At 70.2% G+C, this 111,564-nt stretch carries 112 protein-coding genes, 2 tRNA genes and 1 other RNA gene (2 of these 115 running past the window's edge); 63 read left to right on the top strand and 52 right to left on the bottom strand.

Annotated elements, in window-relative coordinates:
- From EFL95_RS03175 to EFL95_RS03165, 3 genes are all read right to left on the bottom strand, one after another.
- Nucleotides 1–374, bottom strand: the beginning of a protein-coding gene (locus EFL95_RS03175) for an adenylate/guanylate cyclase domain-containing protein (RefSeq protein ID WP_123232568.1). 1,057 nt of this gene lie to the left of the window's left edge; 374 of the gene's 1,431 nt are visible here — the first part of the coding sequence; the start codon lies at nt 372–374; the stop codon falls past the left edge of the window.
- A 12-nt stretch (nt 375–386) separates the two neighbouring features.
- Nucleotides 387–815 carry a Crp/Fnr family transcriptional regulator gene (locus EFL95_RS03170; RefSeq protein WP_123232567.1) on the bottom strand — a complete coding sequence of 143 codons (429 nt, stop codon included), beginning with the start codon at nt 813–815 and terminating at the stop codon, nt 387–389.
- 121 nt (nt 816–936) lie between these two features.
- Nucleotides 937–1,515 (bottom strand): hypothetical protein, encoded by a 579-nt coding sequence (locus tag EFL95_RS03165; RefSeq protein WP_123232566.1) that lies wholly within the window; start codon nt 1,513–1,515, stop codon nt 937–939.
- Between the two features lie 23 nt (nt 1,516–1,538).
- Between EFL95_RS03165 and EFL95_RS03160 the strand changes: the two genes are divergently transcribed.
- Nucleotides 1,539–4,673 (top strand): ATP-binding protein, encoded by a 3,135-nt coding sequence (locus tag EFL95_RS03160; protein ID WP_123232565.1) that lies wholly within the window; start codon nt 1,539–1,541, stop codon nt 4,671–4,673.
- A gap of 31 nt (nt 4,674–4,704) precedes the next feature.
- Here the strand turns inward: EFL95_RS03160 and EFL95_RS03155 are convergent, their stop codons facing one another.
- The 3 genes from EFL95_RS03155 to EFL95_RS03145 form a co-directional block, all read right to left on the bottom strand.
- Entirely contained in the window at nt 4,705–5,523 is an 819-nt protein-coding gene (locus EFL95_RS03155; protein ID WP_123232564.1) for an ABC transporter permease, read from the bottom strand.
- Nucleotides 5,520–6,533, bottom strand: a complete 1,014-nt coding sequence (locus EFL95_RS03150) for an ATP-binding cassette domain-containing protein (protein WP_123232563.1) — start codon at nt 6,531–6,533, stop codon at nt 5,520–5,522. The genes EFL95_RS03155 and EFL95_RS03150 overlap by 4 nt, the downstream gene beginning before the upstream one ends.
- 116 nt (nt 6,534–6,649) lie before the next feature.
- Complete coding sequence (locus EFL95_RS03145; RefSeq protein WP_123232562.1) at nt 6,650–7,318, bottom strand: RDD family protein; 669 nt, start codon at nt 7,316–7,318, stop codon at nt 6,650–6,652.
- Nucleotides 7,319–7,451: 133 nt separating this feature from the next.
- Between EFL95_RS03145 and EFL95_RS03140 the strand changes: the two genes are divergently transcribed.
- From EFL95_RS03140 to EFL95_RS03125, 4 genes are read left to right on the top strand one after another with little or no spacing between them, the layout of a single operon-like run.
- The gene (locus EFL95_RS03140) at nt 7,452–8,069 is read left to right on the top strand and encodes a TetR/AcrR family transcriptional regulator (RefSeq protein WP_246004775.1); all 618 of its coding nucleotides are present in this window, start codon (nt 7,452–7,454) and stop codon (nt 8,067–8,069) included.
- Nucleotides 8,066–8,872, top strand: a complete 807-nt coding sequence (locus tag EFL95_RS03135; protein WP_123232561.1) for a TIGR03084 family metal-binding protein — start codon at nt 8,066–8,068, stop codon at nt 8,870–8,872. Before EFL95_RS03140 ends, EFL95_RS03135 begins: the two co-directional genes overlap by 4 nt.
- A 4-nt stretch (nt 8,873–8,876) precedes the next feature.
- Nucleotides 8,877–10,598 (top strand): acyclic terpene utilization AtuA family protein, encoded by a 1,722-nt coding sequence (locus tag EFL95_RS03130; RefSeq protein ID WP_246004774.1) that lies wholly within the window; start codon nt 8,877–8,879, stop codon nt 10,596–10,598.
- On the top strand, nt 10,595–11,737 hold the full coding sequence (locus EFL95_RS03125; RefSeq protein ID WP_123232560.1) for an acyl-CoA dehydrogenase family protein: 1,143 nt from the start codon (nt 10,595–10,597) through the stop codon (nt 11,735–11,737). The genes EFL95_RS03130 and EFL95_RS03125 overlap by 4 nt, the downstream gene beginning before the upstream one ends.
- Here the strand turns inward: EFL95_RS03125 and EFL95_RS03120 are convergent.
- A complete protein-coding gene (locus tag EFL95_RS03120; protein WP_183406995.1) occupies nt 11,734–12,966 on the bottom strand; it encodes a fibronectin type III domain-containing protein in 1,233 nt (410 codons plus the stop codon). The genes EFL95_RS03125 and EFL95_RS03120 overlap by 4 nt on opposite strands.
- Before the next feature lie 167 nt (nt 12,967–13,133).
- On the opposite strand from EFL95_RS03120, the gene EFL95_RS03115 reads away from it, so the two are divergent.
- Genes EFL95_RS03115 through EFL95_RS03100 form a run of 4 tightly spaced genes read left to right on the top strand, consistent with a single transcriptional unit; the run spans nt 13,134 to nt 18,589 of the window.
- Entirely contained in the window at nt 13,134–14,693 is a 1,560-nt protein-coding gene (locus EFL95_RS03115; RefSeq protein ID WP_123232711.1) for an acyl-CoA carboxylase subunit beta, read from the top strand.
- A 20-nt stretch (nt 14,694–14,713) separates the two neighbouring features.
- The gene (locus EFL95_RS03110) at nt 14,714–16,657 is read left to right on the top strand and encodes an ATP-binding protein (RefSeq protein WP_123232558.1); all 1,944 of its coding nucleotides are present in this window, start codon (nt 14,714–14,716) and stop codon (nt 16,655–16,657) included.
- Nucleotides 16,654–17,820 (top strand): acyl-CoA dehydrogenase family protein, encoded by a 1,167-nt coding sequence (locus EFL95_RS03105; protein ID WP_123232557.1) that lies wholly within the window; start codon nt 16,654–16,656, stop codon nt 17,818–17,820. The genes EFL95_RS03110 and EFL95_RS03105 overlap by 4 nt, the downstream gene beginning before the upstream one ends.
- A gap of 22 nt (nt 17,821–17,842) precedes the next feature.
- On the top strand, nt 17,843–18,589 hold the full coding sequence (locus EFL95_RS03100) for an enoyl-CoA hydratase-related protein (RefSeq protein ID WP_123232556.1): 747 nt from the start codon (nt 17,843–17,845) through the stop codon (nt 18,587–18,589).
- A 1-nt stretch (nt 18,590) separates the two neighbouring features.
- Here EFL95_RS03100 and EFL95_RS03095 read toward each other — a convergent pair whose 3' ends face one another.
- Complete coding sequence (locus EFL95_RS03095) at nt 18,591–19,814, bottom strand: cytochrome P450 (protein WP_123232555.1); 1,224 nt, start codon at nt 19,812–19,814, stop codon at nt 18,591–18,593.
- Between the two features lie 59 nt (nt 19,815–19,873).
- Here EFL95_RS03095 and EFL95_RS03090 point away from each other — a divergent pair, with 59 nt between their 5' ends.
- Nucleotides 19,874–20,473, top strand: a complete 600-nt coding sequence (locus tag EFL95_RS03090) for a TetR/AcrR family transcriptional regulator (RefSeq protein WP_221176294.1) — start codon at nt 19,874–19,876, stop codon at nt 20,471–20,473.
- 12 nt (nt 20,474–20,485) lie between these two features.
- Entirely contained in the window at nt 20,486–21,541 is a 1,056-nt protein-coding gene (locus EFL95_RS03085) for a polysaccharide deacetylase family protein (protein ID WP_123232554.1), read from the top strand.
- Here EFL95_RS03085 and EFL95_RS03080 read toward each other — a convergent pair whose 3' ends face one another.
- The 3 genes from EFL95_RS03080 to EFL95_RS03070 are packed head-to-tail and all read right to left on the bottom strand — an operon-like array spanning nt 21,542 to nt 25,047.
- Nucleotides 21,542–22,396, bottom strand: coding sequence for an MOSC domain-containing protein (locus EFL95_RS03080; protein ID WP_183406994.1), 855 nt, complete (start codon nt 22,394–22,396; stop codon nt 21,542–21,544).
- On the bottom strand, nt 22,393–23,577 hold the full coding sequence (locus tag EFL95_RS03075) for a pyridoxal phosphate-dependent aminotransferase (RefSeq protein WP_246004773.1): 1,185 nt from the start codon (nt 23,575–23,577) through the stop codon (nt 22,393–22,395). Before EFL95_RS03075 ends, EFL95_RS03080 begins: the two co-directional genes overlap by 4 nt.
- An 18-nt stretch (nt 23,578–23,595) precedes the next feature.
- Nucleotides 23,596–25,047: an FAD-binding protein gene (locus tag EFL95_RS03070; RefSeq protein ID WP_123232552.1), complete on the bottom strand. Its 1,452-nt coding sequence runs from the start codon at nt 25,045–25,047 to the stop codon at nt 23,596–23,598.
- A gap of 108 nt (nt 25,048–25,155) precedes the next feature.
- Between EFL95_RS03070 and EFL95_RS03065 the strand changes: the two genes are divergently transcribed.
- Nucleotides 25,156–26,649, top strand: a complete 1,494-nt coding sequence (locus EFL95_RS03065; protein WP_123232551.1) for a potassium/proton antiporter — start codon at nt 25,156–25,158, stop codon at nt 26,647–26,649.
- On the opposite strand, the gene EFL95_RS03060 is transcribed toward EFL95_RS03065, so the two are convergent.
- The 3 genes from EFL95_RS03060 to EFL95_RS03050 are packed head-to-tail and all read right to left on the bottom strand — an operon-like array spanning nt 26,642 to nt 29,705.
- The gene (locus tag EFL95_RS03060; RefSeq protein ID WP_123232550.1) at nt 26,642–27,616 is read right to left on the bottom strand and encodes an oxidoreductase; all 975 of its coding nucleotides are present in this window, start codon (nt 27,614–27,616) and stop codon (nt 26,642–26,644) included. The two genes, EFL95_RS03065 and EFL95_RS03060, sit on opposite strands and share 8 nt — an antisense overlap.
- On the bottom strand, nt 27,613–28,443 hold the full coding sequence (locus EFL95_RS03055) for an oxidoreductase (protein ID WP_123232549.1): 831 nt from the start codon (nt 28,441–28,443) through the stop codon (nt 27,613–27,615). Before EFL95_RS03055 ends, EFL95_RS03060 begins: the two co-directional genes overlap by 4 nt.
- Complete coding sequence (locus tag EFL95_RS03050; protein ID WP_123232548.1) at nt 28,440–29,705, bottom strand: DUF1214 domain-containing protein; 1,266 nt, start codon at nt 29,703–29,705, stop codon at nt 28,440–28,442. The genes EFL95_RS03055 and EFL95_RS03050 overlap by 4 nt, the downstream gene beginning before the upstream one ends.
- A 63-nt stretch (nt 29,706–29,768) precedes the next feature.
- Between EFL95_RS03050 and EFL95_RS03045 the strand changes: the two genes are divergently transcribed.
- On the top strand, nt 29,769–30,344 hold the full coding sequence (locus tag EFL95_RS03045; RefSeq protein ID WP_123232547.1) for a TetR/AcrR family transcriptional regulator: 576 nt from the start codon (nt 29,769–29,771) through the stop codon (nt 30,342–30,344).
- Here EFL95_RS03045 and EFL95_RS03040 read toward each other — a convergent pair.
- Nucleotides 30,341–31,510, bottom strand: coding sequence for a sulfotransferase family protein (locus tag EFL95_RS03040; RefSeq protein WP_123232546.1), 1,170 nt, complete (start codon nt 31,508–31,510; stop codon nt 30,341–30,343). The genes EFL95_RS03045 and EFL95_RS03040 overlap by 4 nt on opposite strands.
- Before the next feature lie 22 nt (nt 31,511–31,532).
- On the opposite strand from EFL95_RS03040, the gene EFL95_RS03035 reads away from it, so the two are divergent.
- Entirely contained in the window at nt 31,533–31,976 is a 444-nt protein-coding gene (locus tag EFL95_RS03035) for a nuclear transport factor 2 family protein (RefSeq protein WP_123232545.1), read from the top strand.
- A gap of 27 nt (nt 31,977–32,003) precedes the next feature.
- On the opposite strand, the gene EFL95_RS03030 is transcribed toward EFL95_RS03035, so the two are convergent.
- Nucleotides 32,004–32,501: a LytR C-terminal domain-containing protein gene (locus EFL95_RS03030; protein WP_123232544.1), complete on the bottom strand. Its 498-nt coding sequence runs from the start codon at nt 32,499–32,501 to the stop codon at nt 32,004–32,006.
- 7 nt (nt 32,502–32,508) lie between these two features.
- Nucleotides 32,509–32,805, bottom strand: coding sequence for a type II toxin-antitoxin system VapB family antitoxin (locus EFL95_RS03025; RefSeq protein ID WP_123232543.1), 297 nt, complete (start codon nt 32,803–32,805; stop codon nt 32,509–32,511).
- A 38-nt stretch (nt 32,806–32,843) separates the two neighbouring features.
- Between EFL95_RS03025 and EFL95_RS03020 the strand changes: the two genes are divergently transcribed.
- The 4 genes from EFL95_RS03020 to EFL95_RS03005 all read left to right on the top strand — a co-directional run bounded on the left by EFL95_RS03020 (nt 32,844) and on the right by EFL95_RS03005 (nt 36,553).
- Nucleotides 32,844–34,421, top strand: coding sequence for a helicase HerA-like domain-containing protein (locus tag EFL95_RS03020; protein ID WP_123232542.1), 1,578 nt, complete (start codon nt 32,844–32,846; stop codon nt 34,419–34,421).
- Nucleotides 34,422–34,527: 106 nt separating this feature from the next.
- Nucleotides 34,528–34,818, top strand: a complete 291-nt coding sequence (locus tag EFL95_RS03015) for a hypothetical protein (RefSeq protein ID WP_148044951.1) — start codon at nt 34,528–34,530, stop codon at nt 34,816–34,818.
- Nucleotides 34,819–34,865: 47 nt separating this feature from the next.
- Entirely contained in the window at nt 34,866–35,735 is an 870-nt protein-coding gene (locus tag EFL95_RS03010) for an alpha/beta fold hydrolase (protein WP_123232540.1), read from the top strand.
- Complete coding sequence (locus EFL95_RS03005; protein ID WP_123232539.1) at nt 35,732–36,553, top strand: SDR family oxidoreductase; 822 nt, start codon at nt 35,732–35,734, stop codon at nt 36,551–36,553. Before EFL95_RS03010 ends, EFL95_RS03005 begins: the two co-directional genes overlap by 4 nt.
- Here EFL95_RS03005 and EFL95_RS03000 read toward each other — a convergent pair.
- Nucleotides 36,550–37,284: an SDR family oxidoreductase gene (locus tag EFL95_RS03000; RefSeq protein ID WP_123232538.1), complete on the bottom strand. Its 735-nt coding sequence runs from the start codon at nt 37,282–37,284 to the stop codon at nt 36,550–36,552. The two genes, EFL95_RS03005 and EFL95_RS03000, sit on opposite strands and share 4 nt — an antisense overlap.
- An 82-nt stretch (nt 37,285–37,366) precedes the next feature.
- On the opposite strand from EFL95_RS03000, the gene EFL95_RS02995 reads away from it, so the two are divergent.
- On the top strand, nt 37,367–37,843 hold the full coding sequence (locus EFL95_RS02995; RefSeq protein ID WP_123232537.1) for an RrF2 family transcriptional regulator: 477 nt from the start codon (nt 37,367–37,369) through the stop codon (nt 37,841–37,843).
- Between the two features lie 67 nt (nt 37,844–37,910).
- Here EFL95_RS02995 and EFL95_RS02990 read toward each other — a convergent pair whose 3' ends face one another.
- On the bottom strand, nt 37,911–38,168 hold the full coding sequence (locus tag EFL95_RS02990; protein ID WP_123232536.1) for a hypothetical protein: 258 nt from the start codon (nt 38,166–38,168) through the stop codon (nt 37,911–37,913).
- A 181-nt stretch (nt 38,169–38,349) separates the two neighbouring features.
- Between EFL95_RS02990 and EFL95_RS02985 the strand changes: the two genes are divergently transcribed.
- A complete protein-coding gene (locus EFL95_RS02985; protein ID WP_123232535.1) occupies nt 38,350–39,366 on the top strand; it encodes a TIGR03617 family F420-dependent LLM class oxidoreductase in 1,017 nt (338 codons plus the stop codon).
- Nucleotide 39,367: 1 nt separating this feature from the next.
- Here the strand turns inward: EFL95_RS02985 and EFL95_RS02980 are convergent, their stop codons facing one another.
- The 3 genes from EFL95_RS02980 to EFL95_RS02970 all read right to left on the bottom strand — a co-directional run bounded on the left by EFL95_RS02980 (nt 39,368) and on the right by EFL95_RS02970 (nt 42,404).
- A complete protein-coding gene (locus EFL95_RS02980; RefSeq protein WP_123232534.1) occupies nt 39,368–41,050 on the bottom strand; it encodes a copper resistance CopC/CopD family protein in 1,683 nt (560 codons plus the stop codon).
- A gap of 8 nt (nt 41,051–41,058) precedes the next feature.
- Complete coding sequence (locus tag EFL95_RS02975) at nt 41,059–41,760, bottom strand: YcnI family copper-binding membrane protein (RefSeq protein WP_221176293.1); 702 nt, start codon at nt 41,758–41,760, stop codon at nt 41,059–41,061.
- Between the two features lie 71 nt (nt 41,761–41,831).
- Nucleotides 41,832–42,404 carry a hypothetical protein gene (locus tag EFL95_RS02970; RefSeq protein ID WP_183406993.1) on the bottom strand — a complete coding sequence of 191 codons (573 nt, stop codon included), beginning with the start codon at nt 42,402–42,404 and terminating at the stop codon, nt 41,832–41,834.
- Nucleotides 42,405–42,480: 76 nt separating this feature from the next.
- Between EFL95_RS02970 and EFL95_RS19340 the strand changes: the two genes are divergently transcribed.
- Nucleotides 42,481–42,912: an Lrp/AsnC family transcriptional regulator gene (locus EFL95_RS19340; protein WP_183406992.1), complete on the top strand. Its 432-nt coding sequence runs from the start codon at nt 42,481–42,483 to the stop codon at nt 42,910–42,912.
- Here EFL95_RS19340 and EFL95_RS19335 read toward each other — a convergent pair whose 3' ends face one another.
- The 5 genes from EFL95_RS19335 to EFL95_RS02945 all read right to left on the bottom strand — a co-directional run bounded on the left by EFL95_RS19335 (nt 42,913) and on the right by EFL95_RS02945 (nt 46,137).
- Nucleotides 42,913–43,185 carry a transposase gene (locus EFL95_RS19335; RefSeq protein ID WP_183406991.1) on the bottom strand — a complete coding sequence of 91 codons (273 nt, stop codon included), beginning with the start codon at nt 43,183–43,185 and terminating at the stop codon, nt 42,913–42,915.
- Between the two features lie 2 nt (nt 43,186–43,187).
- Nucleotides 43,188–44,975, bottom strand: a complete 1,788-nt coding sequence (locus tag EFL95_RS19330) for a hypothetical protein (RefSeq protein ID WP_183406990.1) — start codon at nt 44,973–44,975, stop codon at nt 43,188–43,190.
- Between the two features lie 166 nt (nt 44,976–45,141).
- Nucleotides 45,142–45,516 (bottom strand): DUF1330 domain-containing protein, encoded by a 375-nt coding sequence (locus EFL95_RS02955; RefSeq protein WP_123232529.1) that lies wholly within the window; start codon nt 45,514–45,516, stop codon nt 45,142–45,144.
- Entirely contained in the window at nt 45,513–45,974 is a 462-nt protein-coding gene (locus tag EFL95_RS02950) for an SRPBCC family protein (RefSeq protein WP_123232528.1), read from the bottom strand. Before EFL95_RS02950 ends, EFL95_RS02955 begins: the two co-directional genes overlap by 4 nt.
- A 77-nt stretch (nt 45,975–46,051) precedes the next feature.
- Nucleotides 46,052–46,137: transfer RNA gene (locus EFL95_RS02945), tRNA-Ser, on the bottom strand.
- Nucleotides 46,138–46,197: 60 nt separating this feature from the next.
- On the opposite strand from EFL95_RS02945, the gene ffs reads away from it, so the two are divergent.
- The 7 genes from ffs to EFL95_RS02910 all read left to right on the top strand — a co-directional run bounded on the left by ffs (nt 46,198) and on the right by EFL95_RS02910 (nt 52,254).
- Nucleotides 46,198–46,288: signal recognition particle sRNA small type (ffs, locus tag EFL95_RS02940), an RNA gene on the top strand.
- Nucleotides 46,289–46,329: 41 nt separating this feature from the next.
- Entirely contained in the window at nt 46,330–47,490 is a 1,161-nt protein-coding gene (locus EFL95_RS02935; RefSeq protein WP_123232527.1) for a cation:proton antiporter, read from the top strand.
- Nucleotides 47,483–48,550: a DUF2252 family protein gene (locus tag EFL95_RS02930; protein ID WP_123232526.1), complete on the top strand. Its 1,068-nt coding sequence runs from the start codon at nt 47,483–47,485 to the stop codon at nt 48,548–48,550. Before EFL95_RS02935 ends, EFL95_RS02930 begins: the two co-directional genes overlap by 8 nt.
- Before the next feature lie 53 nt (nt 48,551–48,603).
- Nucleotides 48,604–50,691 carry a DNA polymerase III subunit gamma and tau gene (locus EFL95_RS02925; RefSeq protein ID WP_123232525.1) on the top strand — a complete coding sequence of 696 codons (2,088 nt, stop codon included), beginning with the start codon at nt 48,604–48,606 and terminating at the stop codon, nt 50,689–50,691.
- A gap of 9 nt (nt 50,692–50,700) precedes the next feature.
- Complete coding sequence (locus tag EFL95_RS02920; protein WP_123232524.1) at nt 50,701–51,060, top strand: YbaB/EbfC family nucleoid-associated protein; 360 nt, start codon at nt 50,701–50,703, stop codon at nt 51,058–51,060.
- A 1-nt stretch (nt 51,061) separates the two neighbouring features.
- A complete protein-coding gene (gene recR, locus EFL95_RS02915) occupies nt 51,062–51,661 on the top strand; it encodes a recombination mediator RecR (protein WP_123232708.1) in 600 nt (199 codons plus the stop codon).
- A gap of 29 nt (nt 51,662–51,690) precedes the next feature.
- Nucleotides 51,691–52,254 (top strand): DUF5063 domain-containing protein, encoded by a 564-nt coding sequence (locus EFL95_RS02910; protein WP_123232523.1) that lies wholly within the window; start codon nt 51,691–51,693, stop codon nt 52,252–52,254.
- On the opposite strand, the gene ppnP is transcribed toward EFL95_RS02910, so the two are convergent.
- On the bottom strand, nt 52,245–52,556 hold the full coding sequence (gene ppnP / locus EFL95_RS02905; RefSeq protein ID WP_123232522.1) for a pyrimidine/purine nucleoside phosphorylase: 312 nt from the start codon (nt 52,554–52,556) through the stop codon (nt 52,245–52,247). The genes EFL95_RS02910 and ppnP overlap by 10 nt on opposite strands.
- 158 nt (nt 52,557–52,714) lie before the next feature.
- On the opposite strand from ppnP, the gene EFL95_RS02900 reads away from it, so the two are divergent.
- Together EFL95_RS02900 and EFL95_RS02895 are read left to right on the top strand one after the other, a co-directional pair.
- A complete protein-coding gene (locus EFL95_RS02900; RefSeq protein WP_123232521.1) occupies nt 52,715–53,992 on the top strand; it encodes an aspartate kinase in 1,278 nt (425 codons plus the stop codon).
- 17 nt (nt 53,993–54,009) lie between these two features.
- Entirely contained in the window at nt 54,010–55,059 is a 1,050-nt protein-coding gene (locus EFL95_RS02895; RefSeq protein WP_123232520.1) for an aspartate-semialdehyde dehydrogenase, read from the top strand.
- Between the two features lie 32 nt (nt 55,060–55,091).
- Here the strand turns inward: EFL95_RS02895 and EFL95_RS02890 are convergent, their stop codons facing one another.
- The 3 genes from EFL95_RS02890 to EFL95_RS02880 all read right to left on the bottom strand — a co-directional run bounded on the left by EFL95_RS02890 (nt 55,092) and on the right by EFL95_RS02880 (nt 57,519).
- On the bottom strand, nt 55,092–56,309 hold the full coding sequence (locus EFL95_RS02890) for a hypothetical protein (RefSeq protein WP_123232519.1): 1,218 nt from the start codon (nt 56,307–56,309) through the stop codon (nt 55,092–55,094).
- Between the two features lie 123 nt (nt 56,310–56,432).
- A tRNA-Pro gene (locus tag EFL95_RS02885) sits at nt 56,433–56,506 on the bottom strand.
- Between the two features lie 74 nt (nt 56,507–56,580).
- On the bottom strand, nt 56,581–57,519 hold the full coding sequence (locus tag EFL95_RS02880; protein WP_123232518.1) for a metallophosphoesterase: 939 nt from the start codon (nt 57,517–57,519) through the stop codon (nt 56,581–56,583).
- Between the two features lie 26 nt (nt 57,520–57,545).
- On the opposite strand from EFL95_RS02880, the gene EFL95_RS02875 reads away from it, so the two are divergent.
- Nucleotides 57,546–58,004 (top strand): GatB/YqeY domain-containing protein, encoded by a 459-nt coding sequence (locus tag EFL95_RS02875; RefSeq protein WP_123232707.1) that lies wholly within the window; start codon nt 57,546–57,548, stop codon nt 58,002–58,004.
- A 12-nt stretch (nt 58,005–58,016) separates the two neighbouring features.
- Here the strand turns inward: EFL95_RS02875 and EFL95_RS02870 are convergent, their stop codons facing one another.
- A complete protein-coding gene (locus EFL95_RS02870; RefSeq protein ID WP_123232517.1) occupies nt 58,017–60,425 on the bottom strand; it encodes a penicillin-binding protein in 2,409 nt (802 codons plus the stop codon).
- A 222-nt stretch (nt 60,426–60,647) separates the two neighbouring features.
- On the opposite strand from EFL95_RS02870, the gene EFL95_RS02865 reads away from it, so the two are divergent.
- Complete coding sequence (locus EFL95_RS02865) at nt 60,648–60,947, top strand: WhiB family transcriptional regulator (RefSeq protein WP_123232516.1); 300 nt, start codon at nt 60,648–60,650, stop codon at nt 60,945–60,947.
- Here the strand turns inward: EFL95_RS02865 and bagB are convergent.
- Nucleotides 60,939–62,156 carry an ArsA family ATPase gene (bagB, locus tag EFL95_RS02860; protein WP_123232515.1) on the bottom strand — a complete coding sequence of 406 codons (1,218 nt, stop codon included), beginning with the start codon at nt 62,154–62,156 and terminating at the stop codon, nt 60,939–60,941. The two genes, EFL95_RS02865 and bagB, sit on opposite strands and share 9 nt — an antisense overlap.
- Complete coding sequence (bagA, locus tag EFL95_RS02855) at nt 62,153–63,154, bottom strand: ATPase BagA (protein ID WP_123232514.1); 1,002 nt, start codon at nt 63,152–63,154, stop codon at nt 62,153–62,155. Before bagA ends, bagB begins: the two co-directional genes overlap by 4 nt.
- Before the next feature lie 130 nt (nt 63,155–63,284).
- Between bagA and EFL95_RS02850 the strand changes: the two genes are divergently transcribed.
- A complete protein-coding gene (locus tag EFL95_RS02850) occupies nt 63,285–64,046 on the top strand; it encodes a CoA transferase subunit A (protein WP_123232513.1) in 762 nt (253 codons plus the stop codon).
- Entirely contained in the window at nt 64,046–64,675 is a 630-nt protein-coding gene (locus tag EFL95_RS02845; protein ID WP_123232512.1) for a CoA transferase subunit B, read from the top strand. The genes EFL95_RS02850 and EFL95_RS02845 overlap by 1 nt, the downstream gene beginning before the upstream one ends.
- Here EFL95_RS02845 and EFL95_RS02840 read toward each other — a convergent pair.
- The gene (locus tag EFL95_RS02840) at nt 64,665–65,378 is read right to left on the bottom strand and encodes an alpha/beta hydrolase family protein (RefSeq protein WP_123232511.1); all 714 of its coding nucleotides are present in this window, start codon (nt 65,376–65,378) and stop codon (nt 64,665–64,667) included. The two genes, EFL95_RS02845 and EFL95_RS02840, sit on opposite strands and share 11 nt — an antisense overlap.
- A gap of 23 nt (nt 65,379–65,401) precedes the next feature.
- Between EFL95_RS02840 and EFL95_RS19325 the strand changes: the two genes are divergently transcribed.
- The 5 genes from EFL95_RS19325 to EFL95_RS02820 all read left to right on the top strand — a co-directional run bounded on the left by EFL95_RS19325 (nt 65,402) and on the right by EFL95_RS02820 (nt 73,028).
- Nucleotides 65,402–65,557, top strand: a complete 156-nt coding sequence (locus EFL95_RS19325) for a hypothetical protein (protein WP_183406989.1) — start codon at nt 65,402–65,404, stop codon at nt 65,555–65,557.
- Nucleotides 65,558–65,559: 2 nt separating this feature from the next.
- Complete coding sequence (locus tag EFL95_RS02835; protein WP_123232510.1) at nt 65,560–66,018, top strand: RidA family protein; 459 nt, start codon at nt 65,560–65,562, stop codon at nt 66,016–66,018.
- Nucleotides 66,018–66,896, top strand: a complete 879-nt coding sequence (locus EFL95_RS02830) for an NUDIX hydrolase (RefSeq protein ID WP_123232509.1) — start codon at nt 66,018–66,020, stop codon at nt 66,894–66,896. The genes EFL95_RS02835 and EFL95_RS02830 overlap by 1 nt, the downstream gene beginning before the upstream one ends.
- A 4-nt stretch (nt 66,897–66,900) precedes the next feature.
- Entirely contained in the window at nt 66,901–67,719 is an 819-nt protein-coding gene (locus EFL95_RS02825; RefSeq protein ID WP_342773175.1) for an MBL fold metallo-hydrolase, read from the top strand.
- Nucleotides 67,720–67,850: 131 nt separating this feature from the next.
- Nucleotides 67,851–73,028, top strand: a complete 5,178-nt coding sequence (locus EFL95_RS02820) for a beta strand repeat-containing protein (protein WP_123232508.1) — start codon at nt 67,851–67,853, stop codon at nt 73,026–73,028.
- 62 nt (nt 73,029–73,090) lie between these two features.
- Here the strand turns inward: EFL95_RS02820 and EFL95_RS02815 are convergent, their stop codons facing one another.
- Nucleotides 73,091–73,768 (bottom strand): Crp/Fnr family transcriptional regulator, encoded by a 678-nt coding sequence (locus tag EFL95_RS02815; protein ID WP_123232507.1) that lies wholly within the window; start codon nt 73,766–73,768, stop codon nt 73,091–73,093.
- Between the two features lie 170 nt (nt 73,769–73,938).
- On the opposite strand from EFL95_RS02815, the gene nth reads away from it, so the two are divergent.
- From nth to EFL95_RS02795, 4 genes are read left to right on the top strand one after another with little or no spacing between them, the layout of a single operon-like run.
- A complete protein-coding gene (gene nth, locus EFL95_RS02810) occupies nt 73,939–74,673 on the top strand; it encodes an endonuclease III (RefSeq protein WP_246004772.1) in 735 nt (244 codons plus the stop codon).
- Nucleotides 74,670–75,176, top strand: coding sequence for a TlpA family protein disulfide reductase (locus EFL95_RS02805; RefSeq protein ID WP_183406987.1), 507 nt, complete (start codon nt 74,670–74,672; stop codon nt 75,174–75,176). Before nth ends, EFL95_RS02805 begins: the two co-directional genes overlap by 4 nt.
- The gene (locus EFL95_RS02800) at nt 75,173–75,847 is read left to right on the top strand and encodes an NUDIX hydrolase (protein ID WP_246004771.1); all 675 of its coding nucleotides are present in this window, start codon (nt 75,173–75,175) and stop codon (nt 75,845–75,847) included. The genes EFL95_RS02805 and EFL95_RS02800 overlap by 4 nt, the downstream gene beginning before the upstream one ends.
- A gap of 28 nt (nt 75,848–75,875) precedes the next feature.
- A complete protein-coding gene (locus EFL95_RS02795) occupies nt 75,876–77,045 on the top strand; it encodes a MarP family serine protease (protein WP_123232505.1) in 1,170 nt (389 codons plus the stop codon).
- 107 nt (nt 77,046–77,152) lie between these two features.
- Here the strand turns inward: EFL95_RS02795 and EFL95_RS02790 are convergent, their stop codons facing one another.
- Together EFL95_RS02790 and nhaA are read right to left on the bottom strand one after the other, a co-directional pair.
- Complete coding sequence (locus tag EFL95_RS02790) at nt 77,153–77,545, bottom strand: phage holin family protein (RefSeq protein ID WP_123232504.1); 393 nt, start codon at nt 77,543–77,545, stop codon at nt 77,153–77,155.
- Nucleotides 77,546–77,622: 77 nt separating this feature from the next.
- Nucleotides 77,623–78,834 carry a Na+/H+ antiporter NhaA gene (gene nhaA, locus EFL95_RS02785; RefSeq protein ID WP_123232503.1) on the bottom strand — a complete coding sequence of 404 codons (1,212 nt, stop codon included), beginning with the start codon at nt 78,832–78,834 and terminating at the stop codon, nt 77,623–77,625.
- 281 nt (nt 78,835–79,115) lie between these two features.
- On the opposite strand from nhaA, the gene EFL95_RS02780 reads away from it, so the two are divergent.
- Both EFL95_RS02780 and EFL95_RS02775 read left to right on the top strand, forming a co-directional pair.
- Nucleotides 79,116–80,084, top strand: coding sequence for a TerC family protein (locus tag EFL95_RS02780; RefSeq protein ID WP_123232502.1), 969 nt, complete (start codon nt 79,116–79,118; stop codon nt 80,082–80,084).
- Nucleotides 80,085–80,151: 67 nt separating this feature from the next.
- Complete coding sequence (locus tag EFL95_RS02775) at nt 80,152–80,775, top strand: hypothetical protein (protein ID WP_123232501.1); 624 nt, start codon at nt 80,152–80,154, stop codon at nt 80,773–80,775.
- A gap of 136 nt (nt 80,776–80,911) precedes the next feature.
- Here EFL95_RS02775 and acs read toward each other — a convergent pair whose 3' ends face one another.
- The 3 genes from acs to EFL95_RS02760 form a co-directional block, all read right to left on the bottom strand.
- Nucleotides 80,912–82,891 carry an acetate--CoA ligase gene (gene acs, locus EFL95_RS02770; protein WP_123232500.1) on the bottom strand — a complete coding sequence of 660 codons (1,980 nt, stop codon included), beginning with the start codon at nt 82,889–82,891 and terminating at the stop codon, nt 80,912–80,914.
- A gap of 78 nt (nt 82,892–82,969) precedes the next feature.
- Nucleotides 82,970–83,605 (bottom strand): acetate uptake transporter, encoded by a 636-nt coding sequence (locus EFL95_RS02765; RefSeq protein WP_123232703.1) that lies wholly within the window; start codon nt 83,603–83,605, stop codon nt 82,970–82,972.
- Nucleotides 83,606–83,691: 86 nt separating this feature from the next.
- The gene (locus EFL95_RS02760; RefSeq protein WP_123232499.1) at nt 83,692–84,594 is read right to left on the bottom strand and encodes a class I SAM-dependent methyltransferase; all 903 of its coding nucleotides are present in this window, start codon (nt 84,592–84,594) and stop codon (nt 83,692–83,694) included.
- A gap of 34 nt (nt 84,595–84,628) precedes the next feature.
- Between EFL95_RS02760 and EFL95_RS02755 the strand changes: the two genes are divergently transcribed.
- Complete coding sequence (locus EFL95_RS02755; protein WP_246004770.1) at nt 84,629–85,375, top strand: Fic family protein; 747 nt, start codon at nt 84,629–84,631, stop codon at nt 85,373–85,375.
- A 297-nt stretch (nt 85,376–85,672) separates the two neighbouring features.
- Here the strand turns inward: EFL95_RS02755 and EFL95_RS02750 are convergent, their stop codons facing one another.
- Nucleotides 85,673–86,485, bottom strand: a complete 813-nt coding sequence (locus EFL95_RS02750; RefSeq protein ID WP_425463952.1) for an HAD family hydrolase — start codon at nt 86,483–86,485, stop codon at nt 85,673–85,675.
- Between the two features lie 91 nt (nt 86,486–86,576).
- Between EFL95_RS02750 and EFL95_RS02745 the strand changes: the two genes are divergently transcribed.
- Nucleotides 86,577–87,722, top strand: coding sequence for a hypothetical protein (locus EFL95_RS02745; protein ID WP_123232497.1), 1,146 nt, complete (start codon nt 86,577–86,579; stop codon nt 87,720–87,722).
- Between the two features lie 27 nt (nt 87,723–87,749).
- Here the strand turns inward: EFL95_RS02745 and EFL95_RS02740 are convergent, their stop codons facing one another.
- Nucleotides 87,750–88,910 carry a pyridoxal phosphate-dependent aminotransferase gene (locus tag EFL95_RS02740; protein ID WP_123232496.1) on the bottom strand — a complete coding sequence of 387 codons (1,161 nt, stop codon included), beginning with the start codon at nt 88,908–88,910 and terminating at the stop codon, nt 87,750–87,752.
- A gap of 30 nt (nt 88,911–88,940) precedes the next feature.
- On the opposite strand from EFL95_RS02740, the gene EFL95_RS02735 reads away from it, so the two are divergent.
- Entirely contained in the window at nt 88,941–89,681 is a 741-nt protein-coding gene (locus tag EFL95_RS02735) for a class E sortase (RefSeq protein WP_246004769.1), read from the top strand.
- 22 nt (nt 89,682–89,703) lie between these two features.
- Nucleotides 89,704–90,243 carry an orotate phosphoribosyltransferase gene (gene pyrE / locus EFL95_RS02730; protein ID WP_123232495.1) on the top strand — a complete coding sequence of 180 codons (540 nt, stop codon included), beginning with the start codon at nt 89,704–89,706 and terminating at the stop codon, nt 90,241–90,243.
- Here pyrE and EFL95_RS02725 read toward each other — a convergent pair.
- Complete coding sequence (locus tag EFL95_RS02725) at nt 90,226–90,927, bottom strand: DedA family protein (protein ID WP_246004768.1); 702 nt, start codon at nt 90,925–90,927, stop codon at nt 90,226–90,228. The genes pyrE and EFL95_RS02725 overlap by 18 nt on opposite strands.
- Nucleotides 90,928–91,041: 114 nt before the next feature.
- On the opposite strand from EFL95_RS02725, the gene EFL95_RS02720 reads away from it, so the two are divergent.
- Nucleotides 91,042–91,689, top strand: a complete 648-nt coding sequence (locus EFL95_RS02720; protein ID WP_123232699.1) for a TrmH family RNA methyltransferase — start codon at nt 91,042–91,044, stop codon at nt 91,687–91,689.
- Between the two features lie 28 nt (nt 91,690–91,717).
- On the opposite strand, the gene EFL95_RS02715 is transcribed toward EFL95_RS02720, so the two are convergent.
- The 3 genes from EFL95_RS02715 to EFL95_RS02705 all read right to left on the bottom strand — a co-directional run bounded on the left by EFL95_RS02715 (nt 91,718) and on the right by EFL95_RS02705 (nt 93,897).
- Nucleotides 91,718–93,082 carry a permease prefix domain 1-containing protein gene (locus EFL95_RS02715; protein ID WP_123232494.1) on the bottom strand — a complete coding sequence of 455 codons (1,365 nt, stop codon included), beginning with the start codon at nt 93,080–93,082 and terminating at the stop codon, nt 91,718–91,720.
- A gap of 3 nt (nt 93,083–93,085) precedes the next feature.
- On the bottom strand, nt 93,086–93,451 hold the full coding sequence (locus tag EFL95_RS02710) for a PadR family transcriptional regulator (RefSeq protein ID WP_123232493.1): 366 nt from the start codon (nt 93,449–93,451) through the stop codon (nt 93,086–93,088).
- Nucleotides 93,452–93,522: 71 nt separating this feature from the next.
- Complete coding sequence (locus EFL95_RS02705; protein ID WP_148044950.1) at nt 93,523–93,897, bottom strand: hypothetical protein; 375 nt, start codon at nt 93,895–93,897, stop codon at nt 93,523–93,525.
- A 66-nt stretch (nt 93,898–93,963) separates the two neighbouring features.
- Between EFL95_RS02705 and fbaA the strand changes: the two genes are divergently transcribed.
- On the top strand, nt 93,964–94,995 hold the full coding sequence (fbaA, locus tag EFL95_RS02700; protein ID WP_123232491.1) for a class II fructose-bisphosphate aldolase: 1,032 nt from the start codon (nt 93,964–93,966) through the stop codon (nt 94,993–94,995).
- 100 nt (nt 94,996–95,095) lie between these two features.
- Here the strand turns inward: fbaA and EFL95_RS02695 are convergent, their stop codons facing one another.
- Entirely contained in the window at nt 95,096–96,604 is a 1,509-nt protein-coding gene (locus EFL95_RS02695; protein WP_246004767.1) for a DHA2 family efflux MFS transporter permease subunit, read from the bottom strand.
- A 36-nt stretch (nt 96,605–96,640) separates the two neighbouring features.
- Between EFL95_RS02695 and EFL95_RS02690 the strand changes: the two genes are divergently transcribed.
- Together EFL95_RS02690 and EFL95_RS02685 are read left to right on the top strand one after the other, a co-directional pair.
- On the top strand, nt 96,641–97,051 hold the full coding sequence (locus tag EFL95_RS02690) for a DUF3151 domain-containing protein (protein WP_123232489.1): 411 nt from the start codon (nt 96,641–96,643) through the stop codon (nt 97,049–97,051).
- 47 nt (nt 97,052–97,098) lie between these two features.
- Nucleotides 97,099–97,893, top strand: a complete 795-nt coding sequence (locus EFL95_RS02685; RefSeq protein ID WP_123232488.1) for a methyltransferase domain-containing protein — start codon at nt 97,099–97,101, stop codon at nt 97,891–97,893.
- On the opposite strand, the gene EFL95_RS02680 is transcribed toward EFL95_RS02685, so the two are convergent.
- Entirely contained in the window at nt 97,890–98,780 is an 891-nt protein-coding gene (locus tag EFL95_RS02680) for a diacylglycerol/lipid kinase family protein (protein WP_246004766.1), read from the bottom strand. The genes EFL95_RS02685 and EFL95_RS02680 overlap by 4 nt on opposite strands.
- A 125-nt stretch (nt 98,781–98,905) precedes the next feature.
- Here EFL95_RS02680 and EFL95_RS02675 point away from each other — a divergent pair, with 125 nt between their 5' ends.
- Both EFL95_RS02675 and EFL95_RS02670 read left to right on the top strand, forming a co-directional pair.
- Complete coding sequence (locus EFL95_RS02675) at nt 98,906–100,192, top strand: adenylosuccinate synthase (RefSeq protein WP_123232487.1); 1,287 nt, start codon at nt 98,906–98,908, stop codon at nt 100,190–100,192.
- Nucleotides 100,193–100,230: 38 nt separating this feature from the next.
- Entirely contained in the window at nt 100,231–101,112 is an 882-nt protein-coding gene (locus EFL95_RS02670; RefSeq protein WP_123232486.1) for a catalase family peroxidase, read from the top strand.
- Between the two features lie 45 nt (nt 101,113–101,157).
- Here EFL95_RS02670 and EFL95_RS02665 read toward each other — a convergent pair whose 3' ends face one another.
- Both EFL95_RS02665 and EFL95_RS02660 read right to left on the bottom strand, forming a co-directional pair.
- Nucleotides 101,158–101,634 (bottom strand): hypothetical protein, encoded by a 477-nt coding sequence (locus tag EFL95_RS02665; RefSeq protein ID WP_123232485.1) that lies wholly within the window; start codon nt 101,632–101,634, stop codon nt 101,158–101,160.
- A gap of 137 nt (nt 101,635–101,771) precedes the next feature.
- Nucleotides 101,772–102,404 carry a TetR/AcrR family transcriptional regulator gene (locus tag EFL95_RS02660; RefSeq protein WP_123232484.1) on the bottom strand — a complete coding sequence of 211 codons (633 nt, stop codon included), beginning with the start codon at nt 102,402–102,404 and terminating at the stop codon, nt 101,772–101,774.
- A 120-nt stretch (nt 102,405–102,524) separates the two neighbouring features.
- On the opposite strand from EFL95_RS02660, the gene purD reads away from it, so the two are divergent.
- Together purD and purB are read left to right on the top strand one after the other, a co-directional pair.
- Nucleotides 102,525–103,778 (top strand): phosphoribosylamine--glycine ligase, encoded by a 1,254-nt coding sequence (purD, locus tag EFL95_RS02655; protein ID WP_123232483.1) that lies wholly within the window; start codon nt 102,525–102,527, stop codon nt 103,776–103,778.
- Nucleotides 103,778–105,196: an adenylosuccinate lyase gene (gene purB, locus EFL95_RS02650; protein WP_123232482.1), complete on the top strand. Its 1,419-nt coding sequence runs from the start codon at nt 103,778–103,780 to the stop codon at nt 105,194–105,196. Before purD ends, purB begins: the two co-directional genes overlap by 1 nt.
- On the opposite strand, the gene EFL95_RS02645 is transcribed toward purB, so the two are convergent.
- Nucleotides 105,193–105,852, bottom strand: coding sequence for a TetR/AcrR family transcriptional regulator C-terminal domain-containing protein (locus tag EFL95_RS02645; protein WP_123232481.1), 660 nt, complete (start codon nt 105,850–105,852; stop codon nt 105,193–105,195). The two genes, purB and EFL95_RS02645, sit on opposite strands and share 4 nt — an antisense overlap.
- 128 nt (nt 105,853–105,980) lie before the next feature.
- On the opposite strand from EFL95_RS02645, the gene EFL95_RS02640 reads away from it, so the two are divergent.
- From EFL95_RS02640 to EFL95_RS02615, 6 genes are all read left to right on the top strand, one after another.
- Entirely contained in the window at nt 105,981–107,096 is a 1,116-nt protein-coding gene (locus EFL95_RS02640) for a phosphotransferase family protein (protein WP_246004765.1), read from the top strand.
- Nucleotides 107,093–108,205: an Rv3169 family protein gene (locus tag EFL95_RS02635; RefSeq protein ID WP_123232479.1), complete on the top strand. Its 1,113-nt coding sequence runs from the start codon at nt 107,093–107,095 to the stop codon at nt 108,203–108,205. Before EFL95_RS02640 ends, EFL95_RS02635 begins: the two co-directional genes overlap by 4 nt.
- Nucleotides 108,206–108,227: 22 nt before the next feature.
- Entirely contained in the window at nt 108,228–108,866 is a 639-nt protein-coding gene (locus EFL95_RS02630; protein ID WP_148044949.1) for a hypothetical protein, read from the top strand.
- A 137-nt stretch (nt 108,867–109,003) separates the two neighbouring features.
- A complete protein-coding gene (gene ssd, locus EFL95_RS02625) occupies nt 109,004–110,071 on the top strand; it encodes a septum site-determining protein Ssd (RefSeq protein ID WP_123232697.1) in 1,068 nt (355 codons plus the stop codon).
- Nucleotides 110,068–111,213: a TadA family conjugal transfer-associated ATPase gene (locus EFL95_RS02620; protein WP_123232477.1), complete on the top strand. Its 1,146-nt coding sequence runs from the start codon at nt 110,068–110,070 to the stop codon at nt 111,211–111,213. Before ssd ends, EFL95_RS02620 begins: the two co-directional genes overlap by 4 nt.
- Before the next feature lie 233 nt (nt 111,214–111,446).
- Nucleotides 111,447–111,564, top strand: partial view of a type II secretion system F family protein gene (locus tag EFL95_RS02615; protein WP_183406986.1) — the 5' end (the start) only. 413 nt of this gene lie beyond the right edge of the window; 118 of the gene's 531 nt are visible here — the first part of the coding sequence; the start codon lies at nt 111,447–111,449; its stop codon lies beyond the right edge, outside the window.

Here is a 111,564-nt window from a genome sequence, read left to right as displayed (position 1 = left end):
GGGTAGGTGAGCGTGACCGCGAGGATCCCGCCGATCAGGTTCGCGATCGCGCTCCACGGCATCGCCAGGTGGGCGCGCTCCTCGTCGCCGATGACCCAGGCGCCGGCCAGCATCAGCCCGATCATCGCCGGGATCAGCAGCAGCGCGATGGTCTTGAGGTGTCCGTCACCGAGTGCGCCGAAGATGACCGCGACGAAGGCGCAGAACGCCGCGCCCGCTGCGCCGTACATCGCCAGCTGCGTGAACGAGCGCACGTGTTCGCGCCGCCACGTCCGGTAGTCGCTCTCGACCGACGTGTCGGTGAAACGCAGCCCCCAGTGCGTCTCCGGAGAGGTGAGCTCCGAAACGACCGGCCATCCGTCAGGCCTGGTCATCAATGACCTCGGTCAGTCACCTGAATCGTGCGAGAGACGCTCCTCGGTGGCCCCCGTGAGTGCCTCTGAGAAGTGCGGGATCTGAGCGTTGAGCTCAGACACGGTCTCCGCGGTGAAGTGCAGGGCCTCGATCGGGGTCACGCTGACCACGGTCGCCGAGCGCAGCTTGTGGTTGACCAGCGCCATCTCGCCGACCAGGTCACCGGCGCCGACGCGGGCGACCTCCTCGCCGTGACGACGTACGGAGACCTCGCCCGAGAGGATCAGGTACGCCTTGTCGGCCGGGGTGTTCTCCGCCATCATCGCCCAGCCCTCGGGGACCGTGAGGTACGTGGCCTTGTCGACCACGAGGCTGATCTCGTCGTCGCTGAAGCCGCTGAACCGGTCGATCTTCGCGAGCTGTTCGATCCTGGCGTTGTCGTCGGAACCCTTGCCGCGCATGCATTGCTCCTCTGGTTGTTCCCCACCCCTGCCGCGATTGTGGGCCCCGGGGAGCACGCGTGTCCACCGTTGGGCCGCGCGTCGGTGGATTGTGTGCCCCAGGGGACACTGCGGCTGTGACCTAGGTCGTGGTGCTGAACAGTCCCGTGGCCCCGCCGTAGAGGGCGAACCCGAGGCCGGCCACGAGGACCACCAACCAGGCTCGTTCCAGGAAGGTCGCGGTGAGCTCCCGCTGCGCCTGATTCGGCCCCTGGGGCACGGATTTGTGCAGGACGAGGAGCACCGCGCCGGCGAATGCGAAGGCGACCAGATTGGCCAGCATCGCCCACGCCCAACCCCCGCTCAGCGGGTCCCCGACCAGGGCTCCGGTGCCGAACTGCTGGTCCACGCTGTCGAGCTTCGCCGGGAGGATGAACATGCCTAGACCGATCCACGCCGCGAGGGCGTAGGTGCGGTTGCGCAGCTGGCTCGGCTGCACCCGGGCGCGGGCGTTCCAGAGCAGCACCGAGAGCAGGAACGGCGGCCCGCCGACCAGCCAGCCGAAGAACTGGTAGCCCTCCCGGGTGGTGGGCGTCTTCTGCAGCTGGACGGCGATGTCCTCGCCCAGGAACCGGCCCGCGGCGAGGAAGAGCACGCAGAAGCCGACGATCGACAGCGCGAACCGCCTCCCGTCGGACACCTGTGTCCGGTTGCTCCCCATGTCGGGAATCCTAGACTTCAGGGGTGCCGCTCGCCCTCACTCTCCTCGATGGCGTGCGCTGGTACGGCGAGCCGGTGGTCGGGGACCGTCCGCAGGCGTTGCTGGCAGCGCTCGCCCTGAGTGGTCGCGCCGTGGGCGCGGAGAGCCTGGTCGAAGCGGTCTGGGGGGACGAGGTCCCCGCGAACCCGGGCAAGGCCCTGCAGGTGCTCGTCTCCCGGACGCGCACCGCCTGCGGGCCCGAGGCTGTCGTCCGCGAGGGCGACGGCTACCGGCTCGGGCTCGGCCCCGACGAGGTGGACGCGCTCCAGGTCCGGCACCTGGTCACCGGTGCCCGGGACCTGCTCGACAGCGACCCGGGGGCGGCGGGAAAGCTCGCCGCGGAGGCGGTCGCCGTCGGCGGCTCGGTGGCTCCCGCGGAGGAGGGCCCGCTCGCCGAGCTGCGTGCAGCCGCGCGGGGCTGGCTGGCCGAGGCGGCGCTGCTGCGCGCCAAGGCGGACTCGCGGACCGGGGCGCACGCGATCGCCCTGCCGGCGCTGATCGGTGCCTGGGGTTCGCGTCCCGGCGACGAGGGACTGCTGGTCGACCTGCTGCGCAGCGAGGCTGCGGTGCTGGGGCCCGGCGCTGCGCTGGAGCGCTACGAGTCCTACCGCTCCGACCTCAGCGACCGTGTCGGCGCGGATCCGGGTCCCGAGCTGCAGCGTGCGTACTCCGAGCTGCTCGCCCTCGACAGCCCGGTGCGCGAGGGCGTCCAGTACGACGCCACCGCGCTGCTCGGGCGCGACGAGGACGTGCGACGGCTGCACGGGCTGCTGGGCGCGTCCCGGGTGGTCTCGGTGCTCGGCCCGGGTGGCCTCGGCAAGACCCGGCTGGCCCACGTCATCGGCCGCGAGTTCGCGGTGCCGACCGTGCACTTCGTCGAGCTCGTCGGCGTCACCGCGGCCGAGGACCTGGTCGGGGAGGTCGGATCGGCGCTCGGCGTGCGGGACTCGGTGAGCGGGCGCCGGACGCTCACGCCCGAGCAGCGGGCGGATGTCCGCGCCCGGATCGCGCAGCACCTCGACGCCTCGCCGAGCCTGCTCATCCTCGACAACTGCGAGCACATCGTCGATGCCGTCGCCGACCTGGTCGCCTACCTGGTCGCGACCACCCGCGACCTGCGGGTCCTCACCACGACGCGCGCGCCGCTGGCGATCGCGGCCGAACGCGTCTACCCGCTGGGCGAGCTCGGCACCGCGGACTCGGTGACCTTGTTCGAGCAGCGTGCGGTCGCGGCCCGGCCCGACGTCCGGCTCGACCCGGACGAGGTGGCCAGCGTGGTCGCCCGGCTGGACGGGCTGCCGCTGGCGATCGAGCTCGCCGCGGCGAAGGTGCGGGTGATGGGGGTCGCCGACATCGCCGAGCGCCTGGAGAACCGGTTCACGCTGCTCCGCGGTGGCGACCGCAGCGCGCCCGAGCGCCACCAGACCCTGCTTGCGGTGATCGAGTGGTCCTGGAGCCTGCTCGCCGAGACGGAGCGTCGCTCGATGCGCTGGCTCTCGGTCTTCCACGACGGCTTCACCCTCGGTGCGGCCGAGGCCGTTCTCGGCCCGGAAGCCCTGGACGCGGTGCAGAACCTGTCCGACCAGTCCCTGCTCTCGGTGCTCGAGGCGCCGGGGGGCGTGCGTTACCGGATGCTCGAGACCGTGCGCGAGTTCGGGCGGGTGCAGCTCGAGGAGTCCGGGGAGGACGCCGAGGCGCACGCCGCCCAGCGGCAGTGGGCGCTCAGCTACAGCGACCTCTACACCCAGGCACTGTTCAGCCCGCTGCAGTTCGACGCCGTCGACGCACTGCGCAACGAGGAGAACAACCTCGCCGACGTGCTGCGCCGATCGCTCGCCGAGTCCGACCCGGAGGCGGTGACGCGCATCCTGGCGGGGCTGGGCAGCTACTGGACGATCCTGGGCGACCACGCCCGCGTCTTCGTGCTGGCCGACGCGGTCGCCGACGTGCTCGGCGGATGGAAGCCGGCCGAGGAGCACCGCGACGCCGCCCGGATCGCGCTCTCGCTCACGGTCAACAACGCGATGATCGCCAGTGACGAGAACGCCGAGCGGCTGCGCGCCTCGCTGCGCGAGATCGGCCCGGACTCCAGCGACCCGCGGATCGCCGCGCTGGTGCGGATCATGATCGCCTACGAGCCGCAGACCGGCAGCGCCTTCGCCGACAAGCTGCGGGAGTTCGCGAAGTCCGAGGACCGGCACCTGGCGATCAGTGCGCTGCAGTGGCTCAGCTACGTGCTGGAGAACGACGGCGACCCGGCGGGGAGTCTGGTGGCCGCCGAGCAGGCCCTCGAACGCGCCGACGCCTCGGAGGGCCCGTGGCACCAGGCGATCCTGCACACCCAGGTCGCCCAGTTCGGCATGCAGCTGGGTCGCCGCGAGGACGCGGTCCGGCACGCCCGTGCCGCGCTGCCGGTGCTCGAGCGGCTCGGCGCGCGCGACGACACCCTCCAGCTGCGCGCGCTGCTGGTGATGTTCGCGATCTCCGAGGGCGACCTCGAGGCCGCCTCCGCCGAGCTGACCCTGCTGGAGAGCCGGCCGGAGCCTGAGATCGTCTTCGGCGGCCTGCTGGTGGTGACGTTGGCGCGGGCCGAGCTGCACCTGGCCCGTGGCGAGGTCGAGGCCGGCCTGGCGGCGTACGCGGGGGCGGTGCACAAGGTGCGCACGCTCAAGTTCCCGGGGATCCCGATCACCGGTCTCGAGCCCTGGATCCTCTTCGGGGAGGCGACCGCGCTGGCGGCGCACGCCGAGTACGGGGAGGCAGACGACCCGGAGGGGCCGGACCTGTTCCGGCAGCTGCTGGACCGGCTGCGCCGGGTGCTCGACCCGTCGTTCCCGTTCCTGGACTTCCCGGTGTGCGGGTTGGCGCTGTTCGGCCTCGGCGCCTGGGGGCTGCGCCGCGGGACCATGCCGGCGCAGGACGCGGTCCGCCTCCTGGTGCTCGCCGATCGCTTCGCGTACAACCGCAGCGTGCCGACGATGGCGTGGTCGCGGATGCTGCCGGTCATCGAGGAGAACGCACCCGGCGTGCGGGCCGAGATCGAGGCCGGGTACGACGAACGCCGCGGCCCGGACCTCCTGGAGGAGGCCCGGGCCTTCGTGGCGACGCTCGCCGGCTAGCTCTATCGCTGGTTGAGCCTGTCGAAACCTTCTACAGGTGCCGCTTGTAGCTGCGCACCGACAGCGGCGCGAAGATCGCGACGACCACCAGGCAGCCGAACAGGGCCCAGCCGACGTCGGCGGTGACCTTGCCGTCGTTCATCAGGTCGCGGACCGCGGTGACGACGTGCGAGACCGGGTTGAACTTCACGAAGGTCTGCAGCCAGTCCGGCATCGTCTTCGCGTCCACGAACGCGTTCGACATGAACGACAGCGGGAACATGATCATCATCGAGATGCCCTGCACCGCCTGGGCGGAGCGGGCGATCGTGCCGAGCCAGGTGAAGATCCAGGCCAGCGACCACGCGGCCACGATGGTGAGCGTCCAGCCGCCCAGGACACCCACGAAGCCGCCGCCGGGCCGGTAGCCCATCGCCAGGCCGACCAGGATGGTCAGCGTCGCGGCGATGACGTAGCGGATCACGTCGGCCAGCGCCGGGCCGGCCAGCGGGGCGATCCGGGCGATCGGCAAGGACTTGAAGCGGTCGAAGACGCCCTTGTCCATGTCCTCGCGCAGCTGGGTGCCCATCGCCATGCAGGCGGTGAGGGCGGTCTGGGCCAGGATGCCGGGAATGATCAGCGGCATGTAGTTGGCGACGCTGCCGGAGACCGCGCCACCGAAGATGTAGGTGAACATCGCGGTGAACAGCAGCGGCTGGATGATCACGTCGAAGAACTGCTCCGGGTTGCGGCGCATCTTGGTCAGCGACCGCCAGGCCAGGGTCAGGGTCTGGCTCGCGGTGTCGCGCAGGCTGTTGCGCGGGGTGGTGCGGGCGAGGATCTCGCTCCGCTCGAGGACGATGGTGCTCATCGGGCTACCTCCAGCTCTCGCTCGTCGGTGGACGGGTCGTTGCTCTCGCCGGTGTCGTGACCGGTGAGGGCCAGGAAGACCTCGTCGAGGGTGGGCTTGTCGACGCTGACCGAGGTGATGCCGATGCCAGCCTCACGCAGGCCGATCAGCACGTCGGCGGCGCGGTTGGCGTTGTCGAGGGCGACGTTCATGCGCCCGGACTCGGGGGTGAGCACCGGTGCCTCGCCGACGACGCGGCGGACGACGTCGGACGCCAGCGACTGGTCGGCGCCGTCGGCCAGCTGCAGCTGCAGGGTCGAGTCGCCGACCGAGGTCTTCAGCTGGTCCGGGGTGCCCTCGGCGACCTTGGCGCCGCGGTCGATGACCGCGATCCGGTCGGCCAGCTGGTCGGCCTCGTCGAGGTACTGAGTGGTCAGCAGGATCGTGCTCCCGTTGTCGACCAGGCTGCGGATGGTGTCCCACATCTGGCCGCGGGTGCGCGGGTCGAGCCCGGTGGTCGGCTCGTCCAGGAAGATCAGCGGCGGCTGGGTGATCAGGCTCGCGGCCAGGTCGAGCCGGCGGCGCATGCCGCCGGAGAACTGGGAGATCGGCTTGTCGGCCGCCTCCTGGAGGGCGAACTGCTCGAGCAGCCGGGAGGCGGTGGTGCGGGCGTCCTTGGACGAGACGCCCTGGAGCCGGGCGAACAACCAGAGGTTCTCGTTGGCGGTCAGGTTCTCGTCGACCGAGGCGTACTGGCCGGTGACGCCGAGCAGCTGGCGGATCCGGTGCGGTTCCTTGCGGACGTCGACACCGAAGATCTCGGCCTCGCCGCCGTCGATCGGCAGCAGGGTGGCGAGCATCTTCAGCATGGTGGTCTTGCCGGCGCCGTTCGGGCCGAGGACACCGAAGATCTCGCCCTGGCGGACGTCGAGGTCGATCGCGTCGACCGCGGTGAACTCGCCGAAGTTCTTGATCAGGCCGGTCGCGTGGACAGCGCTGTGCAGATTCGAGGGCAGGTTGTTGGTGGGCATCGTGTGCTCCCTTCCGGACCGACGCTGGTGGTCGGTCACGGGAGCAACACTGGAGGCACCCGGTTTCACCGTGGCTTCACGGCGGTTTCACCGGGGGACCGGCGCGGTGAACCTCGTCAGAACCGGACGTCGGGCAGGTGCAGCACCGCGGTCTTCATGATCTTGTCCGCGAAGGTCTGCTTCTTCGGGTCCCACAGCGGCCACAGGTAGCCGATGTAGCAGGAGATGGCGTCCAGGAAGTGCACGATGGAGCGGACGAAGGTCAGGGCCGCCCCGATCGGCCGGGCGTTCTCCTCGCTGATCACCAGGATGCCCATCATCTGCTTGCCGAGGGTCGCGCCGCGACGTCCCTGGCGGAAGATCTGGTTCCAGATGCTGAAGATGAGCGTGGCCAAGCCCGCAATCCCGGCGAGCGCGAGGCCGAGGCCCAGGTTCGCGCCGTCGGTCACGCTGGCCGTGCCGTCCGGGTTCTTCACGATCGAGTCGCTGACGAGCACGTTGCCGATCACGATCACCACGTAGCCCGGCAGCAGGATGAGGGTGTCGAGCAGCGTCGCGGCCACCCGCCGTCCCCAGCTCGCGTAGGGCTCGGGCTCCGGCTGCCCGTAGGTGTACGGCGGCTGGCCACCCCACGTCGGGTCGGAGCCGGCCGGCGGTACGGGCGGAGCCTGCGGGTGCTCGAACCTCGGCGGCAGCGGAGATGCCGGGGGCGGCGGCGGGTACGCCGGTGGCGGGTATCCCTGCGTGGGATCGTGGGGCGGGTAGGGAGCGTTGGGGTCGGACACCGAGGATCCTCCAAGAGCCGGGTACGCCAGACCCTAGGGGAGCTACCCCGCCTGCACCGGAGCTCTCCACAGAAACGCGAAGAACTTAAAGTCAGTCTTGACTGTTTGTTGCGGCGGGGGACACGATGACGTCGTGACGACCATCCGGGTGCCGCAGGAGGAGCGGACGCGTGCCATGCGGCAGCGGCTGCTCGAGGCGACCGTGCAGTGCCTCGCCGAGCACGGCTGGAGCGGCACGTCGACCACGCTGATCTCGCAGGTCGCCGGCGTCAGCCGCGGTGCCCAGCTGCACCACTTCCCGACCAAGAACGACCTCGTGGTCGCCGCGGTCGAGCACCTGGCCGGGGTCCGACGCGACGAGCTCTCCGCAGCCGCCGCCGCACTCCCGGAAGGGCCGGGGCGCACCCGCGCGGTGCTGCAGATGCTCGGTGAGCACTTCACCTCCGACGTCTTCGCCGCCGCTCTCGACCTCTGGGTGGCGGCCCGGAGCGACGAGGCGCTGCTGGCCGCGCTGGTCCCGTTCGAACGGGTCACCGGCCGCGAGACCCACAAGCTCACCGTCGAGATGCTCGACGCCGACGAGTCCCAGCCCGGCGCCCGCGAGCTGGTGCAGGCGACCCTCGACCTGATCCGCGGTCTCGGACTCGCCAACACGATCAGCAACGACGACGCGCGCCGGGCACGGATCCTGGACCGCTGGGCCGCCGTGCTGGAGGACGAACTTCCCCGCAGGAACAAGGAGAACCCATGACTGAGCCGTCGAGAAGCGCAGTGCTCGAGCAGGTGCTCGCCGACCTGGCCGCGGAGGGTGACGCCCTGGAGGCGCTCGTCGTCGGGCTGGACGAGGCCGGCTGGCGCCGGATGACCCCGGCCGAGGGCTGGGACATCGCGACCACGATCGTGCACCTCGCCTGGACCGACGAGTGCGCGATCGCCGCAGGCACCGACAAGGAGGCCTGGGACGCGCTGGTGCTCAAGGCCTTCGACGACCCGAACGGGTTCGTCGACGCCGAGGCGTTTGCGGGCGCGAAGGCGAGCGCCGCGGAGATCCTGGCCCGCTGGCAGGCCGGTCGCCCGGCACTGGTGACGATGCTGCGTGACTACCCCGAGGGTCAGAAGCTGCCCTGGTACGGGCCGCCGATGAGCCCGGCCTCGATGGGTACCGCTCGGTTCATGGAGACCTGGGCGCACGCCCTCGACGTCGCCGACGCGCTCGGCGTCAGCCTCGAACCGACCGACCGGCTCAAGCACGTCGCGCACCTGGGCGTGCGGACCCGCAACTACGCCTACGTGAACCGCGGCCTCGAGCCGCCGACGGAGGAGTTCCGGATCGACCTGGTCTCCCCGTCCGGCGAGCAGTGGAGCTGGGGTCCCGAGGACGCGGCGCAGACCGTCACCGGGTCGGCGTACGACTTCTGCCTGCTGGTGACCCAGCGTCGCCACCGTGACGACCTCGACCTGGTCGCGGTCGGCGAGGACGCCAACGCCTGGCTCGACATCGCGCAGGCGTTCGCCGGTCCGTCGGGCGAGGGACGGGCGCCGAGCGTTGGCTAGGACTGTGCGGATCGGCAACTGCTCCGGCTTCTACGGCGACCGGCTCACCGCGATGCGGGAGATGCTGGAGCACGGCGAGCTCGACTACCTCACCGGTGACTACCTGGCCGAGCTGACCATGCTCATCCTCGGCAAGGACCAGCTGAAGGACCCGACGCTCGGCTACGCGCGCACCTTCGTCGCCCAGATCGCCGACGGCCTCGGTCTCGCGCTCGAGCAGGGCGTGAAGATCGTCGCGAACGCCGGCGGCCTCAACCCCGCCGGCCTGGCGGCCAAGCTCGAGGAGGTCGCGGGCGGGCTCGGGCTGAGCCCGAAGATCGCCTGGGTCGACGGCGACAACCTGGCGCCGCGCGCCGCCGAGCTCGGCTTCACCGGGGCGCTCACCGCGAACGCCTACCTCGGTGCGTTCGGGATCGCCCGGGCGCTGACCGAGGGCGCCGACATCGTGGTGACCGGGCGGGTCACCGACGCCTCGGTCGTCGTCGGTCCCGCGATCGCGCACCACGGCTGGACCCCGACCTCGTACGACGAGCTGGCCGGCGCCGTGGTCGCGGGCCACATCATCGAGTGCGGCACGCAGGCGACCGGGGGCAACTTCTCCGGCTTCCTCGACCTGCCGCGCGATGCGACCCCGCTGGGCTTCCCGCTCGCGGAGGTCGACGCCGACGGGTCGTTCGTGGTCACCAAGCCCGCCGGCACGGGCGGCGTGGTCTCGGTCGACACCGTCACCGCGCAGCTGGTCTACGAGATCCAGTCGACGCTCTACCTCGGCCCCGACGTGACCACCGACCTGGCATCCATCCGCCTGGCCGCGGACGGGCCTGACCGGGTCCGGGTCAGCGGCATCCGGGGCTCCGAGTCGCCCGAGCAGCTCAAGGTCTGCGTCAACGAGCTCGGCGGCATGCGCAACCAGATGGAGTTCGTGCTCACCGGGTTGGACATCGACGCCAAGGAGGCCTGGATCCGCACCCAGCTCGACGCCCGGCTCGCGAGCAACCCGCCGGCGTCGATCACCTGGTCGCGCGGAGCGCTCCCGGTCGCGGACGCCGACACCGAGGAAGGCGCTTCCTGCTTGCTGCGGGTCACGGTCAAGGACCCCTCGGCCGACGTGGTCGGCAAGAACTTCACCGCCGCGGCCGTCGAGCTGGCGCTGGCCTCCTACCCGGGCTTCACCCTGACCGCACCTCCGGGTCGCGGTTCGCCGTACGGGATCTACCGGCCGGAGTACGTCGCCCGCGACGAGGTGACCGAGACCGTGCACCTGTGGGACGGCACCACGATCGAGATCCCGCAGCCGGTGGGTGCGACGCGCGTGCCGCCCGGTGCCGAGGTGGAGGCGGATCCGGTCGACCCGATCGGTCCGGCCGAGGACGCGCCGGCGGTGAACCTGCCGCTCGGCACCTTCGTGCACGCGCGTTCGGGCGACAAGGGCGGTGACGCCAACGTCGGGCTCTGGGTCGGCGGAGAGAACTCCGAGCTACGCGACCAGCGGGTCGGCTGGCTGCTCCGGCTGATCACACCGGACGCGATCCGCCAGCTGCTCCCCGAGACGAAGGACCTGCCCGTCGAGGTCTACCCGCTGCCGAACCTCGGCGGCGTCAACGTGCTCATCCGCGGACTGCTCGGCGACGGCGTCGCCGCGAGCACCCGCTTCGACCCCCAGGCCAAGGCCGTCGGCGAGTGGTTGCGCTCCCGGCACGTGCACATCCCCGAGGAGCTGCTGTGACTTTCTACACCGAGGAACGGCTCGCCCTGCAGGCGAGCACCCGCACCTTCGTCGAGCGCGAGATCACCCCGCACCTCCAGGACTGGGAGGACAGCGGCGAGATCCCGCGCGCGCTGCACCAGGCCGCAGCGAAGGGCGGCCTGCTGGCGCTCGGCTTCCCGGAGGAAGCCGGGGGCGACGGCGGTGACCTCGCCGACGCGACCGCGATGCAGGAGGCGTTCTTCGCCGCCGGGGCGTCGTCCGGGCTGATGGCCGGGCTCTTCACCCACGGCATCGCGCTGCCGCACATCGTCGCCAACGGCAGCGCCGAGCTCATCGACACCTACGTGCGGCCGACGCTGGCGGGTGACCTGATCGGCTCGCTCGGCGTGACCGAGCCGAACGGCGGCTCGGACGTCGCCGGCATCACCACGACCGCGGTCCGCGACGGCGACCACTACGTGATCAACGGTGCCAAGACCTTCATCACCTCAGGCGTGCGCGCGGACTTCGTGACCACGGCCGTCCGCACCGGCGGTCCGGGCCACGCAGGCCTCTCGCTGATCGTCGTCGACAAGGGCACGCCCGGCTTCACCGTCGACCGTTCGCTCCAGAAGATGGGCTGGCACTGCTCGGACACCGCCGAGCTCTCGTACGTCGACGTACGGGTCCCGGCCTCGAACCTGGTGGGTGAGGAGAACCAGGGCTTCTACTACATCGCCGAGCAGTTCGTCGTCGAGCGGATCGGCCTCGCGGTGCACGGCTACGGAGTCGCCGGCCGCGCCCTCGAGCTCACCGCGCAGTACTGCCGTGACCGCGAGACGTTCGGCAAGCCACTCATCGCCAACCAGGTCGTGCGCCACAAGCTCGTGGAGATGCGCCGCCTGGTCGAGATCTCCCGCAGCTACACCCACGAGGTGATCGCGCGGCACGTCGCGGGCGAGAACGTGATCGCCGAGGCCTGCCTCGCCAAGCAGACCGCGGTCGAGGCGTGCGAAGCAGTCGTGGACATGGCCGTCCAGCTGCACGGCGGCACCGGCTACATGCACGGCACCGAGGTCGAGCGGCACTACCGGGACAGCCGGATCCTGCCGATCGGCGGCGGTGCCACCGAGGTGCTCACCGACCTGGCGGCCCGGCTGCTCGGCTACGCCTCCTAGGGCGCCGAGTTGAGGTGGACCAGGGCGCTCCACGGTCCGTAACCGGCCTTCGACCTGGCCCTTACCCGGCAGCTGTACGAGGTGTTCCTGGCGAGGTTGGAGAAGGTGACACCGGTGCTGTAGCCGTTCGCGGTCTTCACCGAGCTCCCGTGCTGGCAGCGCGCCAGGTAGCTGGTCACCCGGGAACCGCGGGGGGTGGCCTTCGTGAAGTAGATCCGGCCGCTGGCCGCGCTGATCCGCCAGCTCGACAGGTGCGTCGGGGCGAGCGGGACGATGATGCCGCGCTTGATCCGCACGGTCCGGGTCGAGAACGTGACGCCGGTGACGTAGACGACCACCCCGGTGTGATCGGCCTCGGGGTGCACGGTGATCGTGCCGGTGCCGCTTCCGCCCAGGCTGGTCGCGAGGCTGCCAGGCGACATCGTGTCGGGGTCCGGGATCCCGTACACCTCGCGCAGCATGCTGTTCGGCAGCCGCAGCTGCTGATTCCCGTGGAAGACGGTGGTGTGGTCCGCGTAGGCGTGGGTGTTGCGCAACGTGAAGGTCATGGTGCTGCTGCCGGTGACTGGATCGGTGACGATCACCGGAGGGCCGCCGGTGTACTCGGTGTTGTGGAGATCGGAGAAGCCGCCGATGATCCGGTGCTCGGCGGCCGTCTCCCCGAACCAGCGCGCATCGTTGACCACGCCGTCGAGGTAGCCCTCCACGTCGTCGTCGGCGGTTCCGTACGTCGGGCAGCTCGGCGGGTCGACGTTGAAGTCGCACCCGGTGAGGCGGTTGATCGGTGAGGCGGTGATGCTGATCCGGTAGTGGCCGTCGACCACGCTGCGGTACACCGGGTTCTCGAAGTCCGAGCTGCCCTGGCCGGCATAGGTCACCGGATTGAAACTTCCGAAGTCGAGGACGAGCTTGAACACCTGCGTCGTCTCGTCGGTGCCGTCGGCGCTCATGTCAGCCCGCCACGCACCACCGGTGAAGGTCTCGAAGTACCAGCTGTAGAAGCCCGAGGACGGCGCCTTCTCGTTCCACACGACCCGGTAGAGATTGGGGTCCACGTCCACCGCAGCCCGGGTCAGGCGCACGATGCACGGCGGTGCTGCCGGGGCGCTGCAGTAGGGAACCACCGGCTCCGCGCCGAGGGCCGGCGGAGCGGTGCTGGCACCGAGGGCGACCAGCCCGGCGACGATCAGCGCGAAGGTGGCGAGGATTCCCGGCGTACGGCGTGACATGGCCGCAGCGTAGGACCGCCGGAGAACGGTGCACAACCGACCGTTTCGCCCGATCCGAGTAGTCATTCCAACATAAAGTCAGTCTTGACTGTTTGTTGCGGAGACCGGAGGATGAACGGGTGACCCAGACCCAGGAGAGCGGGCCCGATCTCGGACGCCGTGACGCGATGCTCGCCAAGCTGTCCGATCTCGGCGAGCAGCACGCGCTGGCCGTCGCCGGAGGCGGCGAGCGCAGCATCGAGCGCCATCGCAAGCGCGGCAAGCTGCTGCCCCGCGAGCGCATCGAGCTGCTCATCGACCCGGGCTCGGCATTCCTCGAGCTCTCGCCCCTGGCCGGCTGGGGCTCGGACTTCACCGTCGGCGCGAGCGTGGTCTGCGGTATCGGCGTGGTCGAAGGTGTCGAGTGCATGATCACCGCGAACGACCCGACCGTGAAGGGTGGCGCCTCGAACCCGTGGACCCTGAAGAAGGGATTCCGGGCGGCGCAGATCGCCGAGGAGAACGACCTGCCGACGATCTCGCTGGTCGAGTCCGGCGGCGCCGACCTGCCGACGCAGAAGGACATCTTCATCCCCGGCGGCAAGATGTTCCGCGACCTGACCCGGGCGAGCGCCCGAAAGCAGCCGACCATCGCACTGGTCTTCGGCAACTCGACTGCCGGCGGTGCCTACATCCCCGGCATGAGCGACTACACGGTCTTCGTGAAGGAGCAGGCCAAGGTGTTCCTCGGCGGTCCGCCGCTGGTGAAGATGGCCACCGGTGAGGAGTCCGACGACGAGTCGCTCGGTGGTGCCGAGATGCACGCCCGGATCTCCGGCCTGGCCGACTACCTGGCGGTGGACGAGCAGGACGCGATCCGGATCGGCCGGCGCATCGTGGCGCGGCTCAACCGCCGCAAGGCCGACCACGGCGGCCGGATCCACACGACGTTCGCCGAGCCCGAGGCCGACGCCGGTGAGCTGCTCGACCTGATCCCGACCGACCTGAAGGAACCGTTCGACCCGCGCGACGTGATCGCCCGGATCTGCGACGGGCGCTCCGCGGGCAACGGCGCGGTCTTCGACGAGTTCAAGCCGCTCTACGGCAACTCGCTGGTGACCGGCTGGGCGCGGATCCACGGCCACCCGGTCGGCATCCTCGCCAACGCCCAGGGCGTGCTGTTCTCCGAGGAGGCGAACAAGGCGACCCAGTTCATCCAGCTCGCGAACCAGAACGACACCCCGCTGCTGTTCCTGCACAACACGACCGGCTACATGGTCGGCGCGGAGTACGAGCAGGGCGGGATCATCAAGCACGGCGCCCAGATGATCAACGCGGTCTCCAACTCGAGGGTCCCGCACATCTCGGTGATCATGGGGGCCTCCTACGGTGCCGGCAACTACGGCATGAACGGTCGTGCCTACGACCCGCGGTTCCTGTTCACCTGGCCGAGCGCCAAGTCGGCGGTGATGGGCCCCGCCCAGCTGGCCGGCGTGCTGAGCATCGTGTCCCGGGCGGCCGCCGAGGCGAAGGGACAGCCGTTCGACGAGGAGGCCGACGCCGCGATGCGCGGCTTCGTCGAGGCCGGCATCGAGGAGCAGAGCCTGCCGTTCTTCCTCTCCGGGATGGTCTACGACGACGGCGTGATCGATCCACGCGACACCCGCACGGTGCTCGGCATCTGCCTCTCCGTGATCGCCAACAACCCGATCGAAGGCACCGACCGCTTCGGTGTCTTCCGGATGTGATGCCAGGAATGACTGGAGAGATGACGACCATCAACCGCATCCTCGTCGCCAACCGCGGCGAGATCGCACGCCGCGTCTTCACCACCGCCCGCCGTCTCGGGATCGGCACCGTCGCGGTGTTCTCCGACGCCGACGCCGGGCTGCCCTTCGTCGCCGAGGCCGACCTCGCCGTCCGGCTGCCCGGGAACACCCCGGCCGAGACCTACCTGCGGGCTGACCTGATCATCGAGGCCGCGAAGAAGGCGGGCGCGGACGCGATCCACCCCGGCTACGGCTTCCTGTCGGAGAACGCGGGCTTCGCGCGCGCGGTCCTCGAGGCCGGTCTGACCTGGATCGGTCCGACCCCCGAGTCGATCGACGCGATGGGTTCGAAGGTCGCTGCCAAGAAGCTGATGGGCGATGCCGGCGTCCCGGTGTTCGCCGAGCTGGACCCGGCCGCGGTCACCGAGGCGGACCTGCCGATCCTGGTGAAGGCCAGCGCCGGTGGCGGCGGGCGCGGCATGCGCATCGTCCGCGACCTCGCGGAGCTCGCCGACCAGGTCAAGCTCGCCAGCGACGAGGCAGCCTCGGCGTTCGGCGATCCGACGGTCTTCTGCGAGCCGTACCTGGAGAACGGACGGCACGTCGAGGTCCAGGTCGTCGGGGACACCCACGGGAACGTGCTGGTTCTCGGCGAGCGGGACTGCTCGCTCCAGCGTCGTCACCAGAAGGTCGTCGAGGAGGCACCGGCGCCGTTCCTGCCTGAGGGAGTGCAGGAGCGTCTTCACGACGGCGCTCGGCTCGCTGCGCTCGCCATCGGCTACGTCGGTGCCGGAACGGTCGAGTTCATGGTGTCCGGCGATCGAGTCTCCTTCCTGGAGATGAACACCCGGCTCCAGGTCGAGCACCCGGTCACCGAGGCGGTCTTCGGCATCGACCTGGTGGAGGCCCAGATCCGCGTGGCCGAGGGCGGGGAGGTCCCGAGCGCGCCGTCGCACCCGCGCGGTCATGCCGTCGAGGTGCGCCTGTACGCCGAGGACCCGGCCGCCGATTACCATCCGCAGAGCGGACGCCTGGACACCTTCGAGATCCCGGCGGACGGCGGCTTCGAGCAGCTGGCGCTGCACGGCACCCGGCTGCACTCGGGGTTCGTCTCCGGCAGCGAGGTGAGCACCCATTACGACGCGATGCTCGCCAAGGTGATCGCCTGGGGCCCGGACCGCACCTCCGCGTTCCGCACCCTGGCCGGCCTGCTCGAGCGGTCCCGGATCCACGGCCTGGTCACCAACCGCGACCTGCTGGTCCGGCTGCTCCGGGACGAGAAGGTGCTCGCCGGTGAGGTCAGCACCGACTTCCTGGGCAGCTACGACCTCGCCGGGGATGCCCCCGACCTGCGTGGCCCCGCGGTGGCCGCGGCGGTCGCGCTCGCCGAGCGCGACCGTGCGGCCCGCGTCGTCCAGCAGGCGATCCCGGTCGCCTGGCGCAACGTGGTCTCCCAGCCGCAGCGCACCGTGCTCGCCACCGCCGGTGGTGAGGAGGTCAGCGTCGACTGGTTCGGCGGGCGCGACGGCTACCAGGTCGACGGACTCGAGGTCCTCGAGGCGAGCACCGAGCAGGTCGTGCTGGTCGTGGACGGCGTGCAGGCGTCGTACCGGATCGGCGGCAGCGGGGATGTCGTGCACGTCGACTCAGGACGAGGCTCGGCCAGCTTCCGTGCCGTCCCGCGCTTCGTCGACCCGGCCGAGCAGGTCAGTGCCGGCTCGCTGCTGGCGCCGATGCCCGGCACCGTGATCGCCGTCCAGGCCGAGAACGGCTCCGCCGTCGAGAGCGGGCAGACCTTGCTCGTGCTCGAGGCGATGAAGATGCAGCACTCGATCAACGCCCCGGGCGACGGCATCGTCGAGATCGCCGTCACCGTGGGCCAGCAGGTAGCAGCGGGCGACGTGCTCGCTGTGGTTTCGACCGACGAGGAGTCAACCGAATGAGCACCACCGCCTTCACCGAGCCGGACGAGCGGACCGCCCTGCGCGAGGCCGTCGCCAAGCTCGCCGGCAGCTACGGGCACACCTACGTGGCGGAGAAGACCACCCAGGGCGAGAAGCTCACCGAGCTCTGGCAGGACATGGGCAAGCACGGCTTCCTCGGCGTGAACATCCCCGAGGAGTACGGCGGCGGTGGCGGCGGCATGGGCGATCTCTCGGCCGTGCTCGAGGAGGCGGCCGCGGCGGGTGCCCCGCTGCTGATGATGGTCGTCAGCCCGGCGATCGTCGGCACGATCATCACCCGCTGCGGCACCGAGGAGCAGAAGCAGCGCTGGCTGCCGGGCATCGCGGACGGCTCGACGATCGCCGCGTTCGCCATCACCGAGCCGGACGCCGGGTCGAACAGCCACCTGATCACCACCACCGCCACCAAGGACGGCGACGAGTGGGTGCTCAAGGGCCAGAAGGTGTTCATCTCCGGTATCGACGAGGCCGACGTGGTGCTGATCGTCTCGCGCACCGCCGATGCCAAGACTGGCAAGCTGAAGCCGGCGCTGTTCCTGGTGCCGACCGACGCCAAGGGCCTGACCTGGCAGCACATCCCGATGGACTTCCACGCGCCCGAGAAGCAGTTCCAGGTGTTCATCGACGACGTCCGGCTGCCGGCCGACGCGCTGGTCGGGGACGAGGACGGCGGCATCTGGCAGCTGTTCGCCGGCCTGAACCCGGAGCGGATCATGGGCGCCGCGTTCTCGAACGGCATGGCCCGGTACGCCCTGGAGAAGGCGGTCGACTACGCCAAGACCCGCCAGGTCTGGAAGGACGTCATCGGGACCCACCAGGGCATCGCGCACCCGCTGGCCAAGGTGAAGATCGAGCTGGAGATGTCCCGCCTGGTGATGCAGAAGGCCGCGGCGCTGTACGACGCCGGCGACGACGCCGGTGCCGGCGAGTTCGCCAACATGGCCAAGTACGCCGGCGGCGAGGTCGCCTGCAACGCCCTGGACACCGCGGTGCACACCCACGGCGGCAACGGCCTGGCCTCGGAGTACGGTCTGGGCAACCTGCTGATCGCTGCCCGCCTCGGTCGGATCGCCCCGGTGAGCCGCGAGATGATCCTGAACTTCGTGGCCATGCACTCGCTCGGCCTGCCCAAGTCCTACTAGCCGATCTCCGCAAGGAGCACGCATGACTGACGAACTGGTCCACTACAGCGCCGAGAACGGCGTCGGCACCATCACCCTGGACTCACCGCACAACCGGAACGCGCTGTCACGCCAGCTGATCTCCGAGCTGTTCGAGCGGCTCGAGGAGGCGGCTGCCGACGACGACGTCCGGGTGGTCGTGCTGCGGTCGGCCGACCGGGTCTTCTGCTCCGGGGCGGACCTCTCCGAGGCGGCGTCCGGGTCGATGACCGAGGGAGCGGGCGCACTCGTCGAGCTCCAGCGGAACATCCTCACCTTCCCGAAGCCGATCGTCACCCGGCTCGGTGGTCCGGTCCGAGCCGGTGGCCTGGGCATCGTCGCGTCCAGCGACCTGGTCATCTGCGGCGACGACGTCACCTTCGCCCTCACCGAGTCGCGGTTGGCGCTGGCGCCGGCGGTGATCTCGCTGACGCTGATGCCGCGGCTGACCAGCCGGGCGGCGTACGACGTGTTCCTCTCGGGCCGGACCTTCGACGCCGCCGAGGCCGCCGCGATGGGCCTGGTCACCCGAGCGGTGCCGGCGGCCGAGCTGGACGCGGCGGTCGACGCCGCCTGCGCCGAGCTGCTCAAGGCGCACCCGCAGGGGCTCCGCGAGACCAAGAAGATCCTGTCTCGCGACATGCTCGCCTACCTCGAGCAGCACGCCGACGACATGATCGCGCTCAGCGCCCAGCTGTTCTCCTCCGACGAGGCCAAGGACGCGATGCTCGCGTTCCTGTCGAAGAAGTAGGTCAGCCCCAGGACGCGACCGGGAGCGTCTGCCAGGCCCGGACGAACGCGGACGGGTGCCGGGTCCCGGCCGCGGCGTCCGCCTCGATCCACGGGTGCGCGGCCAGCAGCTCCTCTACCGCGATCCGCGCCTGCAGGCGGGCGAAGTGGCTGCCGATGCAGAAGTGCGGTCCGCTGCTGAACGCCAGGTGCCGGCGTACGTCGCGCCGGACGTCGAGCTCGTCGGCGCCCGAGCCGAACTCGCGGGGGTCCCGGTTGCCCGAGCCGTAGAGCATCATCACCTTCTCCCCGGCGGGGATGGTGACGTCGTGCAGGGTGACGTCGCGCGTGGTGGTGCGCGCCAGACCCTGCACCGAGGACTCCAACCGCAGGAACTCCAGCAGCGCCGGCCCGATCAGTGCCGGGTCGTCGTGCAGCAGCTTGCGCTGGTCGGGTGCGTCCCCGAGCAGCAGCACCGCGTGCGAGATCAGCCCGGCGGTGGTGTCGCTGCCGCCGGCCGTGACGACGAAGCAGAAGCCGAGGATGTCCCAGTCGGTGAGCCGTTCACCGTCGAGCTCGGCGTTGACCAGGGCGCCGATCAGGTCGTCGTCGCTCGGGTTGCGGCGGCGCTCGGCGATCACCTCGGTGAAGTAGCCGAGCAGCTCGGTCACCGCCGTCAGCCCGTCCGCTCCGGCGGACTCGACACCGGCTCCGTTGAGGGTCAGGTCCTGGAGGGCGGTGACCTGCTGCACCCACGGCCCGAACCGGTGCCGGTCGGACTCGGGGACGCCCCAGAGCTCGGAGAGCACGAAGGTCGGCACGGTCGCGGAGTACTCCTGGTGCAGGTCGACCGTCTCGCCGGCGGCGGCGCGTTCACCCATCTCGGCGAGCCGGGCCCGGACGAACGCACGGATGCGGTCCTCCAGGCGGGTCACGTGCTTGGGGGTGAAGCCGCGACCGATCAGGCCGCGGAGCCGGGTGTGCACGGGCGGGTCGAGCATCACCAGGTTCGGCGGCAGGCCGAGCTTGCCGATCTCGTCCCCAAAGAACGTCATGCCCTGGGCCGAGGAGAACGTCTCGGGCTCGCGGACCGCGTTCCAGATGTCCTCGAACCGCGACAACGCCCAGAACCCCGGTGCCCGGTGGTCGGCCGCACGGTGGTGCACCGGATCGCTGTCGCGCAGGACCGCGTACCCCGCGTAGGGGTCGGCGTTGAACGCCGGGTCGAGCGGGTCGTAGAGCATCATCCGGGAATCACCGTTCTAACATTCTTTGTTAATAGGGTTGATCCCTAGTATGGGCAACTGTGGCTCGAGACGCAACGGAAACCCGCGCACGGCTGCTCCGTGCCGGTGAGCAGCGCTTCGCCCGGGACGGTGTCGCCGGAGCGAAGCTGAGCGCCGTGGTGCGCGACGCCGGGCAGCGCAACGACTCCGCGGTCGGCTACCACTTCGGTTCGCGGCAGGGTCTGCTGACCGCGATCGTCGCCAAGCACATGGGGGCGATGGAGGCGCAGCGCGAGGTGCCCGGCGCCGACGACGACCTGGTGGAGGTGGTCCGGCTGATCGTCGCGCCGACCGCAGCGCTGCTCGCGACCGAGGACGGCCGCGACTTCCTGCGGATCATCGAGCAGCTCGCCGGGTGGTCCGGGGTGGGCACCGGGCACCCCAACGAGGTGCTCTCCGGGACGGTGATCGGCGCCCAGCTGGAACGCCTGCACGCGCTGATCGAGCCCCGTCTGGGCACCACGATCGCCCGGGAACGGGGTGCACTGCTGGTGACCTTCCTCACCGCTGCTCTGGCCGAGAGGGCCCGCGCCCGCGAGAACGGCACCCGGCAGCGGCTCGGACACGAACGTTTTGTCGACCACTTGGTGAATGTGCTCAGTGGAGGCCTCTCGGCCTGAAATCATTGCCGGATGGGCCGTTTCACCCCTGCATGGGCCTCCGGACTTCTCGCTGCCTGCGTGCTGCTCGGGCTGGCGTTCGTCTCCGTCGCACCCGCCGAGCAGCCGTCGCACGCCGCGAAGCGCCCTGTCGCCCTGCGTCCGGTGGCTGTCGTGAAGCCGGTGCACGCGCGCGTGGCCACCACGCCGGTGGACGGGAACGCGGCCGTGCGGACCGCCGTCGCCCGGAACGCGAGCAGCGGCTCGTGCCGCGCCGGCCAGATCGCCCTGACCTTCGACGACGGCCCCAACCCCGCCGTGACCGCGAAGCTGGTCCGGACCCTGCTGAAGCTCAAGGTGCCCGCGACCTTCTTCATGATCGGTGAGCACGTCGACGCCCACCCGGCACTGGCCCGGTACGTCGCGAGCCACGGCTTCACGATCGGCAACCACACCTGGAACCACCCGGTGATGACCGACCTGACCGCCAAGCAGATCCGTCACCAGCTGCACGCCACGGCCGCAGCGTTCCGGCACCACCACATCGCGGTGTCGCACCTGATGCGGCCGCCGTACGGGGCCATCAACGGACGGGTCCGCAAGGTCATCCGCGACGCCGGGCTGATCCCGGTGCTGTGGACCATCGACTCCCGCGACTGGGCCGGCGGCGGCTCCTCGACGATCGCCGCGCGGATCCTCGACTCGCTCCGCCCGCACCGGACCAACCTCGTCCTCCAGCACGACGGGGTCGACAACTCCCCGGCGTCGCTCGCGGCCGTCCCGATCGTGGTGAAGCGCGCCCGAGCTCGCGGCTACTGCTTCACGCGCCTGAGCTGGAACGGCGGCGTCGGCGGCGCCGGTGCCCCGAGGACCGCGAAGCGCATCGTCCCGGCCGGCTCCACCGCTACTTCGTCGTCGACGACCGCCGTCCGCGCCGCGGCGGCTCCCACGCGCACCGAGACCAAGGCCGAGCGCCGCGAGCAGGCGCTGCTGTTGTTCACCTCGCGGGCCGCGCTGCGGATGAACCTCTCCGCCTATCTGCGCGACCTGGCCACCAAGGTGCCGTTGCGCCGGCACCACGGTCGCTGATCAGTCGACGACGACCTCGTCGCCGACCACGATGGTCCCGGGTCCCTCGGGGACCAGGTGCACCGCGAACCAGGTCTTCTGGTCCGCGAGCCGGTAGCGGGCCAGTGTGCGGATCGGCTCCTTGGTCGAGCTGAGGTCGGTGGCCGAGATCGTCGTCATCACACAGCGGTCGACCCGTTTGGGCTGTCGGAACCAGACGTCGCCGATGCGCAGCCGTGCCCAGCCGTCCTCGGCGAACGCCTCGGCGCCGTCGACCACGACGTTGGCGCGGAAGCGTCCGATCGGCAGCGGCGCCGGCGGTTCGTCGCCGCGTTCGACGGCGTCCTGCGCGATCCAGTCGTTGAGCTGCCGCAGCGACGACAGCGACGCCAGGGTGACCGGACAGCTGTCCGTGTACGGCGCGTGGTCGCTCGGGAGCGCCCAGTCGCGGTCGAACGTGCGCCGGGTCGGGTCGTCGCACCAGATCAACCGCAGGTCCCGACGTCCGGTGACGTCCCGGATCCAGGTGTTCGCGCTCTCGGCCGCGGGCCGTCCCTGCAGGTCGTTGCTGTGCATCCGCAGGTCGATCAGGTCGGTGTCCGGCTCGACGACGTCGATCGGGTCGAACCCGCGGGCGCGCAGTCGCAGGGGTGCGCCCAGGCCAGGTTCGGTCTCCGGGGTGTCGGCCGTGACCAGGAACAGCTCGCGCAGCTCCCGGGCGCTCACCAGGGTCCCGTCCGCGTCCACCACCATCCAGCGCCGGTCCCCGGCCAGACCCCACGGGTGCACGGTGGCGCGCTCGACCGGGCGGATCGCGGTGCTCTTGACCGGGTGGATGCCCAGCCCGGCGACCCGGGCTATCGCGGGGTCGCTCACGCCAGCCAACCGGCCAGCCGGTCCAGCCCGAGCTCGATCTCGGCTGCCGTGCCGGCGAACGACAACCGCACGAACTCGTGGCCGCGACGGGTGTCGAAGTCGATACCCGGCGCCATGGCCACCCCGGTCTCGGCGAGCAGCCGCTGGCACCAGCCGTAGCTGTCATCGGTGAGGTGGCCGATGTCGGCGTAGACGTAGAAGGCGCCGTCGGCCGGGGCGAGCCGGTCGATGCCGAGACGGGGCAGCCCGTCGAGCAGGATCGAGCGGTTCTGCGCGTAGCGGGCCACGTGGCCGTCGAGCTCGGCGTAGGCGTCGGGGGTGAACGCCGCGAGGGCGGCGTACTGCGAGAGCACCGGCGGGCAGATCGTGAAGTTGCCGGTCAGCACGTCCACCGGACGGCGCAGGTCCTCGGGGACGACCATCCAGCCGAGCCGCCAGCCGGTCATCGAGAAGTACTTCGAGAACGACCCGAAGATGACCCCGGTGCGCGAGGTCTGCCACGCGCTGGACGTCCCGGATTCCGTACTGGTTGGGCTGGCCGAAACCCCGTAGGTGATGCCGTGGTAGATCTCGTCGGAGATCAGCCGGACGCCGTTCTGCTCGCACCACGCAGCCAGCGCGGCCAGCTCCTCGGCCGGGATCATCGTGCCGGTCGGGTTCGCGGGCGAGGCGATCACCAGGCCCGCGACCGGACCGGGCACCGCTTCGAGGAGCTCGACTGTCGGCTGGAACCGGGTCTCGGGACCGCAGTCGATCTCGACGACCTCACAACCCAGCGCGGTGAGCACGTTGCGGTAGCAGGGGTAGCCCGGCCGGGCCATCACCACCCGGTCGCCGGGCGAGAACGCCGCCAGGAAGGCGAGCAGGAAGCCGCCCGAGGACCCGGTGGTCACCACGACGTCATCGGCGCCGACGTCGATGCCGGATGCCGTGCGGTGGTGCTCGGCGATCGCGGTGCGCAGCTCGGGGATGCCGGTGGCCACGCTGTAGCCGAGCAGGTCCTCCTCCAGAAGCCGCACGGCTTCGGCGCGGACGGCCTTGGGCGCCCCGGTCGAGGGCTGGCCGGCGACGAAGTTCACCAGGTCGCCGTGGCTGGCCTGACGCGCCTGGGCGGCAGCGAGCAGGTCCATCACGTGGAAGGGCGGGACGTTGGCCCGCGCCGCGACCTGGAGTCTGCTCACCAGGTCACGGTATCCGGCTCACCGGGAGGCTGCGTGGCGCCCGGCGCGACGGCCGAAGTACGAACCCTCCGCGAGCTGGGTGCCCGAGGCGTAGCTGGCGCCCGTCTGCGCGATGTTCGCGGCGCAGGCACCGGCGGCGTACAGGCCGTCGATCACCGAACCGTCCTCGCGCTGGACCTGGCCGTCGACCGAGCAGCGCATCCCGCCGAGGGTGAAGCCGGCGTACAGGGCCTTGCCCAGGGTCAGGTCGTAGGCGCCCCACGGGCCGTGGTCCTGCGGCGCGATCCAGTCCGGATGCTTGTGGAACTCCGGGTCGTCGCCCTCGTGCGCGTACTTGTTGTAATCGCCGAGGGTCTGCACCAGGTTGCCGGTCGGGATGCCGAGCGCGGCCTCCATCTCCTCCACCGTCTCCCAGCCGTCGATGAACGGGCACAGCGGCATCGTCGGGTGCTCGATGTGGGCCGAGTCGACGATCAGGTACGCGATCTGCTCGGGCTGGTGCATCACGTGGTACGACGTGCGCGAGTGGTAGCTGTCCTCGGCGACGAACCGCTTGCCGTCCTTGTTGACCACGATGCCGGTGACCAGCTGGGACGGCGGGTAGAAGGGCGCGGTGATGAACGGCTCGTCCATGAACTTCAGCTGCGCGCCGACCGACCGGCCCAGGCGCAGGCCCAGCCCGTCGTCGTAGGTGTTGCCCAGCACGAACAGCTTCTCGCCGAGGGCCGGGGTGAACTCCTGGACCATGTCGGGGTTCATCACGAAGCCGCCGGCAGCGACGACCACGGCCTTGGCGGCCAGCACGCCGGTCTCGGAGAACTTCTTCCAGGCGACGCCGAGGACCGCCCCGGACTCGTCGGTGATCAGGTTGGTGGCGCCGGTCTCGTAGCGGACCTCGACGCCGGCCTCCTCGCAGCGCTTCGCCAGCAGGTCCATCACCATCTGGGTGCCGCCGGTGTCGCCCGGGACCGGGACCTTGTGGCCGCGCGGCGCGGGGATCGCGGCGTCGCGGTAGGGGAAGACCTTCTCGTTGCCGGTGAACATCAGGCCCTCGGTGTTGGGCTGGATCACCGCCTTGCCCGGGAAGTAGGACCGCTCGAACTGGAAGCCGAGGGCCTCGACCCAGTCGAAGTGCTCGACGCTGTCGTCGCAGAACGCACGGATCTTGTCCGGCTCCGGGTCCTCGCTGACAGCGATCAGGAACTTGTACATCTCCTCGGCGCTGTCCTCGTGGCCGGTCGCCTGCTGCACGGCGGTGCCGCCGCCGAGGTAGAAGTGGCCACCGGACATCGCGCTGGTGCCGCCGTAGGTCGCGGCCCGCTCGAGGAGCACCACCTTCGCGCCCGCGCGGGCGGCCTCCAGGGCCGCGCAGCCGCCGGCGATGCCGAAGCCGATGACGAGCACGTCGGTCTGCTCGGCACCCTCGGGCAGGGTCGAGGCAGGCAGGACGTCGGGAAGAGCCGTGGTCATGGACCTCAGGGTACGGCCAAACTAGAACAAGTTCTACCCTTCGACAGGCTCAGGGACCGTTTCGGATCTTAGGTAGACTTCGGATTCGTCTACCGCCGAGGTGCCGACATGACACTCGACGTCCACACGCTCAACCAGGGTCTCCTGGCAGGTACTGGCGTGCTGTTGGTAGCGATCGTGGCCGTCCGCGCCTCCGTGCGCGCGGGCCTGCCGAGCCTGCTGCTCTACCTGCTGATCGGAGTCGGCCTCGGCGATGCCGGTCTGGGCGTCAGCTTCTCGGACGCCGAGCTGGCCAACGCGCTGGGTTTCGCTGCCCTCATCATCATCCTGGCCGAGGGCGGTCTGACGACCCACTGGGGCGAGATGCGCCCGGTGATCAAGCTGGGGCTGTCCCTGGCGACGCTGGGCGTCGCGGTCAGCGTCGGGATCGTCGCGCTCGTCGCGCACTTCGCGCTCGGGATGAGCTGGCAGCTCGCCGTCCTGCTGGGCGCGCTCACCTCGCCCACCGACGCGGCTGCGGTGTTCTCGGTGCTGCGCCGGGTGCCGCTCCCGCGCCGGATCAACGCCACCCTCGAGGCAGAGTCCGGCCTCAACGACGCCCCGACGGTCGTCCTGGTGACCCTGGTCAGCGCCAGCGGTCACCACGGTGCCCTGAACTTCCTCGGCGAGGTCGTCTCCGAGCTGCTCATCGGCACGGCCGGCGGCCTGCTCGTGGGTTTCGCCGGCGCCTGGCTGATGCGGCGCGCGGCGCTGCCGTCCTCGGGGCTCTACCCGCTGGCGGTGCTGTCGTTCGCGGTCTTCGCCTACGCGGGAACCGCGACGCTGCACGGCTCCGGGTTCGCCGCGGTGTACGTCGCCGCACTGGTCCTCGGCAACTCCGAGCTGCCGCACCGTGCCGCCACCCGGTCCTTCGCCGAGGGCATGGCGTGGCTCTCCCAGATCGGGCTGTTCGTGATGCTCGGTCTGCTGGTCAGTCCCAGCGGGTTCACCTGGAAGGTCCTCGGCATCGCCGTGGTGGCCGTGCTGGTGCTGACCGTGATCGCGCGGCCGGTCTCGGTGCTCGTCTCCGCACTGGTGCAACCGATCCCGCTGCCCGAGCTCGGCTTCATCAGCTGGGCGGGCCTGCGCGGCGCCGTGCCGATCGTGCTCGCCACCATCCCGCTCTCGGCGGGCGTGCACAAGGCGACCGAGCTGTTCAACGTCGTCTTCGTGCTGGTGGTGATCGACACCCTGATCACGGCGCCGACGCTGCCGTGGGTGGCGCGCGTGCTCAAGGTCGCGCGCCGCAGCGAACCGCGCGACCTCGACGTCGAGGCCGCACCGCTCGAGCGGATCGCGGCCGACCTGCTCATGATCACGATCTCGCCGAAGTCGCTGATGCACGGCGTCGAGGTGGCCGAGCTGCGCCTGCCCAAGGGATCGTCGGTCTCGCTGATCGTGCGCGACGGCAGCACGCTGGTGCCGCAGGACCGGACGTCGCTGCGGCACGGGGACGAGCTGCTGGTCGTGACCACCCGCAAGGGCCGGGAGAAGACGGAGGAGCGGCTGCGCTCGGTCTCGTTGCGTGGCCGGCTGGCGCAGTGGAACGACGACGTCAGCTGAACGCGTCGAGCCCGGTGAGATCGGCCGACCACGCCCACAGGCGCCGGGCCTCGTCGGGGTCGATGGCGTGCGGCATCACGCCGAGTGCCTGACCGGTGACCCGACCCTCCGGATTCGCCACCGGAGTGATCTCGCAGTCCTCGAGGTAGACGCCGCCGAGACCGTCGAGCAGCGGTGAGGTCGCGGCGAGGACCGCGGTCGCAGCGCCGGCCTCGGGAGACTTGAACTCCGGCATCAGCGGCTTGCCGTCGCTGCCGTAGGACAGCAGCTTCTCCACGTCCTCGGACTCGAGGTGACGACCCAGCGGGGTGAGGATCGCCCCCGGGTGCAGCGAGAAGGCGCGGACGTCGTGGTCGGCGCCGCGTCGGTCGAGCTCGACGGCGAACAGCACGTTGGCCGACTTCGACTGCCCGTACGCCAGCCACTTGTCGTACCCGTCGGCGAACCACGGGTCCTCCCAGCGGATCCCGGAGAACTGGTGCCCGCCCGAGGAGATGCTGACCACCCGCGAACCACCGGTGATGAGTGGCCACAGCCGGTTCACCAGGGCGAAGTGGCCGAGGTGGTTGGTCGCGAACTGCAGCTCCCACCCGGGCCCGACGTGCTGCTCGGGGCAGGCCATGATGCCGGCGCTGTCGATGACGATGTCGAGGTGCTGGCCCCCGCGCAGCACCTCGTCGGCATAGGCGGCGACGCTGGCCTGGTCCGCCAGGTCGAGCTCGCCGTGGATCACACCGGGGATGCCCGCGAGCGCCTCGCGAGCCTGCTCGGGGCGCCGGGCCGGGGCGAGCACCGTGGCTCCCGCGCCCGTCAGCGCGCGGACCATCTCGATGCCGATCCCCGAGTAGCCGCCGGTGACCAGGGCTCGCGTGCCGGACAGGTCGATCCCCTCGAGCACCTCGGCCGCGGTGGTGTGCAGGCCGAAGCCCGTGCCGATCGGCTGCTGCGGCGTACGGGTGTAGGTCATGACGGGAAATTCACGTCGAGGGTGACGGGTTCCCACGCGTCGATCGAGGCGCTCATGGCGGCGATCTTCTCGCGCACCGCCTTGAGCACGTCGTGCCCCAGCAGCAGCCGCAGCGGCGGTTCCTCCAGCCCGGCCAGCATGACCACCGCGTCCCCGACCCGGCGCGGATCTCCCGGAAGGTGGTCGGCGAACTGCTTGATCAGGTCCTTGCGCACCGCGACGTCCTCGGCGTACGCGTCGATCGGGTTGCTGGACTCGTGCATCGACCGCTTGGCCCAGTCGGTGCGGAACGCGCCCGGCTCGACCGCGGTCACCTTGATGCCGAACGCGGCGACCTCCTTGGACAGCGCCTCGGTGAGGGCCTCCATCGCGAACTTGGTCGAGGAGTAGAAGGCGTTCGGTGGGTTGGCCACCAGGCCGGTCATCGAGGAGATGTTGATGATGTGGCCGCTGCCCTGGGCGCGCATCCGCGGCAGCGCCTCCTGGATCGCATCGACGACCGAGAAGTAGTTGGTGTCGAAGAGCGCCCGGATCTCGCTGTCCTCGCCCTCCTCGACCGCCGACAGGTAGCCGTAGCCGGCGTTGTTGACGAGCACGTCGATGCCGCCGAAGGCGGCGTCCGCGGCTTCGAACGCCGCCCGGATCTGCGCCTTGTCGGTGACATCCAGCGGCACGGCGACGGCGCGGTCGCGGAAGTCGGCCACGAAGTCCTGCACGGCCTCGACGTTGCGGGCGGTCGCCACGACCTGGTGCCCGGCCTCGAGGGCGACGCGAGCGATCTCGCGGCCGATGCCGGTCGAGCACCCGGTGATCAACCAGCGACTCATGCGAGCACTCCTTCGGGGAGGCGGTTCAGGTAACCGGTCTGACGCACCTCGAGCTGCTCGGCCCGGCCGGCGGCGTCGATCCGCTCGACGTGCGGGAGCTCGGCGTCGAGCCGGTCGAGGTCGATCACCCGGCCGGTCGCGGCCAGGTCCTCGCTGGCTCCGTTCGGCCCGAACTCGGCCATCCGCAGGGTGAGGAAGCCCTCGCGCAGGCCGTCGGAGTCGATCCAGTTGTGCACGCCGGGGTTCTCCGGCGCGATGACGTAGGTGTAGGTGCCGTCCTCGTTCGGCTTCGACTGGGCCTTGTTGAGGCTGCTCGTCGAGCCGTAGATGTTCAGCGTCGTGCCCCAGAGGTTGCCGAGCGGCACCGTGAAGTACTCGGCACCGCCGTCGCTGACGTCGACGACGAACGCCTGGCCCGGCTCGAGGTCGAAGCGGCCGGCGACGTAGACCTGGCCGACCATCGCGCCGTGCTGGTTCGAGTTCCAGGCCAGCGAGAAGTGGTTGGCGGGCGACTTCGACATCCCGTAGGAGAGCTTGCCGGTGAAGTCCGCGAAGTGCGCCATCATGGCCGCGGTCTTCTCGGCCTGCTCGTCGATCGTGAGCGCCGGCCGACCGGTTCTCGAGCCGGTCGAAACCCGCTCGACCGTGATGTGGTTCGGCTCGTCGTGGGTCCAGTCGAGCAGCACGTCGCGGATGTAGAACTCGTGCGCCTCGGGCGTGCTCTGGATGTGGTTCGTGCGGCCGTCCTTGGGCGAGTTGTCGACGGTGATCTCGTAGGTCCCGTCGGCGGCGACCTCCATCCGCCGGCCGTCGACCACGTCGATCGTGCCCATGTGCGCGTTCCAGAGGGTGAAGTAGTTCTCCGTCATCCGGTGCTCGCCGACCCGGCCGCGGATGACGTAGCGCTCCTCGCCGGAGATCGGGATCACCCGGTACACGCTGTCCGGGTTGTCGATGCCCCAGCGGGTGCCAGGGATCCGCTGTCCCTCGACCTCGTGCGCGAGCCGCGTGATGCAGGTGACCTTGGGGCGCAGCGGGTCCTGGTTGCTGGACCACACCGCCGCCGAGAACATCACCTCCTCGTACGCCGCCTCGAAGCGCTCGCGCATCGCCTCGCTCGGCTTGGCGCGCGCGAGCCAGGTCTCGGCGACGTCCCGGTACGCCGCCCGCACGATGGGGTGCTGGACCAGCTCGAGCGCTGCGAGCTCGTGCTCGTGCTGCTCGGCGGTCGCGACGGCGTGGCCGTCGTAGGTGGTGGGCATGGGCGGGACGCTAGCAGCGATCCGGCTAAAATGTCAGTACTGACAAAATGATAGTCTCCCGACGTGACGAAGGCCGAGCGCACCCGCGCAGCACTGCGCGCGACGGCGCTCAAGCACTTCGTGGCTGACGGCTTCGAAGCGGCCAGCGTGCCGGCCATCGCCGCTGAGGCGGGCGTCACCGAGCGCACCTTCTACCGGCACTTCGCCACCAAGGACGAGGTGCTCTTCGCCGACCTGACCGAGGGGCTGGCCTGGTTCCGGCAGGCGATCCGGTCGCGTCCGGTCTCCGAGGACCTGATCAGCTCGGTGCTGGAGTCGCTCGGCTCAGCCCCCACCGACCCCCGGCTCCTGGTGGAGATCGCGCGGCTCCGGCGCGCACTGCTCAGCCCGGAACGGATCGAGCGGGTCTTCCGCGACCGGCAGGCGGCGATGGCTCGCGAGCTGCGCCAGCTGCTCGGAGACCGAGGCGTCGGGGAGCTCGACGCCGCGGTGCGTGCGGAGGCACTCGCCGGCGCGGTCTTCGCGGCCGTCGCGGTGTGGAGCGAGGAACCCGACCCCGACCTGCGGGTGCTCGGCGCCCTCACCGAGCAGGCCCTGGAGAAGGTGCGTCCGCTGCTCGGCTTCCGCGGGCGCCGCTAGCCGCGGAACCGCTGCTCGTACGCGCGGAAACGCTCGCGGATCTGGCCCTCGCTCAGTCCGTAGGTCTCCGGTTGATAGTCCGGCCGCCCTTCCTCGCGCGGCCGTCGTGCCAGCCAGTCGCGCATCGCCTTCTCGGCCGTGCCGTCGAGGTCGAGCCCGAGGGCGGCGTACACGCGCGCGACGGAGCCGATCGGATCGGCGACCGCGTCCTCGAACGCGATGTCGGTGACCAGGCCCGGAGCCTCGAGGTCCCAGCGGTCCCGGGTCGCCAGGGCGCGGTCGTTGGTCCATCCCGTCCGCTCGATCCACTGCGCGCCGACCCGCACCAGGTCGACGTGGTCGGAGTGCATCGCGTGCAGGGTCGCGTTCAGGCTCGCCCCGGAGCCGATCGAGGCGACCGGGTCGCGGTGCAGGTGCACCACGTGCAGGTCCGGGAACCGGGATCGCAGGTCGTCGAGGTAGCCGAGGTGCGCCGGCGTCTTGAGCACCCAGCGCCCGGGCGCCTCGCCGCGCTGCCGCTTCTGCCACTGCAGCAGCTGGAGCATCGCGTGCAGGTGGTCGTAGGCCGGGGTGAAGTCCTGGTCGTTCAACCAGGACCGGTACGTCGGCAGGTGCGCGCCCGACTCCGGAACGTGCGAGAGGAAGGCCTGGTCGAGGAAGACGATCTCCTCCTCCGCCTCGAGCGCGTACATCGGGTGGATCGCGAAGAGGTCCGGCATGAACTGCTGGGTCTGGTCCTGGCGGGTCAGCGCCGCGTCGATGCGGGGGTCCGGGCCGTCCGGGTCCCAGGTCAGCTTCGGGGCGGCTTCGAGGACCTCCCAGCCGTGCGCGCAGGTGAAGCGCGGATCCGCCGCGAGCAGCCGCTGCATCAGCGTGGTGCCGCTGCGCATCATCCCGACCACCACGACCGGAGCCTCGATCTGTTCCTCGGCGATCTCGGGGTGCAGACGCCGCCACTCGGTCGCGCGCAGCCGCATCCGCAGGCTGTGCACCAGGCCGCTGCGGATGATGTGCGCACCGAGCTCGCTCAGCCCGGCGCCCGGGTAGTCGGCCGTCAGCACCTCGAGTGCCCCGGCGTACTCACCCGGTCCGAAGTCCTCCAACGACTCCTTGCGCTGCGCGTCCGCGACCAGCGACGAAGGGGCGAAGTCCGTACCGATGTCCACGCGCGAACCCTAGAGTGCCGCCATGGACAGCGCCCGCCAGATCGAGAACCTGCTCTACACCTACGCCGAGCGGATCGACCTCGGTGACCTCGACGGCGTCGCCGAGCTGTTCACACACGCCACCATCTTCGGGCAGGAGAACGGGCCGCCCGAGACCCAGTTCCACGGCCGCGAGGGCGCGCGCAAGATGTACGGGATGTCGACCCGGCTCTACGAGGACGACGGCACCCCGAAGACCAAGCACATCACCACCAACCCGATCATCGAGGTGGACGACGAGGCCGGCACCGCCCGCTGCCGGTCGTACTACTGCGTCGTCCAGGCGACGCCGGCGCTGCCGTTGCAGCCGATCATCGCCGGCCGGTACCACGACACGTTCCAGGTGATCGACGGTCAGTGGTGGTTCGCGACCCGCACCCTGTTCGTCGACCTGATGGGGGACCTCAGCCAGCACCTGAAGTGGTGATCTCGACCGGGCCCGGTCCGGTGGAGCTCAGCAGCCGCCGACGGTGTGGGTGACGCGGATCGAGCGCGGCGCCTTCGGGTCCAGCTTGTTGAACCGGTCCCCGATGAGCACGTCGACGCCGGGGCCGAGGTCCACCGAGGTCACCACGACGGACACGTGCGGCCCCAGAGCCTCCGCGACGAGCGTGGCGTCGGGGTGGTCCTTCTTCGTGGTGTGCACGACGGCGCCGTGCAGCTTGGTGCCCTTGGGGGCGTTCCCGACCGCGCCGGGGTTGAACCCGGCTGACTCGAGCCGGTCGAGGGTGACCCCGGCCCGGCCCTGCCGCTTGCCGGCGTTGTAGACGCTCACGGTCACGTCCGACCGCTTGATCGTGCGGTGGGTGGAGCCGCAGGAGCTGGTGTCGGTGCCGGAGCTGTCGTCGCCCTCGAACGGAGCGGTCAGCGCGTTCATCCCCCACATCGCCATGACCAGGACGGCCAGCGCCGCGGCCGCCAGCGAGAGCGGCGCGGTCAGGCGCGGGTTCACGCGTGACTCATTCGTGAACCTCGTGAACCCGGGCGTGGACGACGTGCCGCTGCTGGAGCGCCGCACGGAGCGCGCGGTGCAGCCCGTCCTCGAGGTAGAGCTCGTCGCGCCACTGCACGACGTGGGCGAACAGGTCGCCGAAGAAGGTGGAGTCCTCGTCGAGCAGAGCAGCGAGCTGGAGGGTGTCCTTGGTGGTCACCAGCTCGTCCAGGCGCACCGGGCGCGGCGGCAGCGCAGCCCAGTCCTGAGGCCCGAGAGCGTGGGCCGGGTACGGGCGCCCGTCACCGATGCGCTTGAAGATCACAAGTCGAGGCTACCGAAGAGGGTGGTTAGGCTCCTGCCATGGCAGACGAGAACCCGTCCGGGGACGCTGCAGGAGACCTCGCCGCGACCGTTGCCGCCGGCTACCAGTTCGACGGTCCGGCCCTCGAGCTCGGTGCGCTGATGCTCGACGCCGACCACCTCTCCGACGTCCACGTCCGCATCCCGCTGGGGATGCTCAACCGGCACGGCCTGGTGGCCGGCGCGACCGGAACCGGCAAGACCAAGACGCTCCAGCTGATGGCCGAGCAGCTCAGCGCGGCGGGCGTCCCGGTCTTCGCCGCCGACATCAAGGGCGACCTGTCCGGCCTGTCTACCTTCGGGGCGGAGAACGAGAAGCTGACCGCGCGCACGGCCTCGGTCGGGCAGACCTGGAAGGCCACCGCGTTCCCGGTCGAGTTCTTCGCGCTCGGTGGCGACGGCACCGGGATCCCGCTGCGCGTCACGATGTCGGCGTTCGGTCCGACCCTGCTGGCCAAGGTGCTCGGCCTCAACGAGACCCAGGAGTCGTCGCTCGGGCTGATCTTCCACTACGCCGACACGGCGGGACTGCCGCTGCTCGACCTCGCCGACCTCCGCGAGGTGATCAAGTACCTGGTCTCCGACGAGGGCAAGGCCGCCCTCAAGGACCTCGGGGGGCTGTCCTCGGCGACCGCGGGCGTGATCCTGCGCGAGCTGATCGCGTTCTCCGACCAGGGCGCCGACGCGTTCTTCGGCGAACCCGAGTTCGAGACCGGCGACTTCCTGCGCACGACGCCGTCCGGCAAGGGCCTGATCTCGCTCGTCGAGCTGCCCACGCTGGTGGAGAAGCCGGCGATCTTCTCGACGTTCCTGATGTGGCTGCTGGCCGACCTCTTCCACGACCTGCCCGAGGTCGGCGATGTCGACAAGCCGAAGCTGGTGTTCTTCTTCGACGAGGCGCACCTGCTGTTCCACGACGCCTCGCCCGCGTTCCTGGACTCGATCGCGCAGACCGTCCGGCTGATCCGCTCCAAGGGGGTCGGGGTCTTCTTCGTGACCCAGTCGCCGACCGACGTCCCGGACGAGGTGCTCGCCCAGATCGGCTCGCGGGTCCAGCACCAGCTGCGCGCCCACACGCCGAACGACGCCAAGGCGCTCAAGGCGACGGTGAACACCTACCCCACCAGCGGGTACGCCGACCTGGGGGAGGTGATCACCACGCTCGGCATCGGCGAGGCGGTGATCACCGTGATGAACGAGAAGGGTGCGCCCACGCCGGTCGCCTGGACGCGCCTGCGGGCACCGGAATCGCTGATGGGTGCGGCGGACGCGGGGGCGATGCAGAAGACGGTCGAGTCCTCGGCCCTGCACGCCAAGTACGCCACGGCCGTCGATCGTGAGTCCGCCCGCGAGATCCTGGCGGGCAAGCTCGAGGCCGGCGCCGCGAAGGCTCAGGCCGAGCGGACCGCGGCTCCGGCCCCGACGCCGAAGGCCTCGAAGGCCCCGGCTCCTCGCCGTACGGCGAAGAAGGAGAAGGGCGTGGTCGAGGAGGTGGTCACCTCGACGGCCTTCAAGCAGGTGATGCGCACCGCGGCCCGGGAGATCGTCCGGGGGATGTTCAAGACCGGTCGCCGCTGAACGTCACTGTTCCGTCACATCGGGCCATGGCCCGCTCCGAGCCCCCGGAGTGACGATGGTCCGGCGAGGAGTTCTCGCCACGAGGGGAGCAGTGATGAGTGTTGTTGTGACAGTGCGAGTCTCGGGAGACCCCAGGGCCGTCGAGGCCTTCGACGCGGCCACGCTCCAGGGCGTCGCCGACCGCGGAAAGGCCGCCGGCGCGATCCGGCACCGGTTCTTCACCAACGGCGGCGAGGTGCTCGTCATCGACGAGTGGCCGGACCGGGAGTCGTTCCAGGCGTTCTTCGAGTCCGAGACCGACATCGCGAACGTGATGGCGGCCGCGGGCGCGACCAGCCCGCCCACGATCGAGTTCTGGGACCGGATGGACGTCTCGGAATCCATCAACTGGGACTGATCCCACACTCTATTGACACAAGTTCAATAACCCACGACGGTGGTCCCATGACGACCTCCTTCGTGACGACGACCGACGGGCTGCGGCTAGCCGTGCACGAGTTCGGGCGCCCGGACGCGCCCACGATCGTGGCGGTGCACGGCTTCCCGGACAGCCACCACGTCTGGGACGGGATCGCCGCCGAGCTCGGCGACCGGTTCCGCGTGATCGCCTACGACGTTCGCGGCGCCGGCGAGTCCGACAAGCCGCGCGGACGCAAGGCCTATCACCAGGACCAGCTCACCGCTGACCTGCTCGCGGTGCTCGACGCGGTCAGCCCGAGCGAGCCGGTGCACCTGCTGGCCCACGACTGGGGCTCGATGCAATCCTGGGACGCGGTCTCGACGCCGGATCTCGCTCCCCGGTTCGCCAGCTTCACCTCGATCTCCGGGCCGTCGCTCGCCTACGCGTCGCGCTGGTTGCGCGGCCGGGGCCACCTCGGTGCCAGCGTGCGCCAGGTGCTGACCTCGACGTACATGGCGGTGTTCCAGCTCCCGGTGCTGCCGGAGCTGGCGGCCCGCGCCGGCGTGATCCGACGTGGGGCCGAGAAGGTCGGCGGCTACGACCCGCACCGCGGGCTCGCCGAGACCTCGAACGGCGTCAACATCTACCGGGCGAACGTGCTGCGCCAGTTGTTCTCCGACGAGCCGCGGCGGACCCTGGTCCCGACGCTGGTGCTCGTGCCGCGCGAGGACGCGTTCTCCTCGCCGCCGGTCGCCAGCAACGCACCGGTGGGCTGGGTCGACGACCTGACCGTGCGCGAGGTCGACGGCGGCCACTGGGTCGTCGTGCGGGATCCGGCCACGATCGCGGCCGAGGTCGCCGCCTTCGTCGAGGCGCACCTCCCGGTGGCGGGCAAGCGGAAGGCGCGGCGTTGAGCTATCCGAAGATCGACCTGCGCAACGCCGTCGTCGCGATCACCGGAGGAGCCCAGGGCATCGGCCGGGCGACCGCGGAGGCCTTCGTGGCGCGCGGCGCCCGGGTCGCGATCGGCGACCTCGACGTCGAGCTGGCCGGCAAGACGGCCGCTGACCTGGGAGCGTTCGCCTTCCCGCTCGACGTGACCGACCGCGATGCCTACGCGGGCTTCGTCGCCGCCGTCGAGAACCAGCTGGGACCGATCGACGTGCTGGTGAGCAACGCCGGGATCATGCCGAACGGAGGCTTCCTGGAGCTCGACGAGAAGCTCGACCGGGCGACGATGGAGATCAACGTCTTCGGCGTGCTGCACGGGATGCGGCTGGTGCTGCCGGGAATGCTCGAGCGCGGTCGCGGTCACGTGGTCAACGTCGCCTCGCTCGCCGGCAAGTTCCCGGTGCCGGGCCTCGCCGTTTACAACGCGAGCAAGTTCGCGGTGGTCGGGCTGACCGCGGCGGCGCGGCTGGAGTACGCCGCACGCGGCGTGAGCCTGACCGCGGTGCTGCCCTCGGCGGTCGACACCGCACTGGCCTCCGGGCTCGACATGAAGCCGATCCCGAAGGTGCAGCCGGCCGACATCGCCGATGCGGTCGTCGCGTCGGTGAGCAGTCGCAAGGCCGAGATCGCCGTGCCGGGATACGTGGGCGCCCTGGCCGACGCGGCCGCGATCACGCCGGAGCCTGCACTGCGCCTGATCCGTCGGCTGATGCGTGACGACCGGGCGCTCAGGTCCGACTCCCCGGAGCGGGCGGCGTACCGGGCCCGCCTGAACGGCTAACCCTGCTGCTCGTCGAGCCAGGTCAGCCAGTCCGGTCCGCGCAGCAGTGCTGCGTCGTCGGGCAGCATCGACCCGCCGGCCATGCTCGGCGGTCCCGGCACGGCGACGACCTCGAGGTCCTCGCCGCTGCGGCGGACCAGTTCACGGACCTGGTCGACGAGCTGCTCGACCTTCGGCCCGGCGAGCTCGGTGTCCCCGGTGCGGGCCCCGGTCGCGAGGTCCAGGAGCAGGCGGACGATCTCGGCGGTGGCGACCGGCTGGGTGGGGACGTCGATGATCGACGTCGTGCTCCCGGAGCGGTTCCAGCCGAGCATCTGGCCGGCGAACTCGTGGAACTGGGTGGCACGCAGGACGACGGGCTCGGGGGAGTACCTGCGGTGCGCGTTCTCCTGGGCGACCTTGGCCACGTAGTACCCGTAGTCGGGCGACTTGTCGGCGCCGACGATCGAGAGTGCCACCGTGCGGGGGACGCCGACGCGGTGTGCTGACTCGCCGAGGTTCCGGGCGACGGTCTCGAAGAACGTGCTCGCCTCGGCCTCGTCGAGGGTCGGGCTCTGGGTCACGTCCACCACGACGTCGGCCCCAGTGAGGGCGGCGTCCAGGCCGTCCCCGGTCAGCAGGTCGAACCCGGTCTCGCGGGCGATGGCGACGACCTCGTGCCCCTCGCCCGCGGCGAGCTGGGAGAGCTTGCTCCCGATCAGGCCGGTGGCTCCGGCGACTGCGATACGCATCCCTGTCTCCTAACGTGGATAAGTTCTGTCCGAGATAGTGTCACACAACGTGGATACTTGTCATCCGGGTATATTTCCGGCCATGAAGATGTCCGCCGGCGTCGAGTGGGGCGTGCACTGCTGCGTGGTGCTCAGCCAGGCCCAGGAACCGGTCCCCGCGGCGCGGCTCGCCGAGTTCCACGGGATCTCGCGCACGTATCTCGCCAAGAACCTCCAGCAGCTCTCGCGGGCCGGGCTCGTCCGGGCGACCGAGGGTCGCGACGGCGGATACGAGCTCACCCGCGCAGCGAGCTCGATCACCGTGCTCGACGTGGTCCAGGCGATCGACGGCGACCAGCCGGCGTTCCGGTGCACCGAGATCCGTCAGCGCGGACCGCTGGCGAGTCCGCCGGAGGAGTGCACGCGACCCTGCGGGGTGGCGCGGGTGATGGCCAAGGCCGAGCAGGCCTGGCGCAGCTCGTTGCGCGAGGTCAGCGTGGCCGACCTGGCCGTGACGGTCGACAAGGACAGCGGCCGCACCGCGCTGACAGCGCTGCGCGGTTGGCTGGCCGAGGGCTGACTCTGCTGTCCGGAAAGGGTGAAGCCCGGTCCGCCCCACGCGGACCGGGCTTCCTTTCTGGGTGCGTCTAGAGGTTGACCCGGACGGTGTTCGTCTTCTCGGCGGGCAGCTCGGCGATGAAGCCGTAGGTGGCCGCGGCGCGGGCGGACTCGGTCGCCGTGCGCTGGGTCGGGACGACCGGCGCGGTGGCCTGGTCGGGAGTGGCGGAGTGGGTCAGGATCTGGGCGTCCGGGCCGACGACCGGGACCAGGCTGCGGGAGGCCTCAGCGATGAGGACGGCGCAGCCGACCGCGATCAGCACGAGCACCAGAGCGATGACCAGCATTTCCTTGCCTCCCAGAATCTTCGTCTCGCCGTGACCCCCGTCTGGCGAAGTACTGCGGTCAACGAGCGCGGTGTGACCCGGGTTACGGGCAATCTGAGAAAAATGTCTGGTTTCTGGGTCCCTAGTTGGAACCTGTTCCACTCCTCGTCACCTGGATCGGCCGACCGTTAGCCTTCGGCGCGTGGACGAACCGACCCCGGACATCGCCTTCCACGGCGGACCGGAGAAGATCGCCGCGCTGGCCCGCGAGGCGGAGGAGCGCGGTCACGTGGGCGGGCTGTTCGTGGCCGAGGCTGCCCACGACCCGTTCATCGCCCTGACCATGGCCAGCACCGCCACCGAGCGGATCGAGCTGGGCACCTCGATCGCCGTGGCGTTCGCCCGTACGCCGATGGAGCTGGCCTACTCGGCGTACGACCTGCAGCGGCTCACCGGCGGTCGGTTCGTGCTGGGCCTGGGTTCGCAGATCAAGCCGCACATCACCCGGCGCTACGCGATGCCCTGGTCGGACCCGGCCGGGCGGATGCGCGAGTACGTCGAGGCGCTGCGTGCGATCTTCGCCAGCTGGCAGACGGGCGAGCCGCTGGCGTTCGCCGGGGAGCACTACCAGCACACGCTGATGCCGCCGCTGTTCTCACCCGGCCCGCTGGAGGTGGCCAGTCCCCGCATCTGGCTGGCAGCGGTCGGCCCACGGATGGTCGAGGCGGCCGGCAGCGTGGCAGACGGGATCATCTGCCACCCGTTGCTGTCGCGCTCCTACCTGGAGCACGTCCTCGCGCCGGGCATCGCGTCAGCCCGGGCCGGCTCCGGGCGCGACGGTGCCTTCGAGTTCTCGACGCTCGTGATGGTCGCGACCGGTCGCACCGAGGAGTCGCTGCGTGAGGCGACCCGGGGCGTGCGCCAGCAGATCGGCTTCTACGCCTCCACCCCGGCGTACGCGCCGGTGCTGGAGCACCACGGCTGGGCCGACCTGCACACCGAGGCGCACGCCTTGACCAAGCAGGACCGCTGGTCCGAGCTCGCCGACCTGGTCGACGACGAGGTGCTCGCTGCGTTCGCGGTCGTCGGGGAACTGGCCGAGGTCGGTCCGGCCTTCCGGGCCCGGTTCGCCGGGCTCGCCGAGCGGGTCACCGTCTCGATGCCGTACGACGCCGACGACCTGCTCGCCCTCGACATCGTCGCGGCCGGGGCGCTCTGACTCAGCGGCCGACGCGGAACCGCACCGGGATCACGCGGGCGTCGAACTCGTCGGTACGCACCGTCACCTCGGCCGTCCAGCTCCCGGCCTTCGGGAGGACCGACTCGGAGTGGTAGGTGCCGGGCAGGTGCTCGGTCAGGGCCAGGCCGGTGAGTCGGACGTCCCCGTGCACGAGGGTCAGCGTCGGTGCGGCGTAGGGGGTCAGGGCGGAGCCGGCGCCGTCGGTCAGGGACACGGACACGGCATTGCTGCCGACCCGTGCCGGGTCGAGCTCCAGGGTCACCGTGATGCCGTCGGCCGTGGCCGTCGCCCGGGGCGTGGGGGCGGTGGACGCGGAGGTGTTCTGCGGGCGCTCCGGCGTGCGATCGACGAGCACCCCGGTCACGGCCAGGACGCCGACGAGGACCAGCCCCTCGATGCGGACCGCGCGCCGCAGCCGGTCGACCGCAGGGCCGGCTCCGGTTGCTCCGCTGCCGACCTCCCGGCGCAACCGTGGGAGCAGCCGCCAGCGGTTGATCGCGGCCAGCACGACCACCACCGCAACCAATGCGAGCTTGACCAGCAGGGTCTGGCCGAAGGAGGTGTCGACGAAGCCGTGCCACGACCGCAGGATCCGCCAGGTCAGCAGGGTGCCGGAGGCCCCGACGGCGACCAGCAGCCCGGTCGCGACCATCGAGAAGCGGTCGACGGTCCGCAGTGCTGTCTCGGGTTCGGCGCGCAGCCGTCGCAGCACCAGCGCGAGCCCGACCAGGCCGCCGAACCACACCGAGCCGGCCAGCACGTGCAGCACGTCCGAGGTGATCACCATCGGCGCCGGGCCCGAGCTGCGGCTGTGGCCGACGAGCGCCAGCGACCCGAGCGCTACGGCGCCGGCGGCGAGCGGGAGCACCGCCTGGATCCGGCCGCGGGCCGACCTGGTCACGGCCAGGGCGAGACCGAGCATCGCGAGGATCGCCGCTACCGGCTCGGGGTCGCTCAGGTCGATCTCCCAGGACCGGGCCTCGAACAGCGCGGAGAGCCGATCTCCGCGCTGGTTGATCGTGGTGAGCGGGAGCACCAGCAGCGACGCAGCGATGCCGACGTCCGCTGCGCGACGCGCCACCCGCAGCAGGGCGTCGCGGGCAGAGCCTGTACCCACCGACGCGGGGAGAAGCAGCTGGCGGAAGACGACCAGGCCGATGGCGAGGAACATCGCGAGGTACACCAGCGCCTGCACCGCACCGAGTGCGAGCTGCAGGCTCGGCGAGGTCGGGGACACCAGCGTTGGCGCGGTGACCTTCGGGCTCGGTGCGCCGACCGAGAACGTCAGGGCGCCGGCGACCGGGTGACCGTCGGCCGAGATCACCCGCCACGCCAACGTGTAGGTGCCCGTGGCCACGGCCCCCGGGAGATCGACCACGACACGGTGGTCGATCGCCCGGGCCGTGGTCGCGAGCTCTGCGCCCTCGGCGGTGAAGAGGTGCACGGCCGAGGTGACCACCCGGATCGGTTCGTTGAACCGCAACGTGGCCTCGCCCGGTGCGGTCGGGACGACGGCGCCCTGGGCAGGGTCGCTCCCGAGCAGCTCGGTGTGTGCGCTCGCCGGACCGGCCCCCAGCACCAGTCCGAAGAGCGCCAGCACCAGGGCAGCCACCAGCCGGGCCGGAGCGCGTCGGCAGGGCGGCAGCTGCGCCGGGTTGCTCACCGGGTTGCTCAGGCGCGGCGACGGCTGCGGGCGAGCGCGATGCCACCGAGACCGAGACCCAGTACGCCGGCCACCAGGGCGGTGATCGCGAGAGCTGGGGAGCCGTCGTCGGAGGTGACGGTGGCCGTCGGCTCGGTCTCAGCGGAGCTGACCTTGGCCGCACCCTCGGCGCCGACCGCGGGCAGGACCTGGTACGCCGGAGCCGGGTGCTCCGGCTCCTCAGCGCCCTCAGCGGCGATCTCGACCCACGCCGTCTGACCCTTCTCGCAGGTCTGGACGGTCGGGAAGTAGATCGTCGTACCGGCGACGTCCGGCACCTGGAACGACAGCTCGAAGGCGTCGCGGAAGCCGTCCGGCAGCGGCTTCTTCGCGGTGTAGACGACCTGGTCCACCCGCTCGGTGACCTCTTCGCCGTACGCGTTCGTGACCGGCTTCGGGAGTTTGACGAACTTCTTCTCCACGTTCCAGGACGGGTTGATGGTCGGCGTCACCGCGAGCAACTCCTCGGGGATCTTGATGGCGACCTTGGTGGTGGCCGAGCCGTCACAACCGTGCGGCACGGCGACGGTGCCGACGACGTAGTCGCCGGCGTGGCCCTCGCCGGGCGAGATCGTGACGTGCGCGGACGCCGGGCCGGCGAGCAGCAGGCCGCCGCCGATGACGAGGGCGGACAGGGTGGTTATACGAGCGGACATGCGACGTGCGGACATGGTGGAACGTCTCCTTGAGAGGTGGAACCGGGTTGAGGGCAGGGGTTGCTGCGCCTCGCCGGTTCGGACCGTCAAGGCGTGAGCAGGACCAGCTCCGGTGGTCCGCGTCGAGGGTCGGCTGCGAGCAGGAGGATCCGGGGCGACCGGCTGAGCCGGGGAGTCCGGGCGAAGCAGGCGCGGAGCACCGGCTGGGCACGGTGGACCAGGAGGCGGACCAGCCCGCCCAGGACGTCGAGCGCCCGGTCCTGGCACAGGAGGAGGAGCATCGTGACGACGCCGATCAGCACGTGGTTCCCGATCATGTGCGGATGGTCCGCGGGCATCGAGCCGCCGAGCTGCATCCCCGGCATCGCCATACCGGTGTCGTGCATCGACCCGGCACCGGCCAGGGCGGAGAACGTCTCGTGGATCACGACCTGAAGACCGAGGACGGATGCCGCGATGCCGACGAACCCGACTCGTCGCGTCACCAGCAGAAGAGCTCCGCCGAAGACGACCACCGCCAGCGCTGCGGTCGGCGCCCAACCGGGGAACTGTCCGCCGGCGTGGGAGTGCACGTACGTCGCGAACCCGACCGCCTCGACGGTCACCAGCAGCGACCGTGAAACGGTCGCAACCAGGCGGTTCGCGGGCGGGGTGATCACCTCCAGTCTTCGTCGCCGGGGCGTGTTCCGGATTGAACCAGGACCACGGGGTGGACCTCTGGCGATAATGAATGCCATGGCGGCAGAGCTGGACCGGACCGACGCGGCGATCGTCGAGCTGCTGCGCCAGGATGGGCGGCTGAGCTTCAAGGAGCTCGGGGAGCGGGTCAACCTGAGCGCCAACGCCGCTCGCGACCGGGTGCGGAACCTGCTCTCCCGCGGCGTCATCACCGGCTTCCACGCCCACCTCGACCCCGGCCGGATCGACAAGCGGCTGCACGCGTTCGTCGACGTCCGGCTGCGCTCGCCCGACCACGCGGCCCAGTTCGAGCGACTGGTCCGCGCCCACCCCGGAGTGGTGGAGACGGTGCACCTCACCGGGTCGGCCGACTACTTGCTCCGGGCGGCGTGCGAGGACCCGACCGAGCTCGACGACCTGATCAACGAGATGAAGGAGAGCGGCGGGGTCCGTGACACCCAGACCCGCCTCATCCTCCGCGTCGTCTGATCACCATCGGCCGCGGGACAGCTCGCGCAGCGCCTCGTTCTCCAGCTCCTTGTCGACGATGATCCGTCGCAGCGCGGCGTTCTCGCGCTCCAGGTTCTTGATGCGGGAGACCGCCTCGTCGTCCGCGCTGCCGTAGCGGCGACGCCACGCCCGGTAGGTGGCCGCCGATATCCCCAGCTCGACGGCCACCTGGGCGACGGACAGTCCGTCGCGCTGCAGCCGCTCGCCGTCGCGCAGTGCGGCGGCGATGGCCTCCGTCGTGTGTCTCTCCACCGCTAGCCCGACACCCGGACGGACGCCTTGACGGCGTCCTTGCGGGTCACGTCGTGGGCCGACAGCGCGGTGACGAGCCAGGAGCGCAGCGCCCCAGTACTGGCTGCGCTCCTGACCGTCACCACCAGGCGGATCGTCGTGGTCGCGCCCGGCGCCAGGGTGCTCGTCCGGTACGTGCCGTGGGTGACCGCGGTGGTGATGTCCTTCGAACCCGTCAGCCCTGCGTAGTAGTGCACCGAGAAGCTCGAGGTCCCCCCAGCCGCCTTGAGCTTGAAGCTGTCCGCGGTGGTGCCGTCGTTCTGCACCCGGACCACGAAGGTCGCCTTGGTGCCCCGACGTCGAGATGCCGTTGTCGTCTCGTGGGTCCCGTACGAGCTGTAGACGTTGTTGCCGGCGTAGGTCGCCGCGCCGGCGACCTTGACCTGTCCGTCCGGCCGGTAGGGGTTGATCCGTGCTGCGAGGGCGGCTGCCTTCGTGTTCACCGTGCTCTGCGAGGTGCCCATCACGTAGGCCCGACGGACGAGTCGGGTGCCGCCGGCTGGAACGCTCAGTCCTTCGTTCCGGAAGTTGAAGGTGCGGTAGTCCGCACGGTCGACCGCACTCGGCGCGACGTCGGTCACGAGTGCGCCGAGCGGGTGGTTCACGTCGCCGCCAGCAGCAGTCATCTCGTCACGGACGAAGACAGTTGCCGGGACTCTGCTCGGCCCGTCGAGGACCTCCGCGCCGCTGAAGGTCTGGTAGCTGCTGCTGAGCCACGGCAGCTTGAGTCCCACCGACGTCGGGTTGAACGAACCACTTCCGTAGTCCGCCCCGTCGATGCGCTCAGAGTCGTGGATCGAGAGCGTGTGCGCTTTGTGGTCGGTGCTGCGCCACAGGTCGCTGATGTGTACCTGGAACCCGTCGTCGTCGACGACGATCGTGCGCTCGAGGCGGATCCCGGCGCCGGAGAACTGCGGGCAGCTCGCCGTCGTCGACGGGTAGGGAGCCCCGGCCGGACAGACCACGAACGGGTCGGTCTCGTGGATCGTGAGCACGCCGGTCGTGGCGTTGCGCGTCGAGCTGTACGTCAGAGCCGGAAGGCCAGGCGTGTTCTGAGCGTCGGTGAAGGCGCGCGATGCGGTGTACGGGCCGTAGGCATCGCGCCCGTCGATCCGCAGGAGCGCGCGAGTCCCGGAGAGGTTGTTGCCCAACGAGGAGTTGAGGTCCCACAGGTAGCTGCTCGAGCTGCCGTCCGAGTACTGCAGCCGTGCGGCCTCGAATCCAGCGCTGGCTGCGGACTCGAAGCCGTTCAGCGCGCGCTTGCTCGAGATGTCCACGTAGTAGTCGACGACGATCCCGGTGTTGGGCCCCGAGAGGACCTTCGTGGAGATGTTGTACTCGGTGGTCACCACCGGGCCGGTGAAGGATCCGAGATCGCCGGAGCCCGGGTAGTCGTGCGGAACAGCGCGCAGGACGCAGGTGCCGTACGGCATGTCCGTCGGCATCTGGACCGAGAAGTTCCCGTTGCCGTCGATGGGGACGCTGGACGTTGAGCCGTAGTTCTCCCACTGGCCGCGCGCCTCGTAGCACCGGAGGTCGATGAGATCACCCGCCGTCCCGCCGGTCGTCGTTCCCGTCACGGTGACCGTCGTCGGCGGTGACGCGTCAGTGATCATGTAGTGCGTTCCGCTGGTCGGTGACGTGATGTGCGACGTGGCGATACCGGTGGCGCTGGCCGGAGAGCTCGTGACGACGGCCGACGTGCCGGTAGCGACAAGCAGGACGGTGAAGATCGAAAGGCGACGCAGCATGGTCGGCTCCTCGGGTCGGTTTTCAAGATCGGGCGAGCAGAGACTGCAACGCCCGGACCGAGGGTCGAAAGGGGTGCGCGCCCGATACCGCGTTAACTGCGGCGGGCAGGTGCAACCGTGCCGTTTCCGCAGCGCCGACCGGTGGATCCGCAGTGCGGTTCAGGGGTCAGAAGCCGTCCATGGAGTCGGTCGGGATCAGCCGCGAGTCGCGCAGGGCGCGGGTGCGCAGGGGCGCGATCTCCTGGTAGCCGGGGTCGGTCACCATCTCCAGGAAGGCTGCCCGCGAGGGGTACCGGACCACGGCGACCGCGTCCCACTCGTCCGCGCCGCCGATGAGCAGTCCGTCGACGTTGCCGGCGTACACGATCGAGGCGCCGACGCGCTCCAGGTGGGCGCCCACCGCGACGCCGTACTCCAGGTACAGCTCGCCGTCGTCGACGAACGCGAGCAGGTTCAGCATGTGCACCGGCCCGTCCTTCTCGGCAGCCCGGGCAGCGAACGCGTGGACCTGCTCCTCGGTGGGGTCGATGTGGGTGCTCATGCCTCGGCCTGCTCCTTAATCCTCGTCAGCGTCTCGCGCATCCCGTCCCGCATCGACTCGGTGAACACCTCGACGCCACCCATGAAGCCGTTGGTGAGCTCGAGGGAGAGCTCGGAGATCCCGTCGGGCGCTTCGCGGCGCTGGGTGAGCACCGTGCCGTCGCCGTCCGGCGCGACGCTGAAGGACCAGATCACCCAGTTCTCCTCGACGCGGAAGGCGATCTCCTTCCCCGGCTCGAAGCGGACGACCTCGGCGTGCGTCGTCCACTCGAGCTCGCCGAAGCTGTTGCGGTTCGTGAACTGGGCACCGAGTGCGACCTCGTCGAAGCCGGCCCGTAGTCGGGTGGAGTCGACCTGGGGGCTCCACTCGGGCATCCGGCAGACGTCGCTCACCAGGGACCAGACGTCAGCGGCGGGCGCGTCGATGTGGACGGAGTCTTCGAGGGTCGGGGCGTTCACGTGGCCACCCTAGGGAACGCGAACGGCACCGCACAGGGTGCGATGCCGTTCGATCTCGAATCCGCGGATCCGGTCCGCGGAGGTAGGGGGATTCGAACCCCCGAGGGCTATTAACCCAACCCGCTTTCCAAGCGAGCGCCATAGGCCACTAGGCGATACCTCCGCCGGAGAGGTTACCCGCCCGGATTCGCACCCGTGAAATCGCCCGCCTAGACTCATGCCCAACCCCCCGTGCGGCGGTATCTCACTGAACTCCCCCAGGGCCGGAAGGCAGCAAGGGCAGGTGGGCTCTTCCGGGTGCACGGGGGGCCTCTGCTTCCCACCGAACCGGCGCCGGACGCAGCAGAATGGGCCGGTGAGCTTCGTCGAACTCTCGGTGATCTGCCTGGTCGCGCTCCTCGGCCCGTTGCTCGCGCTCCCGCGCGGCTGGCACCTGCCGGTCGTCCTCGGCGAGCTGCTCGCCGGCATCGCCCTCGGACGCACCGGGACCGGCTACTTCGACCCGAGTGATCCGACCTTCTCGTTCCTCGCCGATGCCGGCTTCGCGCTGGTGATGTTCGTAGCCGGCTCCCACGTGCCGGTCCGCAACCCGGCTCTGCGTCCTGCCCTGCGCAGCGGGGCGCTGCGTGCGGTCACGGTCGGCATCGTCGCCACCGGCCTCGGCTACCTGCTGGCCCAGGCCTTCGACGTCCACCACGCACCCCTGTACGCCGTCCTGATGGCCTCGAGCTCGGCGGCGCTGATCCTGCCGATCGTGGACTCGCTCGGTCTCGGCGGTGAGCAGGTCCTCGGGCTGCTGCCGCAGATCGCGATCGCCGACGCGGCCTGCATCGTCGCGCTGCCGCTCGTGATCGACCCGCACCACGCCGGTCGCGCAGCACTCGGGGCGGTCGCCGTGCTGGCCGCCTCGGCGGTCGTGTTCGTCGTTCTCCGCCACCTCGAGCGCAGCGGCATCCGCGGCAGGGTGCACGACGTCTCCGAGGACCGCAGCTTCGCCGTTGAGCTCCGCGTGCAGCTGACCGTCCTGTTCCTGCTCGCCGGGCTGGCGGTGCGGATGCACGTCTCGATCATGCTGGCCGGCTTCGCCTTCGGGCTCCTGGTCGCGGCGATCGGTGAGCCGAGGCGCCTGGCCAAGCAGCTGTTCGCCGTGACCGAGGGCTTCCTCGGCCCGGTCTTCTTCGTCTGGCTGGGGGCGACCCTGCAGCTGCGTGACCTGGGCTCGCACCCGCGGCTGATCCTGCTCGGCGTCTGCCTCGGCCTGGGTGCGACCGTCGCCCACCTCGTGGTCCGTGCCTCCGGGCAGCCGGTGCCGCTCGGGATGCTCGCGGCCGCCCAGCTCGGCGTGCCGGTGGCCGCGGCGACGGTCGGGGAGCAGCTCGGCGTCCTGGTTCCCGGCGAGGCCTCGGCGCTGATGCTCGGCGCCCTGGTCAGCATCGCGATCGCGGTCCTCGGCGGCAGCCTGGCAGCCCGGCGCGGGATGGTCGGTACGACGACGATGGATCCGGCCGGTGGCTGATCCGCACGAGCTGACGCACGCGTTCGAGGACTGGCTCGCTGCCCGGATCCCGCTCGAGCGCGCCGAGCTGCGCCGCAAGCACGAGGAGATGCGCGCCCACGAGTACCGGTTCCTGCGCGGCGGCTACCACCTCTGGCTGGCCCGCTTCGGCGAGGAGCTCCCCGAGCTCCTGACCGGTACGCCGGTGCCGGTGGTCGGCGACCTGCACGTCGAGAACTTCGGCACCTGGCGCGACCGCGACCAGGTCCGGCGCTGGGGTGTGAACGACTTCGACGAGCTGAGTCGCGGACCGGTCGCCCTCGACCTGGTGCGGCTGGCGACCTCCGCCGTCCTGGCCCCGCACCTCGCCCTGGACGAGAACGAGGTCTGCGCCGAGCTGCTCGCCGCGTGGTCCGCTGCCGAACCGCGCGCCTGCATCGACCTCGCCGAGGAGGGTGCCGGCCACCTGCGGGCGCTCGTCCCCGAGTTCGCCGACGCCGCTCGCTTCTACGCCGACCTGGCCGCCGGTCCGCCGGAGCAGCTCCCCGACGCGGTGCGCGCCGCGGCGGCCGAGGTCGCCGAGCGGGGGTGGGCGCCGACCTGGCACCAGCACACCGCGGGCACCGGATCGCTCGGGCACCGCCGCGTCGTCGGCGTCGGCCCGGCGGCCGACGGCACTCCGCACGCGCGGGAGGCCAAGCAGCTCGGGCCCGGTACGGCGCCCTGGGCCGCCGAGACCTGGTCGGACCTGACCTGGCCCGAGTCCGACCCAGGGCTGTACGACGAGGTGCGTGACGCGATCCGCGGGCCGGCCGCTGCCGCGCGGGTGCTGGACTGGCACGTCCGCGACCTCGCCCCCGACGTCGTCCGGATCGAGGTCACCGGGCTCGGGCGCCACGACTCGGCCCGGCTGCTGCGGGCGATGGCCCGCGCCACCGCCGACGTGCACGGTTCCGGCGGAGTGTTCGCGTCCTGCCTGCGCGACGTGGCACGCCTGGGCGAGCGCCGGTTCCAGGACGCGGTCAGCGCGATGGTGGCCCGCACCAAGGCCGACTTCACGGCGTACCGGAAGAAGAACTGAACAGGTACCGGGGCAGCCCTGGCTTTGTCGGCGTCAGCACATAGGGTCTCCCTGTGGAGCACAACCTCGCCCTGTACCGCCGCTACCGGCCGGAGTCGTTCGCGGAGGTCATCGGGCAGGACCACGTCACCGAGCCGTTGCGCGCGGCGCTCGCCGGCAACCGGGTCAACCACGCCTACCTGTTCTCCGGGCCGCGCGGGTGCGGCAAGACCACCAGCGCCCGGATCCTCGCCCGCACGCTCAACTGCGAGAAGGCGCCGGTCGCCGACCCGTGCGGCGAGTGCCAGTCCTGCCGCGACCTGGCGCGTGGCGGCCCGGGTTCGCTCGACGTCATCGAGATCGACGCGGCGAGCCACGGCGGCGTGGACGACGCCCGCGACCTGCGCGAGCGCGCGTTCTTCGCCCCGGTCTCGAGCCGCTACAAGGTCTACATCATCGACGAGGCGCACATGGTCAGCTCGCAGGGCTTCAACGCCCTGCTGAAACTGGTCGAGGAGCCGCCCGAGCACCTCAAGTTCATCTTCGCCACCACCGAGCCGGAGAAGGTCATCCCGACCATCCGCTCGCGCACCCACCACTACCCGTTCCGGTTGATCCCGCCGCGCGTGCTCTCGGACTACCTCGGCGAGATCTGCCAGCGCGAAGGCGTTCCGATCGAGCCGGCCGCGCTGCCGCTGGTCGTGCGCGCCGGCGCTGGCTCGGCCCGCGACTCGCTCTCGGTCCTCGACCAGCTGCTCGGGGGTGCCGGCGCTGCCGGTCTGACCTACGACCTGGCCGCGGGACTCCTCGGCTACACGCCGGACACCCTGCTGGACGAGGTGGTCGACGCGTTCGCCGCGGGCGACGGCTCGACGGTGTTCTCGGTCGTCGACAAGGTGATCGAGACGGGGCAGGACCCCCGCCGGTTCACCGAGGACCTGCTGCGGCGGCTGCGCGACCTGGTCATCGTCGCCGCCGTCCCGGACGCTCCCGCGACCGGGCTCATCGACGTTCCGCAGGACCAGGCCGAGCGGCTGGTCGCCCAGGCCGCACGCTTCGGCAAGGCCGACCTGGTGCGCTCCGCCGACTGCGTCGCCGCCGGCCTGACCGAGATGCGGGGAGCGACGACGCCGCGGCTGCTGCTGGAGCTGATCTGTGCGCGGGTGCTGCTGCCGGGGGCGGATGACAGCTTGGACGGCCTGGGTGCCCGCTTGGATCGTCTTGAGCGGAGGGTTGGTGTCGAGGGCGTGCTCAGCGGCGCGCCTGCGCCGGCGGCACCGCCGCCTGCCCCGGTGGTCGAGGTGCGAGCGCCAGCGAGCCTCGAAACCCCGGAAGACGCTGCGCCGACCGCGACCGGTTTCGAGGCGCCCGCCAGCGCGGCCGCACCTCAACCGACGCAGGAGGCGCCGACCGAACCTTCGGTGGTTGAGCCTGTCGAAACCCCCGCCGCCGAAGCGCCCAGCCCGCCGGTGTCCTCCTCGGGTGGGCTCGGGCTCGTGGATGCTCGGCGGGTGTGGCCCGACGTGCTCGAGAAGGTCAAGGAGATGCGCCGCTTCACCTGGATCCTGCTCAGCCAGAACGCCCAGGTGATCGGGCTCGACGGTGGCGTGCTGACGGTCGGGTTCAAGAACGCCGGGGCCAAGGACTCGTTCATCGGCGGCGGCAGCGAGGAGATCCTGCGCCAGGCGGCCATCGACGTGATCGGGGTCGACTGGAAGGTCGAGGCCATCGTGGACCCGTCCGCGGACCCGGGTGCCGGGACGGCCCCGGTGGTGACGAAGGCGGCGACCACCCCGGTCGAACCCGCTCCGGTCGAGCCGGCTCCGGTCACCGAAGCGCCAGCCGCCGAAGCGCCGGCCGTGGTGTCCTCGCCCCCTGCGTGGGTCGACACCGAGGAGACCGAGGACGCGGCTGATGCCGTCGCCGAGCCACCTGCTCCCGAGCCGGTGCCGGTCCAGCGCGCCGCCCCCGAGACGATCGCCTCGGCCCGGAGCAACATCGCCCCGACCCGGTCGGGCGAGGCGCCGACCAAGGTCGCGGACACCCGCGACGATGACGTCCACCCCGACGACCCCGACGTCGACGACAGCGGCGTCGACGGGGCTGAGCTGCTCGCCCGTGAGCTCGGCGCCACCGTGGTCGAAGAGATCCCCCACGACTGAGGAGCAGACATGACCAACCCCTTCGGTGAGGGCGGCTTCGACCTCGGAGCCATGCTCGAGCAGGCGCAGCAGATGCAGAACCAGCTGCTCCAGGCCCAGGACGAGCTCGCCGCGCAGACCGTCAGCGGAACCGCGGGCGGCGTGAGCGTGACCCTGTCCGGCGTCGGCGAGGTGACCGGCGTCGCCGTGGTCCCGGGGACCTTCGACGGCTCGGACCCGGACTCGCTGGCCGACCTTGGCGACCTCGTCGTGGCGGCGTACCGGGACGCGAAGGCCAAGGTGGACGCGCTCGCGGCCGCCACGCTCGGCCCGCTGAGCAACCTCGGCGGCAATCTCGGTGGCGGCGGCCTGCCCGGTCTGGGCGGCTGACTTGTACGAAGGCGTCGTCCAGGACCTGATCGACGAGCTCGGGCGACTGCCCGGGGTCGGTCCGAAGGGTGCCCAGCGGATCGCCTTCCACCTGCTGGCCGCGGACCCGGCCGACGTCCGGCGCCTGGCCGACGTCCTGGTCGAGGTGAAGGCCAAGGCGCGGTTCTGCTCGGTGTGCGGCAACGTCGCCGAGGAGGAGCAGTGCCGGATCTGCCGTGACCCCCGTCGCGACCCGGCCCTGATCTGCGTGGTCGAGGAGTCCAAGGACGTGGTCGCGATCGAGCGCACCCGCGAGTTCCGGGGGCGCTACCACGTGCTCGGCGGGGCGATCTCGCCGCTGGAGGGCATCGGCCCGGAGCAGCTGCGGATCCGCGAGCTGATCGCCCGGCTCGAGGACGGCGTCGTCACCGAGATCATCCTGGCGACCGACCCGAACATCGAGGGTGACGCGACCGCGGCATATCTCACCCGCATGTTGCGCCCGATGGGCTTGCAGGTGACGCGTTTGGCGAGTGGACTACCGGTGGGTGGTGATCTCGAGTACGCGGACGAGGTCACCTTGGGAAGGGCGTTCGCCGGGAGGCGCAGTGCTGGTGAGTGAAACAGTGCCGGTGAGTGAGGGGTGGAGCGATGAGTGACCACGAGTTCGACGACTTCGCGCAGCAGATCGCCGATGCGGCCGAGGCCTTCCTTCGCGGGCTGGAGGCGGTCTCCAAGGAGGAGGACGCCGGCACCGCCGTCCCGCTGATGCTCCTCGAGGTGAGCCAGCTGCTGCTCGCGGGAGCCCGTCTGGGCGCCCAGCAGGACTTCCAGCCCGAGGGCGAGTACCAGCCCGACGTCGGTCCCGACCCGGACCTGGACGCGATGCGGCTGCGCCTGGCGGCCAAGCTCGGGCCGGTGGACACCTACAGCCACAACTTCGAGCCGTACGACCCGGAGACGTTCACCTCGAGCCTCTCGGATGACCTGACCAGCATCGCCACCGACATCGCGAACGGGTTGCGGCACTTCCGCGCCGGCAACGTCGAGGAGGCGCTGTGGTGGTGGCAGTACTCCTACCTCGCCTCGTGGGGCGGGCAGGCGGTCGGCGTGCTGGGCGCGCTGCACTCGGTCGTCGCGCACAGCCGCCTCGACCTCGACGTGGACGAGTCCGACCAGATCGAGGCCGCGGACGAGCTCCTCGGTCAGCCGTAGGAGCAGATGTAGTCGAAGCGCTCGTCGACCTCGATGTCGAACGACGAGTTCGCAGGGACGTCGAACGAGGAGCCCTCGGCGTACTCGGTCCAGTCCTCGCTGCCGGCGAGACGCACCCGGCAGCTGCCGCCGACGACCTCCATGGTCTCCGGGGCCTCGGTGCCGAAGGTCAGCGCGGCGGCGAGCACGACGCCCACCGTCTTGCGGGTCCCGTCCGCGAGCAGGACGGTGTGGCTGACGCACTTCCCGTCGAAGTAGACGTTGGCCTGCGCCTGGACCGTGACGTTCTCCAGCTGGGTCATGGGCCGCAGCCTAGGCAAACCCGGGCGTCCGACCCGCGGCGGACCACAGTTCGGCGCTCGTTCGGCCGCGGAGCGGGCGCTCGGTAGAATCTCCTTGGCCTTGTGGCCCTTCCGCGCGGGACAATCGTGCGAGGAGAACCGATCCGAGGAGACCAGTCGTGGGCATTGTCGTGCAGAAGTACGGCGGGTCCTCGGTTGCCGACGCCGAGTCGATCAAGCGCGTGGCGCGCCGGATCGTGGAGACCAAGAAGGCCGGCAACCAGGTCGTCGTGGTCGTCTCCGCGATGGGCGACACCACCGACGAGCTGATCGACCTCGCCAACGAGGTCTCCCCGCTGCCTGCCGCCCGCGAGCTCGACATGCTGCTGACCGCCGGCGAGCGCATCTCGATGGCCGTGCTCGCGATGGCCATCAACGACCTCGGCCACGAGGCCCGCTCCTTCACCGGCTCCCAGGCCGGCGTGATCACCGACGCCGAGCACGGCCGCGCCAAGATCATCGACGTCACACCGGGCCGGATCGAGGCCGCGCTGGCCGACGGCGCGATCGCGATCGTCGCCGGGTTCCAGGGCGTCTCCCAGACCACCAAGGACATCACCACGCTGGGTCGTGGCGGCTCGGACACCACCGCCGTCGCCCTGGCGGTGGCGCTGAGGGCCGACGTCTGCGAGATCTACTCCGACGTCGACGGCATCTTCAGCGCCGACCCCCGGATCGAGCCGCGGGCCCGCAAGGTCGACCGGATCTCCTACGAGGAGACCCTGGAGATGGCCGCGCAGGGCGCGAAGATCCTGCACCTGCGCTGCGTCGAGTACGCGCGCCGCTACGACATGCCCATCCACGTCCGCTCCTCCTTCTCGGAGAAGGAGGGCACGTGGGTGGTGAAGGCCGAAGACGTCACGAAGGACGGAACCATGGAAGCAGCCATCATCACCGGCGTCGCGCACGACCGCAGCCAGGCGAAGATCACCGTCGTCGGCGTTCCGGACAAGCCGGGCGAGGCGGCTGCGATCTTCCGTGCCGTCGCCGACGCCGCGATCAACATCGACATGATCGTGCAGAACGTCTCGGCCGCCGCGACCAGCCTGACCGACGTCTCCTTCACGCTGCCGCGCGGTGAGGGCCAGACCGCGATGAGCGCGCTGGACAAGCTCAAGGCCACCGTCGGCTACGAGAGCCTCCAGTACGACGACAGCGTCGGCAAGGTCTCCATCGTCGGCGCCGGCATGAGCTCCTCGCCGGGCATCTCGGCCCGCTTCTTCGAGGCGCTCTCGGACGCCGGGGTGAACATCGAGATGATCTCCACCTCGGAGATCCGGGTCTCGGTCGTCGTCGCCGAGAGCCAGGTCGAGGACGCCGTCCGCGCCGCGCACGCCGCGTTCGACCTGGGGTCCGACGAGGTCGAGGCCGTGGTCTACGGAGGTACCGGGCGCTAGTCCGGAAAGGAAAGAACATGGGCGTGAACATCGGAATCGTCGGCGCGACCGGTCAGGTCGGCGTCGCCATGCGGCAGATCCTCCTCGAGCGGAACTTCCCGGCGGACAACGTGCGGTTCTTCGCCTCGGCTCGCTCGGCCGGCACCGTGCTGCCGTTCGGCGACCGGGAGATCACCGTCGAGGACGCGATGACCGCGGACCCGAGCGGGCTGGACATCGCCCTGTTCTCCGCCGGCGCCACCACCTCTCGTGCGATCGCCGAGCAGTGGGCCGACGCGGGTGTGATCGTGGTCGACAACTCCTCGGCGTTCCGCAAGGACCCGGCCATCCCGCTGGTCGTCTCCGAGGTGAACCCGCAGGACGCCGAGGGCGTCATCGCGGCCCGGAAGGGCATCATCGCGAACCCGAACTGCACCACGATGGCCGCGATGCCGGTGCTCAAGCCGCTGCACGACGAGGCCGGCCTGGTCCGGTTGATCGCCTCGACCTACCAGGCCGTCTCCGGCTCCGGCGTCGCCGGAGTCGAGGAGCTGGCCAGCCAGGTCGAGTCCGCGGGCGACAAGGCCCGTGAGCTCGCGTACGACGGCGCCGCGATCGACTTCCCGGCACCGAACAAGTACGAGCGGACCATCGCCTACAACGTGGTGCCGCTGGCCGGCTCGATCGTGGACGACGGCCTGAACGAGACCGACGAGGAGCAGAAGCTCCGCAACGAGTCCCGCAAGATCCTGGGCATCCCGGACCTGCTGGTCTCCGGCATCTGCGTGCGGGTGCCGGTCTTCACCGGGCACTCGCTGGCGATCAACGTCGAGTTCGCCCGGCCGATGACGCCGGAGCGTGCCCGCGAGCTGCTCGCCGACGCCCCGGGCGTCGAGCTCAGCGACATCCCGAACCCGCTGCAGGCCGCCGGCCAGGACCCGTCCTACGTCGGTCGTCTGCGGACCGACCCGGGTGTCCCGGACGACCGCGGGCTCGCGCTGTTCATCAGCAACGACAACCTGCGCAAGGGTGCCGCGCTGAACACCGTGCAGATCGCGGAGCTGATCGCCGCCCGCCTCGCTGGTTGAGGTGCAGGCGCGCTAGCGCCTGCCTCGAAACCTCAGGACCGGTCCGCCGACTCCTCGACGGACTCGTCAGCGTCTTCGTCCTCTTCGTCGTCGTAGTCCTCGGACTCCTCCACGAACCTGACGGTCACCCACCAGGACAGCAGGAACGAGACGGCCGTGATCGCCGGGATCACCGCGACCATCGACGCCTTGTCGATGACGTCGAGGAAGAACAGCATCGCGACCATGGCCACCAGGCCGACGCCGAGGAAGCTGGTGCTGAACGGGTCGGAGACCTTCCAGGCCTTGAGCAGGTTCGCGCCGATGAGCACCTCGATCGCGAGGATCGCGACGAGGGCGAGCAGGCCGAGCCCGCCGCCGCAGCTGCTGTTGTCCCGGATCGCCTCGCACCCGGCGCTGGCGCCCTTGGCGAGCAGCACGCAGATCAGACCCGCGATGGCGCCGGTGATGATGGCGGCCCAGGCCGGGTGGATCCCCGGGAAGCGCGCGACCAGCTTGTCGGCCGGGGCCTGCTTCTCCTTGCCGGAGCGCGAAGCGGCCCGGTTCGCGGCCTTCTCGGCCTTGGACTGCTGCGCTGCCTCACGACGCGCGAGCGCCTGGGCCCGACGGGACGGCGGGACCGTCGCGATGTCGCCGAGGTCGATCTCTCCCGACGGTTCGTCGTCGGTGGTCGTCTCGATGAAGGTGGTCGACTCCGTCGGCGCCTCGTCGACCGCTCCGGCGGCCTCGGCCGCGATCGTGATCGGGTCCTTGGGCGCCTCGACCTCGGGCTCCTCGACGACCGGCTCGGGGGCCGGCGGCGGGGGCGGCGGAGGCGGCGCCGCCGCCTCGACCTCCGCGGGTGCCTCGACGACCGGGGCGGGCTCAGCGGCCGCGGGCGCCGGGGCGGCCGGCGCGGGAGCTGGGGGCGGCGGGGGCGGCGAACCGGCCGGACGCGCTGCGGGACGTGCGGCCGGGCGGGCCGCAGGCCGTGCCGGGGCAGCAGCGCCCGGGACGCGGGCCGGAGCAGCGGGAGCGGCCGGTCGCGCTGCGGGACGTGCCGGCGCCGCCGACGGAGCAGGAGCCTCGGAGGCCGGCTCGGCAGCCGGTTCCGGGGCAGGTTCGGCAGCGGGCTCCTCGACGGGAGCCTCCGCGGCCGGAGTCTCGTCGGACGCCTTGGCGTCCTTGCGACGCTTGCGCCCGAAACCGAGGCTCAGGTTCGGCAGCTCGAGGTTCGGTTCGTTGCCGCTGTTGTCCTGCTCAGTGGGCATGCCCGGATTCTGCCACTAGACCACCTGTTCACGAGCGAGGTTCGCCCCGGTTCGTGCGGGGAATGACGAACGGCCCGGATCCGTGCGGATCCGAGCCGTTCCGATGTCTGCTGACATCCACTGTCGGGCTGACAGGATTTGAACCTGCGGCCTCTTCGTCCCGAACGAAGCGCGCTACCAAACTGCGCCACAGCCCGCTGCAGCCTGGGCGAGTCTAGCCAAAGGGTCCGGGCCGGACGAAATCGGGCCACCCTTCGGATCAGCGGCCGGTTCAGCGGCTGCTGGGCACCAGCGTGAGCAGGCTCGCCTCCGGGCGGCAGAAGAACCGGAACTGGGCGTAGGGCGAGGTCCCGGCGCCGGCCGAGACGTGCAGCCAGGACGACCCCGGGTCGCCCGGACGGGAGTCCGCCGGGTGCCGGTGCAGGCCCTTCGCGCGCGCCGGTTCGAGGTCGCAGTTGGTCACGATCGCGCCCTTGAACGGCAGGCAGACCTGGCCTCCGTGGGTGTGTCCGGCCAAGGTCAGGTCGTAGCCGTCGGCAGCGAACTGGTCGAGGACGCGCAGGTACGGCGCGTGCGCGACGCCCATCCGCAGGTCGGCCCAGGCCGGCGCCGGCCCGGCGACCTCGGCCAGGTCGTCGTACTCCAGGTGCGGGTCGTCGACCCCGGCGAAGGCGATCGTGCTCCCGTTCACCTCGACGCTCCCGGTGGTGTTCGTCAGGTCCAGCCAGCCCTGGGAGAGCTCGAGCTTGAGCTCCTTCCAGCGCAGCTGCGGGGTGGAGGTGTTGCGCTTCCCGTCGTCCGGCATCAGGTACCAGAGCGGGTTGCGCGCCTTCGGCGCGAAGTAGTCGTTCGAGCCCAGCACGAACACGCCCGGTACGTCGAGCAGCGGGCCGAAGGCGTCCAGCAGCGGCCCGACGGAGTCGAGGTGCGCGAGGTTGTCGCCGGTGTTCACGACCAGGTCGGGCTCGAGCGCGGCCAGCGACGCGATCCAGCGCAGCTTGCTCTGCTGGTTCGGGGTGACGTGCAGGTCGCTGACGTGCAGCACCCGGATCGGATCGGCACCGGGCTGGAGGCACGGGACCTCGAGGTGGCGGACGGTGAAGTTGCGGACCTCGATGCCCGCGGCGTACCCCAGGCAGGCAGCACCGGCGAGCGCGCCGAGGCCGAGGACCTTGGCGGGCGTCGATCGGAAAACCGAGGAGGGGGCCACCTCGCAAGGCTGCCACAATGGCGTTCATGAGCGCATTGAAGGACCGACTCCGGGCAGACCTCACCACCGCGATGAAGGCGCGTGACGAGGTGACCTCCTCGACGCTGCGGATGGTGCTGACGGCGGTGACCAACGCGGAGGTTGCCGGCAAGGAGGCGCGCGAGCTCTCGGACGAGGACGTCTTGGGGGTGCTCACCAGCGAGGGCAAGAAGCGCCGCGAGGCCGCGGAGGCCTTCGACGACGCCGGGCGGACCGAGCAGGCCGACAAGGAGCGTGCCGAGGCCGCGGTGATCGCCGCGTACCTCCCCGAGCAGCTGTCCGCCGACGAGATCCGGGCCCTGGTCGCGGACGCGATCGCGGAGACGGGTGCTGCCGAGCAGGGCATGCGTGCGATGGGTCAGGTGATGGGCGTGCTCACGCCGAAGATCAAGGGTCGTGCCGACGGCGGCGTGGTCGCCGCCGAGGTGCGCAGCCAGCTCGGGTAGCGCGCGCTCCGGTCAGCCGTGCCCGTGGCCGTGGCGTCGCGTCGGGGTCGCCGTCGGTTGCCCCGGCCCGGGCGGAGTCGTGCCGCCTCCAGGTCCGCCGCCTCCGCCGGTTCCGCCACCCCCGCCGGTGCCTTCGCCCCCTCCCTTCGCGGGTCCGGCTGAGATGTACAGGGTGACCAGGCTGCCGTCGGGGACGTCCGAACCGGCGGCCGGGCTGGAGAGCGCGACCAGGCCCTTGGCGACGTCGTTGGAGTAGACGGCCCCGGCCACGGTCACCTTGAAGCCGGCGGCCTTCAGCGTCGCGGTGGCGGCCTGCACGGTCATGCCGATGACGCTCGGCAGGTTGCCCTGGGTCGTGACGGTGTAGGTCTTCTCCGGCTTGGTGAAGTCCTCGTCCGGCAGGTCGTCCTGGATCGCGCGCATCGCCTCGGCCCACATCGGGCCTGCGGTCGTCGAGCCGTGGGCGGAGGCGACGAAGCGGCCCCCGATGACCTGGCCGTTCAGGGAGATCGGCTGACCCTGCTGGTTGGCGCCCGCGACCATCGACGCGGTGGCCAGGGCCGGGGTGTAGCCGTCGAACCAGACCGCCTTGTTGAAGGACGTCGTACCGGTCTTGCCGGCCGAGGGCTTGTCCAGCGCCAGGCCGGCACCGAAGCCGCCGCGCTGCATCACGCCGCGCAGGATGTCGTTCACGGTGTCCGCCGTTGCCTGCTTCATGACCTGCTTGCACTTCGGCGGGTAGGCCTTGAAGGTCTTGCCGGCGGCGTTCAGGATCTTCGTCACCGGGCGGGCGTCGCAGTGCTTGCCGCGAGCGGCGACGGTCGCGTAGGCGCCGGCCATCTCCAGCGGGCTGACGTCGGCGACCCCGAGCGTGAACGAGGGCACCCGCTCGTGGGCCGGGTCGGTCAGGCTGACGCCCATGGCCCGCGCCAGCGCGTACGGCTTGCACAGGCCGGTCTTCTTCTCGAGCTGGGCGAAGTAGGTGTTCACCGAGTTCTGCATGCCGCGGTACATGTTGAAGTAACCGGAGCCCGTGGAGTTGTGGACGTTCCAGGCCTGGAAGCTCGGATAGGGCCCGTCGCAGTCCTCGAACTCGTTGCTCGGGATGCTCAGCGAGTTGGGCGAGTTGAAGCTGGTCGTCGTGGGCAGGCCCTGCTCCAGCGCGCTGGAGAGCACGAACAGCTTGAAGGTCGATCCGGCCTGGAAGCCGTTGGAGTCGCCGTACTTGCTGTCCACGATGTAGTTGAGGAAGGTCTGACCCTTCTTGCTGTTGCGGCCCATCGGACGCGACTGGCTGATCGCGCGCACGTTGCCGGTGCCGGGTTCGACCATGGCCAGCGCGCCGATCGCCTTGTCGGTCGCCTTCACCGCGTGCCGGGTCGCCTTGTCGGCGGCCTTCTGGAACCGCATGTCCAAGCTGGTCTTGATGGTCAGACCGCCGGAGTTCAGCAGCGTCTGCCGTTCGGCGACCGTCTGGCCCAGGCTCGGGTCCTGGAGCAGGTAGCGGCGCACGTAGTCGCAGAAGAACGGCGCGTCCGAACCGAGGCAGCCGTTGCGGGTCGGGGTGACGTGCAGGGCCAGCTTGCTCGCGGTCCACTGGTCCGCGGTCTTTTGGGCGATGATCTTCAGCTGCGCCATCCGGTTCAGCACGGTGTTGCGGCGCTCGCGGGCGATGTCGGGGTAGTTGGTCGGGTCGTAGCCGACCGGGTTCTTCACCAGACCGGCCAGGGTCGCGGCCTGCCGCAGCGTCAGGTCCTTGGCGTCGACACCGAAGTAGTGCCGGGCCGCCGACTGCACGCCGTACGCGCCGTCACCGAAGTAGGCGATGTTGAGGTACCGCTCGAGGATCCAGTCCTTGGAGTACTTCCGCTCGACACCGATCGCATAGCGCAGCTCCTTGATCTTGCGCTGGTAGGTGTCGTCGGTCGCGGCCTTGCGCTCCTCGTTGGTGGTGGCCTGGTTGAGCAGCGTCATCTTGACCATCTGCTGGGTGATCGAGGAACCACCCTGGGTGACGCTGCCGTTCGCCTGGTTGGTCAGCAGCGCGCGCAGGGTGCCCTTGAGGTCGATGGCGCCGTGCTTGTAGAAGCGGTAGTCCTCGATCGCGACGATCGCCTTCTGCATGATCGGCGCGACCTCGTTGAGCGGGACGTTGACCCGGTTCTGGTCGTAGAAGGTGGCGATGGTGTTGCCGTGGACGTCGAGCACCCGGGTCCGCTGGGCCAGCGGTGCGGCCTTCAGCTCCTCGGGCAGGTTCTTCACCGTCCCGGACAACGACTTCGCGCCGAGCCCGAGCGCGCCGGCGAACGGGATCGCCAGCCCGGCCACCAGCAGACCCATCAGCGCGGACAGCGCGACGATCACACCGAGGTGCGAGGTCACGTCGCGGAACGTCAGCTGGGAGGGGTGGCGGGCGGGCATGCCGGCCAGTCTAGATCGTCGGTGGAAGCGGCCCTGACCAGCGACGATCGCCTGTCGGACGGTCCCGAGGGGTCCCGGGGGGACTAGTACCGGTAGTCCATTTGGGCCAGGCCGATTCGGCACATTTGGGCCTGTTCCAAAACGGACCGAGAACCTTAAGTTTCGATATGTGGGGGGACTGGTCTAGAAGACCAGAGACCACGCTTCTCAATGGGGGTTTCAATGTCTTGGAACGAAGAGTGGGCTGCGGCCGCGACGTGTCAGAAGTCCCGGCCGGATGAGTTGTTCGTGCGTGGGGCCGAACAGCACAAGGCCAAGGTCGTCTGCGCGGCGTGCCCGGTACGGGCCGAGTGCCTCGCCGAGGCGCTCGACAATCGCATCGAGTGGGGCGTCTGGGGTGGCATGACGGAGCGCGAGCGCCGTGCCGTGCTGCGCAAGCGTCCCAACGTCACCTCGTGGCGTGCGCTCCTGGCTGCTGCCAAGGAAGCACACCTCGAGGCCGTCGAGACCGCGTCAGCCTGACGCGGTAGCGAGCAGGTCCCCGATCCGACGGAGCCCGTCGAGGTCGTGGACGTCGCTCGGTAGTGCGGGCAGCACCGCTGTCCGCACTCCGGGGTGCGCCGTCGCGAACCGGCTGCGCAGCCGGGACTCGCGCTCGACGATGAGCTTGCGGTCGGCGTGCAGCCTCAGCAGGCCGGCAGCCATCCGGGTGACCGGGTCGGTCTCGTCGCGCAGGTTCTCGTAGCCGGACAGCGCGGCCGCCGCCGTCAGTGTTCCCCCGGGGTCGCTGCTCGCCCGGTTCACCACGAGGCCGGCCAGTGGCATCTTCTCGGCGCTGAGCCGCTCGACGAAGTACGCCGCCTCGCGCAGCGCGTCCGGCTCCGGTGCCGCCACCACCAGGAACGACGTGCCCGGTGCCTGGAGCAGCTCGAAGGTGCGCTGCGCGCGCTGCCGGAAACCGCCGAACAAGGTGTCGAAGGCGGACACGAACGCCTGCATGTCGTTGAGGACCTGGCCGCCGATGATCGTCGTCACGGCCTTGGTGACCAGGCCGAACCCGGCGGTCATCAGCTTGGCCGGACCGCGCGCCGGTGCCAGCAGCAGCTTCATGAAGCGCCCGTCGAGGAAGCTCGAGAGCCGCTCCGGTGCGTCCAGGAAGTCGAGCGCGCTGCGCGAGGGCGGGGTGTCGACCACGATCAGGTCCCAGCGACCTGAGGCGCGGGCGTCCTTGTCGAGCTGGCCGAGCTTCTCCATCGCCATGTACTCCTGGGTGCCCGCGAACGAGCTGGAGACCGCGATGTAGAAGGGGTTGTTGAGGATCTGCTGCGCCTTCTCCGGGCTGGCCTGACTCTCCACCACCTCGTCGAAGGTGCGCTTCATGTCGAGCATCATCGCGTCCAGCGAGCCCGTGCTGGTCGAGCCCGTGCTGGTTGAGCCTGTCGAAACCACCCCCGGGACCGGCCGCGGGGTGTTGTCCAGGGCCTCGATGCCCATCGACTGGGCGAGCCGTCGGGCCGGGTCGATGGTGAGCACCACGACCTTGCGGCCGCGCTCGGCGGCACGTAGCGCGATCGCCGCGGACGTGGTGGTCTTGCCGACACCACCCGAGCCGCAGCAGACGATGATCCGCTGCTTCGGGTCGTCGATCAGGGCGTCGATGTCCAGCGACGGGACCGGGCCGGGGGTCGAGGTCATCGGCGAGAACCGTGCCGTCGGGTTGCGGGCGCTCATGCCAGACCCTGCTCGCACAGCGCGGACGCGAGCTCGGAGAGGCCGGGCAGGTCCGCGCCTCCGGCCAGCTGCGGCAGCTCGTACGTCGGCACCCCGATGCTCTCCACGATGGTCCGCTGGCTGTCCTCGAGCCGGCGCCGCTCGGCGTGGTCGCGCCCTTCGGCGACCAGCTGCTTGACCAGCGTGGCCGGTGCCTTCAGGCCGACCGCACCGACCGCCTTGGCCAGTCCCTTCTCGTCGACGGATCCGTCGAGCAGCTGCGCCCGCGCGTCCGCGTCCAGGTCCTGCGGTCGGACCAGGTTCACGATCACACCGCCGACCGGGAGGTTCGCCGCTTTCAGCTCCGCGACGCCGTCGGCGGTCTCCTGCACCGGCATCTCCTCGAGCACGGTGACCAGGTGGACGGCCGTCCGCTTCGAGCGCAGCAGCGTCGTGACGGTGTCGGCCTGGCCCTTGATCGGACCGACCTTGGCGAGTCCGGCGAGCTCGGAGTTCACGTTGAGGAACTGGGTGATCCGGCCGGTGGGGGGCGCGTCCAGCACGATCGCGTCGTAGGTACGGGCACCCTTGTTGCGCGAGTTGCGCTGGGCGGCCTCGTAGACCTTGCCGGTGAGCAGCACGTCGCGGACTCCGGGCGCGATCGTGGTCGCGAAGTCGATGACGCCGAACCGGTCGAGCGCCTTGCCGGCGCGCCCGAGCCGGTAGTACATCGCCAGGTACTCCAGCAGCGCGGACTCGGCGTCGATCGCCAGGGCGTAGACGTCCCCGTGGCCGGCCTCGCTCGCCTTCGCGAGCAGCCGCTCCTCGTAGGGCAGCGGCGGGACGTCGAACATCTGCGCGATGCCCTGGCGCCCCTCGACCTCGCACAGCAGCACCGTCTTGCCGCGGGAGGCCAGCGCCAGCGCGAGCGACGCGGCCACCGTGGACTTCCCGGTCCCGCCCTTGCCCGTGACGATGTGCAGCTGCACGGACGGGAAGTCCGACGTCGCCTCTGCCATGGAGGGCAGCCTAGGGCACTTGCGATCTGCCGTGCCGAGCGAGACCGTGAGGATCGTCACCGTGTGGACGGGACCAACAGGCGCTGGTTAGTGTTCGTTAACCAAGCCGGTGAGGGACGGGAGCGGGAGCATGGACAAGGTCGTGGCCAGCGCAGGGGAGGCCGTCGCGGACATCCCCGACGGAGCCACCCTGGCGGTCGGAGGGTTCGGGCTCTGCGGCATCCCGTCCGTGCTGATCGAGGCCCTGCTGGAGTCCGGGGTCGGTGACCTCGAGGCGATCTCGAACAACTGCGGGGTCGACGAGTGGGGACTGGGACGTCTCCTGTTCGCCCGTCGCCTGCGCCGGATGGTGTCCTCCTACGTCGGGGAGAACAAGGAGTTCGCGCGGCAGTTCCTCTCCGGCGAGCTGGAGGTCGAGCTCAACCCGCAGGGCACCCTCGCCGAGCGGATGCGGGCCGGCGGCTCGGGGATCGCGGCCTTCTTCACGGCGGCCGGTGGCGGGACGCAGGTCGCCGAGGGCGGGCTGCCCTGGCGCTACCACGCCGACGGCTCGATCGCGCTGGCGTCGCCTCCCAAGGAGACCCGGGAGTTCAACGGGCGCGAGTTCGTCCTCGAGACCGCTCTGGTCGCCGACTTCGGCCTGGTTCGCGCATGGAAGGGCGACCGGCACGGGAACCTCGTCTACCGGGACTCGGCCCGCAACTTCAATCCGCTGGCCGCGATGTGCGGGCGGGTGACGATCGCCGAGGTCGAGGAGCTGGTCGAGCCGGGAGAGCTGGACCCCAACAACGTGCACACGCCGGGCGTCTTCGTGCAACGCGTGGTCGCGCTGACCCCCGAGCAGGCAGCGGACAAGAGGATCGAGAAGGTCACCACCCGGGAGCGTGCCTGATGGCCTGGACCAGGGAAGAGATGGCTGCCCGCGCAGCCTCGGAGCTGACCGACGGCAGCTACGTGAACCTCGGCATCGGTCTGCCGACGTTGGTCCCGAACTACGTCGGCGACGACGTCGAGCTGGTGCTCCAGTCCGAGAACGGAATCCTCGGCGTCGGCCCCTACCCCTACGCGGGTGAGGAGGATCCCGACCTGATCAACGCCGGCAAGGAGACCGTGACGATCCGGCGCGGTGCTTCCTACTTCGACTCCGCGACGTCCTTCGGGATGATCCGCGGCGGCAAGATCGATGCCGCGATCCTCGGCGCGATGCAGGTCTCGGCCGGTGGCGACATCGCCAACTGGATGATTCCCGGGAAGATGGTCAAGGGGATGGGGGGCGCAATGGATCTGGTCCACGGCGCCAAGCGCGTGATCGTGCTGATGGAGCACGTCTCCAAGGACGGCGAGTACAAGATCGTCAACGAGTGCTCGCTGCCCTACACGGGTCGCGGCGTCGTCGAGCGGATCATCACCGACCTCTGCGTCCTCGACATCACCGAGGACGGGCTGAAGCTGGTCGAGCTCGCCCCCGGAGCCACCGAGGACGACGTACGGCGGCAGACTGAACCACCGATCATCGCCTGAGCAGCTCCAGCAGCGCGTCGAACGCCGGGTCCGCCGGGTCCAGGAACTCGAAGTGCCCGACGCCCGGCAGCTCGACGAGCTCGGCCCAGGGGTGCGCGGCGACGAAGCGCCGGCTCAGCTCGATCGGGACGGTGTCGTCGTCGGCACCGTGCAGCAGCTGGACCACGGCGTTCGGGGCAGCGGTCAGCAACGTCATCGGGTCGGCCTCGGTGACCGGTGCGCCGTCGAGGAATCGCAGCACGGCGTCAGAACCCAGGTGCCGCTCGTCGGCGAGCACCAGGTCGACCACGCCGGCGACCGGCACCACCCGGTCGAAGTCCACGGCGAGCGCGCGCGTCAGCAGCCAGGTCACCAGGTGGCCGCCGGCCGAGTGCCCGGTCAGCGCGGCGCGCTCGAAGGTGAGGCCGAGCCCGGCGATCAGCACCGGCAGCGCGTTGACGGCGGCCTCCACGTCGAGCGCGGTCGTCGGCCAGCCGCCGCCTCCGCCGACGCGTCGGTACTCGGGGGTCGCCACCAGGTAGCCGGCGTCGGCCAGGGCGCGGGCCTGCTCCCGGGTGTGGGTCCGGTCGAACTGCTGTTTCCAGAAACCGCCGTGGACCAGGACCACCAGCGTGCCGTTCGCCTCGACCGGCACGTGCAGGTCGATCACGGCGAGCTCGTGGTCTCCGTAGCGGACCACGGCATCGGGCAGCAGGTCGGTCACCGGCCCAGACTAGAGTCAGTTCCATGACCCAGTGGGAGTACCAGGTGGCGCCGATTCCGCTCCACAACGAGACCCTGATGCTGAACAACTTCGGTGAGATGGGCTTCGAGCTCGTGCACATCGAGAAGAGCGAGCAGGGCGGGCTGATCGCGTTCCTGAAGCGGCCGAAGGAGGCCTGATCGTGAGCACGCCGGAGGAGCGCCTGGCGGCGCTCGGACTCAGCGTCCCGGAGGTGGCCAAGCCGGTCGCCGCCTACATCCCCGCGGTCCGCAGCGGGAACCTGGTCTTCACCTCCGGCCAGCTGCCGATGCGCGAGGGCCAGCTGATGGCCACCGGCAAGGTCGGCGGCGAGGTCTCCAGCGAGGAGGCCGTCGCCTGCGCCCAGCAGTGCGGGCTGAACGCGCTCGCCGCGGTGCGCGCCGAGCTCGGCGACCTCTCCGCGGTCAAGCGCGTGGTCAAGGTCGTCTGCTTCGTCGCCTCGACGCCCGACTTCACCGGCCAGCCGGCGGTCGCGAACGGCGTCTCCGAGCTGCTCGGCGAGGTCTTCGGCGACGCCGGTCGGCACGCGCGTTCCGCGGTCGGCGTACCGGTGCTGCCGCTGGACGCGCCGGTCGAGGTCGAGCTGATCGTGGAGTTCTGATGGCAGGTCTCGTGGGCCTGCCGAAGGAGTTCGCCGACGCAGCAGCCGAGTTCGCCGACGGCACGAAGGTCCCGGCCGAACCGCGCGACGCCGCCACGGTGGTGCTGGTCCGTCCCGGGTCCGACGGACCTGAGCTCTACCTGCTGCGTCGCCAGATCTCGATGGAGTTCGCCGGCGGGATGTGCGTCTTCCCCGGCGGTGGCGTCGACCCCCGCGACTTCGACCACACGGTGGCCTGGGCCGGCCCGAGCCCGGCCGAGTGGGCCGAGCGGCTCGGCACCGACGAGGCGCAGGCCCGCGCCCTGGTTGCGGCCGCGGTCCGCGAGACCTTCGAGGAGTCCGGCGTCCTGCTGGCCGGCGAGTCCGCCGACTCGGTGATCGCCGACACGACGGGCGAGGACTGGGAGGCCGACCGGGTCGCGCTCGAGGCGCGCGAGCTGTCGATGACCGACTTCCTCAACCAGCGCGGGCTGGTGCTGCGCACCGACCTGCTCGGCGCCTGGGCCGGCTGGCTGACGCCGATCTTCGAGCCCAAGCGCTACCGCACCTGGTTCTTCGTCGCCGAGCTGCCCGAGGGGCAGAAGACCCGTGACGTCTCCACCGAGTCCGACCACGTCGTCTGGCTGCCGGCGATCCGGGCCGTGGAGCAGGCCGAGGAGCGGGAGATCCTGATGCTGCCGCCCACGTACATCACCAGCCTGGACGTGGCCCAGTACGCCGACCCGGCAGCGGTGATCGCCGCTGCGTCGGAGCGCCGGATCGAGATGTTCTGCCCGGCGGTCGAGCCCGAGGGGGAGCAGTTCACGCTGACCCGCCCGCCGCAGGCCGACGCGCTGCTCGAGGCCCGGGCCAAGAACGCGCGCTGGGGACAGGCCTGATCCGGTGACCTGGTCCGGCGGTGCGTTCGGCGAGCGCGGTCGGTGCGTGCTCGCGCCGAACGCGAACATGATGACCCTGGACGGCACCAACACCTGGGTGCTGCGCGAGCCCGGCGCGAAGCGCTCGGTGGTCATCGACCCGGGTCCGCCGGACGAGTCGCACCTCGCGGCGATCGAAGCTGCGCTGGAGGAGTCGGGGGCCGGCGAGGTCGGCACCGTGCTGCTCACCCACCACCACTTTGACCACTCCGAGGCCGCCAAGGAGTTCGCGACCCGCTGGGGCTGCGGCGTACGGGCCCTGGACCCGGAGTACCGGCTCGGGTCCGAAGGCCTCGGTGACGGTGACGTCGTCGAGGTCGACGGTCTGGAGGTGCGGGTGATCGGGACGCCCGGGCACACCGCCGACTCGCTCTGCTTCCTGGTGCCGGCCGAGCGGACCGTGCTCACCGGTGACACCGTGCTCGGGCGGGGCACCACGGTCGTCGCCCACCCGGACGGCCAGCTCGGCGCCTACCTGGACTCCCTCGACCGGTTGCACGCGCTGGCCGCCGAGCACGAGATCGCCTCTATCTGGCCGGGCCACGGGCCGGTCATCGAGAACGCGCTCGGAGCGCTGGACTACTACATCGCGCACCGCGGCGAACGCCTCGACCAGGTGCGTGCGGCGCTGGCGCAGCTCGAGTCGCAGCCGCACCCCGAGGGCCTCGCCGCGGACGAGCTCCCTCGTCGGGTCGTCGAGATCGTCTACACCGACGTCGACCCGGTGCTGTGGGGCGCTGCCGAGCTGTCGGTGCGGGCCCAGCTCGCGTACCTGCGCGGCTGAAGGTTACGAAGGTTTCGAAAATGACTAGTCCATGTTGACCATTTAGGCGGCAACGCGTTCCGGATCGGCGCATACCCGCTTAGCGTCGCCACCGTCAGGTCTCCCTCCCATCCTGGCAGTTGGGGTTCGTCATGTCTGCTCACCGTGCTGCTCGGCCTCGTCGCCGCACCTCCCGTCGCCTGCTCAGCCTCACCGCGTCGGTCGCGGTCGCGCTCGGGTTCCTGATCGTGGCGGAGCCTGCCCATGCGGCGGCCACCTGGTTCGTGAAGACGGCTGCGTCCGGCGGCAACAACGCGGCGGCCTGCAACACCAGCGGCACCGCCTGCGCGACGATCACCGGCGTGCTGGCCAAGCCGGCGTTCGCCAACGGCGACATCATCAGCGTGGCTGCGGGCAGCTACACCGAGCGCCCGATCTTCAGCACCAAGGGCGCAGTCGTGAACGGTGCGGGAGTGGGCACCACCACGATCACCAACGCCAACCAGGCGAACACCTCGACCATCGCCGTCACCGGCGCGGTCACGGTCTCGCTCAACGACCTGACGGTGACCGGCGGGAACAACGCCACCAGCAACGTCTGGGGCGGCGGTATCCGGATCGGCACCGCGGCCGCTCCCGTTGCCGCGACGGTGAACCTCAACAACGTGAGCGTCACCGGCAACACCAGCCCGATCGGCGCCGGCATCCTCGCGTGGGGCACCAGCACGCTTAACGTCACCAACTCCTCGGTCACCACCAACACCAGTGCGACAGCGAGTGGAGCGGGCGGCGGCATCGCGGCGGTCGGCACCACCACGATCAACAACTCCCAGATCTCCAACAACACGATGTCCGGCGCGAACTCGGTCGGCGGCGCCATCTTCCAGAACGGCGGCTCGCTCACGGTCAGCAACCTGAGCCAGATCTCCGGGAACAAGGCGGCGCTGGCCGGCGGCGGCGTCTACGTCAACCCGAGCACGACGGCGAACCTGAACGGCGTGACCCTCACCGCGAACACCACGACCCAGGCGAACGGCACCGGCGGCAGCCTCTACAGCGCCGGGACCACGACGGTCACCGGCGGCACCATCCAGAACAGCGGCGGCAGTGGTCTGACCTCCGACGGTGGCGGCCTGTACGTCAACGCCGGTACGACGACGCTCTCGGGCGTGACCGTGCAGAACAACGGGACCACCCGCAACGGTGTCGGCGCCTACGTGAACGGCGGCACCCTCAACCTGAACAGCGGCTCGGTCGTCCAGGGCGGCAACGCAGGCGCGAACCTCGGTGGTGGCGTGTACGTCGCCGCGGCGGGCTCGTTCAACCTCAACGCCAGCACCATCACCAACAACGGTGCCACCAACGGGGCCGGCCTCTACAACCTCGGTAGCTCCACGACCACCAACGGCACCATCGGCGGCAACGCGGCGACGAACGGCGGCGGCGGCATCATCACGGCCGGCAGCCTGTCCGTCAACGGCACCACGATCTCGGGCAACAGTGCCACCACTGCAGGTGGTGGCATCTACGAGTTCTCCGGGCCGACCACCATCACCGGCGCAACGATCAAGACCAACACCAGCGCCCAGGGTGCCGCGATCTACGCGAACAACACGGCGACCGCCCTGAACATCGGCACGACCTCGATCACCAACAACACCGCGACCACCCAGGGCGGTGCGATCACCGCGCTGTCCCCGGTCGTCACCACGGTGACCGGCTCGACCCTGACCGGCAACGCGGGCGGTGTCCAGGGCGGCGCGATCTCGACGTCCGGGGCGCTGAACGTCACCGGTTCGACGATCGACAACAACAGCGCGACCACGGGCGGTGCGATCGTCACCACCGGGACTGCCTCGATCACCGGCGGCAGCCTGTCCGGCAACACCGCGGTCAACGCCGGCGCCTACTACTCGCTCGGCACCACCACGATCGACGGCACCACGGTCAGCAACAACACGGCGGACGGCGGCACCACCACCAACGGCGGCAACGCCGGCGCGATCTACAACGTGGCGAGCCTGACCATCAAGAACGCCACGATGTCGGGCAACAAGGTCAAGGCGAACACCAACGCGTCCCCGGGGATCGCCGGCTACGGCGGCGCGATCCTCCAGGTGACGTTCGCGGCGGCGACGACCCCGACGCTCAGCATGACCAACAGCACCATCGACGGTGGCGCCGTCGGCGGCAACGACAACGCGGTCATCGGCGGTGCGATCGCGACCTACCCGAACACCGTGAACGGTGGCACCAGCGGCAAGATCACGCTGACCGGCTCTTCGCTGACCAACAACATCGCGGTCGCCGCCGGCGCGATCTACACCCCGGGCCAGCTGACCCTGACCGACAGCACCCTGGACCACAACAAGGCGACGCACGCCAGTGCCGGCAACGGCGGCGCGATCTACGCGGGCACCAGCCCGATCGTGCTCGACAACACCGACGTCACCAACAACACCGCGGGCACCAGCGCCACCGGTGGCGGTCTGTACGTGGTCGCCGGCTCGACCCTGGACATCCGCAACGGGTCCTCGGTCACCGGCAACACCGCGGCCTCGGGCGCGGGCATCCTGAACGCCGCGACGCTGACCATCAAGGACAGCGCGGTCAAGAACAACAACGCCAGCTTCGCGGGCGGCGGTCTCTACACCAGCGGCATCACGAACCTGACGAACGCGACCTTCGACGGGAACTCGGCGGCGGCCTTCGGTGGTGGCGTGCTGACCGCCGGTGGTGCGTTCACCGCGACCGACGGAGTGTTCAACGCCAACAACGCCTTCGCGGGCGGCGGCGTGATCGTCGGAGCGTCGACCAGCGCGTCGTTCGACGGCACCGACTTCACCGACAACACCTCCACCGGTGCGAACTCCGGTGGTGGCGCGCTGCTCTCGGCCGGCAACGTCACCGTGAAGAACGCGACCATGACCGGGAACACCGCGGACGGGACCTCCGGACTCGGTGGCGCGATCTTCAGCGGTTCGTCGGACGACAACGTGAACACCTCGCTGAAGGTCGACTCCAGCACGATCTCCGGCAACGACGCCTTCGGCGGTTCGGCGATCACGACGTCGTCCAGCGGCAGCAACGACACGAACAAGACGTCGATCAGCAACAGCACCATCGCCAACAACACCAACTCCTCGACGGCCGGCGCCATCTTCCAGGGCGGCCCGCTGTCGATCACCCACTCGACGATCACCGGCAACACCGCGACCGGCACCGGCGCGGTCGGTGGCCTGGTGCTCTTCGACCGGGCCTCGACCTCGCTGTCGGCGAACGTCTTCGCCGGCAACACCGGCGTGACCTGCTTCCGCAGGACCACCAGCCCGGCGGACAACGGCACCCCGGCGGACGGTGGCTACAACCAGTACCCGTCGGGCGACACCAGCTGTGGCTTCAGCGGTGCGAAGCACGACCAGGCCGGTGACCCGCAGCTCGGGGCTCTGCTCGGCAACGGCGGGCCGACCCAGACCCGGATGCCGACCGCGGCCAGCCCGGTGCTCGACAAGATCCCGGCCGCTACCGCGACCGGGGTCAACGACGCGATCACCGGTTCGGCGATCACGCTGTGCGGCGCGGGCGCGCTCGACCAGCGCGGCACCGCGCGGCCGCAGGGCGCCAAGTGCGACATCGGGTCGGTGGAGAAGGTCCAGGTCGCCCCGACCGTCGACGGACCGGGTACCGCGGACTACGCCGTGGGCAACGCCGGTACCCCGCTGACCTACACCAGCACCGGCTCCCCGCAGCCGACGCTCTCGGCCTCGGGCCTGCCGAGCGGTGTGACCGGCGTGGACAACGGCGACGGCACCCTGACGATCTCCGGGACGCCGGCGGCCGGCACCGGTGGCGTCTACAACGTGGTGGTCACCGCCAGCAACGAGGCCGGCAACGCCACCAAGAACCTGACCCTCACCGTGCACCAGGCCCCGGTGATCGGCGGTCCGGCCAGTGCGACCTACCAGGTCGGTCAGCCGGGGACGACCACGTTCACCCAGACCTCGGGTCACCCGCTGGGCACGTTCTCCAGCCTGGGCACGCTGCCGCTGGGTGTCGGGTTCGACGACAGCGTCGCCGGCCAGGGCACCTACTCCGGGACGCCGCAGACCGGCACCGGAGGCGTCTACAACCTGACCGTGAAGGACAGCAACGGCACCCCGCCGGACGCGACCACGTCGTTCACGCTGACGGTCCAGGAGATCGCCGGCCTCACCGGACCGAGCACCGCGACCTTCAAGGTCGGCGACGCGGGCGCGAGCGGTGAGTTCGTCGGGTCCGGCTTCCCCGTTCCCTCGCTCACCTCGACGGTGCTGCCCAGCGGTCTGTCGCTGACCAGCACCGGGGCCGGGAAGGCGAAGATCACCGGGACGCCGGCCAACGGCACCGGCGGCCTCTCGAACGCCACCGTCACCGCGCACAACGGTGTCGGCAGCGACGCGACCAAGAGCATCGCGATCACTGTCAACGAGTCGCCGGAGATCACGGCGGCGAGCACGCTGCGGTTCGTCACCGGCGTCAGCACGACGTACGGCGTGAGCGCGGACGGCTACCCGGTCCCGGCGCTGACCAAGACCGGGACGCTGCCGGCCTCGATCTCCTTCCACGACGACGGGGGCGGCCACGCGACCATCTCGGGGACGGCGACCACGGCCCAGATCGGCACGTACTCGATCACGGTCACGGCCAGTAACGGGGTCGACCCGGACGCGACGAAGGTGATCACCGTCGAGGTGGTCCCGCCGCTGTCGATCTCGACGACCTCGCTGCCGAACGCGGCGTACCGGAACCTGTACTCGGCGACGCTGGCGTCCTCGGGTGGTCAGCCGCCGTACACCTACGCGGTGACCGTCGGCAGCCTGCCGGCCGGGCTGACTCTGAGCAGCTCGGGCATGATCACGGGCTCGACCACGGCCAACCCCGGGACGTACCTCTTCACCGTCAAGGCGACCGACTCGCTGCACCCGGCGCAGACCGCCACCAAGGTGCTGTCGATCACCGTGGTCAAGGGCGTGACGTACCTGAACGTGATGCCGATCCTGCTCTCGAAGTCCTCGAGCGGCGACATCACCATCAAGATCGGTGGCTACGAGGCGCGGCTCACCGGTGGGTTCCCGGCGCAGGGGATCTCCGGGCAGACCGTGACCTTCAAGTCGAACAACACCACGATCTGCTCGGGCAAGACCGATGCCTCCGGTCACGTGACCTGCTCGCCGACGGTGCTGCAGGCACTGCTGGTGCCGCTGAACGGCAAGCTGTCGGCGTCCTACGCCGGGAACGCGACCTGGCTGCCGTCGAGCGGTACGGCGGGTCTGATCGGAACCTTCGACTAGGGGGCAGGAACGACGAGGGGCCCCTGACCGACGGTCAGGGGCCCCTCGTTGTCGTTGCTCGGCTAACGGGCGCGGCGCTTCATCCGCTCCACGTCCATGATCACCACGGACCGCGGCTCGAGCCGCAGCCAGCCGCGGGACGCGAAGTCGGCCAGCGCCTTGTTCACGGTCTCGCGCGAGGCGCCGACCAGCTGGGCCAGCTCCTCCTGGGTCAGGTCGTGGTGCACGTGCACGCCGTCGTCGGCGGTCCGGCCGAACCGGTCCGCAAGGTCCAGCAGCGCCTTGGCGACGCGGCCGGGGACGTCGGAGAACACCAGGTCGGCGTTCACGTCGTTGGCCTTGCGCAGCCGGCCGGCGATCTGGGACAGCATGCCGAGGGCGACCGTCGGCCGGCCCTCGAGCCAGCGGATCAGGTCGTCGTGCGAGAGGGTGAGCAGGCTCGTCTCGGTCACCGCGGTGACGGTCGCCGAGCGCGGGCCCGGGTCGAAGAGGGAGAGCTCGCCGAACATCTGGCCGGGGCCGAGGATGGCCAGCAGGTTCTCGCGACCGTCGGCCGAGGTCCGCCCGAGCTTCACCTTGCCGTCGGTGACCAGGTACAGCTTGTCTCCCGAGTCCCCCTCGTGGAACAGCACCTCGCCCCGCCGGAGGCGGGCCTCAGCCATGGACGAGCGGAGAGCCAGTGCGGCGTCGTCGTCGAGTGCGCTGAAGAGCGGTGCTTGACGGAGCACGTCGTTTTCCACGGACATTCCTTCCGAATCGAGGGCGCCTTTCGGGCCACCCCCCAGTGTTGCAGGTCACAGTCTGTCCCATGACCACGTGTCTCGTCACGGGACACGCACCGCGCGGACGCTCACCGGCCGCACGGGGACCTCGGCCGAGCGTTGTCGGCACCGCTGCGTAGGCTGTTCGCGTGCCCCGAACCGCGACCGTCTCCCCGTCGTCGGGGCCTGCCAAGCCGGACACCGCGCTGGTGCGCCGTGCCCGCAAGATCGACCGCGTCCTCGGGGAGACCTACCCCGACGCGAAGTGCGAGCTGGACTTCGAGAACCCCTTCGAGCTGCTCGTGGTGACGGTGCTCAGCGCGCAGACCACCGACCGTCGCGTGAACGCGGTCCGGCCCACCCTGTTCGCGGCGTACCCGGACGCGCGGGCGATGGCGGCCGCGCCGCGCGAGGACCTCGAGCGGATCGTCGGCCCCCTCGGTTTCTTCCGGGCCAAGACTGAGTCGCTCCTCAAGCTGTCCGCGGCGCTGGTCGAGCGTTTCGACGGCCAGGTGCCGCCGCGGCTGGACGACCTGGTGACCCTGCCGGGAGTAGGACGCAAGACCGCGAACGTCGTGCTCGGCAACGCCTTCGACATCCCCGGCATCACCGTCGACACCCACTTCGGGCGCCTCATCCGCCGCTTCGGCTGGACCGAGGAGACCGACCCGGTGAAGGCCGAGTACGCGATCGCGGAGATCTTCCCGAAGCGGGACTGGACGATGCTCTCCCACCACGTGATCTGGCACGGCCGTCGTGTCTGCCACGCCAAGAAGCCGGCCTGCGGCGCCTGCACGGTCGCGAAGTGGTGCCCGTCCTTCGGGGAGGGCCCGACCGATGCCGCCGAGGCGGCCAAGCTCGTCAAGACCCAGGGGCCCGCGTGAGGCGAGTCGCGGTGCTGCTCGTCGCGCTGTTGCTGACGTCCACGCTGTCCGGGTGCGGCAAGGACCTGAACAAGCCCGGCGCCGACCAGAGCTCCCGGCTCCCGACGATCACGCTGCGCGGGTTCGACGGCCAGCCCGACGTGGACCTCGGCTCGTTCAAGGGCCCGGCAGTGGTGAACCTCTGGGCGTCCTGGTGCGGTCCGTGCAAGCGCGAGCTGCCCCTGTACGCCGCGTTCGCGCGCACCTACTCCGGCAAGGTCGCCGTCCTCGGCGTCGACTTCCAGGAGACCAGCGACGCCCGGGCGAAGGCGTTGGCCACCCGGTCCCGGGTCGCCTACCCGCTGGTCTCCGACCCCGACGGAGAGCTGCACGCGATCGGCCTGCCGAAGATCGTCCTGGTCGACGCGGACGGCAGGATCGCCTACCAGGAGTACGTCGAGATCAAGTCCGCCGGCCAGCTCGAGGCGCTGGTGGAGAAGCACCTGGGGGTGAGCCGCCCGTGACCGACCTGCCCGACTGGATGCTGCCGATCCGCGACGGGGCTCGCTCCATCACCGGCGAGGACATCACCAAGTTCCTGCCACCCGAGGACGCCGGTGCCCGACCGGGCGCGGTGCTGATGCTGTTCGGCGAGGGCGAGCACGGGCCGGACCTGCTGCTCACCGAACGCGCGCACGACATGCGCTCCCACCCGGGCCAGGTCTCCTTCCCCGGGGGGTCGGTGGACCCGACGGACGCGTCCCCGATCGCGGCCGCGCTGCGCGAGGCGCAGGAGGAGGTCGGTCTCGACCCGGCGTGGGTCGACGTGCTGGCCACGTTGCCCGAGCTGTGGCTGCCGCCGAGCAACTTCGCGGTCACCCCGGTGCTCGGCTGGTGGCGGGAGAACGGACCGGTCGGTGTCGTCGACCCGGCCGAGGTGCACGCCGTCTACCGGACGCCGATCGCCGAGCTGCTCGACCCGGCGAACCGGGTCACGGTGCGACACCCCAACGGCTACAGCAGTCCCGGCTTCCTGATGAGCGACGGCGACCGCGAGGTCCTGCTCTGGGGGTTCACGGCCGGACTGATCACCAAGCTCTTCGACTACGTGGGGCTGACCCGGCCGTGGGACGACTCGGTGACCCGCGAGTTGCCGGGCTACATGCTCGGCGTACGTCAGGATGAGACCCACTGACCCTCCGAGCCGGCCTCCGAAAGGAACCATGAACCTCCTCGACTGGTGCCTGGTGCTGGTGACCTTCGCCTACGCGCTCTCCGGCTACTGGCAGGGCTTCATCACCGGCGCCTTCGCGACGGTGGGCCTGGTGCTCGGCGGTCTGGTCGGCATCTGGCTCGCGCCGCACCTGCTCGGCAACGCCTCGCCCTCGGTCGGGATCTCGCTCGCGGCGCTGTTCGTGGTGCTGGTCTGCGCCTCGTTCGGCCAGGCGTTCCTGCAGTTCGCCGGCAGCCGGGTGCGCGCCAAGATCACCTGGCAACCCGTGCGCGCGCTCGACGCCGTCGGCGGTTCGGTGCTCTCGGTGGTCGCGGTGCTCACCGTGACCTGGATGCTCGGTGTGGCCGTCAGCGGTTCGCGGATCCCGGGCATCGGCCCCCTGGTGCGGGACTCGAAGGTGCTGACCCGGGTCAACGACGTGATGCCGAGCCAGGCCCAGGGCCTGCTGCGCGGCTTCGACCGGGTGGTCGGGTCCAGCTTCTTCCCGCGCTACCTCGAGCCGTTCGCGCCCGAGCGGATCATCGGCGTCGCGCCGGCCCCGGGCAACGTGGTGCACGACCCCGAGGTCGAGCACGCCGAGCTCAGCGTGTTCAAGGTCCGCGGCAACAACAGCTGCGGAGACGGCATCGAGGGCAGCGGGTTCCTGTACTCGCCGCACCGGCTGATGACCAACGCCCACGTCGTGGCCGGCGTCCGGGACCCGAAGGTCCGGGTCGGCACCCGGAACCTGCCGGCCACGGTCGTCTACTACAACTCCAAGACCGACATCGCGGTGCTCTCGGTCGACATCGACGGACCGGTGATCCACTTCGACGACACCGGCAAGGCCCGGCAGGCGTCCGTCGTGCTCGGGTACCCGAACGACGGACCGTTCGACGCGCAGCCGGCCCGGATCCGCGCGCAGCAGCGGCTGCGCTCGCCCGACATCTACGGCCGTGGCACCGTGACCCGGGACGTGTTCTCGCTGCGGGCCCTGGTCCGCCCGGGCAACTCCGGCGGCCCGCTGGTGTCGATGGACGGCAAGGTCCTCGGTGTCATCTTCGCGGCGTCGGTGAGCGACAAGGACACCGGTTACGCGCTCACCGCGGCCCAGGTCTCGGGCGCAGCGGCCCGCGGCATCTCCGCCTCGACGCAGGTGTCGAGCGGGAAGTGCGCCTGATCAAGGACGCGTCAGCGGACTTGATCGTCGGTGGTTGAGCAGCGAGCCCGGCTGAGGAACGAAGCCGGGACCGAGCGTGTCGAAACCCGGTGACGTGCGCTCAGAGATCAGTGGCTGAGCGCCTTCGGGAGCTCCGAGGCCTGGGCCATCGTGCGCTGAGGGGCCTTGACCTTGCGGATCTTGAGGTAGCCGACGAACGCGCAGACCAGCGCCAGCACCACGTAGGCACCGAAGACGATCAGGAACGCCCACGCGGGGTCGAGGCCCGCCATGACGATGAAGTAGGCGGCCGAGAACGACACCAGCACCAGCGACATCAGCAGTAGGAACACGGCCGCGCCGAACAGGCCGATCGCCATGCCACCGGCACGGACGCTGACCTTCATCTCCGACTTGGCCAGCTCGATCATGTGGCGCAGCAGGGTGCCGACGTCGTCGAAGGCATCGACGACCAGCTTGCCGATGGTCGGCTCTTCCTCGACGGGCTCCTGGTATGCCATGCGCCTTGCCTCTCGTGCGTGAGTCTCGGTGTGCACCATATCCATAACCGCCGGAGGCGAATCGGTCGCCGGAGGGTTCAGTCGCGGTGGTGCCGGTTGCGGCGTCCGAGCAGCGCTGCCCCGAGGAGCGCCGTGAGCACCGAGCCCACCAGCACGCCGGTCTTGGCCTCCTCTGCGAGGGTCCCGGCGAACGACAGGTCGCTGACCAGCAGCGAGACCGTGAACCCGACGCCGCCGAGCACCGCCAAGCCGACCAGGTCGCGCCACGACAGGGCAGCGTCGAGCTCGGCGCGGGTGAACCGGGTGACCGCCCAGGAGCCCAGCAGGATCCCGACCGGCTTGCCGAGCACGAGCCCGGCGACGATCCCGATCACGACCGGCTGGCGGGCGAGCTCGCCGGCGCCGTGGATCTCCACCCCGGCACTCATCAGCGCGAAGAAGGGCACGGCGAGGGCTGAGCTGATCGGCGCGATCCGGTGCTCCAGGCGCGCGGCAGGCGGGTGCTCCTCGCCGTCGTCGGGCAGGGTCCGGGTGAGCAGGCCGAGGACGACGCCGGCGATGGTCGCGTGCACGCCGCTCTCGTGGACCAGCCACCACGCGCCGACGGCGAGCGGCAGGTAGATCACCGGGCTGGTGAACCGCTGCCGCTGGCACAGCCAGTACGCCGCGAGCACCGCCACCGCGCCGGTCAGCGCGGCCAGGTCGAGGGAGTCGGTGTAGACGAGGGCGATGATCACGATGACGACCAGGTCGTCGACCACCGCGAGGGTCAGCAGGAACGCCCGCAGCGAGGACGGCAGTGCCGATCCGACCACGGCCAGGACCGCCAGGGCGAAGGCGATGTCGGTCGCCGCGGGGATCGCCCAGCCGCCCAGGTCCGCCGATGCTTTCGAGCTCAGGCCGTTGACGAGCAGGTAGACGCCGGCCGGCACCGCGACGCCGCAGACCGCCGCGACGACCGGCACGGCGGCATCGGCCGGGCGGCGCAGGGAGCCGAGCAGGAACTCGCGCTTGAGCTCGAGCCCGGCCACGAAGAAGAAGACCGTCAGCGCGCCGTCGGCAGCCCAGTGCTCGAGATCGAGCGGGCCGAGGTCGGTGTGCCGGAACGACGTGTAGGAGTGCGCGTCCAGGTTGATCCACAGCACGGCCGCGGCCGCGGCGAGCAGGGCGATCACCCCGCCGACCGTCTCCGAGCGCAGCAGGTCACCGACGAACCGGCGCTCGGACTCGTCGTGCTCGTGCGGCCAGGTGCTCGGCCCGTCGTCGGACCTGCTGGACTCTGCGCTCAACGTCGGCCTCTGGTCTCGGGGGTGGGCGGATCGATGCCGACCAGACTTCCCGGCTCACCTGCGTCCGATCCTACCGACGCTCACCCGGAGGGCCGGTGTGACAGCGCCGGGGTCCCGATGGGAGGATGGCGGTGTTGGAGGGGAGTATTCCTTCGCGACGGACCCGTCATCACGGTGAGCGCCCACGGGTGTGAACCCGGGCCCGTCGGTCCGAGCAGGCAGCAGCCGACCGGGCGGAAGAGACCTCCGGACGCTGTCCCGTCTCGTCGTCCGGAGGAACCATGCACGTGACCCCGCTCGTCTGGTGGCTGACCATCGGCCTGACCAGTGCCCTGCTCATCTTCGACGTCGTGGTGATCGGCCGGCGTGCGAAGGAACCGAGCCGGCGCGAGGTCACCTGGTCGCTCGTCGGCTTCATCGGCCTCGCGGTGCTCTTCGGCGCGGGAGTCTGGATCATCGCCGGGCACGAGTACGGGACCCAGTTCTACGCGGGCTGGCTGACCGAGTACTCGCTCTCGGTCGACAACCTCTTCATCTTCCTGATCATCATGGCCAAGTTCGGCGTACCGAGGGCCTACCAGCAGACCGCCCTGCTGATCGGCATCGTGCTGGCCCTGGTGATGCGCGGCATCTTCATCGCGGTCGGCGCCGCGGCGATCAACAACTTCAGCTGGGTCTTCTACCTCTTCGGCCTGTTCCTGATCTACACCGCGGTGAAGCTGGCCAAGGAGGGGTCGAACGACGACGACGAGTACGAGGAGAACCGGCTCATCAAGTGGGTCGAGACCAGGCTGCCGGCGACCTCGGAGTGGCACGGCACCAAGGCGTTCGTGGTGCAGAACGGCAAGCGGCTGATCACGCCGATGTTCATCGTGATCCTCGCGCTGGGCACCACCGACCTGCTCTTCGCGCTCGACTCGATCCCGGCCATCTACGGCCTCACCGACGAGCCGTACCTGGTGCTGACCGCGAACATCTTCGCGCTGATGGGCCTGCGCCAGCTCTACTTCCTGATCGGCGGGCTGCTGCAGCGCCTGGTGTACCTGTCCTACGGCCTGGCCTTCCTGCTCGCCTTCATCGGCGTGAAGCTGGTGCTGCACGCGCTGCACGAGAACGAGCTGCCCTTCGTCAACGGCGGCCACCACGTCGGCTGGGCGCCGGACATCCCGATCTGGCTGTCCCTGGCCGTGATCGTCGGGACGCTCGTGGTCACCACCGTGGCCAGCCTGTTGTCCTCGAGGCGGGTGTGATGTGAGACTCGGGAGTACTTAGGACAAATCGCCCTAACCCCTGGTTGACTCGCTCGTTGAACCCACCATGACCGACTGGATGCGTGCCCGACCGAAGCTGACTGCCGCCCTGGGCGGGGTGGTCGCTCTGGCCGTGCTCATGCTCGTGTTCGTGCTGGCTGGCCACGGCGACAAGCCCTCCTCCAAGGAGCCGGCCGACTTCGGCGCCCCGCTGCCGACCCTGCCGACCCGCTCGCCGGTGAAGCTGCCGACGACCTCGCCGAGCGCGAGCCCGAGCACCGCGGCCCAGGTCCAGGCGGCCGCGCAGAACGCGTTCAAGCAGTTCGGCAACGGTTTCTCCTCGGGCAACCTCGGCTCCGGGACGATCAGCATGCCGGGCCTTCAGGGCGGCAGCATCTACAAGTACCTGCCCAAGCACACCCTGACCCTGCGGGTGACCTCGGAGGCCCCGATCGGCACCATCGGCTACATCGTGCCGACGAGCCTGCACCAGAACTACGGCGTCGTGAAGAACGCCAACACCTCGTGGAGCCTGACGACCACGGCGTACGGCGACCCGGACTACGCGCAGGTCTTCATCAAGGCCGGTGCCCGCGGGTTCCCGATCACCTGCACGATCCTGGTCGACGGTCACGTCTCGGAGCACCGCAGCACCGAAGGCCCATATGGCCAGATGGTCTGCCAGGGCTGACTGAGCGCCGCGATTCACCGCACCTGGCTGCGTTGTCGTCGGTCGACGTCCGCTCCGCTGCGCTCCGCTGAAGGACGCCTTCCCTCCTCCGCCTTGCCATGCACGGCGACTCGCGACGCTCAGCTCCCGGCTTGGATCAGTCTTCGGTGGAGGTGGCTGCGCCTTCCTTGATGAGGTCCATCACGGTGCTGTCGGCCAGCGTCGTGACGTCCCCGACCTCGCGGTTCTCGGCGACGTCGCGGAGCAGTCGGCGCATGATCTTGCCGGAGCGGGTCTTCGGGAGCTCGGGGACGATCATGATCTGGCGGGGCTTGGCGATGGCGCCGATCTCCTTGGCGACGTGGTCGCGCAGCTCCTGCACGATGTCGGCGCCGCCGTCGCCTGCGGACTCGCGCAGGATGACGAACGCGCAGACGGCCTGACCGGTCATCTCGTCGGTCGCTCCCACCACGGCCGCCTCGGCGACCTTCGGGTGGCTCACCAGGGCGGACTCGATCTCGGTGGTGGAGAGCCGGTGGCCGGAGACGTTCATGACGTCGTCGACCCGGCCGAGCACCCAGACGTCGCCGTCGACGTCCTTCTTGGCGCCGTCGCCGGCGAAGTACATGCCCTCCCAGCGCGACCAGTAGGTCTCCTTGAAGCGCTCGTCGTCGCCCCACAGCGTGCGCAGCATCGAGGGCCACGGCTCGCGGATCACCAGGTAGCCGCCGGAGCCGTCGGGGACCGACTGACCCTCGTCGTTGACGACGTCGGCGACGATGCCGGGGATGGCCTTCATCGCGGAGCCGGGCTTGGCGTGGGTGACCCCGGGCAGGGGGCTGATCATGATCGCGCCGGTCTCGGTCTGCCACCAGGTGTCGACCACCGGCGTCCGCCCGCCGCCGATGGTCTCGCGGTACCAGACGTAGGCCTCCGGGTTGATCGGCTCACCGACCGAGCCGAGCAGCCGCAGGCTGGACATGTCGAACTTGTTGGGGATCTCGTCGCCCCACTTCATGAACGTCCGGATCGCGGTGGGCGCGGTGTAGAAGATCGTCACGCCGTACTTCTGCACGATCTCCCACCAGCGGCCCTTGTGCGGGGAGTCGGGGGTGCCCTCGTACATGACGGAGGTGGCCTGGTTCGCCAGCGGCCCGTAGACCATGTAGCTGTGCCCGGTGACCCAGCCGATGTCGGCGGTGCACCAGTACACGTCGCTGTTCGGCTTGAGGTCGAAGATCCCCCAGTGCGTGTACGCCGCACCGGTCAGGTAGCCACCGGTGGTGTGCAGGATGCCCTTCGGCTTGCCGGTCGTGCCGGAGGTGTACATGACGTACAACGGGTGCTCGGCGTCGAAGAACTCGCACGCGTGCTCGGTCGAGGCGTTCCCGACGCTCTCGTGCCACCAGACGTCGCGGCTCTCGTCCCAGGCCACGTCCTGCCCGGTCCGTCGGACGACGAGCACCTTCTCCACCAGGCCGGGCTGCTCGGCCTCGACCTTGGTCACCGCCTCGTCCACCGCCGGCTTCAGCGCGGACGCGGCGCCGCGGCGGTAGCCGCCATCGGCGGTGATGATCACCTTCGCACCGCAGTCCAGCACCCGGCTCGACAGCGCCTCCGCGGAGAACCCGCCGAACACCACGGTGTGCGGGGCGCCCAGACGCGCGCAGGCCAGCATCGCGACCACGGCCTCGGGGATCATCGGCAGGTAGATCGCCACCCGGTCCCCGGTACCGACGCCGAGCTCGGCCAGCGCGTTCGCGGCCTGGCAGACCTCGTCCTTGAGCTGGGCGTAGGTGATGTCGCGGGTGTCGTCCTCGGGCTCGCCGACCCAGTGGAACGCGACCTTGTCGCCGGCGCCGTCCTCGACGTGCCGGTCGACGCAGTTGTACGCGGCGTTGAGCTTCCCGCCGACGAACCACTTCGCGAACGGCGGGTTGCTCCAGTCGAGCGCCTGGGTCCAGCGGGTCTCCCAGCTCAGCCGGTCGGCCTGCTTCTCCCAGAACGCCAGCCGGTCCGCGGCCGCTTCCTCGTACGCCTCGGCCGTGAGGTTCGCGTTCGCCGCGAAGTCGGCCGAGGGGGCGAAGCGCCGCTCCTCGGTCCCGAGATTGGCCAAGGTCTCCGTGTTGTCGCTCAACGCATGCTCCTGGGGTGAGGGTTCATCGAGGCGTTCCCGGCCAGCCTAGGGCGGAGCCCGCCCGACGACGAGGGCGGACTACTCGCGGGCTCCGGTGGGCACGATCGCCCTGCCGTGGGTGAACGCGGTGACGCCGCCCAGCGAGGCGTACCAGGCCGCGATCGCGGTCGCGATGCCGAACCAGCCGCCGATGTGGGTGACGTTCTCGGACATCGCGAAGTCCCCCCACGAGAGCAGCGCGAAGGTCACGGTCAGCAGGGCGAAGACCGCGAGCACCGCGCCGCTGACGCGGCTCGCTCCGATCGTCATGTACGCCGTGAAGATGGCCCAGGCGAGCAGGAACAGGCCCAGGCTGTTCCCGATGTCGTTGGCGTTGGTGCTGCCCAGGTCGGTGTGCCCGGTGAGGTACCAGAACGAGATCCAGAACGCGCCGTAGGAGCTGAACGCGGTCGCTCCGAAGGTGTTGCCCTTGGCGAACTCCCACATGCCCGCGGCGAGCTGGGCGATGCCGCCGTAAGCGAGCGCGAGTCCGAACACCACCGGTTCGACCTTGATGATGTTGGCGTTGGCGAAGCTGAGCACGAAGGTGGTCAGCGCGAACGCCGCGAGGCCGAGCGGGGCCGGGTCGGCGATCCGCGAGGCCGGTGCGGCTGCGGGGACCGGGCTCGTCGGCGGGCTCTGCTGCGTGGATGCGGGGGCGTGGGCTGCGGACATGATCTCTCCCTTGGTCGACGGCACGTGCGTCAAGGGCGTTAGTCCGGGTACCCGGTCCACGGGCCGCCAAACGGCGGAATCCGGGATTACTTGAAGTCGATCAGCAGGGTGCCGGTGTCCTCGGGTGGGGACTCGCGGCGCGGGGCCTCGGTGTGCCCGGTCGCGGGGAGACCGGGGACTGCCTGGGTGGGCTCTCCGTCGGTCAGCTCGCGCACCGGCGTGACGACCACGGGTGCGGGCGGCTGGTTGGTCACCGCGGACCGGTAGCAGCGGGTCAGGTAGCGCAGCTGCATCCCGTCGGGACCTCGGCCGTAGTCGTCGTACAGGGCGCCGACGCGGCCCAGGACGTCCTCGCGCTCCGGGTCCTCCATCGCCGCGATGTAGGACCGCGAGCGGACCAGGTCGAGCAGCTCGGGCCGACCGAGGCTCTGGTAGAACGCGAACTCGCGCGACTCCACGAAGCCGAAGATCTCCGAGGTGCGCAGCGGGTCGACCAGGTCGGGCGGGTCCAGCTCGGGGTTGATGATCCGGCCGAGCTTGCGCACCCACGGGATGCTCTCGTCGCGGAAGTTCCAGACCAGGGCGAGCACGCCGCCGGGGCGCAGCACGCGGGAGATCTCGGCCAGCGCCCGCTCGTGGTCGAACCAGTGGAACGACTCCGCGCTGACGACCACGTCCATCGAGCGCGACGGCGCCGGGATCGACTCGGCGGTGCCGACCGCGGCCGGTACGTCGGGCAGCCGGCGGCGCAGGTGGGCGAGCATCTCCGGCAGCGGGTCGGTCGCGAGCACGTCGTGCCCGGCCGCGACCAGCCGCTCGGTGAGCAGGCCGGTGCCGGCGCCGAGCTCGAGGACCCGGGAGCGGCCGCTGCCGACCAGCCACTCGGCGGCCTCGGCGGGATAGCCGGGGCGGGCCCGGTCGTAGGCGTCGGCAACCTTCGCGAACGAGCGCGCACGCTCGGGGGTTCGGATGCTGTCCTCGCCGGTCATCGTGCGGTCGAACGTACCCGATAGCCTTGCCCGTGTGGCTGAACCTCTGCGTGTCCCCGCTCCTGCGGCGGGCGATCCTCTCGCCTGGCTGATCGGGCTGGAGGGTGTTCCGTCGGGTCTGACGGCCGCTCGGGACGGGATCGACGCGCTGCTCCGCGACCGCGGGCGCAAGCAGACCACCCCCGACCAGACCGCCGAGTCGTTGCTCCGCGGCGCCCACGCGTCGGCGGTGCTCGAGGGGTCGGCGTCCACCATCGACCAGGTCCGCGGCGGCGAGGCCGACGAGGTCGCCCAGGCCGCGCTGCGCGTCAGCACCGGCATGCTCGCGCTCGTCCCGGTGCTCGGGACCTCGCCGCTCCAGGCCTTCGCCCGGCTGCACGCGCTGGCCGGCAAGGGCGTCGTGGCCGAGGACGAGCTCGGCCGTCCGGTCAGCGCCGAGGCCGCCGCGCGGCTGAACGGCCTGGCCGAGACCCTGCTCTCGACCACGGTGCCGGCGATGCTCGTCGCCGCCCTGGTGCACGCCGACCTGGCCACGGTCGCGCCGTTCGCCTCCCACAACGGGATCGTCGCCCGCGCCGCCGAGCGCCTGGTGCTGGTCGCCCGCGGCGTCGACCCGGCGTCGGTGGTCGTGCCGGAGGCAGGCCACCTGGCCCTGCGGTCGGCGTACGAGTCGAACCTGCGCGGCTACGCGGTCGGCGGTCAGAACGGGATGCACTCCTGGCTGCTCTACGCGCCGCAGGCGTACTCCGCGGGCACCGAGGCCTCGCCGCTCAAGGGCTGACCGGGCTCGACCATCCCGGAACGAGATGAGCGGCACCGGGGGGCGTGCCCTCGATGCCGCTCGAACACACGGGCCTGGGCTAACAAGCGTGCACGGTCTAACTGTTGCCCCGGGAGTGTCCCGGTCTGCATACGCCCTGTAGGAAGGGAGATCGGCGCGTGGGTTCCGTGTCCGTGTGCTGGTCTGGAGTTGTTGCCACCCTGTCTAACCCGGTGCCGGGGCGAGTTCAAGGGTTGACTTTTCCGGGCACGAAGAGGCGCGCGTGTCGCCCCGCCCAACGGCCGCGCGGAGTCGGTTTCAGAGAGGCTGCTCGCGCCGTGCCCGGCGCGCGTGCACCCACATCGCGGCCCCGATGCCGGCCACGCCAGCGATCGCCAGAGCCGTCAGCGTCGGCTTGGCCGGCGGGAGCTTGACCCGGCTGCCGAGGGCGACCGGGCGCTGGAAGACGAGGATCGGCCAGTCGCGCTCGACGGCGATCTTGCGCAGGTCCTTGTCGGGGTTGACGGCGTACGGGTGCCCGACCGTCTCGAGCATGTGCACGTCGGTGACCGAGTCGCTGTAGGCGTAGCACTCGGCCAGGTCGTAGCCGCGCTTGCGGGCCAGGTCCTTGACCGCCTTGGCCTTGTTCTCGGCGTAGGCGTAGAAGTTGATCTTCCCGGTGTAGCGCCCGTCGGCGACCTCCATCCGGGTCGCGACGACGTGGTCGGCGCCGAGCATCTCGCCGATCGGCTCCACCATCTCCGCGCCGCTGGTCGACACGATGATCACGTCCCGGCCGGCGGCGTGGTGCTCCTCGATCAGGCTGACCGCCTCGTCGTAGACCATCGGGTCGACGATGTTGTGCAAGGTGTCCCCGACGATGTCCTTGACCGTCTGCACGTCCCAGCCGGCGCACAGCTGCGACATGAACTGCCGCATCTTCTCCATCTGGTCGTGGTCCGCGCCGCCCACCAGGTAGACGAACTGCGCGTACGCCGACCGCAGCACCGCACCGCGCGAGATCAACCCGCCCGCCTGGAACTCGCGGCTGAACGCGAACGTGCTCGACCTGGCGATGATCGTCTTGTCCAGGTCGAAGAACGCAGCCGTGGGTCGAGCGACGGGGCTCATGGACATCGAGTGTAGGGACGGTGCTTGCTCGTGCTTGCATCGCGGGGCAGGACCTGGTCGGCGTGTTCACAGCACTTGGTTGAATGGAGGCATGAGCCAGCCCGATCCGAGCGCGCGCCCCAGCCAGGTCACCCTGGCCGGGTGGGCGATCGCGGGCGCCTCCGTGCTGCTGGTGCTCGCGGTCTTCAACACGATGGGCCAGCTCGACAGCGTCGACATGCGCGAGCGGCTCTCGGAGGCGATCAGCTCGGGCTGGGTGAAGGGTCTCGGGATCTCCCTCGGCGACGCGACCGATCTGGTGCGCTGGTCCCTCTACGTCACCGGCGTCGCGGCTGCAGCCTCGAGCATCCTCGGCGTCTTCGTGCTCCAGGGTCATCGCGGAGCCCGCATCGGTGTGACGGTCTCGGCGGCGCTGGTGCTGACCGCGTCCATCGCGAGCGTGCTCACCGGGATCCTCGCCCTGGCACTCGTGGTCTTCGCCGCCCTGCTCTGGAGCGGGCCGGGTGGCGACTGGTTCGCGGGCCGACCGATCACGGTCCGGCCACGCCCTGAGCGACGGCCGCAGTCGCAGGAACCGCGCCCGCCGAGCGCCCCGGTGGCCTGGGCGCCGCCGACGCCGGGATCGGCGCAACCGCCGCCGACGCCCGGATGGGGGCAGGTCGCGCCGCCGTCGGCGACGGACTGGCCGGCGCCCACCAGCTGGCCCGCTCCGATCGCGGCTCCGGCGACCGCCCCGGCGCCGGACAGCGCCGGTCTTCGTCCTTCCCAGGTCCGGCTCGCGTGCATCCTCACCTGGATCTTCAGCTCGGTCGTCGCGGTGGGCTACGCGTTCGTGTTCGTGGTGCTGCTGGTGAACAAGCCCTGGGTGGCCCAGGAGATCCAGAAGAGCCCGGGCTGGAACGACTCCTTCGACGTCGACACCGTCACCTCGGTGGCGACCGGCGCCTCGATCGTGTTCGTGATCTGGTCCGCGGGTGCCATCGCGCTCGCGCTGCTGGTCTGGCGGCGGGTGCGCTGGGCCTGGATCCTGCTGCTGGTCTCGACCTGGGTGGCCGGGTTCGTCAGCGTGCTGGGCTTCCCGTTCTCGCTGCCCTACGTCGCCGTGATCGGTGCCACCGCCGGTCTGCTGATGCGCCGCCCGGTGCGGGACTGGTTCGCCGAGACGCCGTACGCCGGTCCGCGGAGCCCGTTCCAGGCACCACCGAGCGACCCGCAGCAGCGCCCGCCCGTCTGGTGACCTCCCGTCTGGTGACCGCCCGGCTGCTCAGCCGGCGCTGAGGTCGGCCGCGCCCAGGCGGCGCAGCCCTTCCTCGATCACGCTCGGCTTCTTGCAGAACGCCCAGCGCACCAGGTGCCGGCCCTCGTCCTGGTCGTCGTAGAAGACCTGCGAGGGGATCGCGACCACGCCCGCCGTCTCCGGCAGGGCCAGGCAGAAGGCCCGGCCGTCGGCATGGCCGAACGCGGAGACGTCCGTGGTCGCGAAGTAGGTCCCGTCCGGCCGGTAGACCCTCATCCCGAGGGCCTCGAGGCCGTCGCAGAGCAGGTCGCGCTTGCCGTGCAGGTCCGCGGCGAGCTTCTGGTGGAACGCGTCGTGCTGGTCGAGTGCCACCGCGGCCGCCGGCTGCAGCGGTCCGCCGGAGACGTAGGTCAGCCAGTTCTTCGCGCCCTCGACCGCCGCGACCAGCTCGGCGGGCCCGCTGGCCCAGCCGACCTTCCAGCCGGTGACCGAGAAGCTCTTGCCGATGCTGGAGAGCGTCAGGGTCCGCTCGAACATCCCGGGCAGGGTGGCCATCGGGATGTGCGGGACGCCGTAGGTGAGGTGCTCGTAGACCTCGTCGGTGACCACGACCAGGTCGTGCTCGATCGCCAGGGCCGCGACACCCTCGAGCTCGGTGCGGGTGAGCACCGTTCCGGTGGGGTTGTGCGGGGTGTTGAGCAGGATCAGCCTGGTCCGCGGGGTGATCGCCGCGGCCATCTCGTCGAGGTCGAGCCGGAAGTCCGGAGCCCGCAGGGTCACCGGACGGCGCACCCCGCCGGCGATCTGGATCATCGCCACGTAGGAGTCGTAGTACGGCTCCAGCACGACCACCTCGTCGCCGGGGTTGACCAGACCGAGCAGAGCCCCGGCGATCGCCTCGGTGGCCCCGGTCGTCGCCACCACCTGGCTGCGGTCCAGCGCGAGGCCGTAGTGCCGCTGCTGGTGGGCGATGACCGCGTCGAGCAGCTCGGGGGTGCCGTGGCCGGGCGGGTACTGGTTGCGACCACCGCGCAGCGCGGCCACCGCAGCCTCGAGGACCTCCTCGGGACCGTCCTCGTCGGGGAAGCCCTGACCGAGGTTCACCGAGCCCGTGCGGACCGCCAGGGCGGACATCTCCGCGAAGATCGTCGAGCCGATTCCGTCCAAACGCATGGCATTGCGGCCCATAGGTAGACAGTAGTAGTTCAGAATGTCGGGGTGACCGAAGACGTGGGGGCCGGGGTCGACGCGAGCGTCGAGAAGCCGGAGAGCAAGCGCAGTACGGGGCGACGGATCGCGTTCTGGATCGGGATGGGCCTGATCCTGGCCGGCCTCAGCCTGCTGGGGTACGTCGCCTGGCAGCTGTGGGGCACGAACATCATCGCGAAGAAGCACCAGCGCGAGATCACCTCGCAGCTCCAGGAGGACTGGGCCGCGGGCGCCGGCTGCGACCGGTTCTGCCCGAAGGGTCAGGCCGACGCGCTGATCCGGATCCCGAGGTTCGGCAAGAAGTACGTCGTACCGGTCCTCGAGGGCACCGACAAGGCGAGCGTCCTGGACAAGGGCGCCTTCGGCCACTTCATCGACACCGCCGGTGCCGGTCAGGTCGGCAACTACGCGCTGGCTGCCCACCGAGTCACCCACGGCGAGCCGCTGCGGCACATGCCGGAGCTGCGGCCGGGCGACAAGGTCATCGTCGAGACGAAGACCTACACCTACACCTACGTGCTGGACACCAACCCCAACGACCTGGTCATCTCCTTCACCGGTGTCTGGGTGCTGGATCCGATCCCGCACAACCCGAGCTCGAACAGCCCGAAGGTCAACCCGAACACCAAGTTCAAGCGGCTGATCACGCTGACCACCTGCTCGGAGATCTTCCACACCGACAACCGGATGATCGCCTTCGGGCACCTCGTGTCCCAGCGCAAGAAGACGATCGCCCACCCGGTCGACTAGGGGGTCGACTAGCCTTCGGGCCATGTCGGATCGCGAAGTCCTCCTCGACCAGGTCAACAGCAAGGCAGTCGTCCGCGGCAAGGTGACGCTGGCCTCGGGCCGCGAAGCCGACTACTACGTCGACATGCGCCGGGTGACCCTGGACGCCGTCGCGGCTCCGGTGATCGGCCGGACCATGCTCGAGCTCACCGCCGACTGGGACTTCGACGCGGTGGGCGGCCTGACGCTCGGTGCCGACCCGATCGCGGTGGCGATGATGCACCAGGCCGCTGCCGCCGGCCGGACGCTGGACGCCTTCGTGGTCCGCAAGGCCCAGAAGGCGCACGGTCTGCAGAAGCAGATCGAGGGGCCGCCGGTCGAAGGTCGTCGGGTGCTGGCCGTCGAGGACACCTCGACCACCGGTGGTTCGGTCCTCGAGGCGGTCCAGGTGCTGCGCGAGCAGGGCGCGATCGTCGTCGGCGTCGCGGTGATCGTGGACCGTGACACCGGGGCGCGCGAGAAGGTCGAGGCCGAGGGCCTCGAGTACCGCTACGCGGTGGGGATCTCAGACCTCGACGTCTGAGGGCGCCGGGGTCGCGGCCTTGAGCGCCCCGCGCTTGCGGCGGTGCCGCAGCCACTCGATGCCGACCGGGATCGCCGAGAAGGCGAGGATCGCCAGGATGACCAGGTCGATCCGGTCGCGCAGCCACGGGAACGTGGTGCCCAGGAAGAAACCGAGCAGCAGGATCGAGGCGACCCACAGCACCGCACCGACGGCGCTCCAGGTCAGGAACCGGCGCCGGTCCATCTGGGTGATGCCCGCGACCACCGTGATGTAGGTGCGCACGAAGGGCACGAACCGGCCGATCACCAGTGCCTTGTTGCCGTGCTTGTCGAAGAACTCGCCGGTCTGGTCGAAGTACTTCTTCTTCAGGATCCGGCCGTCGCGCTGGGCCAGCGGTGGACCGACCAGGCGGCCGATCTCGTAGCCGGAGACGTTGCCGAGGAACGCGGCGACCGTGAACAGCACCAGGGCCGCCGGCAGGTCCATGTGGTGCCCGCCGTGGAAGATCTTGATCTCGTCGGAGGCCAGGAAGATGCCCATCGCGAACAGCAGGGTGTCGCCCGGCAGCACCGGGAAGAACAGGCCGCACTCGACGAAGACGATCAGCAGGCTGATCCAGAACATCGACTGCCCGAAATGCTGCAGCAGAGCATTCGGGTCCATCCAGCTCAGGCCGAAGAGCTGAAGCGCGTCGATGATCACGCGGTGAGCGTATCTGTCCCCGCCTGAACGGCGCCTGACGATTCCGAGAACGCCTAGGGTGGGCGCGTGGACGAGGCGCCCGAGCAGAACCAGGAGAGGGCGCCCTACGACCCGATGCCGCACGGTCCGGCCGAGGTCGGGGTCGGTCCCTGGGAGGGTCCGCTGCCGGACGGTTCCGAGTACGACCCGGAGCTTCTGGCGCACGGCGACCGGCGCAACGTGGTGGACCGCTACCGCTACTGGACGATGGCCGCGATCGTCGCGGACCTGGACTCGCGCCGGCACGACTTCCACGTGGCCATCGAGAACTGGCAGCACGACTTCAACATCGGCACCATCGTCCGCTCGGCGAACGCGTTCCTCGCCGCCGAGGTGCACATCGTCGGCAACAAGCGCTGGAACCGGCGCGGGGCGATGGTCACCGACCGCTACCAGCACGTCCGCCACCACGAGGACGCCGCGGCGCTCGCGGCCTACCTGCACCAGCACCCGGGTGGTGCCGTCCGCCTGCTCGGCATCGACAACCTGCCCGGGTCGGCGCACCTCGAGACGATGGAGATGCCGCGGCGGGTCTGCTTCCTCTTCGGCCAGGAGGGTCCGGGGCTCTCCGAGGGGGCCCGGGCGGCCTGCGACGGGACGTTCTCGATCGCGCAGTTCGGCTCGACCCGGTCGATCAACGCCTCGGCCGCCGCCGCGATCGCGATGCACTCCTGGGTCCGGACCTACGCGGACCTGACCGGCGAGGACGCCTGGCGCGGCTAGTCCCTGGCCACCGGTCGAGCACGGCGGCCTAGTCGAGCCTGAAGTTGCTGACGTCGAACCCGAAGATCAGGGGGAAGGCGAACACGACCACCCAGGCCCAGACCGCGTAGACCCAGACGTAGCGGGTCTGCCACGACTCGAGGACCGCGAACCGGGTGCGACCGCGGGCGAATCCGAGCAGCAACCACGCCGACCAGAGCAGGTTGACCAGCAGCACCACGTTCTCGCCGAGCGCCGCGGTTCGGTTGGAGCTGAAGCCATAGTCGGAGAGCCGCATCGCGAGCGCGACCAGGACCAGCAGGTCGACCAGCAGGGCGGCCTTGACCAGCCCGAGCTGGAGCCAGTCGAACAGGCCGGGGCCGTCCGCGGGATCCCGTGAGGAGATGCCGTAGACGATCAGGCCGAGGACCACGACGAGGACCAGGTCGAAGAGGATCAGTGCGTCCCGGTCGACGTCGATGCCGTTGACCACGATGGTGACCGCCAGGCCGACGAGGGTGGCCACGAACAGCGGGGTGAACACCTTGCCGAGCACCGGCGCCATGTTCTCGATGACGCTCTTCTTCTCCTCGACCAGCCAGGCTGCGACCACGGCCGCTCCGACCGCCCCGCACGGCAGCATCCACTGGAAGACGAAGACCTCGGGGTCGACACCAGTGGCGTTGAGCGCGGCGCCGGTGAGGCCGGTCAGCACGCCGCCGCCGAGCGCGATCAGCACCAGGTAGATGACCCACTCGCCGGTGAACCGGATGAAGTCCATCCAGGGCGGGCCGGTGCGCCAGTCGCCGTCGGTGTAGGCGACCCCGACCGCGATCCAGAGGGCGATCGGCAGGTGCAGGAAGGTCAGCAAGGAGACGTCGTCCTTGCTGCTGGCCAGGTAGAGGTTCGCTCCGAGCACCCCCAGGGCGAAGAGCGCGGTGACGACCGCGATCGTCCGCCGGTTCGTCCCGCGGACTGTGGTCAGGTAGCCGGCCAGGGGAGCCAGGGCGAGCAGGCTGGCGTTCGCCGCGTAGAAGGTGCCGTGCTCCAGCGATGCCCCGAACAGGGCCGGCACCTTGAACAGGACCGCCGCTGCCACGGCCCAGCCGAGTGCGATCAGAAGGGACCGGGGACGGCCGCCGTCGTCCGGGCTGCTGGTCCCGAGCACCAGCTGCTTCCAGAGCCGGTCGGAGTGCTCCCGGGCGAACTCACGGGTGAGGGCGTCCAAGCTGCCGATCCGCTTCACCGCGACCAGGAACGCCTCGTCGGCGGACAAGCCGGAGTCGGTGAGCTCCTCGATGCGGGCCCGGAGATGGTCCTCGAGCTCGTCACCGTCGGCCGGGCTGACGACCTGACGGCCGCGGACGTAGCGGCGCCACTCGTCGATCTGCGCCTCGAGCGTGTTCTCGGCCATCGCTCAGGCCTCCGTCGCCGGACGCAGCGGGGCGACTGAGAAGTTGTCCTGCCAGACGTTGCGCAGGGTGTCCACGACGGTGCTCCACTGGCGGTGCTGCTCGGCCAGCTCGGCGCGACCCTGCTCGGTGATCCGGTAGTACTTCCGCTTGCGCCCGGTGGCGGGTTGGCGCCAGACGGACTCCACGTGCCCGAGGCGCTCGAGCCGGTGGAGCAGGGGGTAGAGCAGCCCGTCGGTCCACTCCAGGTGCCCGCCGGAGAGCTCGCCGACCTGCTTCAGCAGCGCGTACCCGTAGCTCTCGCCCTCGGCCAGGATGCCGAGCACCAGCGGGGTCGTCGAGGCGGCGACCAGATCCTTGGCGATGTGCATGCGCGCGTCCCTTCCCTAGAACCTCTATACATAGTAGTTCTAGGTATCAAGGAACGCCAGCGGCGGCCGGATCAGTAGAAGAGGTACGGGACGAAGCCGCCGTTGCCCGGCATGTCTCCGCTGCTGTTCGCCACCGCGGCGATCCCGGTCAGGACCGCGATCATGAGGCCGATCAGGGCGACCAGCACCGCGGCGCGCGCCAGGTGGTTCTCCCAGCCCGGCGAGCTGGCGAGGAGACCGACGGCGCTGACCGCGTTGAACGTCACCAGTCCGGCGATCGCGACCGCGATCAGGCTTGTCAGGAACGCCCCGCCGCGGCCACTGGGGTAGCTGTCTCCGAAGGCGACGACGAAGGCCGCCACGATCCTGTTGAGCTGGCCCATCACCAAGAGCACCGCGATCGTGAACGCGGCGATGGCCCGAGCCTGTGGGGTCAAAGTGAGCATGGATCGAAGGTAGTCCCGAGGTCGTTTAGGGTTGGCCACATCTGACGTTTCCCGAGGAGATTTCGCATGCCCGTCGCAACACCCGAGAAGTACGCCGAGATGCTCGACGCCGCGAAGTCGAAGTCCTTCGCCTTCCCGGCCATCAACGTCTCCTCGTCGCAGACGCTGAACGCCGCGCTCCAGGGATTCGCCGACGCCGGCAGCGACGGCATCATCCAGATCTCCACCGGCGGTGCCGAGTACCTCTCCGGCCCGACGATCAAGAACATGGTCACCGGTTCGGTCGCCTTCGCCGCGTACGCCGCCGAGGTCGCCAAGAACTACCCGGTCAACATCGCGCTGCACACCGATCACTGCCCCAAGGACAAGCTCGACGGGTTCGTCCGTCCGCTGATCGCGATCAGCAAGGAGCGGGTCGCCCGCGGCGAGGCGCCGCTGTTCCAGTCGCACATGTGGGACGGCTCCGCGGTGCCGATGGACGAGAACCTCAAGATCGCCCAGGAGCTGCTCGCCGACTGCGCGGCCGCGCACATCATCCTCGAGGTCGAGATCGGCGTCGTCGGTGGCGAGGAGGACGGCATCGTCGGCGCCATCGACGAGAAGCTGTACACCACTCCCGAGGACGCCCTGGCCACCGCTGCCGCGCTCGGCACCGGCGAGAACGGCCGCTACATGACCGCGCTGACCTTCGGCAACGTGCACGGCGTCTACAAGCCGGGCAACGTGAAGCTGCGCCCGGAGATCCTCAAGGCCGCCCAGGAGGCCGTCGTCGAGAAGCTCGGCCTCCCGGCCGGCTCCAAGCCGTTCGACCTGGTCTTCCACGGTGGCTCGGGCTCGACCGCCGAGGAGATCAGCGCAGCCGTCGACTTCGGCGTCATCAAGATGAACGTCGACACCGACACCCAGTACGCCTTCACCCGCCCGGTCGCGGCGCACATGTTCAACAACTACGACGGTGTGCTGAAGGTCGACGGCGAGGTCGGCGACAAGAAGACCTACGACCCGCGCGCCTGGGGCAAGGCCGCCGAGGCCGGCATGGCCGCCCGCGTCGTCGAGGCCTGCGAGAACCTGCGCAGCAACGGCCAGTCGATCGGCTGATCAAGGACGCGTCAGCGGACTTGATCGTCGGTGGTTGAGCAGCGACCGCGACCGAGGAACGAGGGCGCGACGGAGCGTGTCGAAACCCGGTGACGGGCGCTCAGTCTGAAGCCGGTGCCGCGACCGGAGCAGCCGCCGCGCCGTAGCCGGTGTGCTTCGGCGCTTCGTAGAGCAGTACCGCGATCAGGCCGATGAAGTAGATGCTGGCCGGCAGCAGCAGCGACTGCTGCATGGCCTTCGCGAACAGGTCGGCCACGTGCGGGTCGGTGATCTTCTGCGCACCGGCCTCGCCGTGCGCAGCAGCGCCCGGCAGGTAGTGCGAGAGCCGGCTGCTCATCATCACCGCGATGGCGGCCGAGCCGACCACCGAGCCGACCTGGCGGGTGGCGTTGTAGACACCTGCACCGGCGCCGGCCAGGTGCAGCGGCAGGTTCCGGTTGGCGGTGGCTGCGGTCGGTGCCCAGATGAACGCGTTGCCCGCGCCGAGGATGACCTGGAAGACCGCGACCAGGAAGATCGAGGTGTCCGGCTTGAGCTGGGTGGCCAGCGAGAACATGCCGATGATGCTCAGCACGAAGCCGGTGCTCACGATGATCCGGGGGTGCACCCGGTCGGTCAGACCGCCGACGGGCTTGGCCAGGATGATCGACATGATCGCCATCGGGAACATCAGCAGCGCGGCCTTGGTCGCGCTGTAGCCGAGCACCGCCTGGGCCCACAGCATCAGCGGGTAACCCATCGAGACGCCGACGAAGCCCATCACGGTGATCGCGACGTTCGAGACCGAGAAGTTGCGGTCGCGGAAGACGCTGAGCGGGACCAGCGGTTCCTTCTTGTTGCGCGACTGCCAGAAGACGAAGGCGGCCAGGAACACCACGCCGCCGACGATCATCGCGATGATCCAGCCAGCCCAGTTCTCGGAGTGTCCCTGCTGGATCCCGAACGCGAGCAGGAACAGGCCGACGCCGGACAGCGCCACGCCCAGCCAGTCGAACTGGTGCTCGTTGGTCGAGAGCGCCGGGACGTTGCGCACGGCCAGGAAGAAGCCGACGACGCCGACCGGGATGTTCACGAAGAAGATCCACTCCCAGCCGAGGCTGCTGGTCAGCACGCCACCGAGGATCGGGCCGACGACCATGGCGACACCGGCGGTCGCACCCCAGACCGCCATCGCCTTGCCGCGCTCGGCGGCCGGGAAGATCCGGGTGATGATCGCCATCGTCTGCGGCGTGATCATCGAGGCGCCGAAGCCCTGCACCACGCGGGCGATGATCAGCATCGTGATGCCGCCGGCCAGGCCGCACCACAGCGACGCGAGCGTGAAGACCGCGAGGCCGGCCAGGTAGAGGTTCTTGGACCCGTAGCGGTCGCCGAGTCGGCCCATGATCAGCACCGGCACGGCGTACGCGAGCATGTAGGCGCTGGAGACCCAGAGGGTCTCGTTCACGCTCGCGTGGAGCTTGTCGATGATCGTCGGGGTCGCCACCGTGACGATGGTGAGGTCCACCAGGATCATGAAGAAGCCGAGCACCAGCGAGAAGAGCGCCGGCCACGGCCGCACCTCAGGCTGCTGGGAAGGCTGGGCCGAGGGCGTCGTCGTCTGGGTCACGGTCCTACTCAACACCCGACCGTGGACAATTACTCCATGAGTTTCCAAGACCTGATGGCCGGACCCCCGCCCACCCACCTGCCCGAGGACCCCGCCGCGGCGCTCCTCGCCGACGGCCAGGAGGCCCGGGACGTCGTCCGCGCGCACCCGGAGTCGCCGCTCGCCTGGGCCGTGCTCGCCGAGCAGGCGCTCGCCGACGGCTCGGACGACGTCGTCGGCTACGCCTTCGCGCGGGTCGGTTACCACCGCAGCCTCGACCTGCTGCGTCGCAACGGCTGGAAGGGTCACGGCCCGGTTCCGTGGGACCACGTCCCGAACCGCGGCTTCCTGCGCGCCCTGGCGGCGCTCTCGGTCGCCGCGGGCCGGATCGGGGAGACCGACGAGCAGCAGCGCTGCGCGGACTTCCTGCGCGACTCCAGCCCCGAGGCTTACGAAGCCCTGACGTAGCCCGATGGGCCATGGACGCCAGCCACCCGCGCGATGATGCTGGCTCCATGGCTGAGTACACCCTGGCCGTGAGCGAGGCCGAGATCGCTCGCTACCGGCTGATGGCGCAGACGGCGCTGGCCGACGAGGGCGCCCAGCTCGCCCTCGCCGGCGTCGTCGCTGGTGCCACGGTCGCCGACGTCGGGTGCGGGCCCGCGGCGATGAGTGTCGAGCTCGCCCGCATGGTCGGTCCTGACGGCTGCGTGGTGGCGGTCGAGCGCGCAGAGGAGGCCCGAGCCGCGGCCCGCCAGGTGATCGCCGAGTCCGGCGTCGCCAACGTGGACCTGCGCGAGGGAACCGCCACCGAGACCGGGATCGAGCCGGGTTCCGTCGACGTCGTGATGATGCGGCACGTGCTCGCCCACAACGGCGGCGAGGAGCAGCTGATCGTCGACCACCTGGCGTCGCTGGTGCGGCCCGGGGGCGCCGTCTACCTCGTCGACGTCGACCTCACCGGGATGCGCATGCTCGACAGCGACCCGGAGCTCAGCGACCTGGTGCAGCGCTACGCCGACTTCCACGGCTCCCGCGGGAACGACCCGATGGTCGGCCTGCGGCTCGGACAGCTGCTCGCCGAGGCCGGCCTGGTCGTGGAGAGCTTCACCGGGTCCTACGCGATCATCGAGATGCCGCCGGGGATCCGGCCGCCGCTGTGGGCGGCGCGCGACGTGATGCTCGCCCAGGGCGCGGTGACCGAGGCCGACGTGAGTCGCTGGGGTGCCGCGTTCGACCGCCTCGACGGGCAACCGGTGCGGCCGACGATCTTCGCGCCGTCGTTCCTCGGGATCGGCCGGAAGCCCTAGGGGAGCAGGAGCGAGTACGCCGCCGGCTCGAGGTGCCAGGACCGGCGCCGTTCCGGGCCGCTGATCTCGCCGTCGGCGCTCATCCAGAAGTCCTCGCCGGAGATCGAGACCTGGCGACCGCGCAGGGTGACGACGTCGGGACGCTCGGGGTGCTTGCCCCGGACGAGGTCGAACGCGTACCCGGCCCGGGCCAGCGGGTCGATCGCGAACGAGATCACCACGTCGAGGCGCCCGTCGTCGGGCTCGGCGTCCGGGGCGAGGGGAGCCCCACCGCCGACGGTCGGCCCGTTGCCGACCCCGACCATCAGCACCTGCCGGTCCACGTCAGCCACGACCTCGCCGTCGACCTCGATCCGCAACCGGATCGAGGAAGGCTTCAGGGCCGCTCGGGCCACCCCGAGCGGGTAGGCGACCAGGCCGAGGCCGAACGGCCCGAGGATCTCCTTGAACGTCGCCCCGTGCTTGCTGGCCATCACGCTGGTGCCGACGTGGACGTGGTTGACCACGACCTCGCCGAGCTCGTCGACGATCAGGTCCATCGGGTGCGGGCTGCTCTTGAGCAGAGCCTCGGCCGCCTCGACCGGGTCGAGCGGAAGGTCGACCGCGCGGGCGAAGTCGTTGCCGGTGCCCAGCGGCAGCAGGCCGAGGGTCTTGCCGGCCAGGTCGTTGCGGCGGTGCAGCGTCGCGATCACCGCGTGCAGGCTGCCGTCACCGCCGGCGACGACGATCGGGCGGCTGCCGGCGCGGTGCAGGATGCTGTCCAGCTCGCCGGGATTGCTCGTCTCGCAGACCTCGACGGAGGCCTGGCCCTCGAGAACCTCGAGCGCCACTCCCAGGGCGTCGGCGTTGCCCGCATCGGCGTGCGTGATGAGCAGGAGGGGGTCCACGCCCGACAACCTAGCCCCTTCCGGCAACGGCGGACGGGGGGTCCGTTTCTGGTAGCGTGTGGTCGCAAGAGCCCCGTGCTGTTGCACGTCGGGTTCTTTACTTTTTGCCTGGAAAGGGTGGTGTCATGCCCGCGATCGTCGTCCTCGGAGCCCAGTGGGGTGATGAAGGCAAGGGGAAGGCCACCGACCTCCTCGCGACCAGCCAGCCGATCGACTACGTGGTCCGCACCAGCGGCGGTCACAACGCCGGTCACACCATCGTCGTCAACGGCGAGAAGTACGCCACCCACCTGCTGCCCAGCGGCATCCTGACCCCCGGTGCGACCTCGGTCATCGCCAACGGCGTGGTCGTCTCGCCCGAGGCGCTCTTCCGCGAGCTCGACGGTCTGATCGAGCGTGGCGTCGAGGTCGCTCAACTGGTCGTCAGCAGCAACGCCCACGTGATCGCGTCGTACCACGTGGCCGTGGACAAGGTCAGCGAGCGCTTCCTCGGCAAGAACCAGATCGGCACCACCGGCCGCGGCATCGGTCCGGCGTACGGCGACAAGGTGAACCGCGTCGGGATCCGGATCGCCGACCTCTTCGACGAGAACATCCTGCGCCAGAAGGTCGAGGCTGCCCTCGAGGTCCGCAACCAGGTGCTGGCGAAGGTCTACAACCGCCGGGCGATCGAGGTCGAGGCGGTCGTCGGGGAGCTGCTGACCTACACCGAGCGGCTGCGCCCGATGGTCGCCGACACCAGCCTGCTGCTGAACAAGGCGCTCGACGAGGGCAAGACGGTGCTCTTCGAGGGCGCCCAGGCCACCATGCTCGACGTCGACCACGGCACCTACCCGTTCGTGACCTCCAGCAGCCCGATCGCCGGCGGTGTCTGCACCGGCGCCGGCATCGGCCCGACGCGCATCGACCGCGTCATCGGGGTGATCAAGGCGTACTCGACCCGCGTCGGCTCGGGTCCGTTCCCGACCGAGCTGTTCGACGAGGACGGCATCAACCTGCAGAAGATCGGCGGCGAGATCGGTGTCTCCACCGGCCGCACCCGGCGCTGCGGCTGGTACGACGCCGTCGTCGCCCGGTACGCCGCGCGGGTGAACGGGCTGACCGAGTTCTACCTGACCAAGCTCGACGTGCTCGACCACTGGGAGCGGATCCCGGTCTGCGTGGCCTACGAGATCGACGGCGTCCGCCACGACGAGATGCCGATGACCCAGACCGAGTACCACCACGCGAAGCCCGTCTACGAGTACTTCGACGGCTGGGGCGGGGACATCTCCGGGTGCCGCAGCTTCGACGACCTGCCGAAGAACGCGCAGATCTACGTCAAGGCGCTCGAGGAGATGTCCGGTGCGCCGTTCTGGGCGGTCGGTGTCGGACCGGGTCGCGAGCAGACCGTCGTGGTCAACGAGCGCTGACCCTTCCGGCGTACCGTTCTGCGCCCTAGGCTCCGGCCATGACGGTTGAGCCAGAAGCCGCGATCGACCAGATCAACGCCGTGTTCGGCAAGCACCCCGGCCACCGGGCGCTGCACGCGAAGGGCGCCTTCTACCAGGGCACCTTCACCGCGACGCCGGCAGCGGCGAAGCTGAGCAAGGCGCTGCACCTGCAGGGTGATCCGGTGCCGATCCGGGTGCGCTGGTCCAACGGCGGCGGCAACCCGACGGTGCCCGACACCGCGACCGACGTACGCGGGATGGCGGTGTCCTTCCGGCTGCCGGACGGCACTGCGACCGACCTGCTCGGACAGACCTCGCCGGAGTTCCCGTTGCGCAGCGTCGAGGAGTTCCTCGCGCTCGTGCGCGCGGCCGCCAAGCCCTACAAGATCCCGTTCTTCCTGGCCCGGCACCCGCACACCTTCGGTGCCTTCGTCGCCAACGCCAAGGCGAAGGCGATCGTGCCGCCGTTCTCCTACGCCGAGGTCGTCTACTACCCGGTGCACGCCTACTCCTGGACCGCGGCGGACGGCACCCAGAGCTGGGTCCGTTACAAGCTGACGCCGCAGCAGGGCGAGCGGCCGGCGGGGGAGTTCAAGGGCAAGGACCGACTGCGCGAGGAGATCGCCGCGCGGCTGACCGCCGGCCCGGTCCGCTTCACCCTCGAGGTGCAGGTCGCCGGCGCCGGGGACGACCCGGACGACCCGACGACGTCGTGGGGCACCGAGTTCTTCGACGCCGGCACGCTGGAGATCACCGGTCTCGACCCGGAGCGCGAGCAGAACGGGGAGATCGTGGTCTTCGATCCGACCCGGGTGGTCGACGGAGTCGGGCTGTCGAAGGACCCGATCCTGCTCTACCGGGCCGGTGCGTACACGTCGTCGGTCAACCGACGGGTCTGAGGTGTGCGGAGCCCGAGCCGTCCTCGGCCCGGGCCCCGCGTACGCCTAGCTGCTGCAGGTGTACGGAGCAGGGGTGAACACCCCGCTCGTGTGGATCACGTTGGCGTAGACGCAGACCCGGTACGGACTCGAGGTTGCCGAGTACGGGATGACGTACGTCGCGGTCGTGCTTGCGAGGGTGTTGGAGTTCCTGCTCCTCTCGATGAAGACGACCATCTGACTGTCGTCGCCGGGGCTGAAGACCTCGCACGCCATGTAGGTGTACTTGTTGTTGAACGAGCCCGAGAGTGTCGGCGTCGCGGAGGTGGTGACCTTCACGACCGCATTGCCGGTCGCGGAGTCGATGGACGACAAGGCGAACTGGCACTTGGCCTTCACGTACGCGTCGGCTGACGTTGCGGAGACCGGTCCCACCGACGCTGCGCTCGCCGCGCTGGGCACGAGCGCCACCGCCACGGCGAAGAAGACGCCGACCGAGTAGAGCCGCCGGGTCCGGCGAGGAGTGTTCTTGCGATGCTTCACGACATCACCTGATTCCTGGGAGGGGAGTACCGGCGACAGCCGAGAGCTGTCGTCGTGTTCCCGGCACCCGTGATGTCGGGAGCACCTTCGAACATGGCACTGAGTACTGCCTGCTGTCGATAGTTTGCGCGGGTGGTTCAGACGCGTCGGAAGAGTGCGGTGAACAGGTCGCTGGCGGTGTCCACCAGCTCGGCCGGGCTCTGCGCGACGTCACCGTTGAGCCAGGCGCTGATCAGCTCGGCGAAACCGGCGATGTAGACCACGCCGAAGACGCGGGCGCGCTCGGCGGGCCAGGTCCGCTCGCCGTAGAGCTCGTCAGCCTCGCGGGCGACGAAGTCGGAGAAGACCGCCATCAGGTCGTTGCGGCGTCCGCGCAGCTCCGGGTTGGCGCTGGTGTGCATCACCGCGACCTTGCCCTTCGAGGGCGAGGTGACGACCATCTCGACGAAGGTCTCCATCACCGCGTGCACCCGCTGCTCCGGCGTACCGGGGGTGTTCTCGATGACCTGGGCGGCCAGGGTCAGGATCTCGCTGCAGACGTGGTCGAAGGCGGCGACCATCGCCTCGTCGAGGTTGGCGAAGCTCTCGTAGAAGTAGCGCTCGGTCAGTCCGGCCCCGGAGCAGATCGCGGTCATCGTGGCGCGGCCCTCGCCAGCCTCTGCCAGCACGTTGATCGTCGCCTCGATCAGGCGCTCCCGGCGCTCGGCGGTGCGCTCGGCCGCGGTCTTGCCGCCGTAGCTGCGCGCAGTGGAGGTAGCCGGTGAGCCCATCGGGACACCCTGACGGATCTGCTCGCTCCCGGCAAACGATTCTGGAACTTCGTTGTCTCGATGAGTCCAGCGATCTCGCCCTGGACCGCGAGCGCACGCCTCACCACTAGGATGAGTGCAGTGAAGACCCTCGTCATCGGCACCGGCGGCCGGGAGCACGCGCTCGCGCTGGCCCTGTCCCGCGACCCAGGCGTCACCGAGGTGCACGCCGCGCCGGGCAACCCGGGCATCGCCACCTTCGCGAAGGTGCACGACGTCGACCCGATGGATCCCCAAGCCGTGGCCGACCTGGCCGAGGACCTGGGCGCCGAGCTCGTCGTCGTCGGTCCCGAGGCTCCGCTCGTTGCGGGCGTCGCCGACGCGGTCCGCGCCCGCGGCATCTCCTGCTTCGGACCGTCCGCCGACGCCGCTCAGCTCGAGGGCTCGAAGGCGTTCGCCAAGGACGTGATGGCTGCCGCCGACGTGCCGACGGCGCTCGCCCACGTCTGCACGACCCAGCCCGAGGTCGAGGCTGCGCTCGACGCATTCGGTGCTCCGTACGTCGTCAAGGACGACGGTCTCGCGGCCGGCAAGGGCGTGGTCGTGACCGACGACCGCGCTGTGGCGCTGGCGCACGCGCTCGAGTGCGAGCGCGTCGTCATCGAGGAGTACCTCGACGGCCCGGAGGTAAGCCTCTTCGCCATCACCGACGGCTCCTGCGTCTATCCGCTCCAGCCGGCGCAGGACTTCAAGCGGATCTTCGACGCCGACCGTGGTCCGAACACCGGTGGCATGGGCGCCTACACGCCGCTGCCGTGGGCACCCGAGGGCTTGGTCGCCGAAGTCCTCGAGCGGGTCCTCCAGCCGACCGTCGACGAGCTCGCCCGTCGCGGCACCATCTTCTCCGGCCTCCTGTACGCCGGCCTGGCGCTGACCAGCCGCGGCGTGAAGGTGATCGAGTTCAACGCGCGCTTCGGTGACCCGGAGACCCAGCCGCTGATGGCGCTGCTCGACTCACCGCTCGGTGCCCTGCTCAAGGCCTCGGCCGACGGTGTCCTGCACGAGGTCGAGCCGCCGCGCTGGAAGTCCGGTTCGGCCGTCGCCGTCGTGATGGCGAGTGCCGGTTACCCGGAGTCCTCGAGCAAGGGCGACGTCATCATCGGCACCGAGACGCTGGCCGACGACCCCGCGGTCGACGTCATCCATGCCGGCACCGCGATCGCCGACGGCAAGCTGGTCACCGACGGTGGCCGGGTCCTGGCCGTCACGGCGGTCGGCAGCGATCTGGCCGACGCCCGGGCGAAGGCCTACGAGGGTGTCTCGGCGATCGCGTTCGACGGCGCCCAGTGGCGTCGTGACATCGCCGCGAAGGCGGCGGACGGAGAGGCTCACTGATGACCGTCCCCAACGTTCTCGCCACCCGGTACGCCGGCGCCGACCTCGCCGCGATCTGGTCGCCCGAGCACAAGATCGTGCTCGAGCGGCAGCTCTGGATCGCGGTGCTCAAGGCGCAGAAGGACCTCGGCATCGACGTGCCCGACGGCGTCGTCGAGGCCTATGAAGCGGTCATCGACCAGGTCGACCTGGCCTCGATCGCCGCCCGCGAGCGGGTCACCCGCCACGACGTGAAGGCCCGCATCGAGGAGTTCTCCGCCCTGGCCGGGCACGAGCACATCCACAAGGGCATGACCTCGCGCGACCTGACCGAGAACGTCGAGCAGCTCCAGATCCTGGCCTCGCTCGCGCTGGTCCGGCAGCGGGTCGTCGCCACCCTCGCGCGCCTGGGTCGGCTGGCCAGCGAGCACGAGTCGCTGGTGATGGCCGGCCGCTCCCACAACGTGGCCGCACAGGCGACGACGCTGGGTAAGCGCTTCGCGACCGTGGCCGACGAGATGCTGGTCGCGCTGGCCCGGCTCGACGACCTGACCGCGCGCTACCCGTTGCGCGGCATCAAGGGCCCGATGGGCACCGCTCAGGACATGCTCGACCTGCTGGACGGTGACGAGGCCAAGCTCGCCGACCTCGAGCAGCGGGTTGCGGCCCACCTCGGCTTCGAGAACGTGCTGACCAGCGTCGGCCAGGTCTACCCGCGCTCGCTCGACTTCGACGTCATCTCCGCGCTCGTGCAGATCGTCGCCGGCCCCTCGAACCTCGCGACCACGATCCGGCTGATGGCCGGCATCGAGCTGGTCACCGAAGGTTTCAAGGAGGGCCAGGTCGGCTCGTCGGCGATGCCGCACAAGATGAACACCCGCTCCTGCGAACGGGTCAACGGCCTCGCGGTGATCCTGCGCGGACAGCTCTCCATGGTCGGCGAGCTCGCCGGCGACCAGTGGAACGAGGGCGACGTGTCCTGCTCGGTGGTGCGCCGGGTCGCACTGCCGGACGCGTTCTTCGCCACCGACGGCCTGTTCCAGACCTTCCTCACCGTGCTCGACGAGTTCGGTGCCTTCCCGGCCGTGATCCAGCGCGAGCTCGACCGCTACCTGCCGTTCCTGACCTCCACCAAGGTGCTGATGACCGCGGTGCGAAACGGGGTGGGTCGCGAGGAGGCGCACGAGGCGATCAAGGAGCACGCCGTTGGTGTCGCCCTCGAGATGCGTCAGGGTCTCGCGGTCAACGACCTCTTCGACCGGCTGGCCGCCGACACCCGGCTCGGACTGACCCGCGAACAGATCGCGGCGCTCGTCGCCGACCCGATCGAGTTCACCGGTGCGGCGGTCGCGCAGGTGCAGGCGGTCGTGCGGCAGATCGAGAAGGTCGTCGCCGCCGACCCGGCCGCTGCGGCGTACGAGCCCGGCGCGATCCTCTAGCCGAGCCGGCGCTCGAGGCCGGCCAGCAGAATCTCCAGCGCGAACTGGAACTGCACGTCCGGGTCCGGTCGAGCGTCGAGCATCTCCTGCAGGTGCGGCAGGTCTTCGGATCGCTCGGTCACACCGCGCCCGAACTCGGCGAACTGCGGGTCCTCGCCGTCTCCTGCGAGCACCTTCTGCCAGGCCTCGCCCAGCGCGAGCGTGTAGACGTTCTGCACCGCGTGCTGCACGTCCATGGTGCTGAAGCCGGCCTCGTCCAGGGCCGCGGCCAGGTGCTCGATGCGATCGAGTCGCAACCCGGTCGGCGCACTGGTCAGCCGGACGTACTGGAGCAGCTGCGGGTTGGCGACGATCGCGGTCCGGGTCGCGTGCGCGAACGAGGTGATCCAGTCCTGCCAGGTCGCGTCCGGGCCTGGCTCGAAGTCGTCGTACTCGGTCTCGTCGAGGATCCGCGCGGCCATCAGGGCGAGCAGCTCGTCGCGGTCGCGGACGTGGTTGTAGAGCGCTGCCGGTCCGACGTCGAGAGCCTTGGCGACGTCACTCATCTTCAGGTCCTCGGTCCCCAGCTCCAGGGCGGCGGTGACGATCTGCTCACGGGAGATCCGCTGCGGGCGCCCGCGCTTCGGCTTCGCAGGCTTGGTCGCCTGGTCGCTCATGCGGACTCCTTCGGGGTGCGTACGGAAGAAATACTGAAGCGCGTCAGAAAATATCTCAGAATTGCTTGACAGACAAGAACGCGTTCTAGTTCTGTAGCCGAATGACCAACGAGCCACCCCCCGCTGACATGACTCTCACCCGCAGCAGCCGGGACGACGTCGCCATGGCCGCGACCCTCACGACCTGGCTGAACGGCCAGCTCGGCGAGGGCGCCGACGTCGAGATCGCGCTCTCCGGAGCCTCCGACGCCAACGGCATGTCGAGCGAGACGATCCTGGCCGACGTCACCTGGACCGAGAACGGCGAGCGCGGCACGCACCCCTTCGTGATGCGGATGGCGCCGGCCGAGAAGGACGTCCCGGTCTTCCAGACCTATCGACTCGACCACCAGTACGAGGCCATCCGGCTCGTCGGCGAGCTGTCCGGCGTACCGGTCCCGACGCCGCGCTGGCTCGAGGCGACCGGTGAGGTGCTCGGTCAGCCGTTCTTCTTCATGGACCGCATCGAGGGCATCGTGCCGCCGGACGTCATGCCGTACACGTTCGGTGACAACTGGTTCTTCGACGCCCCGTACGCCGACCAGCGCCGCCTCCAGGACTCGACCGTCGGTGTGCTCGCGGACCTGCACTCGATCCCGGACGCACGCGGCACCTTCGGGTTCCTCGACATCCGGGACTACGAGGGGGACACCGAGCTGCGCCGGCTCTTCAACAAGCTGCGCTCCTGGTACACCTGGGCGGCCGCCGAGCTCGCACCGTCTCCGCTGATCGACCAGGCGCTGACCTGGCTCGAGGCGAACTGGCCCGAGGCCGACCGGCCCGACAACGTGGTGCTCTCCTGGGGTGACTCGCGGATCGGCAACTGCCTCTACCGCGACTTCGAGCCCGTCGCCGTCCTCGACTGGGAGATGGCGGGCATCGGTCCGCGCGAGCTCGACCTGGGCTGGATCGTCTTCGCCCACAAGGTGTTCCAGTCGATCACCGACGTGTTCGGCATGCCCGGTCTGCCGAACGTGCTCAAGGCCGAGGACGTCCGCGCCGTCTACACCGAGGCGACCGGTGTCGAGGTCGGGGATCTGCGCTGGTTCGAGATCTACTCCGCGGTGATCTGGGGCGTGGTCTTCATGCGCACCGGTGCCCGGCAGGTGCACTTCGGCGAGCTCGCCGAGATCCCGGAGGACATCGACTCCCTCTTCCACCACGGTCCGCTGATGCGGACGCTTCTCGAAGGAGACCAGGCATGATCGGCCCGCTCGACGAGTACCCGATCCACCAGGCGCCGCTGCCGATCAACCGGCCGGCCAGCAGCGACCGGAACTTCTACGACCGCTGCTACTTCAACGGCTTCGACACCGTCGGCGGTGACACCGTCCTGATCACGGGTCTGGGCTACTACCCGAACCTCGGGGTCAAGGACGCCTACGTGCTGCTGCGGCGGGGTCAGACCCAGACGGCCGTGCACCTCTCCGACGCGATCGACGGCAACCGCCTCGACCAGCGCGTCGGGAAGTACGCGCTCGAGGTCGTGGAGCCGCTTCAGAAGATCCGCCTCGTCCTCGAGGAGACCGAGGGCATGGCCATGGACATCACCTGGGACGGGTCGCACCCGGTCGTGCAGGAGATGCCGCACCTGATGCTGTCCTCGGACACCAAGCCGACCCTGGACGCCCAGCGCTTCGCCCAGCTCGGCTCCTGGTCCGGCACCCTGCTCGTCGACGGCGAGGAGATCACGGTCGAGCCCGATAAGTGGATGGGTAGCCGGGACCGTTCCTGGGGCATCCGTCCCGTCGGCGAGAGCGAGCCGGCCGGTCGGCCGCAGGACCCGCCGATGGAGGGCTTCTGGTGGCTCTACGTGCCGATCCGGTTCGAGACGTTCTCGATCGTGATCATTGCCCAGGAGCTGCACACCGGTTTCCGGACGCTGAACGACGCGAGCCGGATCTGGCACGCCGACGGCCGCGTCGAGCAGCTCGGCTGGCCGCGGATCGAGTTCCAGTACACCCCGGGCACCCGTCACCCCGAAAAGGCGCGGATCACCTGCACCAACCCGGACGGCAGCCCGGTGGTCGTCGAGGTCGAGACCGTGACCCACGCGGTGCTGCACGTCGGCGGCGGGTACGGCGGTGACCCGGACTGGACCCACGGATCCTGGAAGGGCGAGAACTTCACCGAGCGGGTCACCTACGACCTGACCGACCCCGGCGTGGTTGCCCGCGCCGGCTTCGGCGTGATCGACCACTACGGCCGCGCGACCTGCGACGGCGAGGTCGGTCACGGCCTGTTCGAGCACGCGTCCTTCGGTCGGCACGACCCGACGGGTTTCGTGGACTGGAGCAACGACCGCCGCTCCTAGGAAGCGCTGATAACTTCCTGGGGTGCGTCGAATCCTCCTTCCCCTCGTCCTCGCGTCCGTGCTCGCCCCGGTGGCGCCGGCCTCCGCCGTGGAGCCGGTCTGCACCATCGCCGTCCCGTACAAGGTGACGGCCGGTGCGCCGCTCACCTGGGTGAAGCCGACGTTCACCGGCTGCGACAGCTACGCCTCCGCGAGCTGGAAGGTGGCCCGCAGCGGCAAGACCTACGGCACGATCACCGCGAAGAACGGGGTCAACCAGGGCTCGTGGATCTTCCACGACAACTGGCCGACCGGCATGTACGCCGTGACCCCGAGCTCGTCCGCGGCGGTGCCGCAGAACTCGACGAAGGCCGTCGTGAAGTTCGGCACCAAGGTCACGCTGAAGGGCTACCGCCAGGACCACCTCAAGGTCCCGCTGTCGGGGACCATCACCCGGTACGTCGCCTCGGTCGACGGCTACCGCGGGTGGGCACACCGCTACGTCTCGATCCAGTACCGGGACTGCACGACCTGTGACTGGCACCCGCTCTACTCCGACCGGACCGACGCTCACGGGAAGTTCAGCCTCGCCGCGGTGTCCGACGAACTGCGGTACTACCGGGCCCGAATCGGCGACACCACCTACTGGTGGGGCAGTACGTCGAGCTCCGTGCACTTCTGACGGTGCCGCCGGCGGGGCCACGGTCGACGTGAACTAGCGCCTTTGGAGTTGTCCACAGCCGCCGGGCAACGGTGGTTATCCACAGGTTTGTGTCAGGACTGACGCAAGGTCACCTCGTGACCGGGCACGGTTCGTCCATGAATGTTCACGTCCCACCGCCCCTGCTCGTCACCGACGACGACGCCCTCATCTCCGAGGTCCTTCGACTTGCTGCCGCCGCAGGCGTGGTTCCGGAAGTGGTGGCCGACGAGGGTGCTGCTCTCCAGCTCTGGCCGACGGCTCCTTTGGTGCTGGTCGGCGCTGACCGTGCCGACCGCATGGCGCGGGCTCAGCCGGCTCGCCGACCGGGCGTGCACGTGCTGGGGGTGGGCTCTCTGCCGGACCTCTTGTTCCGCGACGCCCTGGCGTGCTCGGCAGAGTCCGTCGCTGCGTTGCCGGCGTCCGACTCGTGGCTGATCGAGCTGCTCGCAGACGCTGCCGACGGGTCGGCTTCGCGCGGCACCGTGTTCGGTGTGATCGGTGGCGCCGGCGGCGTCGGGGCGACAGTCTTCGCTGCGGCGCTTGGCCAGGTGCTCGGCGCGCGCGGTGGAGCTCTCCTGATCGACGCGGACGTGGGAGGCGCTGGGCTCGACCGCGTCTTGGGTATGGAGAAGGCATCGGGCGTTCGTTGGGACTCCCTGGTTCAAGCAACCGGGCGGCTCAGTGCGAGATCCCTTCGCGATGCTGTTCCGGGTCGCGACGGGCTGTCCGTGCTCACCTGGCCGGTGCATCGCGCTCCGGGGCTGCCAGCCTTCGCCGTACGGGAGGCGCTGTCGGCTGGGACCCGTGGATTCCGTTCGGTCGTTGTCGACCTCCCGCGTCACCCCGATCCGGTTACTGATGAGGTCCTCGCCAGGTGTGACCACGTCATCCTCGTGACGACGACCACCGTGCCAGCCGTGACCGCGGCTGCCCGCGTTGCACGCAGGCTCCCGGCGAGCACTTCCAAGGTGCTTCTCCGCGATCGGACCGGAGGTGTCAACGAGTTCGACATCGCGCGGCTCTTGCGGCTCCCGGTCCTTGCTTCGATGGGAGATCAGCGCGGTCTCGATGAGGCGATCAGTCTTGGCGCCGGGCCGCTTCGCTTCCGTCGTGGCGCACTGGCGCGAGCAGCCAAGGAAGTGGCCACCAGCCTCGGTCCTCAAGCGGCGGAGCGCGTCGCTTGACGCAAGGACCGCCGGCTGACCTCCTCGCCGAGGTGCGGGACCGTCTCGCGTTGGACGGCGCGGAGGTGACACCCCAGAGCGTGGCCTCAGCCTTGCGCAAAGGTGGCCGGCCGATCGGGCACACCCAGGTGCTGGCCGTGCACGATGCATTGCGTCGTGACGTTCTCGGCGCTGGTCCCCTCGAAGAGCTGATCGCGCTACCCGGGGTGACTGACGTTCTGGTCAACGGACCCAGCGAGGTGTGGGTCGATCGGGGCAACGGGCTCGAGCTGACAGGAGTCCGCTTCGGAGACGACGACTCGGTACGCCGGCTCGCGCAGCGCTTAGCCGCTGCGGGAGGTCGGCGCCTGGACGATGCGTCACCGTTCGTCGACCTGCGCCTGTCGGACGGCACGAGGTTCCACGCGGTGCTTGCTCCGTTGTCGCGTCCCGGGACCCTTGTCTCGCTCCGCGTGCCGCGAAGACGGGCCTTCGACCTCGCGGGTCTCGCATCTGCGGGAATGGTGAGTCCAGATGGCGCGACTCTGCTCGATCGCATCGTCAGATCGCGTTGCGCATTTCTGGTGAGCGGCGGCACCGGTACTGGGAAGACCACGTTGCTCAACACGATGCTGAGCCTGGTCGATCCGCGCGAACGTCTGGTCATCGTCGAGGACGCAAGTGAGCTGCGACCCGAACACCCCCATGTGGTTGCTCTGGAGGCACGGCCACCGAACATCGAGGGAGCAGGTGCGATCACCTTGCAGATGCTCGTTCGGCAGGCCCTCCGCATGCGTCCCGATCGTCTGGTGGTCGGTGAGGTGCGGGGGGCAGAGGTGGTCGACCTGCTCGCAGCGATGAACACCGGTCACGAGGGCGGGTGCGGGACCGTCCACGCCAACTCTCCGGCCGCGATTCCTGCCCGCATCGAGACGATGGCGCTAGCCGCTGGCCTGAATCGCGAAGCTGCTCGGGCCATGTTCGGTGCGGCAGTGGACCTGGTGATCCATGTGGTTCGGTCTCCCAACGGTGCGCGCAGGGTTGGAGCGATCGGGGTCCTCGACGGCGTTGACGGGGTGTCGCTAGCGGTGCGATTCGCAGATGACCTGCAACTCGTGCCCGGTCCGGCCGCGGGACGCCTCGAGGAACTGCTGGCCGGGTGACGATGTTTGCCTCGGTCGCGGCAGCCGTTGCGGCCTACCTCGCCGCTCCGAGGGTGACACGACTGGCTTCGTCTGCGGGGCCAGGGCCAGTCAAAGGTGCGTGGGTGCTGGGCGCTTGCGCCGCCGCTGGTGTCCTCGCACGGCTCGACCTGTCGCCTCTCCTCGTCCTCGTCTGCGTTGCGAGCGGTGCAGCCGTCCTCCGGGCGATCCGTCGACGGAGGCTGCGACGCGATGTGAATCTCCGGCGCGACCTGATGCTTTCCGCCTGCGAAGGTCTGGCAGCTGATCTGGCTGCTGGCTTGCCGCCGCTTCAGGCAGTGCGGAACATGGCCGCCGAGTTCGTGGAGCTCG

The organism is Nocardioides marmorisolisilvae (assembly GCF_003725775.1).
GTDB classification, from domain to species: Bacteria; Actinomycetota; Actinomycetes; order Propionibacteriales; family Nocardioidaceae; genus Marmoricola; species Marmoricola marmorisolisilvae.
This window is presented reverse-complemented; position numbering and strand designations above follow the sequence as displayed.

What these genes read in the sequence shown, in the direction of transcription:
- EFL95_RS03110 (WP_123232558.1), top strand. Translation starts at nt 14,714, where the DNA reads ATGACGACCATCAACCGCATCCTCGTCGCCAACCGCGGCGAGATCGCA.
- EFL95_RS03070 (WP_123232552.1), bottom strand. Translation starts at nt 25,047, where the DNA reads ATGACCACGGCTCTTCCCGACGTCCTGCCTGCCTCGACCCTGCCCGAG.
- EFL95_RS03105 (WP_123232557.1), top strand. Translation starts at nt 16,654, where the DNA reads ATGAGCACCACCGCCTTCACCGAGCCGGACGAGCGGACCGCCCTGCGC.
- bagB (WP_123232515.1), bottom strand. Translation starts at nt 62,156, where the DNA reads ATGAGCGCCCGCAACCCGACGGCACGGTTCTCGCCGATGACCTCGACC.
- EFL95_RS02845 (WP_123232512.1), top strand. Translation starts at nt 64,046, where the DNA reads ATGGCCTGGACCAGGGAAGAGATGGCTGCCCGCGCAGCCTCGGAGCTG.
- EFL95_RS03155 (WP_123232564.1), bottom strand. Translation starts at nt 5,523, where the DNA reads ATGAGCACCATCGTCCTCGAGCGGAGCGAGATCCTCGCCCGCACCACC.
- ssd (WP_123232697.1), top strand. Translation starts at nt 109,004, where the DNA reads ATGAATGTTCACGTCCCACCGCCCCTGCTCGTCACCGACGACGACGCC.
- EFL95_RS02645 (WP_123232481.1), bottom strand. Translation starts at nt 105,852, where the DNA reads ATGAGCGACCAGGCGACCAAGCCTGCGAAGCCGAAGCGCGGGCGCCCG.
- EFL95_RS03170 (WP_123232567.1), bottom strand. Translation starts at nt 815, where the DNA reads ATGCGCGGCAAGGGTTCCGACGACAACGCCAGGATCGAACAGCTCGCG.
- EFL95_RS02955 (WP_123232529.1), bottom strand. Translation starts at nt 45,516, where the DNA reads ATGAGCACCCACATCGACCCCACCGAGGAGCAGGTCCACGCGTTCGCT.
- EFL95_RS19330 (WP_183406990.1), bottom strand. Translation starts at nt 44,975, where the DNA reads ATGCTGCGTCGCCTTTCGATCTTCACCGTCCTGCTTGTCGCTACCGGC.
- EFL95_RS02690 (WP_123232489.1), top strand. Translation starts at nt 96,641, where the DNA reads ATGAGTTTCCAAGACCTGATGGCCGGACCCCCGCCCACCCACCTGCCC.
- EFL95_RS02640 (WP_246004765.1), top strand. Translation starts at nt 105,981, where the DNA reads ATGACTCTCACCCGCAGCAGCCGGGACGACGTCGCCATGGCCGCGACC.
- EFL95_RS02760 (WP_123232499.1), bottom strand. Translation starts at nt 84,594, where the DNA reads ATGACCGGCGAGGACAGCATCCGAACCCCCGAGCGTGCGCGCTCGTTC.
- fbaA (WP_123232491.1), top strand. Translation starts at nt 93,964, where the DNA reads ATGCCCGTCGCAACACCCGAGAAGTACGCCGAGATGCTCGACGCCGCG.
- EFL95_RS02795 (WP_123232505.1), top strand. Translation starts at nt 75,876, where the DNA reads ATGAACCTCCTCGACTGGTGCCTGGTGCTGGTGACCTTCGCCTACGCG.
- EFL95_RS02710 (WP_123232493.1), bottom strand. Translation starts at nt 93,451, where the DNA reads ATGCACATCGCCAAGGATCTGGTCGCCGCCTCGACGACCCCGCTGGTG.
- EFL95_RS03055 (WP_123232549.1), bottom strand. Translation starts at nt 28,443, where the DNA reads ATGAGTCGCTGGTTGATCACCGGGTGCTCGACCGGCATCGGCCGCGAG.
- EFL95_RS03115 (WP_123232711.1), top strand. Translation starts at nt 13,134, where the DNA reads ATGCTCGCCAAGCTGTCCGATCTCGGCGAGCAGCACGCGCTGGCCGTC.
- EFL95_RS03150 (WP_123232563.1), bottom strand. Translation starts at nt 6,533, where the DNA reads ATGCCCACCAACAACCTGCCCTCGAATCTGCACAGCGCTGTCCACGCG.
- EFL95_RS02635 (WP_123232479.1), top strand. Translation starts at nt 107,093, where the DNA reads ATGATCGGCCCGCTCGACGAGTACCCGATCCACCAGGCGCCGCTGCCG.
- EFL95_RS02740 (WP_123232496.1), bottom strand. Translation starts at nt 88,910, where the DNA reads ATGGGCCGCAATGCCATGCGTTTGGACGGAATCGGCTCGACGATCTTC.
- EFL95_RS03020 (WP_123232542.1), top strand. Translation starts at nt 32,844, where the DNA reads ATGGCAGACGAGAACCCGTCCGGGGACGCTGCAGGAGACCTCGCCGCG.
- EFL95_RS03100 (WP_123232556.1), top strand. Translation starts at nt 17,843, where the DNA reads ATGACTGACGAACTGGTCCACTACAGCGCCGAGAACGGCGTCGGCACC.
- EFL95_RS03065 (WP_123232551.1), top strand. Translation starts at nt 25,156, where the DNA reads ATGACACTCGACGTCCACACGCTCAACCAGGGTCTCCTGGCAGGTACT.
- EFL95_RS02850 (WP_123232513.1), top strand. Translation starts at nt 63,285, where the DNA reads ATGGACAAGGTCGTGGCCAGCGCAGGGGAGGCCGTCGCGGACATCCCC.
- EFL95_RS02780 (WP_123232502.1), top strand. Translation starts at nt 79,116, where the DNA reads ATGCACGTGACCCCGCTCGTCTGGTGGCTGACCATCGGCCTGACCAGT.
- EFL95_RS19340 (WP_183406992.1), top strand. Translation starts at nt 42,481, where the DNA reads ATGGCGGCAGAGCTGGACCGGACCGACGCGGCGATCGTCGAGCTGCTG.
- EFL95_RS02920 (WP_123232524.1), top strand. Translation starts at nt 50,701, where the DNA reads ATGACCAACCCCTTCGGTGAGGGCGGCTTCGACCTCGGAGCCATGCTC.
- EFL95_RS02990 (WP_123232536.1), bottom strand. Translation starts at nt 38,168, where the DNA reads ATGCTGGTCATCGCTCTGGTGCTCGTGCTGATCGCGGTCGGCTGCGCC.
- EFL95_RS02890 (WP_123232519.1), bottom strand. Translation starts at nt 56,309, where the DNA reads ATGCCCACTGAGCAGGACAACAGCGGCAACGAACCGAACCTCGAGCTG.
- EFL95_RS03120 (WP_183406995.1), bottom strand. Translation starts at nt 12,966, where the DNA reads ATGTCACGCCGTACGCCGGGAATCCTCGCCACCTTCGCGCTGATCGTC.
- EFL95_RS02865 (WP_123232516.1), top strand. Translation starts at nt 60,648, where the DNA reads ATGTCTTGGAACGAAGAGTGGGCTGCGGCCGCGACGTGTCAGAAGTCC.
- EFL95_RS02675 (WP_123232487.1), top strand. Translation starts at nt 98,906, where the DNA reads ATGCCCGCGATCGTCGTCCTCGGAGCCCAGTGGGGTGATGAAGGCAAG.
- EFL95_RS02975 (WP_221176293.1), bottom strand. Translation starts at nt 41,760, where the DNA reads ATGTCCGCACGTCGCATGTCCGCTCGTATAACCACCCTGTCCGCCCTC.
- ppnP (WP_123232522.1), bottom strand. Translation starts at nt 52,556, where the DNA reads ATGACCCAGCTGGAGAACGTCACGGTCCAGGCGCAGGCCAACGTCTAC.
- EFL95_RS03095 (WP_123232555.1), bottom strand. Translation starts at nt 19,814, where the DNA reads ATGATGCTCTACGACCCGCTCGACCCGGCGTTCAACGCCGACCCCTAC.
- EFL95_RS02715 (WP_123232494.1), bottom strand. Translation starts at nt 93,082, where the DNA reads ATGGCCGAGAACACGCTCGAGGCGCAGATCGACGAGTGGCGCCGCTAC.
- EFL95_RS02745 (WP_123232497.1), top strand. Translation starts at nt 86,577, where the DNA reads ATGAGCCAGCCCGATCCGAGCGCGCGCCCCAGCCAGGTCACCCTGGCC.
- EFL95_RS03010 (WP_123232540.1), top strand. Translation starts at nt 34,866, where the DNA reads ATGACGACCTCCTTCGTGACGACGACCGACGGGCTGCGGCTAGCCGTG.
- EFL95_RS02765 (WP_123232703.1), bottom strand. Translation starts at nt 83,605, where the DNA reads ATGTCCGCAGCCCACGCCCCCGCATCCACGCAGCAGAGCCCGCCGACG.
- EFL95_RS19325 (WP_183406989.1), top strand. Translation starts at nt 65,402, where the DNA reads ATGACCCAGTGGGAGTACCAGGTGGCGCCGATTCCGCTCCACAACGAG.
- EFL95_RS03085 (WP_123232554.1), top strand. Translation starts at nt 20,486, where the DNA reads ATGGGCCGTTTCACCCCTGCATGGGCCTCCGGACTTCTCGCTGCCTGC.
- EFL95_RS02870 (WP_123232517.1), bottom strand. Translation starts at nt 60,425, where the DNA reads ATGCCCGCCCGCCACCCCTCCCAGCTGACGTTCCGCGACGTGACCTCG.
- EFL95_RS02775 (WP_123232501.1), top strand. Translation starts at nt 80,152, where the DNA reads ATGACCGACTGGATGCGTGCCCGACCGAAGCTGACTGCCGCCCTGGGC.
- EFL95_RS03050 (WP_123232548.1), bottom strand. Translation starts at nt 29,705, where the DNA reads ATGCCCACCACCTACGACGGCCACGCCGTCGCGACCGCCGAGCAGCAC.
- EFL95_RS03135 (WP_123232561.1), top strand. Translation starts at nt 8,066, where the DNA reads ATGACTGAGCCGTCGAGAAGCGCAGTGCTCGAGCAGGTGCTCGCCGAC.
- EFL95_RS02875 (WP_123232707.1), top strand. Translation starts at nt 57,546, where the DNA reads ATGAGCGCATTGAAGGACCGACTCCGGGCAGACCTCACCACCGCGATG.
- EFL95_RS02830 (WP_123232509.1), top strand. Translation starts at nt 66,018, where the DNA reads ATGGCAGGTCTCGTGGGCCTGCCGAAGGAGTTCGCCGACGCAGCAGCC.
- EFL95_RS02895 (WP_123232520.1), top strand. Translation starts at nt 54,010, where the DNA reads ATGGGCGTGAACATCGGAATCGTCGGCGCGACCGGTCAGGTCGGCGTC.
- EFL95_RS02910 (WP_123232523.1), top strand. Translation starts at nt 51,691, where the DNA reads ATGAGTGACCACGAGTTCGACGACTTCGCGCAGCAGATCGCCGATGCG.
- EFL95_RS02820 (WP_123232508.1), top strand. Translation starts at nt 67,851, where the DNA reads ATGTCTGCTCACCGTGCTGCTCGGCCTCGTCGCCGCACCTCCCGTCGC.
- bagA (WP_123232514.1), bottom strand. Translation starts at nt 63,154, where the DNA reads ATGGCAGAGGCGACGTCGGACTTCCCGTCCGTGCAGCTGCACATCGTC.
- EFL95_RS02995 (WP_123232537.1), top strand. Translation starts at nt 37,367, where the DNA reads ATGAAGATGTCCGCCGGCGTCGAGTGGGGCGTGCACTGCTGCGTGGTG.
- pyrE (WP_123232495.1), top strand. Translation starts at nt 89,704, where the DNA reads ATGTCGGATCGCGAAGTCCTCCTCGACCAGGTCAACAGCAAGGCAGTC.
- EFL95_RS02705 (WP_148044950.1), bottom strand. Translation starts at nt 93,897, where the DNA reads ATGCTCACTTTGACCCCACAGGCTCGGGCCATCGCCGCGTTCACGATC.
- EFL95_RS02660 (WP_123232484.1), bottom strand. Translation starts at nt 102,404, where the DNA reads ATGGGCTCACCGGCTACCTCCACTGCGCGCAGCTACGGCGGCAAGACC.
- EFL95_RS03035 (WP_123232545.1), top strand. Translation starts at nt 31,533, where the DNA reads ATGGACAGCGCCCGCCAGATCGAGAACCTGCTCTACACCTACGCCGAG.
- EFL95_RS03165 (WP_123232566.1), bottom strand. Translation starts at nt 1,515, where the DNA reads ATGGGGAGCAACCGGACACAGGTGTCCGACGGGAGGCGGTTCGCGCTG.
- EFL95_RS02670 (WP_123232486.1), top strand. Translation starts at nt 100,231, where the DNA reads ATGACGGTTGAGCCAGAAGCCGCGATCGACCAGATCAACGCCGTGTTC.
- EFL95_RS02790 (WP_123232504.1), bottom strand. Translation starts at nt 77,545, where the DNA reads ATGGCATACCAGGAGCCCGTCGAGGAAGAGCCGACCATCGGCAAGCTG.
- purB (WP_123232482.1), top strand. Translation starts at nt 103,778, where the DNA reads ATGACCGTCCCCAACGTTCTCGCCACCCGGTACGCCGGCGCCGACCTC.
- EFL95_RS02685 (WP_123232488.1), top strand. Translation starts at nt 97,099, where the DNA reads ATGGCTGAGTACACCCTGGCCGTGAGCGAGGCCGAGATCGCTCGCTAC.
- EFL95_RS02720 (WP_123232699.1), top strand. Translation starts at nt 91,042, where the DNA reads ATGCCGCACGGTCCGGCCGAGGTCGGGGTCGGTCCCTGGGAGGGTCCG.
- EFL95_RS03000 (WP_123232538.1), bottom strand. Translation starts at nt 37,284, where the DNA reads ATGCGTATCGCAGTCGCCGGAGCCACCGGCCTGATCGGGAGCAAGCTC.
- EFL95_RS02750 (WP_425463952.1), bottom strand. Translation starts at nt 86,485, where the DNA reads ATGAGCCCCGTCGCTCGACCCACGGCTGCGTTCTTCGACCTGGACAAG.
- EFL95_RS03060 (WP_123232550.1), bottom strand. Translation starts at nt 27,616, where the DNA reads ATGACCTACACCCGTACGCCGCAGCAGCCGATCGGCACGGGCTTCGGC.